Annotated in this window: 106 protein-coding genes, 4 tRNA genes and 6 pseudogenes (1 of these 116 running past the window's edge); 56 read left to right on the top strand and 60 right to left on the bottom strand. The window is 55.7% G+C overall.

The window, feature by feature from the left end:
* The 7 genes from MF6394_RS03225 to MF6394_RS03195 all read right to left on the bottom strand — a co-directional run.
* Positions 1-429, bottom strand: the beginning of a protein-coding gene (locus tag MF6394_RS03225; protein WP_019818109.1) for an ArnT family glycosyltransferase. It extends 1,011 nt beyond the left edge of the window; only the first 429 of its 1,440 coding nucleotides appear in the window; its start codon is at positions 427-429; its stop codon lies off the left edge, out of view.
* Entirely contained in the window at positions 423-1,406 is a 984-nt protein-coding gene (locus tag MF6394_RS03220; protein ID WP_024073373.1) for a glycosyltransferase family 2 protein, read from the bottom strand. Before MF6394_RS03220 ends, MF6394_RS03225 begins: the two co-directional genes overlap by 7 nt.
* Entirely contained in the window at positions 1,372-1,791 is a 420-nt protein-coding gene (locus MF6394_RS03215; RefSeq protein WP_024073372.1) for a GtrA family protein, read from the bottom strand. Before MF6394_RS03215 ends, MF6394_RS03220 begins: the two co-directional genes overlap by 35 nt.
* A gap of 789 nt (positions 1,792-2,580) precedes the next feature.
* Positions 2,581-2,907, bottom strand: a complete 327-nt coding sequence (locus MF6394_RS03210) for a DUF2790 domain-containing protein (RefSeq protein WP_019818112.1) — start codon at positions 2,905-2,907, stop codon at positions 2,581-2,583.
* Positions 2,908-3,056: 149 nt separating this feature from the next.
* Entirely contained in the window at positions 3,057-6,209 is a 3,153-nt protein-coding gene (locus MF6394_RS03205; protein ID WP_024073371.1) for a CusA/CzcA family heavy metal efflux RND transporter, read from the bottom strand.
* A 24-nt stretch (positions 6,210-6,233) separates the two neighbouring features.
* A complete protein-coding gene (locus tag MF6394_RS03200) occupies positions 6,234-7,478 on the bottom strand; it encodes an efflux RND transporter periplasmic adaptor subunit (RefSeq protein WP_024073370.1) in 1,245 nt (414 codons plus the stop codon).
* A gap of 67 nt (positions 7,479-7,545) precedes the next feature.
* On the bottom strand, positions 7,546-8,817 hold the full coding sequence (locus tag MF6394_RS03195) for a TolC family protein (RefSeq protein WP_131672237.1): 1,272 nt from the start codon (positions 8,815-8,817) through the stop codon (positions 7,546-7,548).
* 392 nt (positions 8,818-9,209) lie between these two features.
* Here MF6394_RS03195 and MF6394_RS03190 point away from each other — a divergent pair, with 392 nt between their 5' ends.
* Together MF6394_RS03190 and MF6394_RS03185 are read left to right on the top strand one after the other, a co-directional pair.
* Positions 9,210-10,553, top strand: a complete 1,344-nt coding sequence (locus tag MF6394_RS03190) for an OprD family porin (protein WP_024073368.1) — start codon at positions 9,210-9,212, stop codon at positions 10,551-10,553.
* Between the two features lie 495 nt (positions 10,554-11,048).
* Complete coding sequence (locus MF6394_RS03185; RefSeq protein WP_019818115.1) at positions 11,049-11,723, top strand: heavy metal response regulator transcription factor; 675 nt, start codon at positions 11,049-11,051, stop codon at positions 11,721-11,723.
* Positions 11,724-12,484: 761 nt separating this feature from the next.
* Here MF6394_RS03185 and tnpC (MF6394_RS03180) read toward each other — a convergent pair.
* Positions 12,485-13,329 (bottom strand): annotated as a pseudogene (gene tnpC / locus MF6394_RS03180) (IS66 family transposase); the annotation flags it as partial.
* Between the two features lie 233 nt (positions 13,330-13,562).
* Between tnpC (MF6394_RS03180) and MF6394_RS03175 the strand changes: the two are divergent.
* Positions 13,563-13,844: a DUF411 domain-containing protein gene (locus MF6394_RS03175; protein WP_181125140.1), complete on the top strand. Its 282-nt coding sequence runs from the start codon at positions 13,563-13,565 to the stop codon at positions 13,842-13,844.
* Positions 13,845-13,968: 124 nt separating this feature from the next.
* On the opposite strand, the gene MF6394_RS03170 is transcribed toward MF6394_RS03175, so the two are convergent.
* The 4 genes from MF6394_RS03170 to MF6394_RS34910 form a co-directional block, all read right to left on the bottom strand.
* Entirely contained in the window at positions 13,969-14,367 is a 399-nt protein-coding gene (locus tag MF6394_RS03170; RefSeq protein ID WP_073844972.1) for a TFIIB-type zinc ribbon-containing protein, read from the bottom strand.
* Positions 14,368-14,413: 46 nt separating this feature from the next.
* Positions 14,414-16,873, bottom strand: coding sequence for a heavy metal translocating P-type ATPase (locus MF6394_RS03165; RefSeq protein WP_024073364.1), 2,460 nt, complete (start codon positions 16,871-16,873; stop codon positions 14,414-14,416).
* Positions 16,874-17,387: 514 nt separating this feature from the next.
* A complete protein-coding gene (locus MF6394_RS34915; protein ID WP_024073362.1) occupies positions 17,388-17,519 on the bottom strand; it encodes a hypothetical protein in 132 nt (43 codons plus the stop codon).
* A gap of 265 nt (positions 17,520-17,784) precedes the next feature.
* On the bottom strand, positions 17,785-18,219 hold the full coding sequence (locus MF6394_RS34910; RefSeq protein ID WP_024073361.1) for a MerR family transcriptional regulator: 435 nt from the start codon (positions 18,217-18,219) through the stop codon (positions 17,785-17,787).
* Positions 18,220-18,312: 93 nt separating this feature from the next.
* Here MF6394_RS34910 and MF6394_RS03150 point away from each other — a divergent pair, with 93 nt between their 5' ends.
* Complete coding sequence (locus MF6394_RS03150; protein WP_024073360.1) at positions 18,313-19,275, top strand: arsenic resistance protein; 963 nt, start codon at positions 18,313-18,315, stop codon at positions 19,273-19,275.
* 38 nt (positions 19,276-19,313) lie between these two features.
* On the opposite strand, the pseudogene MF6394_RS03145 reads toward MF6394_RS03150, so the two are convergent.
* The 5 genes and pseudogenes from MF6394_RS03145 to MF6394_RS03125 form a co-directional block, all read right to left on the bottom strand.
* A pseudogene (locus tag MF6394_RS03145) lies at positions 19,314-19,535 on the bottom strand (transposase domain-containing protein); the annotation flags it as partial.
* A gap of 104 nt (positions 19,536-19,639) precedes the next feature.
* Complete coding sequence (ltrA, locus tag MF6394_RS03140; RefSeq protein WP_024073359.1) at positions 19,640-21,301, bottom strand: group II intron reverse transcriptase/maturase; 1,662 nt, start codon at positions 21,299-21,301, stop codon at positions 19,640-19,642.
* Between the two features lie 578 nt (positions 21,302-21,879).
* Positions 21,880-23,187 (bottom strand): annotated as a pseudogene (gene tnpC / locus MF6394_RS03135) (IS66 family transposase); the annotation flags it as partial.
* Between the two features lie 61 nt (positions 23,188-23,248).
* A complete protein-coding gene (tnpB, locus tag MF6394_RS03130) occupies positions 23,249-23,584 on the bottom strand; it encodes an IS66 family insertion sequence element accessory protein TnpB (protein WP_024073357.1) in 336 nt (111 codons plus the stop codon).
* A complete protein-coding gene (locus tag MF6394_RS03125; RefSeq protein WP_093235877.1) occupies positions 23,581-23,886 on the bottom strand; it encodes a transposase in 306 nt (101 codons plus the stop codon). The genes tnpB (MF6394_RS03130) and MF6394_RS03125 overlap by 4 nt, the downstream gene beginning before the upstream one ends.
* A gap of 191 nt (positions 23,887-24,077) precedes the next feature.
* Here MF6394_RS03125 and MF6394_RS34985 point away from each other — a divergent pair.
* From MF6394_RS34985 to MF6394_RS03020, 22 genes and pseudogenes are all read left to right on the top strand, one after another.
* Positions 24,078-24,309: pseudogene (locus tag MF6394_RS34985) on the top strand (DEAD/DEAH box helicase); the annotation flags it as partial.
* 159 nt (positions 24,310-24,468) lie between these two features.
* On the top strand, positions 24,469-25,185 hold the full coding sequence (locus tag MF6394_RS03115) for a hypothetical protein (RefSeq protein ID WP_024073356.1): 717 nt from the start codon (positions 24,469-24,471) through the stop codon (positions 25,183-25,185).
* Between the two features lie 40 nt (positions 25,186-25,225).
* Complete coding sequence (locus MF6394_RS03110) at positions 25,226-25,978, top strand: TIGR03759 family integrating conjugative element protein (protein ID WP_024073355.1); 753 nt, start codon at positions 25,226-25,228, stop codon at positions 25,976-25,978.
* Positions 25,963-26,520 (top strand): lytic transglycosylase, encoded by a 558-nt coding sequence (locus MF6394_RS03105; protein ID WP_008437382.1) that lies wholly within the window; start codon positions 25,963-25,965, stop codon positions 26,518-26,520. Before MF6394_RS03110 ends, MF6394_RS03105 begins: the two co-directional genes overlap by 16 nt.
* A complete protein-coding gene (locus MF6394_RS03100) occupies positions 26,517-27,020 on the top strand; it encodes an integrating conjugative element protein (protein WP_008437383.1) in 504 nt (167 codons plus the stop codon). Before MF6394_RS03105 ends, MF6394_RS03100 begins: the two co-directional genes overlap by 4 nt.
* 7 nt (positions 27,021-27,027) lie before the next feature.
* The gene (locus MF6394_RS34120; RefSeq protein WP_024073354.1) at positions 27,028-27,312 is read left to right on the top strand and encodes a hypothetical protein; all 285 of its coding nucleotides are present in this window, start codon (positions 27,028-27,030) and stop codon (positions 27,310-27,312) included.
* Positions 27,272-27,682, top strand: a complete 411-nt coding sequence (locus tag MF6394_RS03095; protein ID WP_008437384.1) for a hypothetical protein — start codon at positions 27,272-27,274, stop codon at positions 27,680-27,682. The genes MF6394_RS34120 and MF6394_RS03095 overlap by 41 nt, the downstream gene beginning before the upstream one ends.
* A 3-nt stretch (positions 27,683-27,685) precedes the next feature.
* Positions 27,686-29,902 (top strand): type IV conjugative transfer system coupling protein TraD, encoded by a 2,217-nt coding sequence (traD, locus tag MF6394_RS03090; RefSeq protein ID WP_024073353.1) that lies wholly within the window; start codon positions 27,686-27,688, stop codon positions 29,900-29,902.
* A gap of 18 nt (positions 29,903-29,920) precedes the next feature.
* Positions 29,921-30,676 carry a TIGR03747 family integrating conjugative element membrane protein gene (locus tag MF6394_RS03085; protein WP_044275342.1) on the top strand — a complete coding sequence of 252 codons (756 nt, stop codon included), beginning with the start codon at positions 29,921-29,923 and terminating at the stop codon, positions 30,674-30,676.
* A 9-nt stretch (positions 30,677-30,685) separates the two neighbouring features.
* Positions 30,686-32,164, top strand: coding sequence for a UvrD-helicase domain-containing protein (locus tag MF6394_RS03080; RefSeq protein WP_008437391.1), 1,479 nt, complete (start codon positions 30,686-30,688; stop codon positions 32,162-32,164).
* 75 nt (positions 32,165-32,239) lie between these two features.
* On the top strand, positions 32,240-32,551 hold the full coding sequence (locus tag MF6394_RS03075; RefSeq protein ID WP_008437393.1) for a hypothetical protein: 312 nt from the start codon (positions 32,240-32,242) through the stop codon (positions 32,549-32,551).
* Positions 32,552-32,708: 157 nt separating this feature from the next.
* Positions 32,709-33,017: an integrative conjugative element protein, RAQPRD family gene (locus tag MF6394_RS03070; protein WP_178110642.1), complete on the top strand. Its 309-nt coding sequence runs from the start codon at positions 32,709-32,711 to the stop codon at positions 33,015-33,017.
* The gene (locus tag MF6394_RS03065) at positions 33,014-33,253 is read left to right on the top strand and encodes a TIGR03758 family integrating conjugative element protein (RefSeq protein WP_008437400.1); all 240 of its coding nucleotides are present in this window, start codon (positions 33,014-33,016) and stop codon (positions 33,251-33,253) included. Before MF6394_RS03070 ends, MF6394_RS03065 begins: the two co-directional genes overlap by 4 nt.
* Before the next feature lie 18 nt (positions 33,254-33,271).
* The gene (locus tag MF6394_RS03060) at positions 33,272-33,610 is read left to right on the top strand and encodes a TIGR03745 family integrating conjugative element membrane protein (RefSeq protein ID WP_008437401.1); all 339 of its coding nucleotides are present in this window, start codon (positions 33,272-33,274) and stop codon (positions 33,608-33,610) included.
* A gap of 13 nt (positions 33,611-33,623) precedes the next feature.
* Positions 33,624-34,004: a TIGR03750 family conjugal transfer protein gene (locus MF6394_RS03055; protein WP_008437403.1), complete on the top strand. Its 381-nt coding sequence runs from the start codon at positions 33,624-33,626 to the stop codon at positions 34,002-34,004.
* Entirely contained in the window at positions 34,001-34,654 is a 654-nt protein-coding gene (locus MF6394_RS03050; RefSeq protein ID WP_020302977.1) for a PFL_4703 family integrating conjugative element protein, read from the top strand. The genes MF6394_RS03055 and MF6394_RS03050 overlap by 4 nt, the downstream gene beginning before the upstream one ends.
* Positions 34,654-35,556, top strand: a complete 903-nt coding sequence (locus tag MF6394_RS03045) for a TIGR03749 family integrating conjugative element protein (protein ID WP_008437410.1) — start codon at positions 34,654-34,656, stop codon at positions 35,554-35,556. The genes MF6394_RS03050 and MF6394_RS03045 overlap by 1 nt, the downstream gene beginning before the upstream one ends.
* A complete protein-coding gene (locus MF6394_RS03040) occupies positions 35,546-37,036 on the top strand; it encodes a TIGR03752 family integrating conjugative element protein (RefSeq protein ID WP_024073352.1) in 1,491 nt (496 codons plus the stop codon). The genes MF6394_RS03045 and MF6394_RS03040 overlap by 11 nt, the downstream gene beginning before the upstream one ends.
* A complete protein-coding gene (locus MF6394_RS03035; RefSeq protein ID WP_008437412.1) occupies positions 37,014-37,442 on the top strand; it encodes a TIGR03751 family conjugal transfer lipoprotein in 429 nt (142 codons plus the stop codon). Before MF6394_RS03040 ends, MF6394_RS03035 begins: the two co-directional genes overlap by 23 nt.
* Complete coding sequence (locus MF6394_RS03030) at positions 37,442-40,405, top strand: conjugative transfer ATPase (RefSeq protein ID WP_024073351.1); 2,964 nt, start codon at positions 37,442-37,444, stop codon at positions 40,403-40,405. Before MF6394_RS03035 ends, MF6394_RS03030 begins: the two co-directional genes overlap by 1 nt.
* A complete protein-coding gene (locus tag MF6394_RS03025; protein ID WP_008437414.1) occupies positions 40,402-40,698 on the top strand; it encodes a hypothetical protein in 297 nt (98 codons plus the stop codon). Before MF6394_RS03030 ends, MF6394_RS03025 begins: the two co-directional genes overlap by 4 nt.
* A complete protein-coding gene (locus MF6394_RS03020) occupies positions 40,695-41,378 on the top strand; it encodes a DsbA family protein (protein ID WP_008437415.1) in 684 nt (227 codons plus the stop codon). Before MF6394_RS03025 ends, MF6394_RS03020 begins: the two co-directional genes overlap by 4 nt.
* A gap of 105 nt (positions 41,379-41,483) precedes the next feature.
* Here MF6394_RS03020 and MF6394_RS03015 read toward each other — a convergent pair whose 3' ends face one another.
* The 8 genes from MF6394_RS03015 to MF6394_RS02980 all read right to left on the bottom strand — a co-directional run bounded on the left by MF6394_RS03015 (position 41,484) and on the right by MF6394_RS02980 (position 51,657).
* Positions 41,484-44,642 (bottom strand): efflux RND transporter permease subunit, encoded by a 3,159-nt coding sequence (locus MF6394_RS03015; protein WP_008437418.1) that lies wholly within the window; start codon positions 44,640-44,642, stop codon positions 41,484-41,486.
* On the bottom strand, positions 44,639-46,123 hold the full coding sequence (locus MF6394_RS03010) for an efflux RND transporter periplasmic adaptor subunit (RefSeq protein WP_008437420.1): 1,485 nt from the start codon (positions 46,121-46,123) through the stop codon (positions 44,639-44,641). The genes MF6394_RS03015 and MF6394_RS03010 overlap by 4 nt, the downstream gene beginning before the upstream one ends.
* The gene (locus MF6394_RS03005; RefSeq protein WP_008437421.1) at positions 46,120-47,376 is read right to left on the bottom strand and encodes a TolC family protein; all 1,257 of its coding nucleotides are present in this window, start codon (positions 47,374-47,376) and stop codon (positions 46,120-46,122) included. The genes MF6394_RS03010 and MF6394_RS03005 overlap by 4 nt, the downstream gene beginning before the upstream one ends.
* 99 nt (positions 47,377-47,475) lie before the next feature.
* Positions 47,476-47,817: a hypothetical protein gene (locus MF6394_RS34465; protein ID WP_073844967.1), complete on the bottom strand. Its 342-nt coding sequence runs from the start codon at positions 47,815-47,817 to the stop codon at positions 47,476-47,478.
* Positions 47,818-47,891: 74 nt separating this feature from the next.
* Complete coding sequence (gene copD, locus MF6394_RS02995) at positions 47,892-48,830, bottom strand: copper homeostasis membrane protein CopD (protein WP_008437423.1); 939 nt, start codon at positions 48,828-48,830, stop codon at positions 47,892-47,894.
* A gap of 3 nt (positions 48,831-48,833) precedes the next feature.
* Positions 48,834-49,217, bottom strand: coding sequence for a copper homeostasis periplasmic binding protein CopC (gene copC / locus MF6394_RS02990; protein WP_008437424.1), 384 nt, complete (start codon positions 49,215-49,217; stop codon positions 48,834-48,836).
* Positions 49,218-49,576: 359 nt separating this feature from the next.
* On the bottom strand, positions 49,577-50,965 hold the full coding sequence (gene copS, locus MF6394_RS02985; RefSeq protein ID WP_008437425.1) for a copper resistance membrane spanning protein CopS: 1,389 nt from the start codon (positions 50,963-50,965) through the stop codon (positions 49,577-49,579).
* Positions 50,962-51,657, bottom strand: coding sequence for a heavy metal response regulator transcription factor (locus MF6394_RS02980; RefSeq protein ID WP_008437429.1), 696 nt, complete (start codon positions 51,655-51,657; stop codon positions 50,962-50,964). The genes copS and MF6394_RS02980 overlap by 4 nt, the downstream gene beginning before the upstream one ends.
* Before the next feature lie 205 nt (positions 51,658-51,862).
* Between MF6394_RS02980 and MF6394_RS02975 the strand changes: the two genes are divergently transcribed.
* The 5 genes from MF6394_RS02975 to MF6394_RS02955 all read left to right on the top strand — a co-directional run bounded on the left by MF6394_RS02975 (position 51,863) and on the right by MF6394_RS02955 (position 55,930).
* Positions 51,863-52,216, top strand: a complete 354-nt coding sequence (locus tag MF6394_RS02975) for a co-regulatory protein PtrA N-terminal domain-containing protein (RefSeq protein ID WP_008437430.1) — start codon at positions 51,863-51,865, stop codon at positions 52,214-52,216.
* A 165-nt stretch (positions 52,217-52,381) separates the two neighbouring features.
* On the top strand, positions 52,382-52,918 hold the full coding sequence (locus MF6394_RS02970) for a cupredoxin domain-containing protein (protein WP_008437431.1): 537 nt from the start codon (positions 52,382-52,384) through the stop codon (positions 52,916-52,918).
* Positions 52,919-53,012: 94 nt separating this feature from the next.
* Positions 53,013-53,258 (top strand): DUF2933 domain-containing protein, encoded by a 246-nt coding sequence (locus MF6394_RS02965; protein WP_032899631.1) that lies wholly within the window; start codon positions 53,013-53,015, stop codon positions 53,256-53,258.
* Positions 53,259-53,260: 2 nt separating this feature from the next.
* Positions 53,261-55,618, top strand: a complete 2,358-nt coding sequence (locus tag MF6394_RS02960) for a heavy metal translocating P-type ATPase (RefSeq protein ID WP_024073349.1) — start codon at positions 53,261-53,263, stop codon at positions 55,616-55,618.
* A gap of 111 nt (positions 55,619-55,729) precedes the next feature.
* Positions 55,730-55,930 carry a heavy-metal-associated domain-containing protein gene (locus tag MF6394_RS02955; RefSeq protein WP_008437435.1) on the top strand — a complete coding sequence of 67 codons (201 nt, stop codon included), beginning with the start codon at positions 55,730-55,732 and terminating at the stop codon, positions 55,928-55,930.
* A 30-nt stretch (positions 55,931-55,960) separates the two neighbouring features.
* On the opposite strand, the gene flgB is transcribed toward MF6394_RS02955, so the two are convergent.
* Positions 55,961-56,374: a flagellar basal body rod protein FlgB gene (gene flgB, locus MF6394_RS02950; protein WP_008437437.1), complete on the bottom strand. Its 414-nt coding sequence runs from the start codon at positions 56,372-56,374 to the stop codon at positions 55,961-55,963.
* A gap of 386 nt (positions 56,375-56,760) precedes the next feature.
* Between flgB and MF6394_RS02945 the strand changes: the two genes are divergently transcribed.
* From MF6394_RS02945 to MF6394_RS02930, 5 genes are all read left to right on the top strand, one after another.
* Entirely contained in the window at positions 56,761-56,967 is a 207-nt protein-coding gene (locus tag MF6394_RS02945) for a co-regulatory protein PtrA N-terminal domain-containing protein (protein ID WP_019821302.1), read from the top strand.
* 177 nt (positions 56,968-57,144) lie between these two features.
* Positions 57,145-59,049, top strand: a complete 1,905-nt coding sequence (locus MF6394_RS02940) for a copper resistance system multicopper oxidase (protein ID WP_008437439.1) — start codon at positions 57,145-57,147, stop codon at positions 59,047-59,049.
* A 12-nt stretch (positions 59,050-59,061) separates the two neighbouring features.
* Positions 59,062-59,307: a hypothetical protein gene (locus tag MF6394_RS33715; protein WP_024073347.1), complete on the top strand. Its 246-nt coding sequence runs from the start codon at positions 59,062-59,064 to the stop codon at positions 59,305-59,307.
* Positions 59,279-60,331 (top strand): copper resistance protein B, encoded by a 1,053-nt coding sequence (locus tag MF6394_RS02935; protein ID WP_008437443.1) that lies wholly within the window; start codon positions 59,279-59,281, stop codon positions 60,329-60,331. Before MF6394_RS33715 ends, MF6394_RS02935 begins: the two co-directional genes overlap by 29 nt.
* A 162-nt stretch (positions 60,332-60,493) precedes the next feature.
* On the top strand, positions 60,494-60,961 hold the full coding sequence (locus tag MF6394_RS02930) for a DUF411 domain-containing protein (RefSeq protein ID WP_008437448.1): 468 nt from the start codon (positions 60,494-60,496) through the stop codon (positions 60,959-60,961).
* 303 nt (positions 60,962-61,264) lie between these two features.
* On the opposite strand, the gene MF6394_RS02925 is transcribed toward MF6394_RS02930, so the two are convergent.
* Positions 61,265-61,462 carry a DUF1289 domain-containing protein gene (locus MF6394_RS02925; protein ID WP_008437450.1) on the bottom strand — a complete coding sequence of 66 codons (198 nt, stop codon included), beginning with the start codon at positions 61,460-61,462 and terminating at the stop codon, positions 61,265-61,267.
* A 154-nt stretch (positions 61,463-61,616) separates the two neighbouring features.
* On the opposite strand from MF6394_RS02925, the gene tnpA (MF6394_RS35110) reads away from it, so the two are divergent.
* From tnpA (MF6394_RS35110) to tnpC (MF6394_RS02910), 3 genes are all read left to right on the top strand, one after another.
* Positions 61,617-61,934, top strand: a complete 318-nt coding sequence (gene tnpA / locus MF6394_RS35110; RefSeq protein ID WP_073665984.1) for an IS66-like element accessory protein TnpA — start codon at positions 61,617-61,619, stop codon at positions 61,932-61,934.
* Complete coding sequence (gene tnpB / locus MF6394_RS34460) at positions 61,931-62,266, top strand: IS66 family insertion sequence element accessory protein TnpB (RefSeq protein WP_010562499.1); 336 nt, start codon at positions 61,931-61,933, stop codon at positions 62,264-62,266. The genes tnpA (MF6394_RS35110) and tnpB (MF6394_RS34460) overlap by 4 nt, the downstream gene beginning before the upstream one ends.
* A 61-nt stretch (positions 62,267-62,327) precedes the next feature.
* Complete coding sequence (gene tnpC, locus MF6394_RS02910) at positions 62,328-63,875, top strand: IS66 family transposase (protein ID WP_078466175.1); 1,548 nt, start codon at positions 62,328-62,330, stop codon at positions 63,873-63,875.
* 179 nt (positions 63,876-64,054) lie between these two features.
* On the opposite strand, the gene MF6394_RS35105 is transcribed toward tnpC (MF6394_RS02910), so the two are convergent.
* The 4 genes and pseudogenes from MF6394_RS35105 to MF6394_RS35100 form a co-directional block, all read right to left on the bottom strand.
* Positions 64,055-64,231 (bottom strand): diguanylate cyclase domain-containing protein, encoded by a 177-nt coding sequence (locus tag MF6394_RS35105; RefSeq protein ID WP_078466174.1) that lies wholly within the window; start codon positions 64,229-64,231, stop codon positions 64,055-64,057.
* 137 nt (positions 64,232-64,368) lie between these two features.
* On the bottom strand, positions 64,369-67,233 hold the full coding sequence (locus tag MF6394_RS34905) for a bifunctional diguanylate cyclase/phosphodiesterase (protein WP_198848910.1): 2,865 nt from the start codon (positions 67,231-67,233) through the stop codon (positions 64,369-64,371).
* Between the two features lie 43 nt (positions 67,234-67,276).
* On the bottom strand, positions 67,277-68,362 hold the full coding sequence (locus MF6394_RS02895) for a methyl-accepting chemotaxis protein (RefSeq protein ID WP_416147053.1): 1,086 nt from the start codon (positions 68,360-68,362) through the stop codon (positions 67,277-67,279).
* A 150-nt stretch (positions 68,363-68,512) separates the two neighbouring features.
* A pseudogene (locus MF6394_RS35100) lies at positions 68,513-68,842 on the bottom strand (PAS domain-containing protein); the annotation flags it as partial.
* A 326-nt stretch (positions 68,843-69,168) separates the two neighbouring features.
* Between MF6394_RS35100 and MF6394_RS02890 the strand changes: the two are divergent.
* Positions 69,169-69,732: pseudogene (locus MF6394_RS02890) on the top strand (IS30 family transposase); the annotation flags it as partial.
* A gap of 62 nt (positions 69,733-69,794) precedes the next feature.
* On the opposite strand, the gene tnpA (MF6394_RS02885) reads toward MF6394_RS02890, so the two are convergent.
* The 5 genes from tnpA (MF6394_RS02885) to MF6394_RS02865 form a co-directional block, all read right to left on the bottom strand.
* On the bottom strand, positions 69,795-70,100 hold the full coding sequence (gene tnpA / locus MF6394_RS02885; RefSeq protein ID WP_047302739.1) for an IS66-like element accessory protein TnpA: 306 nt from the start codon (positions 70,098-70,100) through the stop codon (positions 69,795-69,797).
* Between the two features lie 41 nt (positions 70,101-70,141).
* A complete protein-coding gene (dmeF, locus tag MF6394_RS02880) occupies positions 70,142-71,164 on the bottom strand; it encodes a CDF family Co(II)/Ni(II) efflux transporter DmeF (RefSeq protein ID WP_078466173.1) in 1,023 nt (340 codons plus the stop codon).
* Between the two features lie 11 nt (positions 71,165-71,175).
* Positions 71,176-71,451 (bottom strand): metal/formaldehyde-sensitive transcriptional repressor, encoded by a 276-nt coding sequence (locus tag MF6394_RS02875; RefSeq protein WP_024073346.1) that lies wholly within the window; start codon positions 71,449-71,451, stop codon positions 71,176-71,178.
* Positions 71,452-71,670: 219 nt separating this feature from the next.
* Positions 71,671-72,996 carry an OprD family porin gene (locus MF6394_RS02870; RefSeq protein WP_008432871.1) on the bottom strand — a complete coding sequence of 442 codons (1,326 nt, stop codon included), beginning with the start codon at positions 72,994-72,996 and terminating at the stop codon, positions 71,671-71,673.
* A 217-nt stretch (positions 72,997-73,213) separates the two neighbouring features.
* Positions 73,214-73,546 (bottom strand): DUF2790 domain-containing protein, encoded by a 333-nt coding sequence (locus tag MF6394_RS02865; RefSeq protein WP_008432869.1) that lies wholly within the window; start codon positions 73,544-73,546, stop codon positions 73,214-73,216.
* 948 nt (positions 73,547-74,494) lie between these two features.
* Here MF6394_RS02865 and MF6394_RS02855 point away from each other — a divergent pair.
* The 5 genes from MF6394_RS02855 to MF6394_RS02835 are packed head-to-tail and all read left to right on the top strand — an operon-like array spanning position 74,495 to position 79,143.
* Positions 74,495-74,923 carry a TIGR03757 family integrating conjugative element protein gene (locus tag MF6394_RS02855; RefSeq protein WP_008432865.1) on the top strand — a complete coding sequence of 143 codons (429 nt, stop codon included), beginning with the start codon at positions 74,495-74,497 and terminating at the stop codon, positions 74,921-74,923.
* A complete protein-coding gene (locus tag MF6394_RS02850; protein WP_008432863.1) occupies positions 74,920-75,861 on the top strand; it encodes a TIGR03756 family integrating conjugative element protein in 942 nt (313 codons plus the stop codon). The genes MF6394_RS02855 and MF6394_RS02850 overlap by 4 nt, the downstream gene beginning before the upstream one ends.
* A 20-nt stretch (positions 75,862-75,881) precedes the next feature.
* Positions 75,882-77,243 (top strand): integrating conjugative element protein, encoded by a 1,362-nt coding sequence (locus MF6394_RS02845; RefSeq protein ID WP_024073345.1) that lies wholly within the window; start codon positions 75,882-75,884, stop codon positions 77,241-77,243.
* An 8-nt stretch (positions 77,244-77,251) separates the two neighbouring features.
* On the top strand, positions 77,252-77,632 hold the full coding sequence (locus MF6394_RS02840; protein ID WP_008432858.1) for a hypothetical protein: 381 nt from the start codon (positions 77,252-77,254) through the stop codon (positions 77,630-77,632).
* The gene (locus MF6394_RS02835) at positions 77,629-79,143 is read left to right on the top strand and encodes a conjugal transfer protein TraG N-terminal domain-containing protein (protein ID WP_008432856.1); all 1,515 of its coding nucleotides are present in this window, start codon (positions 77,629-77,631) and stop codon (positions 79,141-79,143) included. Before MF6394_RS02840 ends, MF6394_RS02835 begins: the two co-directional genes overlap by 4 nt.
* A 32-nt stretch (positions 79,144-79,175) precedes the next feature.
* On the opposite strand, the gene MF6394_RS02830 is transcribed toward MF6394_RS02835, so the two are convergent.
* Complete coding sequence (locus MF6394_RS02830; protein ID WP_008432855.1) at positions 79,176-79,499, bottom strand: Ac45/VOA1 transmembrane domain-containing protein; 324 nt, start codon at positions 79,497-79,499, stop codon at positions 79,176-79,178.
* A gap of 235 nt (positions 79,500-79,734) precedes the next feature.
* Positions 79,735-80,223, bottom strand: a complete 489-nt coding sequence (locus tag MF6394_RS02825; protein ID WP_019821334.1) for a hypothetical protein — start codon at positions 80,221-80,223, stop codon at positions 79,735-79,737.
* 205 nt (positions 80,224-80,428) lie between these two features.
* Here MF6394_RS02825 and mobH point away from each other — a divergent pair, with 205 nt between their 5' ends.
* Both mobH and MF6394_RS02815 read left to right on the top strand, forming a co-directional pair.
* Positions 80,429-82,315: a MobH family relaxase gene (gene mobH, locus MF6394_RS02820; protein WP_044270808.1), complete on the top strand. Its 1,887-nt coding sequence runs from the start codon at positions 80,429-80,431 to the stop codon at positions 82,313-82,315.
* The gene (locus MF6394_RS02815; protein WP_008432853.1) at positions 82,312-83,631 is read left to right on the top strand and encodes a site-specific integrase; all 1,320 of its coding nucleotides are present in this window, start codon (positions 82,312-82,314) and stop codon (positions 83,629-83,631) included. The genes mobH and MF6394_RS02815 overlap by 4 nt, the downstream gene beginning before the upstream one ends.
* Positions 83,632-83,800: 169 nt before the next feature.
* Here the strand turns inward: MF6394_RS02815 and MF6394_RS02810 are convergent.
* The 7 genes from MF6394_RS02810 to rluD form a co-directional block, all read right to left on the bottom strand.
* Positions 83,801-83,877: transfer RNA gene (locus tag MF6394_RS02810), tRNA-Pro, on the bottom strand.
* A 188-nt stretch (positions 83,878-84,065) separates the two neighbouring features.
* A tRNA-Lys gene (locus MF6394_RS02805) sits at positions 84,066-84,141 on the bottom strand.
* A gap of 5 nt (positions 84,142-84,146) precedes the next feature.
* A tRNA-Pro gene (locus MF6394_RS02800) sits at positions 84,147-84,223 on the bottom strand.
* Between the two features lie 9 nt (positions 84,224-84,232).
* Positions 84,233-84,308, bottom strand: a tRNA-Asn gene (locus MF6394_RS02795).
* Positions 84,309-84,603: 295 nt separating this feature from the next.
* Positions 84,604-87,168: an ATP-dependent chaperone ClpB gene (gene clpB / locus MF6394_RS02790; RefSeq protein ID WP_003188426.1), complete on the bottom strand. Its 2,565-nt coding sequence runs from the start codon at positions 87,166-87,168 to the stop codon at positions 84,604-84,606.
* Positions 87,169-87,303: 135 nt separating this feature from the next.
* Positions 87,304-88,029: a peptidoglycan editing factor PgeF gene (pgeF, locus tag MF6394_RS02785; RefSeq protein ID WP_078466172.1), complete on the bottom strand. Its 726-nt coding sequence runs from the start codon at positions 88,027-88,029 to the stop codon at positions 87,304-87,306.
* On the bottom strand, positions 88,026-88,988 hold the full coding sequence (gene rluD, locus MF6394_RS02780; protein WP_003188422.1) for a 23S rRNA pseudouridine(1911/1915/1917) synthase RluD: 963 nt from the start codon (positions 88,986-88,988) through the stop codon (positions 88,026-88,028). Before rluD ends, pgeF begins: the two co-directional genes overlap by 4 nt.
* A gap of 149 nt (positions 88,989-89,137) precedes the next feature.
* Between rluD and MF6394_RS02775 the strand changes: the two genes are divergently transcribed.
* Positions 89,138-90,163, top strand: a complete 1,026-nt coding sequence (locus MF6394_RS02775) for an outer membrane protein assembly factor BamD (RefSeq protein ID WP_044270805.1) — start codon at positions 89,138-89,140, stop codon at positions 90,161-90,163.
* Positions 90,164-90,290: 127 nt separating this feature from the next.
* On the top strand, positions 90,291-90,524 hold the full coding sequence (locus MF6394_RS02770; RefSeq protein WP_032897621.1) for a PP0621 family protein: 234 nt from the start codon (positions 90,291-90,293) through the stop codon (positions 90,522-90,524).
* On the opposite strand, the gene thiO is transcribed toward MF6394_RS02770, so the two are convergent.
* The 5 genes from thiO to pilV are packed head-to-tail and all read right to left on the bottom strand — an operon-like array spanning position 90,511 to position 93,821.
* Positions 90,511-91,620, bottom strand: coding sequence for a glycine oxidase ThiO (gene thiO / locus MF6394_RS02765; protein WP_078466171.1), 1,110 nt, complete (start codon positions 91,618-91,620; stop codon positions 90,511-90,513). The two genes, MF6394_RS02770 and thiO, sit on opposite strands and share 14 nt — an antisense overlap.
* A 59-nt stretch (positions 91,621-91,679) precedes the next feature.
* A complete protein-coding gene (locus tag MF6394_RS02760; RefSeq protein ID WP_078466170.1) occupies positions 91,680-92,084 on the bottom strand; it encodes a type IV pilin protein in 405 nt (134 codons plus the stop codon).
* An 11-nt stretch (positions 92,085-92,095) separates the two neighbouring features.
* On the bottom strand, positions 92,096-92,626 hold the full coding sequence (locus MF6394_RS02755) for a pilus assembly PilX family protein (protein ID WP_044270801.1): 531 nt from the start codon (positions 92,624-92,626) through the stop codon (positions 92,096-92,098).
* A gap of 5 nt (positions 92,627-92,631) precedes the next feature.
* Positions 92,632-93,339 (bottom strand): prepilin-type N-terminal cleavage/methylation domain-containing protein, encoded by a 708-nt coding sequence (locus MF6394_RS02750; protein WP_044270800.1) that lies wholly within the window; start codon positions 93,337-93,339, stop codon positions 92,632-92,634.
* A complete protein-coding gene (gene pilV, locus MF6394_RS02745) occupies positions 93,336-93,821 on the bottom strand; it encodes a type IV pilus modification protein PilV (protein WP_069557556.1) in 486 nt (161 codons plus the stop codon). The genes MF6394_RS02750 and pilV overlap by 4 nt, the downstream gene beginning before the upstream one ends.
* A 196-nt stretch (positions 93,822-94,017) precedes the next feature.
* On the opposite strand from pilV, the gene MF6394_RS02740 reads away from it, so the two are divergent.
* Positions 94,018-94,599 carry a GspH/FimT family pseudopilin gene (locus MF6394_RS02740; protein WP_044270798.1) on the top strand — a complete coding sequence of 194 codons (582 nt, stop codon included), beginning with the start codon at positions 94,018-94,020 and terminating at the stop codon, positions 94,597-94,599.
* Here MF6394_RS02740 and ispH read toward each other — a convergent pair.
* The 6 genes from ispH to murJ form a co-directional block, all read right to left on the bottom strand.
* A complete protein-coding gene (gene ispH, locus MF6394_RS02735) occupies positions 94,553-95,500 on the bottom strand; it encodes a 4-hydroxy-3-methylbut-2-enyl diphosphate reductase (protein ID WP_032893637.1) in 948 nt (315 codons plus the stop codon). The two genes, MF6394_RS02740 and ispH, sit on opposite strands and share 47 nt — an antisense overlap.
* Positions 95,501-95,679: 179 nt before the next feature.
* Positions 95,680-96,117, bottom strand: a complete 438-nt coding sequence (locus tag MF6394_RS02730; protein ID WP_171905470.1) for an FKBP-type peptidyl-prolyl cis-trans isomerase — start codon at positions 96,115-96,117, stop codon at positions 95,680-95,682.
* A gap of 7 nt (positions 96,118-96,124) precedes the next feature.
* Positions 96,125-96,637, bottom strand: coding sequence for a signal peptidase II (gene lspA, locus MF6394_RS02725; RefSeq protein WP_078466169.1), 513 nt, complete (start codon positions 96,635-96,637; stop codon positions 96,125-96,127).
* Entirely contained in the window at positions 96,630-99,461 is a 2,832-nt protein-coding gene (gene ileS / locus MF6394_RS02720; protein WP_044270795.1) for an isoleucine--tRNA ligase, read from the bottom strand. Before ileS ends, lspA begins: the two co-directional genes overlap by 8 nt.
* Before the next feature lie 14 nt (positions 99,462-99,475).
* The gene (gene ribF / locus MF6394_RS02715; RefSeq protein WP_003188404.1) at positions 99,476-100,414 is read right to left on the bottom strand and encodes a bifunctional riboflavin kinase/FAD synthetase; all 939 of its coding nucleotides are present in this window, start codon (positions 100,412-100,414) and stop codon (positions 99,476-99,478) included.
* Positions 100,415-100,533: 119 nt separating this feature from the next.
* Entirely contained in the window at positions 100,534-102,072 is a 1,539-nt protein-coding gene (gene murJ, locus MF6394_RS02710) for a murein biosynthesis integral membrane protein MurJ (RefSeq protein WP_044270793.1), read from the bottom strand.
* Between the two features lie 253 nt (positions 102,073-102,325).
* Between murJ and rpsT the strand changes: the two genes are divergently transcribed.
* Positions 102,326-102,604 (top strand): 30S ribosomal protein S20, encoded by a 279-nt coding sequence (gene rpsT / locus MF6394_RS02700; protein ID WP_003188401.1) that lies wholly within the window; start codon positions 102,326-102,328, stop codon positions 102,602-102,604.
* A 292-nt stretch (positions 102,605-102,896) separates the two neighbouring features.
* Here rpsT and MF6394_RS02695 read toward each other — a convergent pair whose 3' ends face one another.
* A complete protein-coding gene (locus MF6394_RS02695) occupies positions 102,897-103,382 on the bottom strand; it encodes an FKBP-type peptidyl-prolyl cis-trans isomerase (RefSeq protein WP_027606858.1) in 486 nt (161 codons plus the stop codon).
* Between MF6394_RS02695 and MF6394_RS02690 the strand changes: the two genes are divergently transcribed.
* From MF6394_RS02690 to MF6394_RS02680, 3 genes are all read left to right on the top strand, one after another.
* A complete protein-coding gene (locus MF6394_RS02690) occupies positions 103,381-103,668 on the top strand; it encodes a DUF3565 domain-containing protein (RefSeq protein ID WP_078466168.1) in 288 nt (95 codons plus the stop codon). The genes MF6394_RS02695 and MF6394_RS02690 overlap by 2 nt on opposite strands.
* Before the next feature lie 79 nt (positions 103,669-103,747).
* Positions 103,748-105,847, top strand: a complete 2,100-nt coding sequence (pta, locus tag MF6394_RS02685; RefSeq protein WP_003188396.1) for a phosphate acetyltransferase — start codon at positions 103,748-103,750, stop codon at positions 105,845-105,847.
* Positions 105,848-106,747 (top strand): acyltransferase, encoded by a 900-nt coding sequence (locus tag MF6394_RS02680; RefSeq protein ID WP_078466167.1) that lies wholly within the window; start codon positions 105,848-105,850, stop codon positions 106,745-106,747.
* Between the two features lie 535 nt (positions 106,748-107,282).
* Here the strand turns inward: MF6394_RS02680 and cysN are convergent.
* The 3 genes from cysN to MF6394_RS02660 all read right to left on the bottom strand — a co-directional run bounded on the left by cysN (position 107,283) and on the right by MF6394_RS02660 (position 111,563).
* Entirely contained in the window at positions 107,283-109,181 is a 1,899-nt protein-coding gene (gene cysN / locus MF6394_RS02675; RefSeq protein WP_003188392.1) for a sulfate adenylyltransferase subunit CysN, read from the bottom strand.
* Positions 109,182-109,190: 9 nt separating this feature from the next.
* Positions 109,191-110,108, bottom strand: a complete 918-nt coding sequence (gene cysD, locus MF6394_RS02670) for a sulfate adenylyltransferase subunit CysD (RefSeq protein WP_016971196.1) — start codon at positions 110,106-110,108, stop codon at positions 109,191-109,193.
* A gap of 696 nt (positions 110,109-110,804) precedes the next feature.
* On the bottom strand, positions 110,805-111,563 hold the full coding sequence (locus tag MF6394_RS02660; RefSeq protein ID WP_032893642.1) for a Nif3-like dinuclear metal center hexameric protein: 759 nt from the start codon (positions 111,561-111,563) through the stop codon (positions 110,805-110,807).
* A 101-nt stretch (positions 111,564-111,664) separates the two neighbouring features.
* Here MF6394_RS02660 and algW point away from each other — a divergent pair, with 101 nt between their 5' ends.
* Together algW and MF6394_RS02650 are read left to right on the top strand one after the other, a co-directional pair.
* Positions 111,665-112,825 (top strand): Do family serine endopeptidase AlgW, encoded by a 1,161-nt coding sequence (gene algW, locus MF6394_RS02655; RefSeq protein ID WP_003188388.1) that lies wholly within the window; start codon positions 111,665-111,667, stop codon positions 112,823-112,825.
* 112 nt (positions 112,826-112,937) lie between these two features.
* The gene (locus MF6394_RS02650; RefSeq protein ID WP_078466165.1) at positions 112,938-115,034 is read left to right on the top strand and encodes a TonB-dependent siderophore receptor; all 2,097 of its coding nucleotides are present in this window, start codon (positions 112,938-112,940) and stop codon (positions 115,032-115,034) included.
* Positions 115,035-115,343 lie beyond the last annotated feature (309 nt).

Here is a 115,343-nt window from a genome sequence, read left to right as displayed (position 1 = left end):
GAACGATAAAACGGGGTCAGTCAGCACAACACCACTGGACACCAAGCCCAGCGCCGTGCCGGAAAAGATGATGGCTGCCCAAATGCCCGCCTTGCGCGATACCTCCTGTGTCGCGAGCCTGATGATGATGAAGCAGCTTGCCAAGTGGAGAAACCAGGCTGGGAATCGAGCAGCAAACTCATTGGTGCCGAATACCGTCATGCTCGCCGCTTGGGTCCAGAAAGACAGCGGTGGCTTGCCCCAAAATGGAACTCCGTAATCGAACATCGGAGTCACCCAGTCACTCAGTTCAACCATCTTGCGTGCCATTTCAGCGTAGCGTGCTTCAGAGGTATCCATCAGGGGATATACGCCCAGCCCCAGGAGACGCAAAAGCAGAATCGAACTCAGGATGAACCACAATGTTCGCTCGCTTTTCAAATTCAGCATTTCTTACCCTCGAGTGAGGAAGCCGGAGGATGAATAGTCATGGGTCGCGCTTCATTATTACTATTTAGAAAATAAAGGGGGCGGCGTTTGACCTCCGCGAGCGTTACGCCTACGTACTCGCCCACCAGTGCAACACCCACGCACATGAATGAAGCAATTCCGACAAGCAGGTGATGGATGTCAAAGGAGCCTGCTACCAGTACTGCGAGCAGGTAGCAGATGCTGGAGACAAAGAAACTGAAGCTAATGAGACTGAATATACGAAGCGGCTTGCGGGAGAAGCTGAGAATACTTTCGATGGCTAGGTCCAGCAGGCTAGCGGCGTTCCACTTGGTATTGCCGGCATGACGGGAAGTGCGATTGTAGGGTAACTCAATGGTGCGAAAGCCTACCCAGCCGATCAAACCCTTAAGAATTCTGGAGCGTTCGTCCAGCGCTCTTAAGGCGGCCAATGGAGCAGGACCAATCAGACGGAAGTCACTGACATCCACCGGAAGATCAACTTTCTCCACCAGGCGCTGCATGATCCAGTAATAGCTACGTGCACTCGTGCGTTTTAGCCAGGAGTCGCCAGTTCGCAAGTCGCGTTGCATGTTCACAACGTCGTAACCCATCTGCCAATGATATACCATACTCGAGATGAGTTCAGGTGGATCCTGAAGGTCGACATCAATGAAGATCAATGCGCTACCGCGTGCATGGTCGATCCCTGCACTTAACGCAGCCTCTTTTCCGAAGTTCCGACTTAGGAACAGGCATCGTACATTTGATCCATCTTGATAGTGTCGAAGTAGGTCTGCAGTTTGATCGCTACTACCATCGTCGACATAGAGAATCTCGCACGAAACAGGCAGGCGCTTTACAACTCTGGTGATGCGCTTGTGAAATTCCGGAATGGTTTGCTCTTCTTGAAAGCAAGGAACCACTATTGTTAACAAGGGGTCAGCGCGTTCGGAAAGCCGATGTGATGTCCGCATGATTGAATGTCCAGAAACGATGCGCAGTGAATCCGAGCGCAGTTAGGGTTAAAGTCACTAAAATCTGAGAGACAAGCGGTGAGAGATTGAATTTAATCAGAACCCACATACCTACACCATTACCGATATTAGTTGCCAACGAGACAAGTACAAACCTGATAGGTTGAAGCTTATAAATTCCCGTCGCCACGAAACTGAGCCTTCTATTACCAATATAGCTAATAATAGCGCCTATCACGCCTCCGCCAACGCTGGCTAACACTGGATCAGTAACTCCATTTACAATAAGCAGGAGAAATACAAAATAGTGCCCCCCGGTTGCTACGAATCCAATGCCTAGATAACGAATAAGCAAAGCTATGATCGACATGCTTGTATTTTCCATCTACAAAGACTAAACAACCCGAAGTGAAAAAAAAGTGAACTGCATGTAATTTCAGAACTAAATGATGCAGCACCTCGACAATAGCTGTGCCACCCAACAAACACCAAAAAACCCTAATAATAAACTGAACAAATAACTCTAGCATGATCCAGAGATTACAATTCTGATAAGAGCATATACATGATGGCACTTTAGATCTTGGACAATTAAGCACTTTCTCAAAACATGAAAACCAGTAACGACACCAATAATTACACCAATTAAGTATCAACTTACCAACCAGTGATCCATTTTCTCACGAGCGCCCATCAGTTTAAACAAGAAGCAACCTGCTAAACGTACGTGTCGTCGAGCTAAGCCCATATATTCAGTGTTTATTTTTGGTTGGGTAGCAAGCTAGTACGACCCAGAACTTGCTGCCACACCATCGACTTTCGTTTTTCGTTCAAAGCCTGAGGACTCACCTAAAGCAATTATCCGGAGTTAAGTCTTTAAGTAAGCCTAAGCCCCGAGCCAATTATAAACTTTCCAATAAACACCCTTATCAAGCCGCACTTCGACTGAGTCAGTGCTCATGCTTTGCCTGGATGTCACAGAAATCAGTTTTTTTCAAAATTCGCTGCTTCTGAGTGCAAATTCGCCGGCCTAAATTTTTTAGCTGGACTTGACTTACTTTTGGGGAGGGGGGCAAGGACTGACAATCTTTGGTTAAAACATGTCAAGGACCATAGAAAACGCCAGGCATCGCCTGGCGTTTTTCTATGGCCTCTAAAAATCCTATCGATGCATTCAATTTTTGTTGTTGACACATTGGGAAAACAAAGAATAACGAATCGTATTAAGCTCACCCCGCGAGTCTTCGTAGGTCATCAACCGTTGATACACCTCGCAAGTACGGGGATCCTGGGACTGACGCACAAATTTTGCAACATCAATCTTCATTCCATACTTGTAGTCCTGAATCTCTGGTATTGGCTTATTATTTTTCGCCGCATAGCTAGCCACGGCGTTCTGATGTTCCTGAATATATTGCAACTGCTTCTTTTCGGAAAACGTAGTAGCTTGTGAAACTATAGGCAAAACAGCTAGGGCTGCCGCAATGATAAGCTTTTTCATAAGGTCCTCTCAATATCAATCTTATTGGGAGTAACCTTATCAACTCACAGGCATCACCGGCATGACGGTAAACTTACAATTTTGAAAGGTGACAACAATATCCAGAATGAAAAGCCCACAACGTTGCTGTGGGCTTCTGTTATGGGCTATCAGCTACCCGCTTCATCACCATCATCATCTTTGCGGTGTGCCCATTGATACAGAGCAGGAAGCACCAACAGAGTAAGCACGGTAGACGAAAGAATCCCGCCAATCACCACTGTCGCCAGTGGCCGCTGAACTTCAGCACCGGTACCTGTTGCGAGAGCCATCGGGATAAATCCGAGGGATGCGACTAGGGCTGTCATCAGAACGGGCCTTAGCCGTGTCAACGCGCCTTCATCTACCGCTTGCCGGAGGGTACGTCCTTCCTCCCGCAGCCCGCGGATAAAAGAAATCATAACCAGGCCGTTTAGAACTGCCACACCGGACAGCGCAATGAAGCCAACTCCCGCCGAGATAGACAGCGGGATATCCCGCAACCACAGTGCAACTACACCGCCGGTGAGTGCGAATGGAATTCCGGTGAAGACCAGCATGCCATCCTTCAAGTTGTTGAACATCAGGAACAGCAGTGTCATGACCAGAAGCAATGCGACTGGAACAACGATCTGCAGACGCTTGGCTGCTGATTGCAACTGCTCAAACTGGCCACCCCAGGTAGTCCAGTAGCCTGCTGGGATCTGCACAGTAGCCAGCGACTTAGTCGCTTCTTCAACGAACGAGCCTAGGTCACGGCCTCGAACGTTTGCACTAACTACTACCAGCCGTTTCCCATTTTCGCGGCTGATCTGGTTCGGGCCCAACTGCAAGTCAAGATTAGCGACTTGGGACAGAGGAATGAACCCTATCTGATTAGCATCCTGAGCAACATTAGCAGGCACAGGAATCAGCAAGCTGGACATACCCGCTACGTCAGTGCGCACGGTCTCAGGCAGTCGCACCACCATATCGAACCGACGATCGCCCTCATACAATGTACCTGCCTGGCGGCCACCCACAGCAATAGCAATTGAGTTTTGCACATCCGCGATGTTCAAACCGTAGCGTGCTGCTTTTTCGCGGTCGATGTTGATGGTTAACACAGGAAGGCCGGAAGTCTGCTCAACCTTGACCTCCGATGAGCCCGGTACCGCTTTAAGCGATGCCGCGATTTTGTTGGCGGTGCTGTTGAGCGCGTCCATGTCATCGCCAAAAACTTTCACCGCAACGTCACTACGCACGCCCGAAATCAGCTCGTTGAAACGCAACTGGATCGGCTGGGACAACTCATAGTTGCTTCCCGGGACACCTGCTGCGGCTTTCTGCACCTCAGCGATCAGCTCATCACGAGGCTTATTGGGATTTGGCCACTGATCCTGAGGCTTAAGCATTATGTAGGCGTCAGAGGCGTTAGGCGGCATTGGATCAGATGCGATTTCTGCAGTACCCGAGCGTGCGAACATCCGCTCTACTTCTGGGACCTGCGCTATTACCGCTTTCTCCAGGCGCTGTTGCATCTCGACGGACTGAGTAAGGCTCGTTCCGGGCACTCGCATAGCCTGCATCGCAAAGTCGCCCTCACTAAGGCTGGGAATGAACTCGCTACCCATACGACTTGCAAGTATACCGCTAAGTACGACCAGAGCTACTGCAGCCGAGAACGCAATGTTCCGGTGCCCAAGAACCCATTGCAGTATCGGCTCATAGCGCTGTCGGGCGGTGCGCATTACCACGCCCTCCTCTTCCTTGACCTTGCCAGTGATGAACATGGCGATAGCAGCAGGAACAAAGGTTACGGAAAGAATCATTGCCCCCAGCAGCGCCATTACGACAGTGAATGCCATGGGGTGGAACATTTTTCCTTCGACGCCGGTTAGGGCGAAGATCGGCAGATACACTACCATGATGATCAACTGGCCAAATATCAGTGGCCGGCGAGCTTCACCTGCAGCGGCAAAGACTTCATGGAAGCGTTCTGCTTTGGTGAGTATGCGACCATGCTTGTGTTGCGCATGAGCCAGTCGGCGGATCGCGTTTTCTACTATAACCACGGCACCATCTACAATAATGCCAAAGTCGAGTGCTCCCAAACTCATTAGGTTTGCACTAACCTTGTTGTTGAACATACCTGTGAAGGTAAATAGCATGGACAGCGGGATCACCATTGCGGTGATCAGTGCTGCGCGGATGTTGCCGAGGAACAGGAAGAGAATAGCAATTACCAGAATCGCGCCTTCCACCAAGTTCTTCTTCACCGTCGCAATGGCTTTTTCAACCAAGTTGGTACGGTCATAAACGGTCACAGCAACCACGCCCTTCGGCAGGGTGCGGTTGATGTCGGTCAATTTGGTGGCCACAGCTTGGGACACTGTACGACTATTTTCACCAATCAGCATAAATACGGTACCGAGTACTACTTCGCGACCATTCTCAGTAGCAGCCCCCGTTCGCAGTTCTTTACCGATGCTGACTTCAGCAACGTTGCTGATGCGAATCGGCGTGCCATCTACACTGGTAATTACGATGTTGGCAATATCTTCGATATTGCTTACCTGACCCGGCGCACGAATGAGCAACTGCTCACCATTACGCTCGATGTAACCGGCGCCCACGTTGGCGTTGTTGCTTTCCAATGCAACTACCAGGTCATTAAGTGTCAGCTTGTAGGTAGCCAACCGCTTCGGGTCCGGCGCAATCAGAAACTGCTTGGCGAAGCCACCGATGGTGTTGATCTCGGCAACACCAGGGACGTTGCGCAGCTGCGGCTTGATAATCCAATCCTGGATCACTCGCAGGTCGGTGGGAGTGTAAGGAGTACCATCTTCTTTGAGTGCGCCATCTTCCGCTTCAACGGTCCACAGGAAGATTTCACCAAGCCCGGTGGATACAGGCCCCATGACGGCCTCGACCCCATCTGGCAACTGTTCCTTTGCAACCTGCAAACGCTCGTTAATGAGTTGGCGGGCAAAAAAGATGTCAGTACCGTCTTTGAAGATCACGGTGACCTGTGACAAGCCGGAGCGAGATAGGGATCGGGTTTGCTGAAGGCCCGGAAGACCGGCCATGGCCGTTTCAACTGGAAACGTGATCCGCTGTTCGGTTTCCAACGGCGAGTAACCAGGGGCGCCAGTGTTAATCTGCACCTGGACGTTTGTGATATCAGGCACCGCATCAATGGGCAGTTTTTGGTAGCTGTAGATACCTATACCGGCCATGATTAGAACTGCGATCATTACTACGATGCGCTGCTCAATGGCGAATCTGATGATACGTTCAAACATAAGAAATCATCCTGTAAATTCGCATCAGTGGCCATGCTCGGCAGACGCTTTGCCAAGCTCAGACTTGAGCGTGAAGCTGCCACTGGTTGCCACTTGGGCACCCGATTGGAGGCCTTCGGTTATTTCCACATAGCCACCGGCACGGCGACCTAGAGTTACCCTGCGAGTGTCGAAGCCCTCAGTGGTCCTCACGAAAACTGCAGTTTTTTCCTCGACGGTCTGCACCGCTGACTCTGGAACAGCTACAGCAACTTGATCAGTTTGTGACGTGACTGCGATGCTCACGAACAGCCCCGGTCGCCAGGCCCCATTGGGATTGGTCAGAGTGACACGGACGGGCGCTGCACGATTCTGCTCGCCCAAAAGGCTGCCTACGTAACCCACCTTGCCCTCGACCTCAGCCTTCATGTCAGGAGAAGAAACCTTTACCGAGCGGCCAGTCACGACCTTTCCGAGATCGCCAGGAGGAACCGCGAAAGTTGCCCACACCTGATTAAGATCGGACAGGATGAAAGCATTGGTTGCCTCGCTGACCACCTCACCGACGGTCAGGTGCTTTTCCACTACAACTGCGTCGAAAGGCGCACGCAGTTCATAGCGGTTACCGCCTGCAGAATTGACCGAAGCGCCGATTGCTCCGACCTTTTGCTTAGCGTTGGCCAGTGATATTTCAGCTTCTTGCAAAGCTTGTCGCGCCTGAAGGTAATCTTGCTCGGCGGAGATTTTGTCCTGCCACAACTGCTTCTCGCGGTCAAAAGTCAAGCGTGCCAACTCAACACGTCGCTGTGCAGCTTGTTGCTCACTGCGCATATCCGAGATCTGTTGACTGGCAATCACCGCAAGGACTTGGCCCTTCTTGACCGACTCGCCCAGGTTCGCCTGAACGCTTTCAACAACTCCAGGAACGCGAGGTACCACATGTGCGGTGTGGTCCTCATCAAACCGTATTTCGCCAGGAAAAGTCACAATAGTGCTAATCTCACGGGGAGCAGCTGCTTCCAGAACGACGCCCGCAGCCTCAATCTGCTCGGCGCTAAGCGTCATCTTGCCCTCTTCCTCATTGGCATTTTCGCTGTGGCCTTCCTCACCGTGACCTTCATCCCCCCCGTCTTTAGCAGGTGCTACAGCAGTTCTCTCATGGCCATCTTCAGTGCCATGTTCGGCCTTACTGACTGGAGGCTGCTCGGAACTGGAGTTCCAGGCGAAACTGCCAAATCCGAGGACTGCCACAGCGATTACCGCGAGCGCGATCTTGCGTTTGTTATCCATTGCTACTCCTGCTGATCTTAGGTACCGGCTTATTCAAAGACGCATACAAGGAAAATGCCTGGCCTGTTCAGCGCGTATTGGCAGTCAAGCCGACGTCGCCATACACCCTTTCCACTTGAGCACGCGCATTGGTCGCAGCCGCCAAAGAGTCGAGGTACTGGCCACGAGCAACTATCAAGGTGCGCTGAGCATCCAGCACTTCGATGAAACCGAATTTGCCCATCTCAAATCCACGAGTTGCGGTATCCACGGCCTGTTGAGCTGAAGGCAGGATCGTCTTGTCATAGGACTCGACCTCCTGCATGGCGGTAGCCCACTGATTCACTGCGGTTTGAGTTTCGGAACGTAGCCTGAGCTCAACAGCGTTTCGCTGGTCTCGGGCCTGATCTGCGCGGCGAGAAGCGGAAAGAATGTTGCCCTGATTGCGATCAAACAGCGGTAAAGGCATCGACAGCCCCACGACATTGACCCTCTCGCGAATAGAGCGGTCGTATTGGCTACCAACACTCACGGTGAGATTCGGGATGCGCTGCGCCTTTTCCGCGCCTAGTGAGGCATCGCTCTTATCTATTTGAGCAAGCGCTTGACGCATATCTGCGGTTTGATCGAGCTTCGCCAGTAATTCTGTAGCTTGCGGCGGCTTGCCGGGAGATAGGTCTGGCGAGTCAAGACGATCAAATGCAGTGACCGAACTGCCTATTAACTGGGCCAATTGCTGGTAAGCCGTTGACTTCAAGGTTTCAGCGCGCCTTACCTGTAACTTGGCTTCAGCCAGTTGCACCTGAGCGCGCGTGGCTTCCACCGGCGAGGACTTACCGGCACGCACCCGTCCATCGACGATGCGCAGACCGCGTTCGGTGAGCTCCAATGATTGTTTTGCCAGATTCAAGCCGGTCTGAGCTCTCAAAGCAGCGTAGTAAGATTGAACAACATCTGCACGAAGGCTATTGACTCGACGGTCCAGCTCTAACTGCGCGACGCTTTGACCGTAGGTTGCAACCTCGACACGAGCACGTCGCTTGCCACCCAACTCTAACGGCTGACTAAGCGCGACAGTCGTCGTGCTGGTATTACGACGGGTGTCTTCTACTTGATAAGAAATTTCAGGATTGGGGATGAGTCCAGCCTGCTTGCGCACTCCTTCAGAGATTCCGATCTCTTGACGTGCTGCTGCAAGATCGGGGTTAGCGTCTATTGCCGTCGAAAGCGCTTCAGCCAGACTGAGACTCTGGGCAAATGCGGCAGGCACCCACAATCCAGACAAGACCATACAGAACACAAAGACTTTCAAAGGAAAGATGGGGGTTTTAGATAAAGCAATGTGATTATACCAGGGCACTTTGATAGTCCTCATGCACAAACTTTGATAAAGCTTGGCGAGAACGCCTAAACAGCTGCCAAGCCCCTCTGGATCAGGTGATGGCACTCTAATCAGCGATCACTATCAGAGGGGTGGCTATAAAATTACAATTTCGTTAGAAACCCTGGGGGGATAGTCGAAATAGAAAGCTTTCAGGCGAAACGCAGGGATTTAGTGAAAAAGATTCTGGAAGCCCTGCAACGGTGGAAATACCTGATAACAGAATTGTAATCACCCCGTCACCGACTCGTTATCTTTGATCTGCAAATATGACCCAGGCGCTATTCTAAGTGCTCCACCGGGCCAAAACAACAGACTATACCCGCGTAGGTAAATCATAATAAAAACTGCCGTAATCAAAGGAGCATCGCTTGAGACACAAAGTAACTTTGTATTTGGCTGCGGTTTCAGCTTTTTCTGGAAGCTATGCCCTCACGGCACAAGCGGAAGGTAAACCAGAAGGTTTTATTGAAGGTAGCAGCCTTACTGTTCTAAACCGCAACTTCTATTTCAATCGTGATAATCGTGATGCATCTGCGCCGACTTTCAACAGCGGCAAAGGCAATACCAACGGTTATTCCGAAGCTTGGGCACATGCGATAATCACTAAATTCAACTCTGGTTTTACGCAGGGCACTGTGGGCTTTGGTATAGATGCGTTTGCAATGATTGGCATCAAGCTTGATACTGGTGGCGGGCGCAACGGTGGCCGTAGCAGCTTTGACGTGCTGCCTGTTAACGGTGACGGCGAAGCACGTGATGAATACACTAAGGTGGGTGGAGCAGCGAAGTTTCGGCTGTTTGATACTGTCGTAAAGGTTGGAGATGTTTTCCCCGCAACACCCGTCGTGGCATCGGGAGATTCTCGCTTACTCCCTGAAAGTTTCCGCGGCGTGACGGTCGAAAATAGTAGCATTCAAGGCCTAACCTTGCAGGGTGGTCGACTGCATGCGATGAGCCAGCCTGGTTCCAGCAACTTGAACGATAACTTTGCCACATTTTATGCCGGCCCGGTCAACTCGCCTTGGATTGGGTACGGCGGCGGTGATTACCAAGTCAACGACAACATCACGGTGAGCCTTTACGCCAGCCAATTGAAGGATGTTTGGAATCAATACTATGCCGGTAGCAGCCTCACTTACCCACTCAGCGATGATTTGACGCTTATCGGCGGATTCAACTACTACAAAGCTGTAGATGAAGGCAAGAAGCGCCTGGGCGAATTCGACAACAATATATGGAGCGCCAAGCTCGGCGTCCGGTACGGTGCGCATACTCTTGCACTGTCTCATCAGCGAAACAATGGCGATGACGACTTCGACTACCTTCGTCAATCAGACTCAATCTTCGTTGACAACTCAATACAGTACAGCGACTTCAACTCACCGAAGGAACGCTCTTGGATGCTGCGCTACGACTTGAACATGACCAGCTACGGTATTCCGGGGCTATCGTTCATGACTCGTTATGCCAGAGGTTCTGGTGCAGACTATTCGAACGCCAATCAATTCTATATGCGCACTGATGGTAACGGCGATCCGCTCACGAATCAAAAACGTTGGGAGCGTGATATTGAAGTCAAATACGTCGTACAAACAGGTGCGGCGAAAGATCTTTCCTTGCGATTACGTCAAGCAAATACTCGTGCCACTGCATTCGAATCGGACTTGGATGAAGTACGCCTGATCGTTGAATATCCACTTTCGATACTGTGAGCCCTAAACAAGATCGATTTATTCATGTGACTCGCCTAAAACAAAAATAGCGAGCTTAAAGAATTCACCTTGAGTTGCTTAAATGCTCCTTTGGTAAAAGGTGAATATTTTGCGCCCCCCTGGGGCGCTTTTTTTTACCTAAAATTCGAGTAAATCTTCGAGTACGCGCACCGCGTCCCGATGGAGTTCATGACTGCACCAGTGACCGCCTTCTTCAGCATGAGAAAAATCGCCCTCATCTGCACGGAATAAAATGGCCATAATAAAAAAAACAACCCAACATTTCATAAGGTCAATTCAGCAGTAGAGAAATAACCCGCAACTGGTTGGTCCGAGCCACGATATAATATATCGCGATGTTATCAAGTGTATTGCTCACTGATTACAAGTACGTTATTTAGCCCCCACCCAAGTGGTTTTGAATTATCATTCCTGCCAATGATGACAGCGCATTCGCGTAGTTAAAACAGCTCAGTCATATCGAGACAAAATCCAATGCGAATTCTGGTAATTGAGGACGAAGTAAAAACTGCCGAATATGTGCGCCAAGGCCTTACGGAGAGCGGTTATATCGTGGATTGCGTACATACCGGATACGACGGGCTTTTTCTGGCCAAACAACATATGTACGAGTTAATCATCCTAGATATCAACCTGCCGGAGATGGATGGGTGGCAGGTACTTGAATTGTTGCGAAGAAACAATTGTCTTTGTAGAATTATGATGCTTACTGCTCGAAGTCGCTTGGTTGATAAAATCAGAGGACTAGAGAATGGTGCAGATGATTACCTAATTAAGCCTTTTGAATTCCCGGAACTGCTTGCTCGAGTTCGCGCACTGATGCGCAGGTCTGATAATCCAGCATCTGTTGAGATCATTCGCGTAGCCGATCTGGAGCTGGATCAAAGCCGTCATAGGGCGTTTAGAGACGGTCAGCGTATCGACTTAACAACGAAGGAATTCGCACTTCTGCACTATTTAATGAGAAATACGGGAATTGTCCTGAGTCGTACACAGATCATATCTCAGGTATGGGACATGAATTTCGACTGCGATACAAATGTTGTAGAAGTTTCAATTAGAAGATTAAGAGCCAAGATGGATGATCCTTTTGAAAACAAACTGATACATACACTCAGAGGCGTAGGATATGTTCTAGAAAAACGCTAGCGTGCTGTTCTTGAAGCAATCACATACGCTCCTGTGATTTCGCCGACTCACGGGCACTTCAGGTTTCATCCAAGTTTGTCTTTCACTTGGCGCTTCTGGCCTACCGCGTCGGATATACATTTCGGCGCGCAAAAAACTTGCTAATCGAAGCTTTCAACTCGCCTACCGGTCCAAAACCGTGGTGCGAAAAAACACCATACCCCCCCGAAACAGCGCTCGATAATGCTTATCCACAAGCTGGATTTCAGTGTCCAATGTATGTGGAAGCGTTCAGACCCGCTTTCACTTTAGGTATTTGTGAGTAACGTAGTTGCCGATGATAAAGTGTAGTTCAAGGAACGTAGATTTTTATCAGTTGATACTCTCATAATCTGGTGAGACGAACTACGTGACGGTGCCACGGCGCACATATCCATGTAGTTGCGTGTGGATATGATAAATCTACCGGGGCATGAAGCCTAAGCATGCCATGGAGTGGACAATACGGTCGTGACTTAAAGGTCGCATACTCTATGATCTCTGAAGGCGAGCAAGTGAATCACTCCGGCTCTCTAGATACCTTGCAAGCTCATTGCATAACGCTTTTAAACTCTACAGTGAAAGCTACATATTGAAACGATTACGGCGTTTTGCGTTGATGGTTGACGATATTCGACACCTCCCCTTGCCGTCGGGTTAAGCCGTCACACTTGCTCAATCGTCAGAACTTTTGCATTAGCTTGAGTATCGCCATAAGCGTCCGGGCATCACGCCTTGCGTGATTAAAAAGATTGCGGCAGCAACTGATCGATTTCACTCGCCCGCTGCGTCGGCAGCCGCGTGAGAGCATCCTTCAGATATGCATACGGATCATGACCATTCAGGCGCGCAGACTGGATCAGACTCATGATCGCTGCCGCACGTTTTCCGCTGCGTAAGGCCCCTGCAAAGAGCCAGTTCTTGCGCCCAAGGCCCTATGATCGGATCTGGTTCTCTGCCCAGTTATTGTCTATGGGTACAGCCCCGTCATCGAGGTAGCGCGACAGCGCTGCCCAGCGTTCGAGACTGTAATCGAGTGCTCTGCTGATGGCTGAGACTTCAGGCACGAGGTCACGCTAGGCAATCAACCTGGCGTGCAGCATATTCATCACCCGTACAGCTTTTTCTTGCCGTATTCGGAGTCGTAAATCCGGCCCCAGATCGCGACTTCGCTTTCAATTTCGTACAACAACTGGATATAACGCAGAGCTTGCTCCGCAAGCGTGCTTTTATTCTTAGCGTGCAGCTCAAAGAAATTACGTTGCGCATGAGCCATTCACCCGATCTCGGTCACGTCTAGTTCGAAGCTGGCTTTGTAACCGACACAATCATCGCAGACCAGCTTGTCCTTCCAGTCATTCAGGAAGTTGCGAGCGTGTTCTCCGGCGCGGCTAGGGCTGAAGTCGTGAACCACCGCTGCCGCGTCCGAGAACTGGCTGGTGGCATAGGACCAAATATAAGAACTGTGGGTTTTCTTAGTTCCCGGCATGAGCATTTGCACAGGTGTCTCATCGGCTTGAATAATCTGCTGCCCGAGAACCACGTCGCGCAGCGCATCAACCAGCGGCTGGAACTGAACCCCAGTCACGGCCATCTGGCCACCGTCGGTGAGGCTATGCACGCTAACTCCTCCTCTCTTTCTCTTCGTTAAGTAGCATCAGCCATGAATTCATTCAAAAAGACCGTTCAAGTCATTGCACTCGTTGCAACGCTAAATGCAGCCTCATTGTTACAGGCAGCGTAATCAATTGCCGTCTACAAAGCCCCTAACTGTGGCTGCTGGACCAGGTGGATCGCTTATCTGAAGGAGTGGTCGACTATATGGAAAACAACATTAGCGATATGAACGAGAAGCTCGGCGTACCCGTAAATCTGGCGTCGTGCCACACGGGAGTTGTAAGTGGGAAATTCGTCGAAGGCCATGTTCCGGTCACACAAATTGCTGAACTAAGTCGACGAGCCAATCTGGACGGAATAGCTGCCTTCGGTATGCCCGTGGGATCGCTCGGAATGGAGTCAGGTGACCGACGCAGCGCCTACCCGGTAATTGGGATGAGCAAGTCAAGGGGAGAGACGGTTTTACAGGATTTTCGGGCCCGCTAGTGGCTGAGGAACCGCTCTACTAAACTGGTTGAATACCGGATACCGGGTTTCGAAAAAGCTACAGCCGGCTGATCAAATCTTCCGGCTGGAGTCTGATTAGCGGATCGCTGTATCCAAGCAAATATTAGTCGAAAATTTCCCGTAAAAACGATTTCTTATGATAAACCTGCTCTTCCTGATGCCTCGACTGATTCTGATGGCCGTTCTGATATCCGTCCCGCCAACCACCACCGTGACCAGGCTGCGGCGCGGAGTGGCCGTGCTTAGTGCCGCGTTTGTTGTCATGGTGGCCAGAAGACGGCTGGGCATACACAGGTTCAGACGGAGGTGTACCTTGCAGCGACTGAGATACGCTCTGTGGAAGAAAACGAGCTTCTTGTTCTTCCTGCTGGCTACGCTCGATGATCTTGTCGAGTTCTCCCCGGTCAAGCCAAACACCTCGACATTGCGGGCAATAGTCGATTTCAACGTTTTGACGTTCCGACATTACCAACAGTACTTCTTTGCAAACTGGGCAGTGCATGGTTCTCTCCTCCAGCGAATGAGCTATATAAAACGCAGCAGCCATTTCACCGACGCAGCAGCCGCAAGCCATTGAATACGACGAGCAAGCTCGCCCCCATGTCGGCGAAAACGGCCATCCACAATGTCGCGAAACCAGAGAGAGCCAACGCCAAGAAGACAACTTTTATGCCCAGAGCCAAAATGATGTTTTGCTTTAGAACCGAGGCGGATCGGCGACTCAGGCTGATAAAGTACGCGATTTTTCGAGGGTCGTCGTCCATGATCGCAACGTCAGCTGTTTCGAGAGCTGTCGCTGTCCCTGCGGCTCCCATTGCGAAACCTATATCGGATTGCGCTAAGGCGGGGGCGTCATTAACGCCGTCACCAACCATCCCAACGGCGCCATATCTGCGTTTGAGTTCAGCGACTGCAGTCTGCTTGTCCTCTGGCATCAGATTTCCACGGGCATCCTCGATGCCCAATTGCTCAGCGATCGACCTCGCCGTCGCAGGATTATCCCCAGTCAGCATTACTGGAACCACGTTCAAAGCCTTCAAAGCAGCCACAGCTTCAACACTCTCCGGTCGGACTGTGTCTGCGACCGCGAATATCGCGGCGGGGCCGCTATTGCCGCATAGCACGATCACCGTTTTGCCAGTTTCCTCAAGCCGTGAAAGTCTGGCCTCCAGCTCCGAAGAACACACGCCCAACTCCTCAACCAAACGATGGTTGCCTAGATGCCAAAGATGACCGTCGATCGTGCCTTTCACGCCTCGGCCATTTAGCACACTGAAGTCACTGACAGGCAGAGCCACAGCGCCAGGCTGCTGCGATTTCCACCCATTGACCAATGCTTTCGCTACTGGGTGGGTACTTTGCTCATCAAGACTCGCAGCAATCAAAGTTGCCTTCTCGATAGACAAGTCACTGAATATATCTGAGTCAGTCAGAACTGGCTTGCCCTGAGTCAACGTGCCTGTTTTATCCAGAGCAACCACCTTCAGCAGGCGCCCGCTTTCCAGGTAGGCACCACCCTTGATCAAGATTCCATGCCGTGCGGCTGCGGCAAGACCACTCACAACAGTGACAGGCGTTGAGACGACCAAGGCACAAGGACACGCGATGACCAACAACACCAGGGCCTCATACAACCATTCACCCCACGTACCACCAAGCAGCACTGGGCCTAAAACGGCAACAAGAAATGCCACCGCCACTACGGCTGGGGTGTAATACCGTGCGAACTGGTCAACGAACCTCTGCGTCGGCGCCCGCTGAGACTGCGCATCCTGAATCGCGGCAGCAATACGAGCGAGCGTACTTTCGCCAGCGACTGCCGTGACAGTCGCCTCCACGACGCCGTCTGTCACGATACTGCCAGCATATAGCGGATCCCCCTCTGCCTTATCTACTGGCAAGCTTTCACCAGTGATAGGGGCTTGGTCGAGAGCAGCACGACCAGATTCCACCCTCGCATCCAGCGGTACCCGCGACCCTGTGCGAACACGAATACGGCTGCCGAGAACGACATTCTCAACCGGGTGTTCTTTCCAGCCAGCTTCGGTCATGACTTCCGCAGTCTCAGGAGCTAATGCAGTCAGCGATTTAATCGCGTTACGCGCTCGCTCAAGTGAGAGTGCTTCGATGGCTTCGGCAATAGCGAAAAGGAAAACCACCATCGCGGCTTCCGGCCACTTGCCAATCACCATGGCACCCAAGACAGCCAAAGACATCAAGAAGTAGATGTTCAATGTGAAGTTCTTTACAGCGATCCACCCCTTCTTCAGAGTTGGTAGACCAGCAGTAAGAATGGACAGCGCAGCCAAGGACATTACAGGCAAAGAACCCTCCTGTCCGGTCGTCCAAGCGATCACTTCAGCGGCGATGGCAGCTAGACCGCTGACCGCCAGCAGCCCTTTCAAGCGCGTCGTCAGAGCAGGTGAAATGGCATTCGGGGTTGCGCCGGCCTCGATGAGATTGGGCCCCATATCCAGCGCGGTCAAAGCGATGACTATCGCCTTCGGATCATCCAAGCGATGATGCACTGTCAGCTCACGATCCAACAGATTGAAATCAAGTCGTGCGATGCCAGGCATCGGCTCTAAGCGATTACGAATTAGCCGCTCTTCGGTAGGGCAATCCATCTTATCAATGCGATACCGAACCAGGGTCGTGCCTTCTGGCTCAGCCATGGCCGAATGTGAAGTCACCGCCCCTGCGGAATCCACTTTGCTCAAACAGCAATGGTCGGCATCGGAATGGGCTTGAGCTGAAGTGCCATGATCGTGTGCGCTATGGTCTTGATTATGGTCGGTGGACTTGGCTCCACAAGGCTGAGAATCCTTCGAACCGCACGCATGCGATCCCGTTCTGCCCAAGCTCTCGGCGTGATCAGGCCCATGCTCAACATGATGTGCACGAGAATGAACCTGTTTGGCGAAGGTCTCGCGGGGGTCAGCAGAACAGCAATCGTCCGACTTCGGCACGAGGTGCAATTTGGCTTTCGACGGGTTTTCCTGGCTCATGACGCATCTACCAATAAGGATATGGCGTCATTGAACAGCCTGTAGTAGCTACAGTGTCAAGCAATGAGTTTGAAATTTCGACTGGGCCGAGGGCGCCGCTCGAGTCTACGTCCCTCAGTGCGAGCGCCTGATAGCTGCATGCTGCGATGCATCAGCCAGGTTGGTCAGCACCTCAAATGCCCACTCAGCTTTCACCCTGGGAGTCATGCATATCGAGCAAGTCGTCAATCGCGTTGTGAAGCCTACGAGTAAACGTTTGGAGAAATCCGCCATGATGGTTTTCGACGCCATTGGCATGTGTCGGCTGTAGACCTCTCTAAGCGCTCATTACCATCGGTAGCCGACAGGGTTAAGGGTAGAAATATCCAGAAAGCTCCTCGACACAGTCGCACCAGCATGTCCTCCTCAACAACCCTACTACAAGCTTTTCGGCATTAATTAGGAGATGCCCACTGGAAATCCGGTGACACCTGCTAACCGAGAATAAAACCCCGCCATGTCTGGCGGGGTCTCATCAATCACCCTTCTTGTGCTTATGCACGTCCAGGTCGGGATGCTTAGGCTTGTTCTCGGGGGTTACACGGCGACGCTGGTCTGTCTTGCCGGTTGATTCGGCAATTGGCTTGGGCCCAGGTTTGATGGCCATAGAACTTGCTCCTTCAGTTGATAGGTATATGCCCTGGCAAACGTCTGCCGTGTAAGCGTTCGCTCAGTACGGTCACGAGATTGAGGGCCCCAAACACTATAGCTTGATATTTTTATGCCAGCAGTGGCGCACCACTTTAGTAAGCGTCTGCCGAACACATCTTGCACCAGCCCGTTTGGTGTAGACGGACGCTCGAAAGACCCTGTCGAGACTATCGCGCTATTCGGTTTCAATGGCAGCTTGCTCCCCTATGCTCTTGACTCGTCTAGGAGCAGCAACCAGAGCGAGCCCCAGCAGCGGGTTCGAACAGTGACTCAATAATCGTACAGTCTGGAGTGTTCGAGCCTAGGCATCTTGACTCACACGTGCCTGCCATTGAGAGCAGCTCTATCCGGATCTGCAGGAGCTTAGCTACCTTAGATTCCACTTCTGCCAAGTGCTTCTTGACCACCGACAACGCATCAGCACACGGACGATCAGCATCTGCCGCGAGCGCAATGAGTTCGCGGATATCGTCGAGTGGAAAGCCCAGTTCACGATTCTGCCTGATGAAGATGAGTCGTGACCGATGCTTTTCGGTATAGATTCGATGCCGCCCTGTCGACCGTAGGGCCGGAGGGAGAAGGCCTATTTTCTCGTAGTAGCGAATCGTTTCAATGTGGCAACCCGTTGATTTCGACAGCGCTCCGATTCCTGACATCCAAACTCCCCAAGCATTTTCTTGAACCTGTAGTAGCTACAGATATTAACCTGCTCAATCGAAAAATGATTTCACGCGTTTTAAGGGCATTCCGTGGACAGAGAACAGCTAGAGAAGAACCAGATTCCCGTTTACTTCGTCGCGGTCATTGTCGCGGCTATCGGGGGCCTGCTCGCACCTGATGCCTCTCAAGCGTTAGGTGCGTTGGTGACACCAGCCATCGCTGTGCTGATGTACGCCATGTTTCTGCAGATCCCATTCTTGGATCTTCGCAAAGGGCTTGCAAACAAGCGTTTCATGACCGCGCTGCTGACCGCCAATTTCGTCGCCATCCCCCTGTTGGTTTGGGCGTTGACGATGGGCCTAGCCGACCACCCGGCGATTTTGGTGGGCGCACTATTGGTCTTGCTGACGCCTTGTATCGATTATGTTGTTGTGTTTACCCATATCGGTAAGGGCGACTCCAAACTGACTCTGGCGGCAACACCATTACTACTCGTGCTTCAGCTTGTGCTACTACCCCTCTATCTAGCCTTCATGGTGAGTGATGACTCGGCGGTGGTTATATCGGTCGGCCCATTTGTTGAGGCCTTCGTAGTGCTGATCGCTTTACCCTTGGTCTTGGCAGTAGCAACAGCTGCCGGGGCAAAGGGGTCACGCATCGTTGAGGGCTGGAACAATGTATGGGCTTGGATGCCTGTGCCAGCTATGGCGGCTGTATTGGTCGTAGTGATCGGCTCTCAGATTTCAACGGTGGTCAGAGACATGGACAAGCTGCTGCCTGTTATTCCCGTCTACATTGGTTTCATGCTCTTGGCACCCGTGGTGGGTGCGCTGGTGGCTCGGGCGTTTAAGTTACCGGCTAGCACGGCAAGATCTGTCGCTTTCAGCAGTTCGACACGAAACTCATTGGTAGTTCTACCATTGGCATTGGCCTTGCCCGAGGAAATCAGAGGGCTCGCTGCGGCAGCAGTGATTACTCAAACGCTGATTGAGTTGGTCAGCGAACTAATTTACATCCGAGCAATTCCTGCTTTGGTGTGGCGCAAAATGTAGATGCCAGGGAAGACATAAGCACAAAACACCCTGCGCGATTAAACAGGTGCCCACCTGTGCGGCAGCAGCTTGTTAATCTCACTCGCGCGCCGCGTCGGCAGGCGCGTGAGAACATCCTTTAGATAGGCGTACGGATCATGGCCATTCAGCCGCGCTGACTGGATCAAGCTCATGATCGCCGCAGCCCGTTTTCCGCTGCGTAGCGACCCGGCGAAGAGCCAGTTCTTGCGCCCAAGAGCCCATGGCCGGATCTGGTTGTCGGGTAGTCAGACGCGGTTGCCCGCGTCCAACCCCCTAAGAACCGTGCATGCGAGTTTCCCAGCACACGGCTCAAGCCTCTGCTAAGGCGCCATTGGGCACCCGGTTATACATCGTCGACATTGGCAAATTGCACATCTCGTGGGCAACGCAGGTGGTAAATCTCAAGATTAGCCGCAGCGTCCGTCCCGCCATGACCTAGCTTCACAATATGGCGACTGTGCCACGGTGTGTCTTTGGTCACCGGCTTGAAGCAGGCGCAGCACCTGCCGCCCTGTTGCACCCATACCCGATACAGCTTGGCTCGACCTTTAACGGAAGTGAGCATCTTCTTGCCCCAGCGGGACTCGAAGTACTCATCCCATGCAGGGTCGTGAGGGTTGGCAGCAGCCTTAATCTTGATATGTCGCACAATCGGTGTGTCTGAGGCGTCTACTAGCGTGTACTGACGCTTCCGACCATCGGCGGATTTTTCAGTACACGAGAACACCCAACGGCGCGCCCCTTGTACTTTGAAATACCGATCCTTCACCCATCGGCGTGTCTTGCGAGGGTGGCGACGTACCGCCCATCGCCAGAGCATTTCCCACACTGCGCTGTCCACCTGGTTGAAGACCTTCTTGGCGACGACATGACTGTGATAGTTCGCCCAGCCCCGTAGAACCGGGTTGAGCAAACCTATCAAGTTAGCCTGTCGTATCGTTTTGTTGGTCTTGATCAACTCTCGCAGCTTGGCAAGTAGAGCCCCGATGTTCGCCTTGGACGGCTTGATCAGGAGCTTGCCGTTGTACTTGCGCAGGTTCCATCCGAGGAAGTCGAACCCGTCCCCTATGTGCGTTATCTTGGTTTTTTCCGGAGAGAGGACAAGTCCACGCTCTGCCAGAAATTCAACCACGGCGGGCCTGACTTCATTCTCCAGCCATTCTTTCGAACAACCAGTGATGATGAAATCATCTGCATAACGCACCACGCGCATTTTTCGGGCTGTCCACTTCGCGTTGGGAAATCTCTTCGCCAGCATCGCTTCCAACCCATCCAGCGTCATGTTCGCCAACCCCGGGGATATGATGCCTCCCTGCGGGGTTCCGGCGTGGCTGGGGAATAGCTGCTTTTGGTAGACATAACCAGCCCGGAGCCATTTCTGCAAAATCGCCTTGTCCATGGGAATGTTGGCGATCAACCAGTCATGGCTGATATTGTCGAAACAGCCTTGAATGTCGCCCTCTAACACCCATTCCGCGTTTGCTTTTCGTGACAGCACACCAAAGCACTGTGCGACGGCATCCGCAGTTGAGCGTTCCGGCCTGAACCCATAAGAGTTCGGGTCGCCGGTAGTTTCCGCTATCGGTTCCAGAGCCAGCAGATGAAGCGCCTGCATGGCCCGGCATTTCATCGCGGGAATTCCAAGAGGTCTCGTTTTGCCGTTTTTCTTCGGAATAAGCACTCTCCGAAGCGGGAGCGGCGAGTAACCTCGCCGCGTCAACGACTCTATCGCGCCGAGCTTGGCCCTAGGCGTATTCCAAGTAACCTTGTCCACGCCGGGGGTATTTTTGCCTTTGTTTTCAGACACCCGTTTCACAGCAAATGCCTTGCCACTGAACGAGTGAGTCAGCAGCCATTGCAGGGCTTTCACCTTGTTATGTCTGCCATCTTGTACAGCCTTCACAATACGCGCTTGCAGCCCTCTGACACGACGTTGTACGGCGATCCAATCGATGCTGTCCCACGACGTGCCGGAAGGTGCACACGCCAATGCTGCTGCGTTCATTTGCTCTCCTTCCGTTGAAAGGGTTCTACCTACTCTCGTGTGAAGAGAGACCATGAGGACGTCTGCCCGCTTTCGCGTGAAGTGATGTTTCAACCTCTATCCAACCCATTACAGGACGGCGTTCGCTTTTTCCTCGTTCCTTCGCCCGCACCGCCATGGGCAATTTTTACAAACGGCTTTCCCTGACGGGAGCGATACGGGATTTCCACGTTCCGCTTACTGAAGTGCGTCGGGTTAGGTGCCTGCTATCGACCGGGAGGCATGTGGGTCACGAATGCGTAGTAGAAAGACGCAGTTCCCACCTCCATTACCATTTTGGTTCGAGCGTGTAAGCCATTTCCGCTCGCTTAATTTAACGATCGTTGCGCAGATTCACGTGTGTTCACCATACCAACTATCTAGCACTTGTCCGGCCATGGCTGCCAGAAGGGTACGCCTCTCACGATTGGTACCCCGCACCTTGCGGCGCCTCGTAACATTGTCGAAGGCGCTCTTGATTCAGCCTTCTAGATTCACCCGGTGACACGGGTGGTTCCCACCAAGGGGGAACAACTTCATTAAGCGACTTCGTGTCGCACCTCCGCCCAATTATTATCAATGGGAACCGCCCCGTCATCGAGGTAGCGCGACAGCGCTGCCCAGCGTTTAAGGCTGTAATCGAGCGCTCTGCTGATGGCCGAACCTTCGGGCACAAGATCACGCTGCGCGTTCATCCAGGCATGCAGCCTATCCTTCACCGGTACGGCTTTTTCTTGCCGTATTCGGCGCCGTAAATCCGGCTCCAGGTCTCTGACTTCTCTTTCGATTTCGTACAACAACTGGATATAGCGCAGGGCTTGCTCGGCGAGCGTGCTTTTATTCGTAGCGTGCAGTTCAAAGAACTTGCGCCGTGCATGGGCCATGCAGCCGATCTCGGTCACGCCGAGTTCAAAGCTGGCCTTGTAGCCGCCAAAATCGTCGCAGACCAACTTGCCATTCCAGTCCTGAAGGAAGTCGCGAGCATGCTCTCCGGCGCGACTGGGGCTGAAGTCATAAACCACCGCTGCCACATCCGAGAACTGGCTGGTAGCGTAGGACCACACATAGGAGCGGTGGGTTTTCTTTGTTCCCGGCATGAGCATCTGCACCGGTGTTTCATCTGCGTGGATGATTTGTTGCCCAAGCACTACTTCGCGCAGCGCATCGACCAGCGGCTGCAACTGAACTCCGGTCACGCCAACCCATTGAGCCAAGGTTGAACGTGGAATCGCCAAGCCCGCTCGACCTAAGATCGATTCCTGACGGTAAAGCGGCAGATGGTCAGCAAACTTGGCGATCATGACGTGTGCGAGCAGGCCCGAAGTCGGGATGCCCTTATCAATGACCTGCGGCGGAACCGGTGCCTGGATCAGCGTTTCGCAGTTATCGCAGACCCACTTGCCACGGACATGGCGTTCGACGGTGAACACGCCGGGCGTGTAGTCCAGCTTCTCGCTAACGTCCTCACCGATGCGCTTCAGGGCGCAGCCGCATGGGCGGTGAGTGTTGTCCGGTTCGTGATGGATCAACGTTCGCGGAAATTCTGCCGGCAATGCCGTGCGCTTGGGCCTTAGCTTTTCCTCGGTCGCCTCTGGTGCTATTTGCAACGCCTGAAGCTCGGCCTCAATCGCCGCGATATCAGTATCGATCAGGTCATCTAGCAGGCTGGCCTGTTCAGGATTCATCTGCTCGCTGCGCTTGGCAAACTTCAAACGCTTGAGCTGGGCGATCTCGTGGGTCTGTTTCTCAATGACTGTTTGATCACGGTTGATTTTCTTGCCCATAGTGTCGACTTGCGAGAGCAACTGCGCTGCGAGGACGCGCAGTTGATTGGGAGACAGTTGGTCGAGATTGGGCGAAGAAGTCATACGCCGGACTTTGCCAGAGCGGGCGTTTCGCGACGATAGACCGATAGGCTAATGGCTGCCGTTAAAGCAGTGTGATCGAGCCTCCAGAACCTGCGCGTTGCCATGGCAGCCCCAGCAACAACGTTTGAAGTTGCTCGGCATCCAGTTCCATCTCAGGACCATGGCGGATGCCAGGCCAGTGGAACTTGCCTTGGTTTAACCGGCGCGCCGCCAGCCATATTCCGAAGCCGTCATGCACCAGCACTTTCATGCGATTGGCGCGGCGGTTGGCGAACAGATAAGCGCAGTGCGGCTGCGCCGCACCGAACACCGCGATCACCTTGGCTAGCGCCGTTTCGGTGCCTGCGCGCATGGCCATCGGTTCGGTGGCGAGCCAGATGGAGTCGATGTGAATCATCGCAGAATATCTCGAAGAAAAGTCGCGCAGGCGGCAGCACTTTCAGTGGGCCAGTCCACTTTGATGATGGCGCGCGGGTGCTGTATTTCAACGCAGATATTCGATGATGCTGGATGGGAGTTCGCCCCCGCAGGTGGGTGTGCCGGAATTTTCTGCGTTTGCAGCCGAATCCATTTGTGGACGAGGTTTGCGTTGAGGCTATGGCCGAGCGCGACGCTGGCAATCGAAGCGCCTGGTTGGGCGCACTCTTGAATGATCTGGGCTTTGAAGGATTTGGAATAGGAACGGCGTGTTGGCTGCATGAAATACCCGCTTGAAAGGCTAGAATTGGTGTCCACTTAATTTAAATGCACACCATGTCTTCGCTTTGCAGAGCTGGGTAGATGACCTGGCCGGACGGTTACCCACTTTATTCTGACTCCGCAGATCATTATCACGGGTTTTTAAGACTTTACTCCGCGCAGTGGGGCTACGGTATATGGCTTTACCCAACACCTTGCAACAGGCATTTCGACGGTGATGGCGGATTGGGCAAAAGCAGCCAGTGAGGGTGTTTTTTTGGCTATGCCGGCAGCTCTCAGATTACTTGCCTGCAGTTGATGGCCAAGAAAATCGCCGTGATTCAAAGCACGTCGGGAGATGTGCCAGATTCTGGTCTCGACTCGCTGAACCAAGATGGTGATTCAGTTGAAATGACACTTGCAAGGCAGCTCATTGCTTCATAGTTTGACGGCCACCTTCGGGTGGCCATTTTTTTATAACGATCCCAATTTACCAGCGGCCAACTCGACACTTCAAAAACCATGCGTCCTGGAAAACCTATTTCCTGATGCACCTAAGAGACTGGTTTGAGAGGGTGTATTCGCTTTTGCGCGAGGACGCCCATGAACCTACCACGCCCTACTCGAACCACAGCGATACTCAGTCTGTGCCTTGCATTATTGGCAGGCATTCTGTGTTATGAGCATCATCAACTCTCCCAACTCCGCACCAGCTTGGCTGCGACTGCAGACAAAGAGTCGCTCGATGCGTTGTTGACGCGGCTTGGCAAAGTCGATGAGCGACTGGGCACGGTAGCCGGCAACCACCTGGTGACCAACGAGGACTTCCGAGCCGGGCAGCAGGCTTTATCGAATCGAATTGATGCCGCACAAGCGTATGCAAAGCAAGCGACGGAGTCAGCGCAAGAAATCTCTCAAAATGCTGCGTCTGCTGGTGAATTGCTAGTCCTCAAAGCCAGCGTCGAAACACTCGATAGCCGTCTTCAAGAACTCAGTCAGTCACGCATCAAACAAACCACTGCTGTGCCCCTCAAGCCCAAGCCTAAGCCCGTTGCCCGCCAACCAAAGCGGCCAAAACCGCCCGCTACCGCCACTGTCACACCGCAAACACCCCCTTTTACCGTTGTCGGTATCGAGTATCGCGGCGGTGAACGCTTTTTGTCCGTAGCACCGCCTGGCAGCACGCAGTTGAATCAAATTTACCTTATCCGACCTGGTGACGCTGTGGCGGGCACCGCCTGGCGACTCAACGCGCTGGACGGAAGATCCGCACGCTTTGACGTGGCCGGAACACCTCAAACCGTAACCGTCGCGCAATAGGACCTCCTTTATGCACTCCCCTACCACTTCCTCGAAAACAATGAAGCCCAGGAACATTTTGGGTTTCATTGCAGGCTTGGCCACCTTCGCGTTTGCATACGGCTGTCATGCGGCTTCGGGGCAATCAACGTCGATCTCGAACACTCAGAACAGTGAAGTTCACAACTCTTCTCAAGGAGCAAGTCAGACAGAACTCGCCCGCGAGTGGGGATTGACCCCCCAAGAATGGTCCCGTTTTCAAACTGTGATGGAGGGTCCTCGCGGAATCTATTCGCCAGGCCTGGATCCTCTGACAGCACTTGGCATCGAAGCGAAGTCGGAGGAGGAGCGGCGACGCTATGCAGAGCTGCAGGTGCGAGCCGAGCGACAGCGTATCGATAAGGAACTGGCGTACCAAAGGGCCTATGACCAAGCCTTCGCACGTCTTTACCCCAATGAAAAAGTCATCCAACTATCGTCCAACCCTGCATCTGCTCCTGGCTCGGGAGCGTTAACTGCTGTGAAAGGCACTGGACGACTAGCCGTTTTTGTTCAAGACAGTTGCAACGCATGTATTGACCGCGTCAAAGACTTACAAAACCAGAAACAGTCCTTTGATCTGTACTTCGTTGGTAGTCAAGGTGATGACGAAATAATTCGCCGCTGGGCCATCTTGGCTGGAGTCGAACCGGCCAGCGTGAGAAGCCGACAGATCACATTGAATCACGATGCCGGTCGATGGCTTGGCCTTGGACTCGGCGGTGAGCTGCCGGCCGTGGTACGCGAGGTGAATGGACAATGGCAGCGTCTGTAATTCGCGCGGCTTTAACGGGGGGGCTACTGCTCACCGCGGCATTTGCTAACGGTGCCGAGGTTCCGCCACCGGCCTATCAGTTGATTGCCCTGCCTGCCGGCGTTCCGTCCGAGGTGCTGTACTCCGTTGCACTGCAAGAGAGTGGCACCCGACTTCGCGGCCAGATCGTCCCCTGGCCCTGGACGTTGAATGTCGCCGGCGCCGGATATCGCTTTGCGACACGCAGCGATGCTTGCAGAGCGTTGATGATCGCCCTTCAGACCGCAGGCCCAAATAGAGTCGACGTCGGGCTTGGACAAACCAACATCGGTGCCAACGGCCACCGTTATAGCTATCCCTGCGAAGGGCTGGATCCGTACAAAAACCTCTCGGTTACGGCCCAGATCCTGGCTGAGCAAAAAGCCAAAGGAGGCGACTGGATCACCGCTGCTGGTCGGTACCACCGCCCTGCCGGAGGCGAACCCGCTGCCCGATACCGACGAGCTTTTGCCAAACACCTCAGCCGGGTCACCGGTATCAACCTGATGGCGAATAATCCATGAATAGATTGCTGCATCTGCCTGTTTTGCTGTCTTTGGCCTCCCCCATGGCAGTGCATGCCACCTCGCTGATTGTTGTTGAAGACCGAGGGGGTGTTTCCGCTCTGCCCTACTACCAGTACTTGGCTCCAGAACCTACTGAGCAGTCAGCACAGTCAGAGAATATTGGTGTGCGTGGGCAAGGCTCGTTTCCAGTGCGCTCTGACCAACTGACACCCGGGCAGGTACAGGGCCGGGTAATCAATGCACCTGGCCTGCAACCATTGTTTCTTGTAGGCGACGATGAAAGCTCCAGAAAGTGGTTATCACAGCGCCGCGATCAGTTACAGCAACTGCAGGCAGTGGGCCTTGTGGTTAACGTGGCCAGCGCCGAGCGGTTTGCCGAAATCCAACGATGGGCAGGAAATCTACAGTTGGTCCCGGCTCCATCAAATGATCTGGCACAGCGCTTGGGAGTCCAGCATTACCCGCTGTTGATCACTGCCACAACGATCCAGCAGTAACCAGGGTATGGCCTCTCTTACGCACATCACCTTGGTCATCAAGCAACCAGATGACCCACGAGCAGGCCAACTGCTTTTTGAACAGGTCACCTATGTCGCCAAGCTCTATGGCGGCACCGTCATCGCCCGCGTACCTGGTGACGAGGTGGAGCTATGTCAGCGGCTAAAAGAACGACTGCCCGAGGCAGTTGAGCAAGCGAGGCAAGAGTTGGCCAATTCATCATCACGCATGAAAGGAGGATCCCGGCCCCATGAAGCTGACCAAGAAGCAACGCTGCGAGCTTCACGCTAAATTCGCGGGCCATTGCGCATACTGCGGTGTGCTGTTGGGTGACCGGTGGCATGCGGACCACATGGAAGCAGTATGGCGAGAACCAGAGAGGGTGGACGGCAAGTACTCCGGTGCCATCATTTTGGGGCGGCCAGAGAACCACGCCATCAGCAACATGATGCCCGCGTGCGTGCCGTGTAATTTGAGCAAGGCAGCGATGCCACTAGAAGTCTGGCGAGAGCGCATTGCTGGACACGTCAACTCCCTTAACAGCTACCACCCCATATACCGCCTGGCCAAGTCCTATGGGCTGATCGCTGAGACAGGCAAGCCAGTCGTTTTCCATTTCGAAACAGTGGGGCCATTGTCCCCTTTCACTCATAGGAAGTGATCCATGACCACCTCCTACACCATTGAGTCGTTACTACGCCCTGCTGTTGAGCTGTACACAGTTTGCGTATGTGCCGCTGCGGCGTTGCTCTGTATTTTCGCGCCCTGGGCGGTTGCTCTGACGCCTTTATTCGGCATGGTTGCCGGTACAGGCTTTCTGGGTCTAGGGTTCGTCCGCCTCAAACAAGCGTTGGTAGTGCTGCGTTACCGGCGCAATATTCGGCGCCTACCCCACTACACCATGACCAGCAAAGACATGCCGGTCAGCAATGAGCGGCTATTCATCGGTAAAGGCTTTCGCTGGACCCAAAAACATACTCAGCGGTTGATGGAGACTTACCTCCCAAAGTACGCCGAGTATGTCGAGCCCACGTCTATCTATACCTTTGCTCGCAGAATTGAGGAGCGTCTGGAGTTCGCACCCTTTCCACTCAAATTGCTGTCAAAGGCTACCTCGTGGGATGTGCCATTTAACCCGGCGCGTCCACTTCCTCCAGTCGGGGGGCTACCGCGCTTACACGGTATAGAGCCGAACGAAGCGGATGTCAGCCTGCCACTGGGTGAGCGGGTTGGACACTCCCTTGTATTGGGGACTACTCGTGTTGGAAAAACCCGCTTGGCAGAGTTGTTTATCACCCAAGACATCAGGCGTACCCGCCGTAGCCCCCGGCGCCGCGTTCATATGGGGCGCCGCGTGCAACCCGTTCATCGAAGCCAGCGCAATGTAGAAATGGACCTGGACCGCGAAGTGGTGATTGTCTTCGATCCTAAAGGCGACGCAGACCTCCTGAAGCGCATGTACATCGAATGCAAGCGCGCAAACCGACTGGAGGAATTCTACGTGTTCCACCTAGGCTGGCCCGATCACTCCGCTCGCTACAACGCCGTCGGCCGGTTTGGTCGGATCTCGGAGGTTGCCACCCGCATTGCCGGCCAACTTTCGGGGGAAGGCAATTCCGCGGCATTCCGGGAATTCGCCTGGCGTTTCGTCAACATCATCGCGCGCGCCCTCGTGGCACTGGGACGTCGGCCGGACTATGAACAGATCCTCAAGCATGTGACAAACATTGACGCGCTGTTTATTGAGTATGCGCAGAAGCACTTTGCTGAAAATGATCCCAAAGCCTGGCAAACCATCGTTGAGCTGGAAGGAAAGATCGATCGTAAGAACCTCAGTTTCGCCATGAAGGATCGACCGCTACGCGTGGTGGCCCTGGACATGTACCTCACTCAGCAACGCATCTCCGACCCAGTGATGGAGGGTCTGCGATCAGCCGTACGCTATGACAAAACCTATTTCGACAAGATCGTGGCCAGCCTTCTGCCATTGCTGGAAAAACTGACCACAGGCCGGATTGCAGAGCTGCTATCTCCCGACTACATGGATCTTGAGGACCCACGACCAATCTTTGACTGGATGCAGATCATCCGCAAACGGGCAGTGGTCTATGTCGGCCTGGACGCTTTATCTGATACAGAGGTAGCTGCAGCGGTGGGCAACTCGATGTTCAGCGACCTGGTGTCAGTTGCGGGTCACATCTATAAGTTTGGCATCGATGATGGCTTGCCCGGGGCCACCGGCGGCAAGGTAGCAATTAACGTACATGCGGACGAATTCAACGAACTGATGGGCGATGAATTCATACCGATGATCAACAAAGGCGGTGGTGCCGGCATGCAGGTCACGGCCTATACCCAAACCATGAGCGATATTGAGGCAAAAATCGGTAACCGGGCTAAAGCTGGCCAAGTCATCGGTAACTTCAACAACCTGTTCATGTTACGTGTACGTGAGACTGCAACCGCCGAGCTGCTGACCAACCAGTTGCCAAAGGTCCAGGTGTTTACCAGTACACCAGCAAGCAGTGCAAACGACGCTATTAACGGCAACACCGCTTTCACCTCTAACACTCACGATCAGATCCAAAGTGTCAGCGTACCGATGATCGAACCGGCGCATGTGGTTGCCCTACCCAAGGGGCAATGCTTTGCCCTGATAGAGGGCGGGAATTTGTGGAAGATTCGTATGCCGTTGCCGGCAAGCGATCCCGATGAAGTGATGCCCAAGGATCTTCAGGCCTTGGTTGAGGGCATGCGTAAAGGATCCGGAACCAGCAGCGACTGGTGGCAAGCACCGGGATATGACGCACTAAGTGAGTCGCTTCCTGATGACTTGGTAGACGACTTCCGCCAGATGGCCAATAACGGAAAAGCCGCATAGGCTTGAAGGAACAGAGCCATGGCCGATATCGCGGAAAAAGCCCAGCAACAGCAGGAAGGTCAAAAAAACTTCCTGGGCATGCTGTTCTCTACCCCTTTTCATTTCTTGGGGGTGATGTTCGGCTCCTTGCTCGGCGCCATCGTCGTTGAATGGCTTTGCATGTACACGTTCTGGCCGGATGCCGGCTGGAAACATGCTCAGCAGATGTTCCAACATGAACTGGGCTGGCTGTCCCAGGATCTGCTGCACAGCGTTGTCATCAAAGAACCGGGGCGTACGGCAACCTGGCTGGCACAAACGGTCTATGACTGGCTGATGGTGAAAACCGGCATGCAGGACAATATAAATGCACTGACACAGTACGCTCGCTCAACATCACCACAACAAACGGGAACCTTGAACCTTCGCTACGAACTCGGTCGGGCGATGATCAAATTCCAGGACTATGGCTTAGCCGCGTTATACACAGTCCTGACCTTCTGTGTGCGAATGGTCATTCTGACGTTGACGATTCCGCTGTTCGCACTGGCGGCGTTCACTGGCTTGGTCGATGGCCTGGTGCGGCGTGATCTACGAAAATTCGGCTCCGGCCGCGAGTCAAGTTACCTGTATCACAAAGCCCGGGGGACGATCACTCCGCTGACCATCGTGCCCTGGACGGTCTACCTGGCCATCCCCATCAGCATCAGCCCCCTTTTGATTCTGTTGCCCTGCGCCGTGCTGTTGGGTGTGTCCGTTTACATCACCGTTTCAAGCTTCAAAAAATACCTTTAGGAGCTGCCCATGCAGTGGACACAAGAACAGCAGCCCATCATCCATTCCACGGCTGACAAGCTACTGGTTCAGGCTTTTGCCGGTACCGGCAAAACCACCACACTGGTGGGCTACGCCACACAACACGCCTCGGTGAAAATGCTCTACCTCTGCTACAACAAATCCGTCGAGCTCGCTGCCAGGGGCCGCTTTCCACGCAGAAACGTGGTGTGTAAGACGGCGCATGGCCTCGCATATGCAGTCTATGGCAGTCAGTACGCCACCAAGCAGACCAATAACTTACGCCTGACGGACATCGCAAGGGCCATCAACACCCAGGACTGGGAGCTCGTGCGGGATGTCCTCAGCACGCTTAACAACTTCATGGCCAGCGCCGATGACGAGTTGGGCCGTGTGCATTTTCCCAGATTCCAGGGGCAACGAATGCTCACAAGTGCCCAGGAACGTTTCCTGAACAATGCTTTAAACGTGGCTAAAACCATCTGGAACCGGATGATCGATCTGCAGGACACAGCAATGTCGATCACCCATGACGCTTACTTGAAGCTGTATCAGCTAAGCAAGCCCGACCTGAGCGAACGATTTAACGCCATTCTGCTCGACGAAGGTCAAGACGTGAACCCAGTTATTGCCGACATAGTAAAAATACAACGGGTCCGCAAGGTGGCAGTCGGCGATCCCCACCAGCAGATCTATCGCTTCCGCGGCGCAGAAGATGCGCTCAACAGCGACTGGATGGCCGACGCCGAACGTCACTACCTGACCCAAAGCTTTCGCTTCGGCCCTGCCGTCGCGCATGTGGCCAACATCATTCTTTTTTACAAGGGTGAGACACGAAAGCTGCAGGGGTTAGGTTGCAATACCCTGGTTAAACGGGCTCTGCCTGAAGAGCTACCGCATCGCACGTTTATCCATCGTACCGTGACCGGCGTCATCGAGAACGCCCTGCAGCTGGTCGCAAGCAACCCCAAGATTTTCTGGGTCGGCGGTATCGACAGCTACTCGCTACGCGATCTGGAAGATTTATACCTATTCAGCCGCAACCGTAACCATGAGGTGCAGAACCGCAGGCTGTTGAGAGATTACCGGGACTTTTCACAGTACGTGGAAATAGCCGAGGTAAGCCAGGATACGGAGATGTTGCGATCGATCAAGATCATTACAGCCTATCCGGACCTGCCCCAGCGGATCCAAACCCTACGTTCCCGCTCTGTAGATAACGAGCTCGACGCCACCGTGACACTCACGACTGGGCACAAGGCCAAGGGGCTGGAGTGGGACTTTGTCAGCCTGTATGACGACTTTAGCGCTGATCCGCTTTCACCCGATATCGATCAAGGTCGTAAAGATGACGAGTTGAATTTGCTGTACGTGGCGGTGACGCGAGGGATGAAGATCCTAGCGTTGAACTCAATGGTGCTTTCTATCATGCAGCGCTATGTCGATGCTCGGACCTCTGCACTCCAACCTCAGAAATCACGCGCTTAGCAACAAACTATTTCAGATTGCTGGCACGCGCTTATTATTGAAACCCTGGTAGCTCTGCACATTGAGGACGTCGCCATGGGCCGTCAGAAATTTGAATACCACACTGAGTTCTCTCCCTTTCAGTACGTTGTCAGAACCAAAAAGCTCTTCATGTTCAAGTCCGAAGAGCCCACCACTGAACCCGACACCCAGGGTTTTCTGGAAGATTCTGAACGTCAAAACCGCCTTGCTCAATTAGGCAGCGAAGGCTGGGAGCTGGTCAGCGTGCAGCCCGTGGTCAAAGGAGAAGTCAAGGTTGGCAATCAAAACGCCCAAGGCTGGGCTTACGGATTCGCCTTGCCCATCGGGTATCTGCTGTTCTTCAAACGCCCTATCCACTGTGATTGATGGTGTCAGTACCGTCAGAAGAAATCCTTACAGTCCTGAATATGGTTTTCTTGCGGCGACCATAGCTTGATCACGGCAAGCTGACGGCATCAGGAATGACTAGAGCCCAGCCGTGATCCAGTACCCGCGTCTCACTGCACTCACTTGCCGACTTGCCTTGCCAGGCCTCATCGCACTTTTTGGATGCGGCCTGCCTGTCTCTCATGCGACCGCTGCTTCAGCCTCCGAACAGGCCAACCTGGACGTGATGATCCGCCAGTTGAATGCCTTAGAGGACACCGCACGTCGTAGCGCTCAAGTGGCCGACGAACCTGGCAAGCGTTACTTCTTCGATTACCAGCGTCTAGCAGGTGATATCGCTCGAATTCGTCATGGGTTGGAGGGCTATCTAACCCCAACCCGAGCCCAGCCTCGTGATCCTGTTGAGCTGTCAGGCCAATACACGACCGAAGGACGCAAGCCATGAGCATGAGCGGCGCTCAGGCTGCTGCGTTTCAAGCGGCAGGAGGATTTCCTGCCTCGACGAGCTACCTGTTTTTCGTCGGCGTCGCTGTAGCCATCATCTTTATGTGGGGCGCCTGGGCTATCTGGAGCTGCTACCGAGGATGGGCCACTGGCAACCTTGATCGAACGATTGCCTCGACCTCGCTCGTCCGCATCCTACTGCTTTGCATGATCCTCACCACATTTGTTCTTAGTTGACCCTATGGGAGATACACCATGACTTCATTCTTAAAACCGGGCCGCATGCTGATCGGGTTGCTTGCTCTCCCCCAACTGGCCATGGCGGCTCTTCCGCAGTCTCAGCCTCCTACCCGGGGGGAAGGCTCTAACCTGATGCAAACCATGCAGAACTACGCCTTTGACGGTTTTACTTTGCTTGGCCTCATCATCTGCGCAGTCATTTTCAGTGGCGTTGCTTGGCATGCCTTCGGCACCTACCACGAAATTCAACTTGGCAAGAAAAAATGGGGAGATCTGGGGGCGACAGCCGCCGTTGGCGTCGCCATCCTCGGTGTCGCCATTTTTCTGGTCACCAAGGCTTCAAATATTCTTTAAAAGAGCCGTGGCCATGACAGAACTCTCAGACGATGGGACCCTGATTTTCCTCCCTGTGCGATTGAACAATCAGCCAGTCATCATGGGCGGCCTTACCGCTGACGAAATGTGGGCCACCTTGGCGTTGAGCACCGGCGCAGGGCTGGTTATCGGTATTCCGGCCGCGATATTGACCCAGATTTGGGCACTTATCATCGGCGCCGCCATGCTCTGTGCTGTCCTAGGGCTGTTTCTTGCCAGTCGTTTCTTGCGTCGGTGGAAACGCGGCCGACCTGATACATGGCTATACCGCCAGATGCAATTGAACATCGCGCGGTTCTTTCCTACCTGGAATAAAGCCCTGCTGATTACTCGTACAGGTGCGTGGACCTGTCATCGAACGGAGGTTCAATGACTTACCGTAAAAAAGTAGACGCCCAACTGGCCCACATTAACAGCCTGCGCATGGTCATTGGTTTTCTCATTGCCCTGGGTCTGTACATGGCTTATGGCTGGCAGAGCGCACCGCGTGACCTAACTGTTCATGTACCTCCAGATCTACGTTCAGGTAGCACCCGTAAGTGGTGGGATATTCCACCGGAGTCGGTATACGCCTTCGGTCTGTACATTTTTCAGCAGATGAACCGTTGGCCCGTTGACGGTGAAACCGACTACGAGGACAACATTACCCGCTTGGAAAGCTACCTGACTCCCAGCTGCAAAGCCTACTTGCAGAAAGATTTCGAGCTACGCCGCAATAGCGGGGAACTGCGCAAACGTGAGCGGGGTGTATTTGAAATTCCAGGCAGAGGCATCGACGATAAGTCTGAGCAACATATTGAACAGCACAGCATCAATGACTGGACCGTCAACCTGGACATCACCGCTGACGAGCACTACGGCGGGGAGCGCGTAAAGCGGGCATTTGCTCGCTATCCGTTAAGAATTATCCGATTCGACGTCGATCCCGAAAAAAACCCATTCGGCTTGGCCTGGGACTGTTATAGCAGTAATCCACAACGCATCGAAGTCTCCGCAGAAACGACCAGAGCAGGAGGCAAATGATGACACGCCGCCTACTGATCATCGGGCTCGTAGCCCTTCACTTCTGCGGGTTGGCCAACGCCGTCGAAATCCTGCGCTGGGATCGTATCCCTATAGCACTGCCCTTGATCGTGGGTCAGGAGCGTATTGTCTTTGTGGACCAAAACGTACGGGTGGGTCTGCCTCGTAACCTCGTCGACAAACTGCGCGTGCAGAGCACCGGTGGTGCCCTCTACCTGTTGGCGAAAGAGCCGATTGAACCGACTCGCTTACAGCTGCAGAACATGAACTCCGGTGAGATCATGCTCGTGGATATCATCGCAACGGTAGGGAAACCAAATCAGGTCGCATCCGAGCCGGCTAAAATTGTAGCCGGGGACAGTCCCGCCCCGCGTTACGGCCAAGTCAACGCCAAACCTACAAGCAACCATTCAACTTCTTCCACGGCCCAAGCCAGCGCTCAAGCCGAGGAGGATGAGGACGCGCCGAAACCGCGTCGTGAGACCCCTCTTCCGGTGGTCATGACGCGCTATGCCGCACAGATGCTTTACGCGCCCCTACGCACCGTTGAGCCCGTGGAGGGGATTGCTCAGATCAATCTGAAGCGCGGTTTGGACCTCACCACCCTAATGCCGATATTGCCGGTCGAAGCCTCTGCGTTGGGGTCGTGGCGGTTAGACGAGTATTGGGTCACGGCGGTGAAGCTACGTAACACAAGCGCCCAAAACCTCACATTGGATCCGCGTGACCTGATGGGTGACTTTGTCACCGCGACTTTTCAGCATCCCTACCTTGGCGCCAAAGGTGATTCCAGCGACACCTCGACGGTCTACTTGGTGACCCGTGGTCATGGTCTAGCCGAATCGTTATTGCCGGCCGCCATCAGCCAGATCGATCCGAAGGGAGGCCGTCGTGAAGAGTAATCCACTTGTTAAATACCTGGTCATACCGTTCGCGATCCTGGCGATATACGTAGTGGTCAAATTATTCAATCGCGAAAGTGCCGACCAACAGGTTCATGCGCCGGAAACGGTTGTACTTAGTACGAAGGAGGCTAAAAAGCTTGGGGTTGACGGAGATACACCCAGCGACACATTGCGCACCATTGTCGTGGAAAGCAGACAACTCAAGGACCAAGTCTCCAATGCTTTGAAGAACAATGACGAACTAAAGCAACAGAACATCGAGCTGCAAAAACGCCTGCAGAACATCGACCTCAACGTCGATAACAAACTGCAGAACGTTCAGCAAACGATGAAGCAGGAGGCGCAACAACAGAGCCAAACCCTCTTGGACACACTGCAGCAGCAGTACAATACCCTGAGCAGCAAATCGGGCAGTGGCAATGAGTCTGGATCTGATTTGCCGATCGGCTTCGGCGTTCAGCCAGGTGACGGTCAAGGCTTCAAAGGCGGACCTGGCGCGGACGTTGTTTGGATAGAGCCGCAGGACGCAACGCCGGTCGATGTCAACGGCAAGCCCATCGCTGCAGGGACAAATCAAACGGCAAGCGGCTTCAACTTCCCGACCTCTTTTGGCGAGTCCGTGGACCGAGGACAAAATGCACTGCGCACGGGCGCTCAAAGTGTTGCGAATGAAATCTCGCCACAGGAGGCCCGCAAACAGGTGCGCAAGGTCTACACCTTGCCGCAGAACTCGACATTGATGGGTTCGGTGGCCATGTCCGCGCTGATCGGCCGGGTGCCCATTGACGGCACTGTCAACGACCCCTACCCGTTCAAGGTATTGATCGGGCCGGACAATCTCACGGCCAACGGCATCGACTTGCCCGACGTCGCCGGCGCGGTGGCCAGCGGAACGGCTTCCGGCGATTGGACCCTGTCTTGCGTACGCGGTCAGATCAAAAGCCTGACGTTCGTCTTCAATGACGGCACTGTGCGCACGCTGCCACAACCTCAGGAAGAAACGAATAGCAGTCAAAATAGTAACAATCAGAACAATGGCAACCAAACCACCATTCAGGGTGGCCTGGGCTGGATAAGCGATGCCTATGGCATTCCTTGTATCAGTGGCGACCGCAAAAGCAACGCCTCGCAATACATTGGCTCGCAGGTACTGATTACCGCCGCCGGCGCAGGTGCTGCCTCCCTCATCAAGTCAGATGGAAACAGCGGCTCTTTTATAAACCCTCAGTCCGGGACCATCGGTTCTGTCGGCGGCTCGGGCAGTGAAGCCATGGGCAAAATTATTGGCCAGGGCGTCAATGACGTCTCCAGCTGGGTCAACAAACTCTACGGGCAAGCCTTCGCAGCGGTGTATGTACAACCCGGGGCAAAGATAGCTGTGCACCTGGACCAGCAACTGACCATCGATTACGAACTCAATGGCCGCAAGGTCAACTATCGCTCAGGAGCCCGTCATGTTTCGACTGCGCTTGACTAATCATGGCTTAAAACTAGGTGCATACCTGGCCATCGCCCTACTCGCCTCGGCCTGTTCCACCAACAAAGACGAATTGCTCCCCCATGGGGACCGCACAATGATGGACGTTTGGGATCAAGGCTCCAGCGGCTCAAGCAGCTCGAGCAGCCGCCAATTGCTCGATGCACGCCAAGATCTTCGTCGGCCTCTGGAGACGAGGGAAACAGACAACACCATGTTCACACGTACCGCACAAAACGAGATCTACAGCCAATTTAAACGCCTACCCAATCCCGACCTGGTGATGTACGTCTTTCCTCATTTAGCGGGTTCAGACCCGGCACCGATCCCAGGCTACACCACGGTGTTTCCGCTGTATCAGCGGGTGCAATACGCCATGCCTGGCGAACGCACGGAGGCATATTGATGGGTTTTTTTGAACGATTCAAAACGCGACGGGCGACAGAGCGTGTGGAACCTGGCGTAACACCAGGTTCGCCGTTATCTGACGATGTGCAGGGACCAGCAACCGAGACGTTTGAGGCTGCTACAGAGCGTTACTACGAACGCCTTGCTGCCATGGGTATTCCCTCGCCGAGCGATTGGCGTAACCCAAAGAAAAAGCCAGCCACAACCGCTGATGCTGACCGTCTATACCACGTCAACCCCTCCTTCGTAGACCTACTGCCGTGGGTAGATTACCTGCCTGCAGAAAAAGCCATGCTATTGGAAGACGGCGTGTCTCGTGCTGCCTTTTTTGAGCTGACACCGATTGGTACTGAAGGTCGGGATCCCGAATGGTTACGCAAGGCCCGCGACGCCCTGGAAAACGCCCTCCAGGACTCCTTCGACGAGCTTGAAACCTCACCCTGGGTGGTTCAGCTCTATGCCCAGGACGAAACCAGCTGGGACGATTACCTTCAGCAACTGCATGACTACGTTCAACCACGCGCACAAGGCAGTGCATTCACCGAGCTTTATTTGAAGCTGATGAAGCAACACCTGGAATCCATCTCCAAACCAGGCGGGCTGTTTGAAGACACCAAGGTCAGCCAACTGCCCTGGAGGGGCCAACAGCGCCGCGTCCGTGTTGTTGTCTACCGCCGTACCCAAGGCGCGCAAGCGGATGTGCGAGGCCAGGCACCAGGTCCTTACCTGAAAATCATCTGCGATCGCTTGGTGGGCGGCTTGGCGAACGCCGGCATTAAAACCCATCGCATGGATGGCCACGCCATTCGCCATTGGCTGATTCATTGGTTCAATCCACGTCCCGATCATCTTGGCCCTGCCGATGCAGATATTCGCCGCTTCTACGAATTGGTGTGCAAGCAAGCACCTGGTGCTGCAGAGGGCGAGCTGCCGCTCGCCAGCGGCACTGACTTCTCGCAAAACCTGTTTTATCGCGAACCACTGTCAGATATAGAGAAAGGTCTGTGGTATTTCGACGGCCTTCCCCATCAGGTGGTGATGCTTGACCGCTTGAGGGATGCTCCCAAGACCGGGCACTTAACCGGTGAAACCCGAAAGGGCGGTGATGCGCTCAACGCACTGTTCGACAAAATGCCAGAGGACACCATTCTCTGTATCACTCTCGTGATCACCCCGCAGGACATTCTCGAAGGGCATCTGGAACAGCTTTCACGCAAGGCAGTTGGAGACACTCAGGCCTCGATCCTGACACGCGAAGACGTCGCCACCGCCCGTCAGTTGCTCGGGCGCAAGCACAAGCTGTACAGAGGTAGCGTAGCGTTTTACCTGCGGGGTAAAGATGATGCCCAGCTGCACGAACGCAGTTTGCAACTCAGCAGCGCATTGCTGGGTGCGGGCATGGAGCCGGTGGAACCTCGGGATGAAGTGGCACCGCTGAACTCCTACCTTAGATGGCTACCCGGCAACTTCGACCCCAATGCGCGCAAAGCACTGGAGTGGTACGCACAACTGATGTTCGCCCAACACATTGCGAACCTGGCCCCCGTCTGGGGTAGGTCGACCGGAACCGGGCACCCGGGTATTACCCTGTTTAACCGTGGGGGAGCGCCGATAACCTTCGACCCGCTGAACAAGCTGGACCGGCAGATGAACGCGCATTTGTTCATTTTCGGGCCTACGGGTTCAGGTAAATCGGCCAGCGCGACAAACATCCTTAGCCAAATCATCGCCATCTATCGGCCACGTCTATTCATTGTGGAGGCTGGCAACAGCTTCGGCTTACTCGGTGATTTCGCCAAAAAGTTGGGTTTGACGGTAAACCGGGTTCGACTTGCACCTGGATCGGGTGTCAGCCTCGCGCCATTCGCTGATGCCGTAAAGCTCATCGAACCCAGCCAAAACGTGAAGATTATCCAAGCTGATGATCTTGAGGCGTCGGACGAACATCTGACTAGCCAGACCGAGGATGAACAACGCGACATCCTGGGCGAGATGGAAATTGCGGCCAGGCTGATGATCACCGGTGGTGAAGAAAAAGAGGATGCCCGTCTTACTCGTGCCGACCGTAGCGCCATCCGCCAATGCATACTGAATGCAGCGAAAAAATGCGTGACGGAGCAACGTATCGTTCTGCCGGAAGATATCCGTGAAGCGCTGCGAGAAATGGGACTCGAGCCCGGTATTCCAGACGCCCGAAGCTCACGATTCTTGGAGATGGCGGAAGCCTTGTCCATGTTCTGTATGGGCACCGAAGGCGACATGTTCAACCGTCCTGGCACCCCATGGCCAGAAGCGGACATTACCATTGTCGACCTTGCCACCTATGCGCGAGAAGGCTATAGCGCACAGATGGCCATCGCTTATATTTCCCTGCTCAACACGGTCAACAACATTGCCGAGCGTGACCAGTTTAAAGGCCGTCCGCTGATCTGCTTCACCGACGAAGGCCACATCCAGTTGAAGGTCCCACTCCTATCCCCCTACTCCGTCAAGATTACCAAAATGTGGCGAAAGCTCGGCGCCTGGTTCTGGATGGCCACCCAGAACGTTGACGACGTGCCGCCAGAGGCCTCAGCCCTGCTCAACATGATCGAGTGGTGGATGTGCTTAAACATGCCGCCTGATGAGGTGGAGAAGATCGCGCGGTTTCGTGAACTGACTCCTGCACAGAAGTCGATGATGCTGTCAGCGCGTAAAGAAAGCGGCAAATTCACCGAGGGCGTCGTGTTGTCCAAAAGCATGGAAATGTTATTCCGGGCGGTACCACCGAGTTTGTATCTGGCCCTGGCCATGACCGAGCCGGAAGAGAAAAAGCAACGCTTCGACATCATGCAAGCCAAAGGCTGCAGCGAGCTGGATGCGGCCATTGAAGTTGCTGCAACGCTTGACCGCTATCGCGGTATCGAACCTCACATCATTACTTTCCCCGAGCAAGTCACGGCCTTGGAGCGCCAAGCATGAGAGCATTGAATTCCCTGACCCAGAACCTTATAGAAAGTCTGACCCAGCTGCTTGAACAACCGGGTGAAGACGCCCTTCAAACCCTTGAGGTGTGTGCCCCCGTTTTGATAGAGCAACTGCAACAGGTTTTGGTTCGTGCGGTGGATCGTCGTGACATCGAGTCCCAACTTCACGCGGTGTTAGCCAATTGGCTGCTACAGCACCCACAACCCGAGAATGCTGAGAACGCTCTTCTTGAGGCCCTTCGTAAACAAGCGCTGCTTTCATCGAAGCCAGCAGAGGCTCGGGCATGATAGGCCTTCGCAAATATTGGTTGATGCTGGGGTGCGTTTTGGCAGGCACATCGATGGCCTGCTTAGCCCTCACTCGAAGTGAGATACCATCCCCGCACAACACAGGCCCGTGGTTGTTTGGTCCTTCCAAAGCACGCTGGACTGTGACTGAGTTCGCGGATCTGGAGTGCCCCTACTGCAAGACGTACACACCTGCGTTGAAAACCTGGATACAGCAGCAGAAGGATGTAAACCTGCAGTGGCATCATCTGCCACTGGATGTGCACGGTCCGACCGCATTACACGAAGCCAAGCTCGCTGAATGTGCGGGGGCGCTTGGTGGCGCACCTGCCTTCTGGCAAGCCATTGACCAGATTTTTGACCGGACCCGTAGCAACGGTGAGGGTTTCAATGGGCATCTGAACGTCGTTGATGTTACTTACCAGGACTTATTGTCCTGTGCAGCTACCGACAAAGTGATCGCCCGGCATGTTGGCCAACAGGTCGAGGAGGCCCTCAAAGCGGGCATTACGGCAACTCCTACTGTGATAATTAAAGACAACACGACTGGCAGCTCCGTAAAGCTTGAGGGACCAGCTGACGGGGTATTGTTATTATCAGCTCGTGATTGGCTGGCTCAAAAAAAGAGCTGCGACGCTCTGCAAAAGTCGAACGTTAAATCACTTAGCCATTGTCATTAAATGAGCTTGCATTCCATTCATACATTTTCATGCCCGGCATGTCCTACGCGTGGGCCGAAAGAGACAGCGCAAATACGGTGTTTGCAACTGCAATCAGGGTCAGTTTCATACGACTTTTTCTTGAGGATTGATGGGCTCAACTGAGAGGTGCCGGCGACGCATCAGTCGATAGGCTGCCGGAATGACAAACAGCGACAGCAAGGGCGCGGTAATCATGCCTCCAACCATGGGTGCCGCAATTCGGCTCATCACCTCGCTGCCGGTCCCGCTGCCCAGCAAAATGGGTAACAAGCCAGCAATGATGACAGCCACAGTCATGGCTTTGGGCCGAACGCGCTGGACAGCGCCTTCACGAATCGCGGCCATCAGCCCGTGCTCGGTCCTATCGCCGAGGTCTTCACGCTCAGCCCAGGCGTTCTTCAGATAAAGCAGCATAATTACGCCAAATTCGGCAGAAACACCGGCCAAAGCGATAAAGCCGACACCAGTGGCGACCGACAGGTTGAATCCCAATAGATAGAGAAACCATACCCCACCAGTCAGTGCGAATGGCAGAGTGGCCATGATCAGCAAGGCCTCATCGAAGCGAGCAAAGGTTAAATAAAGCAGCACGAAGATGATCAACAGCGTGGCAGGCACCACCAGCTTGAGTCGTGCGTTGGCCCTTTCGAGAAATTCGAACTGTCCTGCGTAGCTCAGGCTCATACCAGGCTGCAACTTAACCTGCTCGCTGACGACCCGTCGTAGATCGGCGACTACCGAAGCAATATCCCGTCCCCGCACGTCGATATACACCCAGCCTGAAGGTCGGGCGTTCTCACTCTTAAGCATCGGCGGACCATCGCTGACCTTGATCTTCGCAACGGTGCCAAGAGTGATCTGGCTGCCTAGAGGGGTATAGATAGGTAACTGCTCCAGAGCGCCGAGTGAATCCCGCCACTCACGAGGGTAACGTACGTTAATTGGGAAACGAGCCAACCCTTCAATCGTCTCCCCGACGTTTTCACCGCCGATTGCGCCGGCCACGATCGATTGCACATCGGCAATATTTAACCCATAGCGGGCCGCAGCTTTACGATCGATATCCACATCAATATAGCGGCCACCGGTCAGTCGTTCGGCCAACGCTGAACTCACACCTGAGACATCCTTGGCAACACGTTCGATGGCTTGGGTGACGGCATCGATCTCCGTCAGGTTGGTACCGGCAACCTTCACACCAATAGGGCTTTTTATGCCAGTGGCCAGCATGTCGATGCGGTTACGAATCGGCGGTATCCAGATGTTGGTCAATCCTGGGACACGCACCGCTTGGTCTAGCTCCTCAACGAGCTTTTCCTGGGTCATGCCTGGGCGCCACTGTTCGTGTGGTTTGAATTGGATGGTGGTTTCGAACATTTCCAAAGGTGCTGGGTCAGTCGCGGTTTCAGCGCGGCCGGCTTTGCCGAAAACGTGTTCGACCTCTGGAACTGTCTTTATCAGACGGTCAGTCTGTTGAAGCAGTTGCGCGGCCTTCTGCGCCGATAATCCAGGCAGAGCTGATGGCATATAGAGCAGGTCCCCTTCGTCCAGCGGGGGAAGAAACTCACCACCCAGACGAGAGATCGGCCACAACGCGCTGACAAAGACTAGCAACGCAACCAGCAGCGTTATTTTAGGTCGATGTAATACGGCGTCCAGAGCGGGTTCGTAGATCCGGATCAACCAGCGATTTAGCGGATTCTGCTGCTCATTGGGAATTCGTCCACGAATCCAATACCCCATCAACACCGGTACGAGAGTTACCGACAGTCCAGCCGCTGCGGCCATAGCGTAGGTTTTGGTGAACGCCAATGGACCGAATAGACGTCCTTCCTGAGCCTCCAGCGTGAACACCGGAATGAACGACAGGGTGATGATCAGCAGACAGAAGAACAATGCAGGTCCTACCTCGGCAGCCGCTTCAGTCATCACGTGCCAATGACGTTCACCTTTCAGTTCCTCCCCAGGATTGGCCACGTGCCAAGCCTCGACCTTCTTGTGGGCATTTTCAATCATCACCACGGCAGCGTCGACCATAGCGCCGATGGCGATGGCAATCCCGCCAAGGGACATGATGTTGGCGTTGATACCCTGATAGCGCATCACGATGAAGGCGATCAGCACCCCAACCGGCAGGGAAATGATTGCCACCAGAGATGAACGCAGGTGCCAGAGAAAGATTCCGCAGACCAACGCGACGACGATGAACTCTTCGATCAGCTTGTGGCTGAGGTTTTCCACGGCACGATCAATCAACTTGCTGCGGTCGTAGGTGGTGACGATTTCAACCCCCGCCGGCAGACTGCTTTTCAGCTCGTCGAGTTTGGTTTTGACCGCCGCAATGGTTTCACGAGCATTCTTCCCGCTGCGCAGAATCACCACGCCGCCGACGGTCTCACCTTCACCGTCGAGTTCGGTAATGCCTCGACGCATCTCAGGCCCTAACTGAATCGTGGCAACATCGCCCAACGTGACCGGCACACTGCCCGCGCCCAGTTTGAGCGGGATGGCGCGAAAGTCATTGAGCGTCTTTAGGTAGCCGGAAGCTCGTACGATGAACTCTGTCTCCGCCATTTCCAGCACGGCTCCACCGGTTTCCTGATTGGCTTTGCCGATCGCCTCGGTCACCTCAGACTGCGTGATACCCAAGTTCGCCAACTTTAGCGGATCGAGCTGGACCTGATACTGTTTGACCATGCCACCTACGGTGGCAACTTCCGCAACGTTCGGCAGCGTCTTGAGCTCGAATTTGAGAAACCAGTCCTGTAGGGCTCGCAGTTGCGCCAGATCGTGCCCACCGCTGCGATCAACCAACGCGTACTGGAAAATCCAGCCAACGCCAGTGGCATCAGGTCCTAAGGCTGGCTTAGCACTGGCTGGTAGGCGGCTTTGTATCTGGCTCAGGTATTCCAACACCCGCGAGCGGGCCCAGTACAAGTCAGTTCCGTCTTCGAACAGCACATAAACGAAGCTGTCGCCAAAGAAGGAGTAACCGCGCACAGTCTTGGCCCCAGGTACCGAGAGCATGGTGGTTGCCAGTGGATAGGTCACCTGGTTTTCGACGATCTGTGGGGCTTGGCCTGGGTAAGGTGTACGGATAATTACCTGAACATCCGACAGGTCTGGCAATGCATCGATGGGCGTACTTTGAACCGCCCAGATCCCCCATGCCGTGACGAACAGCGTCGCCAGCAACACAAGAAAGCGGTTGGCCACCGACCAGCGAATAAGGGCCGCAATCATGGCTGGCCCCCAGAGCGTTCCAGACGTTCAACACGCAGACCATCGTCCGTCTGGCTAACAGCGATCCGAACCTTGTCGCCCGTTTTTAGGCCCTTCATCAGAGCAGGAGTGGCGAGAGGGAAAGTCATCGTCATGCCTGGCATACCCAATGTCTTGAAGGGACCGTGGGCGAGCGTGACTTCTTTGTCGTTGATCTCAACGATCTGACCATCGGCCTCATGCAAAGCGCCAACGGGCATAGTAGATGGCGAAACGTCCAATGAGCTTGCGACAACGCCCTTGAGACTGGCCTCCGAGTCGAGCAGGAACTGGCCAGAGGTCACCACTTTCTGCCCCTCTTCCAAGCCTTTCAATATCGCCGTCTTGCCATCGTTATCCTGGCCTAGCTGCACCTCCACCGGGCGATATCGACCAGCGTCTTCAGAGAGCATGACCAACGCACGTCGACCGGTACGAATGACGGCCTCGCTCGGCACCCACAGAACACTTTGCTCCGTTGAACGATTGAGGCTTACCTGTGCGGTCAAACCTGGTCTGAGTCGGCCATCTGGATTGGGTAACTCAACTCGAACGCGAAGTGTGCGACTGTCCGAACTGGTTTCCGGAAGAATCGCACTGACGACGCCCTTGAGCACAACTCCAGGGAATGCGGATAAACGCGCTTCAGCTGCTTGCCCTACTACGATTGACCCAGCTTCCGCCTCTGGTACAGCCACGGCCAGCCAGACACTGCTCAAACCATTAACACGAGCCAACGTCTCGCCTGCGGCCACCGTCATACCTTCACGCACACTCAGCTCTTGAAGCACACCACCAATAGGGCTGGTCAGCGTCAGGTTCGATTGAACTTTGCCAGTGCGCTCAACTTGAGCAATTAACGTAAGTGGCATTCCGGTTAGCCGCAGTCGCTGCCGGGCCGCTGTCAGCAAGCCAGCATCGCCACTACGCTTGAGGGCGAGAAATTCCTCCTGAGCAGCTGCCCACTCCGGCACCAAGATATCTGCCAAGGCGGCATTCGCTTTCAGCACATCACCAGGTGCGTGGGCATACACACGCTCGACAAAACCCGCTGTACGGGCCTGAATGACTGCAACGTCCCGTTCGTTGAAGGCCAGCACACCTACCACGTTCAGTGTCGAGGCAAATACGCCTCGACTGACACTAGCCAGTCGCACACCAAGGTTCTGAGTCAGGCTTGGATCAATTCGAATGGCAGCGCTGTCCCCCTTGGTATCTGCGTATTGAGGGATCATCTGCATGTCCATGAAGGGTGACTTACCCGGTTTATCGAATTTCTGTTGTGGGTACATGGGATCATACCAATACAGAACTTTTCGATCGGCAGAGGCTTTGGGTTCATGATCCGGTACGACACCAGCTACTCCGCTCATTCGCGGTTGGGCTAACCAGTAACCCCCGGCAACACCCAAGGCAATCGAGATGCCGATGATTAAAGTCCCTTTCCATAATTTAAAAATCATTGAGCGGACTCCCCGTAAGAGAAATACAGGCGAGCGCTGGTCAGGGCACGTTGCTCTTCAACGTCAACCTGCTTGAGACGGGCTTCGATGAGTTCGCGTCGGGCGGCAACAACCGAGTTCAAATCACCCTTGCCGGAGCGGTAGCTGGCCATCGTGAGTTCGACCTTTTCTTTAGCCAACGGCAACAAGCTTTCCTGATTACGGCTGACTGCACGATTGAGGCGCTCGTAGTCAGCCAACTCATCCTCCAGTTGCTGGGTATGCTCGCGTGACAGGGCTTCGCGCTCAGCCTCAAGCTGGTTTAGTTCGGCGTGCTTGGCCGCAATCTTGGGGTTTTGCCGAGAGTTAGGGAACAGCGGGAGATCCCATGAAAACTGCACGCTGACCATGTCACCGAATTGTTGGCCTCGGTGCTGATAATCGAATTCCCAGCTCCAGTCAGACTGCTTTTCCGCCTCAGCTTCACGGATCTTGGCTTGTGCTTCACGGGTCATCGGCACAAAAGCCGCTAATTCGGGGTGATGTTGCAGCTTATGGGAGTAACCTGAGGTCTCAATAGGCCAATCAGGCAAACCGCCTACCGGTTTGTCATCGGCGGCAGGGCCAATCCAGCGCTTGAGGGCGGCCCGGGCCTGTGCACGTTGACGAACTAAATCATCCTGCTGCTCAGCCAGTTGAGCAGCTTCCTGTTTAGGTGTCACCGCATCGGCGGGTTGGGCTCGGCCACCCGCAATCTGAGCTCTGACGGTATCGGTCAGAAGACGGTTTTCTTTGTAGAAGTCCTGGAACAACGCATCTTTACGCTCAACCGAGTAGCTTCTGATCCAGGCTAATGCCGTGGACTGTCGGACGTTCAGACGCGCCACTCGACGCTCGGCTGACGCTCGATCAACAGCCGCATCCGCGACCTCGATACGTGCTTTGCGCTTGTCGCTGTTGGGCATCTCCTGCCTAATCCCGACCACTTGCATGGTCATGAAGTCCTGGTCGATGCTCCATCTGTCGGGTCCACCAATGGGGTAGTTCTGCACGCCCAGCAGTAGCTTGGGATCGGGTAGTTCGCCGGCGGGAATGGCCGCGCTAGTGGCTGCTTGAATTTTGGCGTCTTGTGCGGTCAACGATGGTGCATTGTTTTCGGCCAGACGCAGCGCTTCATCGAATGTCAATGCGCTAGCGAAGCTCGGCAATGCAAGTACGCTTGCCGCCAGGCCGGCCAGGAAGGACCAACCTGTGCAACAGCACTTGGAGTTCATGTTCACGATTCCTGTGATGATCCACCGCGCGCTTCATAAGACATGCGCGCAGATATGCCATCCCGCTAACGCGGAATGAGGCTCAGTGTGGTACAGGAATCAAGTACGTGGGGGTCGCCATACCCCTGAAGAGGTTTGTACGAGCGGGAAATGGCTGGAGAATGATAGAATGAGAGGACTGGACAGGGTGATAGGAGGCTTGATGATCGATACTTGCAACATGCCGCCAGTTTTGCATTCCTGACCGGGCTTACAAGGTTTGCCATGCTCGGTGGGACTTTTCATGTCGTGGCAGCAGTCTTGCCCCATACCATCCATCATCGCCATGCCCATGGTTTTCATCGGGCATGGTTCAATCGATGTCTGAACACCCGCCATCCCGCTGAGGGGAAGCGCCAAGCTAATCAGGAAAATTAGGCAAAACCGCAGGTAGCGTTTCATGAGCTGGAGTGTAGACGGTGCAAATGGCCCTTACAATTCACCCTTGAGACTCCTTAGTCGGCCATCACCAACCGCTATGCCGCGCTCATTTCCATGACCGGGCTTAAAGTACCTAACCATGCGACTAGACAAATAATGATGACTGCCATTGAAAATTCGAGCTTCATGCTACGGCGCAAGGCATTGACCGCGACAGCATAGTCTCCATTTCGAACAGAACGTTCCAAGAGCGGGCTTAGGTGAAAACGGTTGAGCGTCGCTAATACGATCATCCCGGCAAAGAGCAGGACCTTCAAAAATAGCAACTCGCCATAAGTGCTGAGCATCACCTCATCGAGATTTGGCCCAACGATAAATAGGTAGTTCGCCACTCCCGTAATGCTGATGATCACTACAATCACCGCGCCGGCCGATTCAAACCCTGTCAGTACCCGAGCAAGAATTCGTGCTTCTCGCTCACCTTTCAGTGATTTCAAACGCAGCAGCAGGGCAAATGCCGCTAGCGCACCCAACCAACCGCCTGCGGCCAAAAGATGGAAGATATCGCTAATAAAGTGCCAGTAGCGACGGCTCCCCTCGTCCATTGCTCCGTGCCCTGTCCATGCCAGCGTCGCTAGCGCAATCGCGCCACAGACAGTGACAATCCAAAGACTCAGTGTTGGAAAGCGCTTGTTCAGGGAAACGCCAATAATGGCCGTCACCAACGCCCCTATTCGGACCATCCAGGTCAAACCGACGTCAGTCCCCATGAGAACCATTTGAAAGATATGGTGATGTAGCTCCATGAAACCCGACACGCCACTCATTGCTTTCGCAAGTAACAACATGGCGGCAAGGGACAGAGCTACACCTACAGCAGAAGTACTGTAAAGAAGCGACTCAAAATTCAAAACTGTTCCCGATATTCTTTCTTTTCCCCTGAGGCTATAAAGACCAAAAATTGCCAGTCCAAATAACAGCATCAGGTCGAAATAAAGAGCAAAGCGAACAACGATATTTAATGAGTCGCTCATGAATCATTTCACTTTGAAAGAAAAGTTGCCGGTAATCGGGTGAGTGTCCGAGGAAACGGCACGCCATTCGACTTTGTAAGTACCCGTGGTCAATGGCGATGCGGGTGTAATAACCATCGTCTTCGGATCACCGCCACCTGCCACGTTAGCTTTTACGCCCATAGGTGAATTCGGCATACCAGGCATATCGGTCATAATCAGCTTTGCACCAGAGAACTGAGTCGTTAGATTCTCAGAAAAGTGCAGTTCGATTTTAGACGGAGCCGCCGCATCCGATCCTTCAGCGGGAGTAGAAGAAACCAGCTTTGGATGCGCCTGAGCAACTGCACTCAGAAGCAAACCCGCAGTCAGCGCAACAGCTACGGTGGTAGTTTTAAGGAATGACATGCAAGACTCCTGACAGCAAAAGCTGTTGGTTCTAGGTTTTTAGGGAATATCTAGTTTTTTACTTTTTGACGCTCGTTAAAACCACTGACGAATACCTAGCAAATTCCGTGTTCTAGGGCCGGCTGGACAGGGAGGAATCACAAGATTTCCAACGTCACAGTGCGAGTACACGATGCCACATGAACGCAAACTGTTCGATTACATTTCAGTCAGCTTGGGGCGGGTTTTTGGCACTGATCTGCCCGGATACGGCGCCAAATACGCGACTTTCTTTGGAACGCTCCAAGAGTTTTCTCTCATCCAAAAACGATCCTATTGAGCTAACCACATGTTGCCTGCATACATATGAACAAGGTGTCTTAGACCTTTCTTGCATCAGCACATGGGAGTTCAATATGAAAGGCTGTTATTCCGTTTAACGACGTACACCATATTTTTCCGTCATGCGCTTCAATGATAGATCGAGTAATCGATAAACCTAGCCCTGCATTACTTGGACTTCCTTCTCTGCGAGCTGGGTCCACGCGATAAAATCGATCAAACAGCTTTTCAAGATGCTCGGACGCAATGGGCTCTCCCGGGTTCTCCACAGAGACTGATATTGAAGTTCCTTTCTGCCGAATATCGACAGTAATACACTTTCCTTCGGGGGTGTACCGGAGCGCATTTGAGAGCAGATTAGAGATGGCCCTGTCGAGCATGAGTACGTCACCTCGGACGCTACCCCTGCCTGTGACCTTCAGGTCGATCCCTCGCTCATCAGCCAGCAAACGGTAGTACTCGAGTAATTTCTCTACTACTGCTACCAGGTCAATCGGTTTGTTTTCATGTGTAATTAGACCGTTATCTGATTTCGCTAGAAAAAGCATGTCATCAATCATACGTCCCATACGTTTCAAGTCATCAAGATTTGAGTACAGATTGTCCTCGTAGTCCTCAATATTTCTTTTTCTAGATAAAATCACTTCAGTGTGAGTCATCAAATTGCTAACGGGTGTCCGTAATTCGTGAGCAATGTCCGCAGAGAAGTTCGATAAACGAACAAACGCATCGTCCAGTCTAGATAACATTGCGTTGAACGAGAGCACCATCTGCTGGAGCTCTTGGGGAACGGGACCTAATGGAATACGCTCTTTGAGCGATTTAGCTGACATCGAAGCTGCTACCTGAGTGACTAGGCGAATAGGTCGTAGTCCACTACGCGCTACCATCCAGCCCAGTGCAGCACTGACCAGCGCGCTTATCACCAGTCCTATCCAAAACCATCGTTCAAGCGTCTCGAAGAAGGCCATATGTTGAGTAACATCAAAGATCAACATCACTGTCAATGGCTTGTCCTGCCCCGTCACTATGGCTTGCGCCGTCACGCCTCGAAATATCTGCTCCTGGTCTCGCCACTCCCAGACATTGCTGTTTGTGACCGTTCGGAAGTCTTCAGGAACTACGATCGGACCTGGGTCAGCAAACAGGAGCTTACCGTCACCATCGATGATAAGAGCTGTCAAATCACGATGAGCACCAAGCAGTGCCTCCAGCTCAGGCTTAACATCACTGAATTGATCAATGCTGTTCAACCCAGTCAAAATTCTTTGCGTCGAGTGAAGCTTTTCGTTCAGCGCCTGCTGATCCAGCATCTTGAAATGATGCCGGCTGAGGTTGTTAAAACTGAGTCCAGCGACGGTGAGCACAGCCGTTACAGCTAGCATGAACATCAGGCTCATGCGCGTAGTCAGGGACATTCGCTTCATTCCGACCCCGTCCCCGAATCCGGCGCATCCAGCATGTACCCCATGCCTCGAGAGGTGTGGATAAGCTTGACCTCAAAATCATCATCAATCTTTGCTCTGAGCCTCCTGACAGCAACCTCGATGACGTTAGTATCGCTGTCAAAGTTCATGTCCCAGACCTGGGAAGCAATAAGCGACTTGGGCAGAACCTCACCTCGACGACGGAGCAGCAATTCGAGCAACGCAAACTCTTTGGCCGTTAGATCTATACGTTTGCCTGCGCGGATAACCCTGCGTTTGAGGAGGTCCACCTCCAAATCAGCCAATTTCATATGGGTTTGGGAGGGGGCAGTGGTACCTCTACGCAGCAGCGTTCTGACGCGAGCCAGCAATTCAGAAAATGCGAAGGGTTTGATCAGGTAATCGTCAGCCCCCAGCTCAAGTCCTTTTACCCGATCCTCAACTCGGTCTCGCGCCGTGAGGAAAAGCACAGGGACATTTTTTCCGGATGCTCTCACTTTCTGAAGTACTTCCCAGCCATCCAGCCCAGGCATCATCACATCGAGAATCAGCAGGTCATACGCCTCGCTCAAGGCGTGCTGAAGCGCGTCTTTGCCATTGGTAAAACGATCAACATTGAACCCCGCCTCGGTGAGTCCTTGCTGCAAATAAATACCTATTTTGGGTTCGTCTTCCGCAACCAGAAGTCTCATGGGGATGGCTCTCGAATAATTGTGAGGCTGAGTCTGCAATGAAATGCCTCTGCCAACCAGCAACTGACAGAAAAGTAATATTGGCTTCAGGTAGATGTCAGCGAGTGCTGTCTAGGGTTCGAGCATGAGTACTTTCTGGTGCTCGACCGACTCTTAACCATGAAAGCTAGAGGAGCCGGAAAACAAATCAAAAAGGAGCTTCCTCATGAACCGTTTAAAAGTCCTATTCTTTGCTAGTTCGATACTCATCTCAGCATCTGCGTTGGCTGAAGGTGGTGCAGATCGGATTATGGAGCGCATGGAAAGCCTGCGCGATAAAGCCGAAGCGACCTTGGTACAAGCTGAAAAAGCTCCTGAAGGGCAGCGCCATGTTCACATGGCCGAGCATATGAAAATACTGGGCGAGATCATGGGCCAGCTTCATCTAGATCATCCAAAAGCATCAATGTCACCTCAGGAACATCTCGCCTGGATGGAAAAACACGACGCCATGGTTGATGACGTTTTGAACCAAATGCAGCGCGAGCACAAACTGATGCTTTCTGAGAACCATCAGTAACCGAATAACTCCTACGGGGCTCTCTGAACCGCCCACTAGACACGGCGTCATCTGGGCGCCGTGTTTTCTCAGGAAAACTGACAGAAATGTAGTGTTCAAGTCAGTTAACGCTCAGCTCTATCCCTTTAGCATAGCTAGTATTTTCCACTGGCTCTCGAGGTCACCATGAAAACTAAGCTCATTACTCCAGTTATTGCGGCAATCACCCTACTCCTCGGCGCTACGGCGATGGCCAGCGTAGGTCATGGGAAAGAGGATATCGGTCAGCCTGGAGTCGCCTCAGAGGTCACTCGCACGGTTGATGTAGAGATGGGTGATATTTTCTTCAAAACTAAAAGCATCGACGTAAAGCCCGGTGAAACGGTTCGCTTTGTACTTCACAACAAAGGGGCGTTGCTGCACGAGTTCAATATCGGCCAAGCCGCTGCTCACGCGGCGCACCAAAAAGAAATGGCGAGCATGTTCCAGAATGGAACGCTTACACCCACCGGAACTGGAAAAATGTGGGGCAACATGGGCCATAGCATGGGAGGCATGAAGATGGTTGGAATGGAACACAACGACCCGAATAGCGTGCTGATCGAGCCAGGGGCAACCAAGGAGTTGATCTGGACCTTCAACAACACAACTGGACTTCAATTTGCCTGCAACGTGCCAGGTCATTACCAGTCGGGGATGGTCGGTCAATTTGACTTGAAGTAAGCCTGAACCGACCGCTAAAACCGCGTCGACGCAAGAGTTCGCTATGCTCTGAGGCAGAGATCAGAGCAACACGCTCACACACGGGGTCTAGATCATGGATAAGCATCAGCATCCGGCTGGAAGCACCTCCCCACCATTTTGGAGGCGCAAAACAGGCGTTGTACTGATCATGCTCATTGCGATCGGTGCCTTTTACGGGGTGCGGGAACATTTCACCCACGTTTATCCGTATTTGCCCTACCTCATCCTGTTGATCTGTCCATTGATGCATTTTTTTGGACATGGACATGGCGGACATGACCATGGCGATCAGGCAGGAACCAACAAGGAAGAGAAATAGCTATGCCCACTCCACCGAGCCACCACGATCACGGTCCCGCCCACGCTGCCTCACCCAATGACGGTGGTCTACGCGACCCGGTGTGCGGTATGGCGGTTATACCTCCAAGTAAATTTGGCGAGTCTTACCAAGGACAGACGTATCAATTTTGTAGCCAGAAATGCCAAGAGAAATTTCGGGCAGATCCAGAACGCTACATTGGTAATCATCCCAGCGCTGAACCCAGCAGCGCCGCTATAGAGCCCACGCTACAGGTAGCCACTGAGTTTACCTGTCCTATGCACCCGGAAATAAGACAGCCAGGGCCCGGCAATTGCCCTAAATGTGGCATGACATTAGAGCCCGTCATGCCCGCGCTTGATGACGATGACAAACCCGAGCTCCTGGATTTCACCCGCCGCTTTTGGTGGTCGCTGCCTTTAACCGTAATGGTGGCCCTTCTAGCCATGGCGGGTCACTCATTACAAATCTTCCATGGTTCGGTTCAAAACTGGATCGAGTTCGCTCTTGCCACTCCGGTCACCTTATGGGCAGGTTGGCCCTTTTTTGTAAGAGGCATAGCATCCGTTAGAAATCGCAGTCCAAACATGTGGACTCTGATTGGTTTAGGTACTGCCGCAGCCTATCTTTACAGCGTCGCGGCAACCCTATTTCCCCAAAGTTTTCCCACCACCTTCATGCAAGATGGACGCATCGGCGTCTACTTCGAAGCCGCTGCGGTCATCATCTCGCTCACCTTGCTTGGGCAGATTCTTGAGCTCAAAGCACGGTCACAAACCTCCGCCGCCATTAAGTCCCTTCTTGGCCTATCTCCCAAGACTGCACGCAGGATCAACGCCGATGGTCAGGAGGAAGACATTCCTCTTACCCATGTTCACTTGGGAGACCATTTGCGGGTCAGACCTGGTGAAAAAGTGCCAGTTGATGGCTCTGTACTCGAGGGAGAAAGTGCGGTGGATGAATCCATGCTCACTGGTGAACCTGTGCCGGTCATGAAAAGAGCAGGGGATAGTCTGATCGGTGCCACGCTTAATACTCATGGAAGCTTGGTGATGGAGGCGCGAAAGGTCGGCGCTGACACCATGCTGTCGCAGATAGTACAAATGGTCGCACTAGCCCAACGCTCCAAAGCGCCCATGCAACGAATGGCCGACTCGATCGCCGGCTACTTTGTGATGGCGGTTATCGCGATTGCGTTGCTGACCCTCATAGGTTGGGGACTGTTCGGCCCGGAACCCAGCTGGGTCTTCGGCCTGATCAACGCTGTCGCCGTGCTTATCATCGCTTGTCCCTGTGCTCTGGGTCTGGCAACGCCCATGTCGATCATGGTTTCGACGGGTAAAGCCGCCAGTATGGGTGTGCTGTTCAGAGATGCCAGTGCCATCGAAAACCTTTGCAAGATCGACACACTGATTGTCGATAAAACGGGAACCCTGACAGAGGGACGGCCGGTATTTCACAGTGTGGAGGCCACACCAGATTTCAACCCACGCGATGTGCTTCAACTGGCCGCTAGCCTTGATCAAGGCAGCGAACATCCTTTGGCACACGCCATCGTCGATCACGCCCGAACTGAAAATATTGCGCTCACCAAGCCTGAATCGTTTGAGTCCGGCTCAGGGATTGGGGTGAGTGGTCTCGTTGATGGCAAGAAAGTACAGCTGGGCAACACTGCACTGATGGAAGCTGCCGGCGTGAGCACAAAGGTCTTACAAGAACGTGCAGAGTTGTTGCGCCTTGAAGGCATCAGCATCATCTATCTAGCAGTTGACGGGGTCTTGGCAGGATTACTAGCGGTCTCAGACCCGATAAAACCGACCTCTAAAGAAGCAGTCACCAAGCTTAAGGCTGATAACGTAAAAATCATCATGGCCACGGGAGACGGGCTCACCACCGCACGTGCTGTCGCCAAGGAGATGGGTATTGAAGAGGTTCATGGTGAAGTGAAACCTCAGGACAAGGAGCGCCTGGTGGCGGACCTCCAGCAATCCGGTCGAAAGGTTGCCATGGCCGGCGACGGTATCAACGACGCACCGGCCTTGGCGCGAGCAGATGTGGGCATTGCCATGGGTACAGGGACTGACGTCGCGATGAATAGCGCGCAGCTCACGCTGGTAAAAGGCGACCTGATGGGGATTTTACGGGCACGGGCACTTTCGGTTGCAACGGTAAAAAACATGCGGCAAAACTTGGGGTTCGCCTTCCTTTACAACTCAATGGGTATTCCCCTCGCCGCAGGCCTGCTCTATCCACTGACGGGGCACCTTCTGTCTCCAATGATTGCTGCGTTAGCCATGAGCGTCAGTTCTGCGTCTGTAGTTTTCAATGCTTTGAGGCTGAGGAATACCCGAATTGAATGAGCGTAACCGATGCTCACAGCCCGCTATACATAACTCTTGACCTTACCGTGGTGTCAACGTTGATCTTGTTGTTGCGGTGAAAATAGACTGCTCAGCACAAGAGGAATAACCATGTTCGTCTTAAACGTATCAGGCATTGGTTGCGGTAGCTGCGTCAGCAAAATCACCAAAGCAATTCAGTCACTGGACAGCGAGGCTATGATTTCCGTGGATCGCGCAGCAGGTAAGGTAAGCGTTGAAAGCAGTGAAAACCCAGAGCAAGTCCGTAAAACTGTCGAAGCACTCGGTTTCCCTTCCCAAATCAGCGCCTGAGGCGCTGATTCCCTCGCTGGGTAAAGTTTATTATTCACCTCGCAGAGCTTTAAGTAGCCCCTTAAATGCTCCATTTAATCTAGTAAAGGCGGTTTCGAAATGAATTTCATTTTCCGTATACTTTGCGACCTCGACCTGTTGATCCACAGTATTTTGATCAATGGAAGGTTGGTTCGGCGTACTGTAAAGCAAAGCACCGCCGTGAATATCACTTACTAATTCGTTTACGGCAATATGTTTTGGGTTTGTTGTTTTTAAAGAGAACGGAGTAGCCAAACCTCCTTTTGTTTGGCTAGCCAGTACAGCAGAAAAGTCCAAGTCCCTGGCCTTAAAGTTAGGAGTGTCGGCATTAGCGATATTATTGCTAAGTACCTCAGCTCGTTGGCTGCGAAAACGTAATGCTCTTTCTGCGGAGCCAAGCGCTTTGTCAAAATTAATACTCACCGGTGGCCACCTTTAGTTACGCTGCCATTTAATTCCCACCTATCGAACACTCAAGTGCTTAACGTAGTGCGTCCGAGCCGATGTATGATTTCAGCGAAAAACTCAAAAAACGCCACGCCATCGTGCAGTGACCGGAAACTTACAACGCCGCACAGGTAAATTTTAGATGGTGGATGGAGGTTATGTGTCGTTGGATAGCTTAGACCTTACGGACTAATCACTCTGCATCTCAAGAGAAATATCGCAACCTGACACAACTGTAATATTGGCCTAAGCTTCCTGACAGGGGATGAGTCTTATAGTCCTATTGAGCCTCAAGCTCACCCCCTAGAGTCAACGACTGATGTGGATTCAGGGGTCACCAATAATCATCCGAGGCCCCCCAAATGAACCCTATCAAAACCTTGTTCGTCATCGCGGCTCTGACCGTCTCTTCTTTGGCTATGGCTGAAGGGGGTGGTGACCGGACTTTCGCACGCATGGAAGTGGCCAGGAATAATTCGATGGAATCGTACCGAGTAGCTCAAACGCAAAATGCCCAACATCCCGTCGCTGAAAGCAAAGCCAAGGCGATGGATCACAAGAATTGCTAAATAGCTAGCCCTCCAAGCTGACAGAAATGTAATCACTGCGGTGGTTTAAATGTGGCAATTTCTGAGCTCGCTTGCCGTAAGAGTTTGTCTTTTGTGACGGTGGGCAAAGCTGATCCGGGCAACTCATGATCGGTTGTTTCGCACGGCTTCCCTTTTGACTGATTGGAAATAAACGGCATGCATTCCAAAACCTCTAGACGGACATTCGTAAAAGGCTTGGCCGCTGGTGGCATTCTCGGCGGCTTTGGCCTTTGGCGCACTCCAGTATGGGCGGTGACAAGTCCAGGTCTGCCGAGCGTACTCACCGGCAATGAATTTGATCTGTTTATTGGTGAAACACCTGTAAACATTACCGGCTCGCCGCGAACAGCCATGACCATCAATGGATCATTGCCAGGACCTTTGCTGCGTTGGCGCGAAGGAGAGACAGTCACCCTGCGTGTAAAAAACCGCCTGGACCAAGACACCTCAATCCATTGGCACGGGATCATTCTGCCGGCCAATATGGACGGTGTACCTGGCTTGAGTTTCCATGGCATCGCACCCGACGGCATGTACGAGTACAAGTTCAAGGTTCATCAGAATGGTACGTACTGGTACCACAGCCACTCGGGCTTACAGGAGCAGGCAGGGGTTTACGGGCCAATCGTTATCGACTCGAAAGAGCCTGAACCTTTTCAATACAACCGCGACTATGTGGTGATGTTGACTGATTGGACCGATGAAGATCCTAGTCGCGTCATGGCCAAGCTTAAGAAACAGTCGGGCTACTACAACCACCATAAACGCACCGTTGGTGATTTTATCGACGATGTCAGTAAGCAAGGTTGGTCAGCTACAGTAGCTGACAGGAAGATGTGGGCTGAAATGAACATGAGCCCAACCGACCTTGGAGACGTCAGCGCAGATACTTACACCTATCTCATGAATGGCCAGGCGCCAAACGGTAACTGGACCGGTATTTTCAAGCCGGGTGAGAAGCTACGACTACGCTTTATCAACGGCTCGGCGATGAGCTATTTCGACGTCCGCATTCCTGGTTTGAAAATGACCGTTGTGGCCGCCGACGGCCAACACGTCAACCCAGTGAGTGTTGACGAATTCCGCATCGCCGTAGCTGAAACGTATGACGTGATCGTAGAGCCTGCCAGTGAAGAGGCTTACACCATCTTCGCCCAGTCTATGGATCGGACGGGTTATGCACGCGGAACCCTCGCTCTTCGTGAAGGGCTAGTTGCTCAGGTACCTGCTATAGATCCACGTCCAATCGTCACTATGGATGACATGGGGATGGGCGGTATGGCTGGTATGGACCATGGCAGCATGGCTGGTATGGGCGGCGCAGAGAAGACACCAGGTGACATGTCCGGCATGGCGGGCATGGCGGGCATGGACCACAGCAAGATGACCGGTATGGACCAAAGTGACATGACCGGGATGACCGGCATGGACAGCGGTGACATGACTAACATGGCGGGCATGGATCACAGCAAGATGGCTGGGATGGGCAATGGTGATATGTCAGGGATGGCTGGCATGGGTGGTATGGGTGGAGAAATGCAGACACACCCTGCCTCTGAAACCAACAATCCCCTGGTTGATATGCAAGCCATGAATCCAACGCCAAAGCTAAGTGATCCGGGCATAGGCTTGCGGAACAATGGTCGTCGAGTGCTCACTTACTCCGACTTGAAAAGCACTTTCCAAGACCCTGACGGCCGCGAGCCAAATCGTACCATCGAGCTTCATTTGACCGGTCACATGGAGAAGTTTTCGTGGTCGTTCAACGGCATCAAATTCTCTGACGCCGAACCGCTGCGCCTGAAGTATGGCGAGCGTCTGCGCATCACCTTGGTGAACGACACCATGATGACACACCCCATCCACCTTCACGGCATGTGGAGTGACCTTGAGGACGAGAACGGCAAGTTCATGGTGCGCAAGCACACGATCGATATGCCACCAGGTACCAAACGCAGCTATCGAGTCACCGCTGATGCCTTAGGCCGTTGGGCATATCACTGTCACCTGCTTTTCCATATGGAAATGGGCATGTTCCGTGAAGTACGGGTTGATGAGTAAAGGAGACGATCTGTGAGCACATACCGAAATCGTAATTCCCTCGTGGGTTGCCTCTTTGCCGCTGTCCTGCTGGGTGGACTCTCGTCCACGGTGCTGGCAGAGGAAAATGGCAGCGACCATTCAACCACTGTTCCTGTTACAGCAACGGACAAGCCAGCAACGGCAAACGATTCGAAGCTAGATCACGGGGCGATGGACCATAGCCAGATGAGCCATGAGTCGATGGATCATGACCAAAAAACCAAAAAGGCAGATTGAGATCATGACCAGTAAGTTTTTACGCCCAACGCTGATGGCACTTGCAGTCTCTACCGGTCCAGCATTCTTTTTCATGGCTCAAGCCGCTGAAGAGATGGATCCGTCGATGGCGATGCCATCAAGTGCGGACGCAAAGTCTTCAACTGCACAAAAATCCAAACCCGCCAAACCGAAAGATGCCGCGATGGATCACTCCAAGATGGACCACGGCTCAATGGGAGCCATGGACCATAGCAAGATGGGGGCTATGGATCACAGCGATAACGGGCAAATGGACGGTATGGAAAGCATGGATGGAGGGGCGACTACCACAAGCCGAACCCCAATCCCCGTACTTACCGACGCTGACCGGGCCGCCGCTTTTCCAGACTTACCAGGCCATGGTGTGCACGATAAAAAAATTAACTCGTTCATCCTCCTGGATAAATTTGAGTACCAAGACGCTGACAACGGTAGTGCGCTGGCTTGGGATGCAAAAGGGTGGATCGGCGGTGACGTCGATCGCCTATGGTTGCGTTCGGAAGGCGAACGTACCAATGGCGTAACCGAGAACGCTGAACTTCAGGCTCTGTGGGGACACGCCATCGGTCCTTGGTGGGATGTCGTCACCGGCATTCGACAAGACTTCAAACCTGGGTCACCTCAAACATGGGGAGCGCTCGGTATTCAGGGCATGGCCCTCTATAACTTTGAAGCTGAAGCGACTGCTTATATTGGTGAGAACGGTCAAACCGCAGCTCGGTTTGAAGGCGATTACGACATCCTGTTGACCAATCGCCTGATCTTGCAGCCGACCGCCGAAGTAAACTTGTACGGGAAAAATGATCCTCAGCGCGGCATAGGATCTGGATTGGCCAACACCGAACTAGGCCTGCGGTTGCGCTACGAAATTACTCGTCAATTCGCACCCTACATTGGTGTTAGCTGGAATCGCTCATATGGTAAGACGGCTGACCTAGCCAGCGATGAAGGGGAAAAGACAAACGAGGCCCGGTTTGTAGCTGGTATTCGGATGTGGTTCTGAGCGATTTGAGCACTAGCCCTACGAATTCAAATGATCGGGGAGTTGGCTCCCCGACTCTAAAGTAGATCCTTCAATGTAACCTTTGCAGCGGCATGAACGCTTGAGTGGGGTTCTATTGCTTCGTAGAACATCTCGCCGTCTCCAAGGGAAAAGGAAATATTCATGACAGGTAGCTTCCGACTTTCAAGTCGATTTCTGCGTATTGCAACATTCGCTGCGCTGTTCATCGGCTCAACGGCTCAAGCGGCGCAGGCCCTGACCATCGATGTGCATCGAGATGCAAACTGCGGATGCTGCAAAAAATGGATTCAGCATCTTGAGGCCAATGGCTTCACCGTCATTGATCATGTAGAAACCAACATGAGTGCTGTCAAACAAGATCTAGGTGTCGCTCCACGACTCTCGTCTTGTCACACTGCGATGATCAACGGGAAGTTTGTTGAAGGTCATGTGCCAGTTGAGCAAATAATTGCGATGAGTAAGCGTGACGACCTTCTCGGGATCGCTGCTCCTGGAATGCCAGCAGGTTCTCCAGGAATGGAAGTCGACGGAGTACATGAGACCTACCAAATAATCGGCCTGACCAAAGCCGGCGTAGATCAGGTCATTGCTGAATACCCCGCAAACTAATCCCACCTCATCCATTCGGCCACAGCATGGTCCCAGCTCATGGCCATGCAGCGGGACATGCTATGTTGATTTCATTCTCAAGCAATACGCAAAGGACGATCAGCAACAAGCTGTAAAGGCGCGCCTGCGCCGAATCGGATAACCCCGTACCGCTGTCCTCAATAACAATTTGAGATGACGCCATGCTCCGTCTGCTGACAAGCACTGCGCATCTGACCACGATAGTGCTAAGTTCGGGTGGCGTTGCCACTCAGCTTGCCTTTCCGAATCTGGACATCTGTCTCGGCTGAAAGCGTAGAAAAGTTAAATTACAGTGGTTTGAGAGTTCTTTTTTTGCAGGCTTTTCAGACGCAGGGTCGCGCGTTGTACAGCGGCCATTTTTTCTGGACGCTTCATTCGTTTCCATTTTCTGATGTCTTCCTTGGTGCGACCGCAGCTGACGCACAGTTCGCTGTTCAACTGGCAGACAGAAGTACACGGATTCTCGATGTCCTTGGCCATTGGTCAATTCCTCGGCGAACTTATGCGAACTACGGGCTCATTGCTAAGCCTGAACGTAAGCGTCCAGCCAAGTCACCTTCCGAACTCCAGCATTAAGGGCGATGGTGTCCGCGTATTTTAAGCGGACGCGATCGTCCTTAACGTTAGGATTTCCATGCGCCAACGAAGCTCTTACCCCAAACCGTTCAAGGTCCAGGTCGTTCAGGAATGCCTACAACCGGGTGCGACCGTCTCCAGCGTTGCCATCCGCCATGGCATCAACGCCAACGTCATTCGAAAATGGCTACCGCTTTACCGAGATCAGCTACCCGCGGTGTTGTCGGCGTTCGTTCCATTGAGGGCTACGCCCAAACGGCCGACTGCAGCATCGGTGATTATTGAGCTATCGCTTGGCGAGCAGTCAGTCACAGTGAAATGGCCAGTGTCCGATCCTGACGGCTGCGCCCGCTTTGTCCGGGGGCTTGCCCCGTGATCCGCATCGATAGCATCTGGCTTGCCACTGAGCCGATGGACATGCGCGCCGGCACCGAGACCGCATTGGCCCGTGTAGTGGAGGTATTCGGTGCGGCGAAGCCGCACTGTGCTTATCTGTTCGCCAACCGCCGCGCCAACCGCATGAAAGTGTTGGTGCATGACGGTGTAGGGATCTGGCTGGCCGCGCGGCGATTGAACCAGGGCAAGTTTCACTGGCCAGGCATCCACCGCGGCTCGGAAGTTGAACTCGACACCGAGCAGCTTCAGGCTTTGGTGCTCGGTTTACCTTGGCAGCGGGTTGGTGCAGCCGGTGCGATCACAGTGCTGTAGCGCCGGCCATTAGCCCATCGCTTTATCTGCGCTGATCGCCTGCTCTGGCACAATCAGCGGCATGACTTCCTCGCCCAATCTCGACCAACTGACACCTGAGCAACTGCGCGCACTCGCTGCGCAGTTGCTGTCGCAAGTCGACACGTTGGGTAAGACGGTTGAAACGATGGGCAAGAAGATCGACCGCGATCAAACCGTCATCGAGCAGCTCACCCATGAAATCGCCTGGTTCAAGCGACACAAGTTCGCCAAGCGTAGCGAGCAACTAAGCCCTGACCAGGGCAGCCTGCTGGATGATTTGCTCGACACGGACATTGCCGCTATCGAGGCGGAACTGAACACCCTCAATCCTCCGGCGGCTCCGGCTGAACCCCGCCAACAGCCCAAGCGCGCACCGCTGCCAGCCCAGTTTCCGCGTACTGTGATCCGTCACGAGCCGCAGAACACTCAATGCACCTGCGGCTGCCAGCTGCAACGCATCGGCGAAGACATCAGCGAAAAGCTGGATTACACGCCGGGCGTGTTCACCGTCGAACAGCACGTGCGTGGCAAATGGGCCTGCCGTCAGTGCGAAACACTGATCCAGGCGCCGGTACCAGCCCAGGTGATCGACAAGGGCATCCCCACTGCCGGCCTGCTGGCTCACGTGATGGTGGCCAAATTTGCCGACCACCTGCCGCTGTATAGGCAAGAAAAGATTTTTGGGCGCGCTGGCCTGGCCATCGCCCGCTCGACGCTGGCGCAGTGGGTCGGACACACCGGCGTACAGCTCCAACCATTGGTCGACGCCCTGCGCGAGGCGGTACTGGCGCAAGGCGTGATCCACGCCGACGAAACCCCCGTGCAAATGCTGGCCCCTGGCGAGAAGAAAACCCACCGGGCTTACGTCTGGGCATACTGCACCACACCCTTCGCCGACCTGAAGGCCGTGGTGTATGACTTCAGCCCCAGCCGGGCTGGTGAGCATGCGCGCAATTTTCTGGGTCAGTGGAGTGGCAAGCTGGTCTGCGACGACTTCGCCGGCTACAAGGCCAGCTTCGAGCAGGGCATCACCGAAATTGGCTGCATGGCCCACGCCCGCCGCAAATTTTTCGATCTGCACGCAGCGAACAAAAGCCAGTTAGCCGAACAGGCGCTGCACTCCATTGCCGGGCTGTATGAAATCGAGCGGCAAGCACGGCACATGAGCGATGAAGAACGCTGGCGAATACGGCAGGAAAAGTCTTCACCAATCCTCGATGCGCTGCATAACTGGATGCTGGCCCAGCGTGATCGGGTGCCCAACGGATCAGCCACGGCAAAAGCCCTGGATTACAGCCTAAAACGCTGGTTAGCGCTGACGCGCTATCTGGACGACGGCGCCGTGCCTATCGACAACAATCAGGTCGAGAACCAGATTCGACCATGGGCCCTTGGACGCTCGAACTGGCTGTTTGCCGGGTCGCTGCGCAGCGGCAAACGGGCGGCGGCGATCATGAGCCTGATCCAGTCGGCGCGGATGAATGGGCATGATCCGTACGCCTACCTGAAGGATGTGCTGATGCGGCTGCCGACACAGCGGGCCAGCGAGATTGGCCAACTACTGCCGCATCAATGGGCACCCGCCTGAATTACGCAAGGTGAGTTCGGCAGACGCTTACAGTTCCGCGCCCCCAGCGACCGTTGATGGCGCTCATGGTGCTCACCAAGTCCGGCGTTAGCAAACATCGGGTTGCTTCTCTGTGTCATGGCGATTCGCCGCCGGCAATTTATCGCCTAGTGCTGACGAGCTGCTGTGCCAAAAAAGAGTTACGGAAGTATTCGCGGAAGGCTTTCATTGGCGCGGTACATGGCCAGATCTGCATGCATGATGAGATCGTTCGTGCATTGCCCATCTTTGGGCGCGATGGCGACCCCCAGGCTGGCTGACACGACTAGGCTGTGCCCTAGGATTTCAATGGGGTGCGTGAACGGTCTCCTGGACACGGGCTAACTCACGCAGACGCTTGTCGAATGAGCGACTAAAACAGATCTCCAGTCTGAGTTCGATCTCATTCAGCGACGGCTTTATAACCTTCGCTGACAACTTCATTTTCAGCTCAGCCTTACACGCTAATTTCCCCTTATGTTCGGGTGATCGGTTCCGGCTTACCAAACAGGTAACCTTGGAACGCTCGGCAGCCGATAGCAATCAGCAACTCCAGTTGTTCGCGCTGCTCCACGCCTTCGGCTACCACCTCCAGGCCGAGGTTTTGCGCCAGGGTCACCACGGTGTGAGCGATGGCGCTGTCGGTGTTGTCGGTGAGGATTTCGTCGACGAAGGACTTGTCGATCTTCAGCTGATCCAGCGGCATGTGCTTGAGGTAGCTCATGGACGAATAGCCGGTGCCGAAGTCGTCCAGCGAGAAGCGCACGCCGACCTGGCGCAGTGCCTGCATCTTGCCGATGGTTACCGTCAGGTCGTGTTGCAGCATGGATTCGGTGATTTCCAGGCGCAGGCGGTTGGCCGGTGCGCCGCTGCTGGCCAGCACCTGCAGCACCTGCTGGACGAAATCGGCCTGGCTGAGCTGGCGGGCGCTGATATTCACGGCAATGGTCCAGACCTGGCGCATGGGGTCGTGCTGCCACTCGGCCAGCTGGCGGCAGGCGGTGGCCAGTACCCATTGGCCGATCGGAATAATCAGGCCGCTTTCCTCGGCCAGGGGAATGAACTGCGCCGGGGAAACCAGGCCGCGCTGCGGGTTTTGCCAACGCAGCAGGGCCTCAAAGCCGAGGATCTGCTCGTCGGCGTCGACTACCGATTGGTAGAACAGGCGCAGCTCATCCTGCTCCAGGGCCAGGCGCAGGTCCCGCTGCAGCAGGGCGCGCTGGTTGATTTCGCTCTGCAGGGCGTTATCGAAGAAGCACAGCTGGTCGCGCCCGGCATCCTTGGCTTTGTACAGCGCCATGTCGGCCTGCTTGATCAGTTCGTCGGCGTTCTGCAGCGTGCCATCGAACAACACCACGCCAATGCTCGGGGTGATCTGCGCCATATGGTCGTGGAGCTGATAGGGCGCGGACAGCACCTGGCGGATCTTCTCGCCAGTATCGCTGGCATGGTGCATGGCGCTTTCCTGGCTGTTGCCCAGCTCTTCGATGATCACCACGAACTCGTCGCCGCCCAGGCGCGCCACCGTGTCGCTCTGGCGCAGGGTGCCCTGCAGGCGCACGGCCACTTCCTTGAGCAGCTGGTCGCCGATCGGGTGGCCGAGGGTGTCGTTGATTTCCTTGAAGTGGTCCAGGTCCATCAGCAACAGGGCGCCGTGCTGATTATGCCGTTGGCTGTTGTGCAGGGCGCGGATCAGGCGTTCGCTCATCAGGCGGCGGTTGGCCAGGCCGGTGAGGGCGTCGTGCAGGGCCATGCGCTGGGCGGCTTCTTCGATGCGCTTGCGCTTGGTGATGTCGGCGCGGATGGCGATGTACTGCTCGGGCAGGCCATCCTTGCCGATGAAGGGCATGATGGTGCTCTGCACCCAGTACAGCGAGCCGTCCTTGGCGCGGTTGCACACCTCGCCACTCCACACCTCGCCATGGCTGATGGTGCGCCACAGGTCCTGGAAGAATTCGCGTGGATGATGGCCGGAGTTGATCATTTTGTGGGTGCGGCCGACCAGCTCGCTGCGGGCGTACTGGGAGATGGAGCAGAACTTGTCGTTAACCTGGGTGATTACTCCGCGGGCATCGGTGATGGCGACGATGGCGTGGGCATCCAGGGCGGCCTTGATCTCGGCGATTTCACGCAGTGAGTCAATCAACTGTCGGCGATTGTGCTCGCGTTCGCTGGTGTCGGTGAAAATCGCCAGCACCCCGGCTTCGCGGCCGCTGACCTGGCGTTCCGGCACCACCAGGCAGGAGGCATAGGCGCTGTTGCCGTCCGGGCGGACGTATTCCAGATCCAGGTCACTGCGCACGCCTTCCAGGGCTTTAAACAGATGCGGTTTGATCTGCTCAGCGACGTCGCTGAGTAGCAGGTCGCTGATGGTTTCACCGATCAAGTTTTCCGGATGGCGATCCAGGCTGCGGATCAGCGTCGGGTTGGCGTAGCGCAAGTGCAGGTGCTCATCCAGTCGGGCGACGCCGATTGGCAAGTTATGCAGCAGATTGTGTAATTCAGTTTCCTTTTCGCGGATACGCTGCTCACGCTCGACCAGCAAACGATAGGGTTTGCGCACGGCGATCTGGAAAGCAGCCAGATAGAAGAAGCAGTAAGCGGCCACTTTGTACAGATGACCGAATAGATTGATGAATTCCGAGGTATTCTGATAATGAGTAAACGCCAGGCCGCCCATCGCAGTAATGAAACAGGCTGCGCCCAGCCATAGATCGCGGCTGCTCTGAGTCTTGCGGCTACGCAGGAAGAACCACAGGGCCAGGCCCAGGTTGGCGACGCACAGGATGAGTTCGCAGGTGTTCTTCAGTGGCGTCAGGCCGCTGCCGGGGATATAGCTCAGCGGCAGCCATTGTGGGCGCTGAGTGGCGATCAGGAACAGGGCGGCGACCAGGACAATGCCTGCTATCAGCCAGGCATTGCGGCTGCCGGGTAGGCGCAACGACAGGGCTGCCAGGCAGAGAACGGCCACCTCGACCGCACGGCTGCTGAGCCAGAAAAAGATCGCCGTGTTGGTACTGCCATCCACCACCAGCCCCGGCATGCCGGCGAAATACAGGGTATGCAACATGTCCAGGCCGGCCACGCTGGCGAAGCCGAAGACCAAGGTCTGGGCTATTGGCTCGGCGTCATGATCAGGGGTATTCCAAGCAATAGTCACAATCATCAGCGAGACGCTGATGGCGAACATTTCCAGCAGGATATGCACCGAGAGGTAGTCGGCCGGACGGGCAGTGAAGATGGCAATCGGAGGCAGGCTCAGGGCCAGGGCCATCAGTACCAAGGCCAGGGCGCAGGTGCTCAGAGCCAGACTGCGGTGGTTCAGATAGAGAGGCTGCAAGGCGTTATCCGGGGGCGCTGCTAGCGCCCGTTGTGCAGGATTATTAACTGTTGAAACGCTCGACCAGCGCGTGCAGGGAGCCTGCAGTGGACTGTAGCTGGCTGCCTAGGCGCGCGCTATTGCCGGTGACTTCGGCATTGTCGTTGGTGGCCTGGGAAATCGAGTTGATCTGCCGGGCAATATCCTCGGCGACCAGGCTCTGCTGTTCGGCAGCAGCGGCCATTTGCTCGGCCATCTGGTGGATATTGTCGACGGTCTGGCTGATGCCTTGCAGCGATTGTTCGGTTTGCGCTACCCGCGCCACGCCGTTACGCGCTTCCTCGCTGCCGGCGCGAGCGACGCTCAAGGCACGTTCGGTTTCCTTATGCAGGCCCGTGATGATGCCCTGGATGACGTCGGTAGACTGGCGGGTCTTGGAGGCCAGGGCGCGCACTTCGTCGGCCACTACGGCAAAGCCACGGCCCTGCTCACCGGCGCGGGCTGCTTCGATGGCGGCATTCAGGGCCAGCAGGTTGGTCTGCTCGGCAATCGCGTGGATCATGCTGGCGGCTTGCTGGATGGAAGCGGTTTCATCGGCCAGTGACTGCACCGATTGGCCGATGCCATCGACAGTCTGCGCCAGTTGCTCGATGACCTGGCGGCTTTGCTGCGACTGCTGGGCGCCGGCCATAGCCAGTTCACTGGCCTGACGTGCTTCCTGAGCGGTTTGCTGGACGTGGCTGGAGACCTGATTGATCGACGCGGCCATCTCGTGCATCGCCGTGGCGGCCTGGTCAGCTTCATTGCGCTGGGCCTGCAGGGCACGTTCGGCCTGCTCGTTGAGGCGGCCGTTTTCCTTGGCCAGGGCGGCGGTCTGGTCGGCGAAATCTCCCAGGCGGCAAAGCGCCGTGCGAATCCGTGCATCCTCGCTGATCAGTGCCAGGTGCAGCAGCGCCAGTGGCCCGGAGGCATCGCTGTAGGTGCGGGCCACCAGCGGGCTGTCGAATGTTTTTGGCGCTACTGCACGAGCCCGGCCGAGCAGCTGGCTGGAGTTGTGCAGGCTGGCAAAACCCTGCAGCCCAAGCAGGACCAAGGTCAGCAGCAACGCCGTGCCGGGCAATTCCAGGCTCCAGAACGCCGCGCCGCTCACTACACCGAGCAGCGGCAGCACGAAGAAGCGTGCCAGTTGCGCGAATGCCTCGCCACGGCCGATGGCCGGGCGCCCCTGGTTCAGGCGCGCGTAGAGCGCTTCGGCACGGCGCACCTGCTCGCTGTTGGGTTTGCTGCGCACCGACTCGTAGCCGACGACCCGGCCGTTTTCCTGGATGGGCGTGACATAGGCGCTGACCCAATAGTGATCGCCGTTCTTGCAGCGGTTCTTGACGATGCCCATCCAGCTGCGTCCGGATTTTAGGTAGTCCCACATATGAGCGAACACGGCAGGCGGCATATCCGGGTGACGCACTAGGTTGTGCGGGCTGCCGACCAATTCCTCGCGGGTAAATCCGCTGATCTCGGCGAACTCGTCGTTGCAGTACGTGATGATCCCGCGGGTATCGGTGGCGGAAATGAGGTGCTGTTCTGCTGGGAAACTGCGTTCGCGGCCGCTGAGTGGTTGATTGATTCGCATGGGGAGGGCTCACCTGAATGATAGGCACATCGATAGCCTGGGAGGCAGTGGGTCTAGTCGGCTCTGTAAGCTGATCGTTTAGTCAAACTTTTTCACATTAGCAGGCACCCCTCTTGATGCTCCCCCCATAGAGGGGGGGGCTAAAAGACAGGTGAACAGCCTGCTAGTCACAACTGTCGAAGAGTGCTCCCCCTTGATAGGTATTAGGGCTGGCAAACAGTTGTCGACCTGCGGCGGCAAAAGTTGAGTGCAGCACCTGGCCTTTCCGGTACGGTGCTGCCCCTATGTCTTACTCCGAACTCAGCGTTGAAGAGCGCGTCATTTAAATCGGTCATGCCCAAGGTTTCAGCCTGCGTAGGATTACCTGCTTGATCACCCGATCCCCTTCGACCATCAGCCGGGAGCTGCGCCGCAATCGAGGTGCCTGCGGTTGTTACTCGGCCCGTGCGGCCCGGCAGCAGATGCAGGCCCGCCGCTAGGTTTGTCGACCGATGCGAAAGCTGTTGCTGGGTAGCGAGCGCTTCGAGTTGGTGGCCCATCTGCTGCGTGAGCGTTTGTCTCCCGATCAGATTGCCCGCAAGCATGCGCAGCATGAAGACTCCCAACCTCAGAGAGGCCTACGTCTGTCGCAAGACGATCTATAACGCGATCTATGCCCTGCCGGTCGGTGAACTGCGCAAGGAGCTTATCATCTGCCTGCGCCAAAGCAAGACGACGCGCAGACCGCGCTATGGCGGTGTGGATCGGCGCGGCCTGATCCCTGAGATGGTCAGCATTCATGTGCGTCCGCCGGAGATCGAAGACCGGCTGATGCCGGGGTATTGGGAGGCGACCTGACCAAGGGTAAGGCTAACGCCTCGTCTGTAGGCACGTTGGTGGTGCGCGCCAGCGCCGACCCACAGAGAGCAGTTCCTGGTAGATATGGTGATATTGCACCGTGTTGCGCGGTCGGCTACCAGGCAGCGGCGCTTTCGGTCGGCCAGTTCACTTTGATGGTACCGCTCGGGTGTGGGATTTCCAGACAGATAGTCGATGACGCGGAATCCGACTTTGTCCCAATAGCCTGCAAGGACAGAGGAATGAAAGCAGGTTGCAGCGCCATGGCTTTCTGCGTGTGCACTCGGATCCATTTATGGACGAGGTTTGCGTTGAGGCTGTGGCTCAGCGCAACGCTGGCAATCGAGGCCCCGGGCTGGGCGCACTCTTGAATAATCTGGGCCTTGAAGGATTTGGAGTAGGAACGGCGTTGTGGCTGCATGAAAGACCCGCTTAAAAGGCTAGAAATGGTGTCCACTTAAATCAGGTGGACACCATCGCCTTTGGCGTCGGGGCCAGGAAGGTGTGTTGGCCGGACGGATACGCCTGAACGGCGACCTGATCGGGTGAAACAGCGCCCGGCTTCGTGCGGTACTCAACTGTCAGATGAGTGATCTCATGAACTGTCGCAAGCCGTTCTCGTATGTTTTGTGCATTCACTGCTGGGCTGCCTAGAACACTCACAATAGCGGCGCGGGCTTGCGGCCCTACCTGCCAGACATGAAGATCTATGATCGAAGCATCTCCCTGTCGCTCAACCAGTTCACGAATCTCTTCAGCGACATGATCATCTGTCTGGTCTAGCAATACACTCGCAGTCACCCGCATCAACGACCAAGCCCAGCGTGCGATGACAACTGCACCCACAATCCCCATTGCAGGGTCGAGCCAGACCCAACCAAGGTAACGACCAGCAAGCAGTGCTGCGATGGCCAGAACCGAAGTCAGTGCATCTGCAATGACGTGAATATAAGCAGAGCGCAGATTATTGTCATGACCATGTGCATGGTGAGATTCATCTTGGCCGTGGTCATGCCCATGGTGATGATTATGACCGCCAGACAGCAAAAGCGCGCTCACCACATTCACTGCTAATCCGACAATTGCGATAAGAGTCGCTGTCCCGAATTGCACTTGAGTCGGTTGAAAGAGACGAAATAGCGACTCTCCGGCAATTCCCAAAGAGACCAGTCCCAAAATCAGAGCAGATGCGAAGCCACCCAAGTCTCCAACCTTGCCAGTTCCAAAACTGTAGCGAGCATTTGAGGCATGTCTTTTTGCGTAACCGTAAGCAGCTGCGGCTATGCCAAGTGCTCCAGCGTGTGTTGCCATGTGAAATCCATCAGCAAGCAACGCCATTGAGCCAGTGAGATAACCTGCGGTGATTTCAGCAACCATCATTACGACGGTCAGAGCCACTACCCACAAGGTTCGCTTGGCGTTTTCTTCATGTGATTTCCCCAGGAACATATGGTCGTGGGAATAGTCGGTGTACGAATTACTCATCTGGGCAAATCCTATTTGGAATAGCGGCGAATGGCTTCGAGAAGCTCATCGACGCCTTTCGCTCTTTCTTCGTTGCTGAGTGTCGGATTCGCAACGTGTTCACGAGCGTGGTCTTCGATAATTTCATCCATCAGCCCATTGATAGCGCCACGGGCAGAAGCGACCAAAAGCAGGGTTTTCGAGCAGTCATCATCAGAGTCGAGTGCTCGCTCAATCGCCTGGACTTGCCCAGCGATTCGCTTTACACGCTTAAGAAGATTGTCTTTGCTTGATCTCATATGACCCATACCATACCCCCCCTACCTATATTGAGAGTATGTTCACACGTTCCAATCAGCCATACAACCCCAGGGACGCTCGCCGCCGGGATGGATATACCAACAGTTTCTTCAATCCACAAAAAAAGGCGCCACTAGGGCGCCTAAGCCGTCTCCAAACCAAAGGAGAAACAAGGAGACGGGGTGTATCGGGGATACCGGACAGTTGATGCCGATGGCTAATGCCCGTTAAAGGAGTTGCAGTGGATATTCAACAATCAGTCTGACCTCGTCCAAATCAGATTCGAAATCGGTAGCTCGTGTCGTTGCTTGGCGGACACGTAAAGACATGTCCTTCAGTGAGCCTGACTGGATGACATACTTAGCCTCGATGTCTCGCTCCCAACGCTTTTGGTCCTGCAATGGGGCACCGTCCGCTCCGCGACGCATGTACACGCTGTTTGCGTTGGAATAGTCCGCATCCCAACCCTTAGCGTAGCGGGTCATGAAGCTCAGACCGGGGATGCCGAAAGCCTGCATATCTAGATCGTAGCGCAGCTGCAAGGATTGCTCTTTCGGTGAGTTGAAATCGCTGTACTGAATGGAGTTATCCAAAAAAATTGAGTCGGACTGGCGAAGGTAGTCAAAGTCGTCGTTACCATTATTGCGCTGGTAACCAACGGTCACGGCGTGCGCTCCGAATTTGACCCCGGTCTTGCCGCTCCAGATCTTGTTATCGAAGCTTCCCAGAAGTTTTTCACCCTCATCAACCGCTCGGTAGTAATTAAAGCCGCCAATTAGCGATACGCTTTCTGAGAGTGGATAGCTCAATGTGGTGCCCGCGTAGTATTGGTTCCACACATCCTTGAATTGGCTGGTGTAAAGACTCACACCTACGTGTTCATTGACCGTGTAATCGCCCCCTAGATAAGCGATCCATGGAGCATCTACTACACCGGCGTAAAAAGTTGAAAAGCCGTCACGCATGCTACTGGAATTGGGTTGGCTCATCGCATGCAGCCGGCCCCCCTGAAGGGTCAGGCCTTTGATGCTGGTATTAGTGAACGTTGCACCCCGGAAACTCTCCGGGAGAAGTCGGGAATCCCCATAGGCAACGACAGGCGTCGATGGAAATACGTCGCCTACCTTGACGACTGTATCCAGGAAACGCACTTTTGCGGCCCCGCCTACTTTTGAGTAGGAGTCTTCAGGTTGGCCTTTGCTATTGTGCGGCAAGACATCGACTGAGCTACGGGCTCCCGAGCGACCATCACCTGAATCGAGCTTGAGGCCTTCCATTGCAAACGCATCAATGCCGAAGCCTACGGTACCTTGAGTAAAGCCTGATTCGAATCGGCCAATGATGCCATGAGCCCATTCGGCTGAGTAACCATTGCCCGTGGGGCTTGATTGACCCTTTCGATAATCACGATTGAGATAGAGATTCCGATTGAGAATACTAAAGGTGCTCCCCTCAATGAACCCTTCAGGCTTTTGCTCCACAGCTACTGCAACTTGCCCCATGCTCATGCCAAGGGAAATGAGAGAAAGACCATAAATGCTTTTATTGTTCATTTAACACTCCAGGCTTTAGCTTGGCAGAGTTTCTTTATGAAATATTTTTTATAATTATAAAAGCCACCAGCACGTGAGGATTTCTCCTACGTGCCGGCAGACATAATTTCATACAATAGATAACTCCAGCGTGACCTGAAAATTACTTCTGTGTCAGCGAACAGCAAGCAGGCTCAAAACATACCGAACAACCTTGCGCAGTCAGGGCTAACGCTAATTAACTTCCGTGAGGGCAGTTAGTACCCATAACCTTGTATTCCAAGGTGTTGAGCTTGCCCGCCGAATCTTCATAGGTCATGCGCGAAGGGGCTACGCCACAGGTTTTATTGGCTTGAGTGGTACTGATTACCTTCTGGACATCGAGGTTCATTCCGTATTCATAATGAACAACTTCAGGTGTCGCCTTTCCGTTTTCTAAGGCGTACTGCTCCATCGCCTTCTGGTTCTCTTGCATCATTCGACCATAAACACGGTCACCACCTCCTTCAGCCATGGCCAAAGAAGACATGGTCAAGATGGAAGCGGCAAAAACAACTTTTAATAATTTCATGATTTTCTCCTAGTGCTCACTTACTTCTGACTAGAGGATAACCAGTGATGCCTTTCAGGAAGCTGCCGCGAATATTACATATCTGTAAGGCCTCTCGTAGAGCTCGTGAGTTCAACTATTTAAAGTTTAGCTTTATTGGCAGAGCACGCTGAATGCATCATACGACCATCAGAAATCAACTCGTATCCCACCTGGAGCATCTAGAGATTTTTTATAAAAATGCATATCTTCCTATTATGAAAAGCGGCTTTGACCGCTACAGGCGGATGAATCGTTTGGGCGTAGCTAAATGAGACTACGAACGTGTCACAAAAGCCTCATGGGCTGCGGAAATTAGGCACTACGTAGAGCACCGAAAACGCAATCGGCAGGATGGTCTTTAACAGCAATACGGTCTCGGAGGATAGGTTTTTATCTTATCCTTAACGTCATCGAAGATGACATTGAAGCTGTGCAGCAGGCGCTCCGTTTGCAACATTTGATCGTGAAGGATCTCAAGCAGGACAGCACAAACTACTGCCTGCCCAAGGATAAAGATAAAGCCTTCGAATCTTGAGGTTGTTTTCTCCAGCACGACCAAACCCGCTGACGATATCGGCAGGGCGAGCATTTTGCCGTTGATGTCGCCCGAAGCTTCAATAGAAGTGATTTTTCGTTATGTCGTGGGGCGGTGGCGAGACTCGTCCGACTGGCGTACTGTGGACCATCGGCGGCGATGGGGCCAAGAAGGGTCGCCTCATAAACTTGGCTTGAACTCTTGCTGTGTGGATAGCCAGTTAACTGCGTACTCACTGCGTCGTCAATTTGAGCCGACCAAGTGCCATCTCTAATCCAACCCACACGAATTCGTCGCTCTCAAATACCCAAAGCTTCCAAATTCCTATTTCTTACTGCGCTCAAGACAGCCATCCGGTCTTCTGTACCTGAATCCATATCAGGTACGGTGCCATGCTCCAGATCCTTACCCACATTAGCGAAACGCGGCGCTGGCTGTTTTCACTGCTACTGTTCTTGTCAACTGCGTCCCACGCGGAGACGTGGGTCATTACAAACCGAGCACATCCAGTATCCGCACCTTCTGGCGCTCGCGTCATCTTCCTGGATGATCAGCAGCGCCTTGAAGAACAACTTTCCAACCAACTACCCGCCGATCCACGCCAGGCAGAAGCGGCCATTCAACGCTACCTTGTCAGCCCTGCAGGGAAGCATCTGCAAAACGAGTTGGCCCAAGCCCAGCAGGGCGTCATAGACGCCTGGAGCCTGCGAGTCGAAAAACTCCCAGCCGTGGTCGTAGATCGTCGCTACGTCGTGTACGGCGAGCCTGACGCAGCTAAAGCCGTCGCGTTGATTGAACGAGCACGGAGCCTGTCACGATGAGACGCTCACGTTTTGCGATCCGGCCTTTGTCGCTGGCTATCACTTTCAGCCTGTCATTCAGTGCATCGGCTGCGATCAACTCGGCAGCGATTATTGCCTCGACCCTGTCACCAACCTGCCTGGAGTACAAAGTGGTCGGCATCTGCTATTGGCTGCTCTGCACGCCATTCGGATGCAAAGTCAAAACCTCGACCAAGGTTCGTCACTACGTACCGGACGCTGTGGTGTCTGCATATGCGAATACCGGGATGAACCCTTGGATAGAGATGTCACCTCTTGGCACCCCGAATCCGATGGCCCAAGCGGGCAACGACGGCACTACCAATCACGTTGCAGAGAACAACATCATCAAATTTAAGGAAGCCGATGTCATCGGCCATCCAGGTGGTGCGGCGTTGAGTCAGTTTGCCAGCGCCTCGGGCTATGTATGCAAAGGCGCAACCTTACCGCTTGTGCCTTACTTTCTGAGCACCCTTGACCCCATTGCTTGGCGATACGGCGTCCCGGAATCCGTATACCCCGAAGCACTCATTCCGGGCATGCGCGAAGTCGGTAGCCTGCTCTCAGCAAGCAGCTGGGGGAACGTCTACCCGCGTAGCGGCTTCCTTAACCAGACTGACGACTACAAAACGGGCGCAGTTATTGCGCAGCGTGCCGGCGACGTGGTTACCCGCCCAGGCCAGGTCCATGTCTACTTGCCGATGCTCGCCCTTCCCTACCCCGGTTACTGGCCCGCAGGGCCGCTACGCGAAGGTGACGCCTCCACTGGTAAGTGGCAAGAGCTCACCCCAGTCCTCAACCCGACTTGCGCAACCTTTCCCACCATCGATCCGAACATCGATGCGCAGGATGGCGGCTACGCCTGGGCACTCTGGCGCCCTTATTCGTGTTGCCAGCGTCGAGGACAGACCTTCCTCGGCAGTACGGACTTCCAATGAAACAGCGATCGGAGCAAAGCATGAAACTCACTACCTTGGCGATAGGGCTCGCCTGCAGCCTCAGCAGTGCAATAGCGCTCTCTGCTGATCCAATCAACGTCTCCTCCTCCGGAAGCGTCATTGGGGACAACGTGCTGTATAGCATTGGCGGCGGCAACGCAGTCACCATGGGGAGCGCAGGCAACATGGATAGTATTTCTGTGGGAGGCGGTTGGAATACCAATCTAATCTGCGGAAACATGAGCCTGAGCACAACCCTTGAAAACCAATTGAATGGTGCCACTTCCGGCTTCAAAAACATCATGAGCTCGGTGGTACAGAGCGCCACCAGCGCCGTGGCTTCGCTGCCGGCACTGATTCTTCAACGTGCGAACCCGGCGCTATACAACCTCATCACCAACGGCATTTTGCAGGCCCGCCTGGACTTCGACCGCTCCAAAGGCACCTGCCGCGCCATTGGCGAAAAGATGGCGGATATCGCCGGTAACCAAATGGGCTGGGGCAAGCTTGCTGAAGGTCAGGCTATGAGTCAGGCGCTAACATCCAACACAGACGCAGTGTCGGCGGTGGAACAAGTCGAAAAGAAAGGTGGAAACGATGGCGTCACTTGGGTTGGTGGTGATAGAGCAGGTGGTTCCGGTCAGAAGCCAATTCGTATCGTAGGCGACGTCACCAAGGCGGGCTACAACCTTCTGAACAAGCGCGCGGCCGGCGACACCGCATCCATCAGTAAAGCGAACTGCAACAACGGCATGGTGTGCAATGTCTGGTCATCGCCCCAGGAAGCCACCACCTTTGCCAATCGTGTCCTGGGTGAACAACAACAGCAGACCTGTGACAGTTGCCCTAAAACGGTGACAGCCGCAGGCGTCGGCCTCACGCCGCTGATCCAGGAAACGTACGACACCAAGCTGAAGGCCCTGCAGGAACTGCTGAGCGGAAGCAAAACGCTGTCGCTAGAAAACCTGGAAGCAGCGAGCAGCAACTCGTTACCCATCACCCGAGGCGTTGTAGCAGCACTCAAGGATGAGCGCGACCAGGACGTACTCGCTCGCCGGCTTGCCTCCGAAGTCGCGTTGTCCGATGTGTTGGAGAAAGCTCTGACCCTACAGCGCACCTTGATGGCAGGCAGTCGGGAACCGAACGTCGCGGCTAATGACCTCGCCGTCCAGGCAGTCGGCCAGCAGAGCTCCTCGCTGCAACAGGAGATCGGCAACCTCAAAATGGAACTGGACATGCGTCAGCAGCTCGCGAAGAACTCGCCTCTGACCATCATTGAACGCAGCAAAGCACGGGCAGAAGACTCTCGTGGCGTGTCCCCGGGAGCCCCAGAAACGAATCGATTGGACCAGTTGCAGTCACCCGCCCAGAACAAACAGTGAGAAAGGCCATGACCGAAATACAGGAGCCTGTCGCCGCTCCCAACCGTTCGCTGGTTCGACGAACCGGGAGGAGCATTCTGCTTGTTCTGGGTGTTTTGCTCGCGACTGCCGCCCTCGTAGTCCTACTCAGCGCTGTCCTGATGAACATGTTCGACAGCGCCGAGCAATGGCAAGCCTGGCGCACCGACCACTATTGGCCGCTCTTTACCTGGCGCCTAATGCTTTATATCGCACTGACCGTTGCCTGGTTCAAATTCAAGGTACGGTTATCGAACTCAGAACGCTCGAAACGGCGCAAAGGCCTGTTGAAGATCGAGATAATGGTGATCTTATTATTTCTGATGGTTGAACTGAGCAAGGTGCTGTATCAGGCAGGGGGTGTTCTGTGACGCTCTACACCAATGACTATTTAGAGTACTACCTGACGTTGGTCGGTTGGATCATCAACAATGGTATCTGGGCGATGATTTCAGATACCGGTCTATTCGCCCTCCCCTTCTGCATCATCGTTATTCGAGAGTGGCTGAAAGTCCGTGGTGAGGGGGCCGATGAGGGCAACAAAGGCGTTCTCTCACTGGCACGTATCGAAACCAATATCTACGTTGGCTACATCGTAGTCGCATTCTTCGCTGTACCAGCCGTCAATGTGAGTTTTGATACCTTGGCATTTGACCAGAGTAGAGCTCAGCAATGTCAATACAACTTACCTAAACCCACAGACACAGGCTGGAACACAACATTCAGCTCACTGGCAGGAAAGAGTGCCCAGATGCCCATGTGGTGGGCATTAATGCATGCATTATCAAAGGGATTAACCAATGGCGCTGTAGCAGCAATTCCCTGCGGGACTGATTTACGGCAAGTACGCATGGAAGTTAGCAACACCAAGATCAACAACCCGCTATTGGCTCAGGAAATTGGCGACTTTACGCACGATTGCTATGGACCCTCCCGTGCCAGATTATTCATGCGCCAACCCGAATTGGGAGCGCAAGGGAATGACCCTCGTTTTGCGCAGGAACTCAGCTGGATTGGTTCGCACTATTTATTGAACACCTCGGGTTATTACGACACGGACTACTCCAAAACTCCAAGGGCATCATGGCCCTATAACGCATCTCGTGATGTGGGTTTACCACAAGTGGGTGGAGGTGGGGGCTATCCAACTTGCAAACAATGGTGGTCAGATAGCGGAGTGGGACTGCGGGACCGTATCAAGGCTCAAGTGTCGCCGGACCTCATGACCAAAATGCTCGGCTGGGCAAAGTGGTTGTCCCCGGACGAAGTCACTGACTCGCTTGTCCGGCAACTGGTCTCGCCGTCGAACCAGGTGAAAGGGGATGTTTATACGGACTACGGGGGACAAATCGACGGAACTGTGTGGAATGGTGCAGCCCGGGCAGCGGGGACTCTCGGGGTTGCATTAGGATCTATGGCCTATTTTCCAGCGATGGACATGGTTCGCCAGGCGCTACCGATGGTCATGGCGTTCTTGAAAATGGCGATGGTGATTTGCATTCCCTTGGTGCTAATCGTCGGGGCTTACCAACTAAAAGTGGCCATGACTATGTCCGTTGTTTTTTTCGCTCTGATATTCGTGGACTTTTGGTTTCAACTGGCTAGATGGGTCGATACCACGATATTGGACGCTTTATATGGAGCCGGTTCTCCGCATTTATCATTTGATCCTGTGATGGGTTTGAACACTGCCACCCAGGACGCAATCTTAAACTTCGTGATGGGCTCGATGTTCATCATCCTGCCAGTGTTTTGGATGGGCGCGCTGGGATGGGCAGGGGTGAGCGCAGGAAAAGCATTGGAAGGCCTTACCAGCGGAACAAAAGATGTTCAAAAGGCAGGTCAGGAAGGGGTGAATACTGTCAAACGTAGCGTTATGTAACGTAAGGGTCTCATATCATTGATATGAGACCCTTAATCATCGTCGTCTACACGTTGACCAGCAACATAGTACCCATAGCCATCGGGGCCATAGCATTGACCATACTCTATCTGGTTTCTGCGAGGCGTAGGTCTGTGATTCAACGCCCAGAGCCCTCCACCCAAAACCAAGGTAAATACTGCAACGCTGATAATCCCGCTGAAAATGTCTGCAGAAAAATATAGGAGTACGGCAGCCACAACCAGACGCTTGACCCAACGCAGGGTACGGTTCTGACTGCACCAAACGAGGCGCGCAGCCTGACCCAGGCCATAGCCTAAGCGACTTGCTACTCCCTGAGAGGTCTGTGCGGTCATGGTGCGTCTCCTTCTTACCCGGTCTAGGGGCGATTTGACATTACTTATAATACCGATTTTTCTATGCTGCAAGATCATGAGACAAACGGCCTTTGCCTTCAGCACCAGATGCCCCCCTTTCACAACAAAAATGGCCCAAAAGGTAAAAGGTTTTGTAGAAGCGAATGGAATGGTTCACAAGGGTAAAAGCCTTACCCGAAAGGGCCGCTTTCAGCGGGAAAAAGGTCCAATCTCATCAACGCATCTCGCGAGTCGAATAAACTTCAACTAACTCGTCTTCTGTAAAATTACTAAGCAAAGAAAAGTATTCAGCTCTGGACTCAACCGTCAACGGTTGGATAGAACCTAAATTAATAAGAGTTGAAACAGCCTCGTCAGGAGTCATTTCGCTAGTAAGTGGGGCTCTCTGCCCAGAGTAATAAACCTTGTCAGACGCAATAGCTACATCCAGCAGTTCACGTACTTCACCATAACGAGCGGAACGCGCAGCGGTTAGAAACACTCCATCAAAAATGACCAAGACGCTATCAACGTGAGGAATAATATATTTAGCTAAGGCGACAACCAGAGGAAGGTTGTTGTCCCACCTTGCTTCCTCATCATCAAGATCATTCCCTACACTAGCAAAAAGAATGATCTCATCACACTTATTGTCACGTATCAAATCACAAAGTGCCCAAACATTATCTGAGGTTGATTTCGTAGCGTAGCGAAGTGAAACCATCATTTTTTCCTCACATAGTCGATCTGCGGCCCCGTGCCCTTAGACCGAAACGACGATAATTCTGCATTCCTTTCTCCGTCACCACCATAGAAAGATGGCTCTTCGCCAAAAGAAATACCCGAGGCAACCAGTGATCCTTTCCCCTTGCTCGCCCCCCCTTTGATAGGAGAAAAGCCTGCCCCATGAATCATTTACGGAGCAGGCGATGTTCTCTATTTTCCGCCGCAATAAAGCGCTACCCGCCCAAAGCCCCTCCCCTAACGGTTTTATACAGCCGGCCTCTAGCCAAGCACTACTGGCATCGCCGCGCCGTCAGAAACTACTGGAGAACATTTGGCAGCGCGCATCGTTATCTCGCTCACAGTTTGTCGAGCTCTATAGGCGTCCACTTGAGCGCTACGCGGAGTTGGTCCAGCAGCTCCCTGCTTCGCAAAACCACCATCATGCACACCCTGGCGGCATGCTGGATCACGGGCTTGAAATCGTCGCCTATGCCTTGAAAATTCGACAGAGCTACCTGCTTCCTATAGGCGCACCGCCGGAGTCTCAATCAGCACAGGCTGAGGCCTGGACTGCCGCCGCGGCTTACGGCGCTCTGATACACGACCTCGGCAAGATCGCCGTCGACGTGCACGTCGAGCTGGCAGGAGGTAAAACCTGGCACCCGTGGCACGGCCCAATCGATCGTCCCTATCGATTCCGTTACGTGAAAGGACGCAACTACCAACTTCACGGAGCCGCTGCCGCACTGATCTACGCGCAGATCCTCTCCTCAGAAATCTTAGATTGGCTCAGTAATTTCCCCGAAGTGTGGTCGCAGTTAATCTTCATTTTGGCTGGTCAGTACGAACATGCCGGCATTTTGGGAGAGATCGTGGTCAAGGCCGATCAGGCGTCCGTCGCACAGGAGCTCGGTGGAAATCCAGCCCGCGCGCTGTCCGCGCCCAAACAGTCTTTGCAGCGTCAATTAGCAGATGGGTTGCGTCACCTGGTCCGAGATACATTCAAACTGAATCAACCCGATGGACAGTCAGATGGATGGCTGACACAGGATGCTCTTTGGCTGGTTAGCAAGCCTATTGCTGATCAATTGCGAGCCTATTTGCTGACCAAAGGCGTTGAAGGTGTACCCAGTACGAATGCGCCTTTCTTCAACATGCTGCAAGATCAGGGGGTAATCCAAACCAATGCCCAAGACAAGGCAATCTGGAAAGCCACGATAGACAATGGTCGTGGCTGGCGAAACACCTTCACCCTGCTGAAGCTCTCACCGGCACTGATCTGGAATGATCCAAGTGATCGGCCCACAGCTTACGCTGGGACTCTTGAGGTAGAAGCTGGCAACCCGGTAGAAGACTCTGCAGCTGAAAATACCGTCGCCACACCGGCCAAAAAGTTGCCTTCGGAAATTCAATCCAGCCCTGTGCCGGCGCCTTTAGCACCGGCACAGCCATCACCGTTCGAACTACCTCAGCATTCCTCGAGCAGTACAGATGAATTTGACGAGCTACTGGCGCTCCTTGGTAACATCAATGAGCCATCAGAAGACACCAAAAACAAAGCGGTCTCAGCGGCACATACCGCGCCTCCGAAACTGGATGAAATCCAGCCTTCCCAAACCTCCAATCAAGGAGGTGCGCCTTTAGCAATAATCGAAGAAGTCACTCCGATGCCTAGCAATAACACCGAGATCGGTCAGGGATTTGTTGAATGGCTTAAGAAAGGCATCGCATCCCGGACCATCATTATCAACGATACCAAAGCGCTGGTTCATACCGTAGCAGGGACCGCTATGCTGGTAACGCCTGGAATTTTCAAACGCTACGTCCTTGAATTCCCCCATATCGAACAGCAAGCCAAAGTACAGCAAGTCAGCGCCTGGCAGCTGGTTCAACGTAGTTTCGAGAAACAGAAACTTCATCGAAAAACGCATAAGAGTTTGAATATTTGGACCTGTGACGTTGTTGGACCTCGAAAATCCAAGCAGCTCAAGGGGTACTTACTACTAGACCCGCGAACAATCTTCTCTGAGGTCCCTTTCGACAATATCAGCCTGTCCTTGAAGTCAGAAGCAACGGAGCCGCCACAATGACGACGCCCTCGAATCTGACGGAGGAATACATCTTTGCCCATGATCTGCGGCCTGCCAGTGCAAAGATCTATCGCGCCTCGACCAAAGCACTACTCAAGCATTTCCGAACGGCCTCAGTTGAGGAGATCGATCATCGTGCGGTTCTGACATGGCGAAAAAAAGTCCTTGAGAACGGATTATCCAAACGCAGCTGGAACACCTATTCAAATCACCTTCGAACTGTTTGGGGCTACGCCATAGAACACGGCCTGATGACCCATACCACGATCAACCCATTCAAGAAAACCAGCGTTATCCCACCAAAGCGAGCCAGCAAGACAATCAATGGAGACGCCATCCAACGAGCACGCAACTGGCTCATATCCCTTGTAGGCCAAGAACGTTGTACGCATGAACGTAGCCAGATCACACCTGCCTGGTTCTGGCTCAGCGTCTTCGAGATGTTTTATTACACAGGCATACGTCTGAATGCCCTGCTGTGCCTGCGTTACAAAGATATCGACTGGGACAGCCAGATGATCTTGGTCCGCGGTGAAACAGAGAAGACCCATCGGGAGTTTTTCCTCCCCATTATGGAAGGACTCGCTCCACACTTATCCAGGATCTTGGGGGAGGCCGAGAAAATCGGTTTTTCACCAGACGATCAGCTGTTCAACGTCAACAGATTCTCTCGTCACTTCCATGGCAAGGAAATGAACATCGACCAGGTGGAGTCAATGTACGGCAAGCTCACCGATAAGATCGGCGTGCGCATGACCCCTCACCGCTTCAGGCACACATTAGCAACAGACTTGATGAAGCAGCCTGAGCGAAACATTCATCTCACGAAAAGCCTGCTGAATCATTCGAATCTAGCGACAACGATGAATTACATAGAGGCGGACTACGACCATATGCGTGCTGTTCTACATGAGCGGAGTCGGGCTCAGGGCGCTCTGAGCCGAGTGACACGGGTTGATCCAAGTGGCAAACCCTCTGCCCCCTTACCCGCCAAAATAGGTGTGCATTCACAGGAAACCGCTCAACCAGAGCCCAAGAAGCTGCCAGCTCCACAACAATCTAGCAGCACAGAGGTCAGTATTGATCGGCGGACCAAGTCGACTGGCCGAAGCGCGCTACAGAAGGCTCTCGAGCTCGCATCTGCGCAACTGCATCGCGAGTCAATGACATGCTCTATGGACCCACCAGTAGATCAAGTAGAGCAGAGTCTACTATTGACGCTAATGGCGAGCGGGCTTGGTGTCGGCACATTCAGGAAACGCACCTCAACTGAGCATTCAATGCGAAGCTCATCATTTTCCAGAGCATCGCCCTAGTACGCTCATAATCAAAGCGCACTGGCTATAGGGAATTCTGGTTGGCCAGAGGCTTTCGCATGCCCGGAATAAAGAACCAGGTCGAAATCCGGATTTTTTCCAGACGAACGGTACGACTTTGCTCAAGGCACAAAAAAAGGCGTCATAAAGACGCCTTTTTCATTAAATATGGTCGGGGTAGGGGGATTCGAACTCCCGACATCCTGCTCCCAAAGCAGGCGCGCTACCGGACTGCGCTATACCCCGGAATGCGCATCGCAAAGCCTATGCACATTGACATCATGACGAACCGAAACTACTGTTCGCCTCAGACGGCTGCATGTCTACGGCGATATCTAAGTGCTGTAACACTTTCCAAAACCGTAAAACCGCCTCTATCAGAGCTAGAACCTCTGATTCTAAGATTTGATTCCAGCGTCAACTGGTCTCAAAAATGGTGGGTCGTGTGGGATTCGAACCTACGACCAATTGGTTAAAAGCCAACTGCTCTACCAACTGAGCTAACGACCCAAATATGGTCGGGGTAGGGGGATTCGAACTCCCGACATCCTGCTCCCAAAGCAGGCGCGCTACCGGACTGCGCTATACCCCGGTTTGAAATTGGCTCCGTGACCAGGACTCGAACCTGGGACCCAATGATTAACAGTCATTTGCTCTACCGACTGAGCTATCACGGAACTACATATTTCAAAGTTACTGCTGTGTTGCTTCCTCTTCGACCCTGTCCGTATCGCTACGTTAGCGTCTCTGAGGCGCGCTATTCTACAATCTTAAAAACCCCTGTCAACCCTTTAAATTGCTTTTAAGACAATGATTTGCGCTTCTTTCTGATTTCTTCTTGGGGAGAAGAAACCCGTGGGCTGACGTTGCTGCGGGGCGCACTTTACAAGCCTTTGCCTTACAGTTCAACGCCCTATCGAAAAAAAAGGCCCCGCGATGCGGGGCCTTCTCTGTTTACGCCAAGCGCTGGGCTTAATGGAAGACGATTTCGTCGTCTTTCACCGTCGCCGTAACGCGAGTGCCAGGCATAAAGCTGCCCGACAGGATCAACTGCGCCAGTGGGTTCTCGATCCAGCGCTGGATCGCACGTTTAAGTGGCCGTGCGCCATACACTGGGTCGTAACCGACCGCGATCAGCTTATCCAACGCTTCGCCGCTCAGCTCCAGGTCCAGCTCGCGCTCAGCCAGGCGGCTACGCAGGCGGCCCAACTGGATCTCGGTGATGCCCGCGATCTGATCCCGCGCCAGAGGCTCGAAGATCACCACTTCGTCGACCCGGTTGATGAATTCCGGACGGAAGTGCGTGGTCAACGCGTCCATCACCGCCGCACGCTGGGCTTCACGATCACCCACCAATTCCTGGATCTGCGCAGAGCCCAGGTTGGAGGTCATCACGATCACCGTATTGCGGAAGTCCACCGTGCGCCCGTGGCTGTCCGTCAAGCGACCATCTTCGAGCACCTGCAGCAAGATGTTGAACACATCCGGGTGCGCCTTCTCGACCTCATCCAGCAGGATCACCGAGTAAGGCTTGCGCCGCACGGCTTCGGTCAGATAACCGCCCTCTTCATAGCCCACATAGCCTGGTGGAGCACCGATCAGGCGAGCCACCGAGTGTTTCTCCATGAATTCGGACATATCGATCCGCACCATGGCCTCTTCCGTATCAAAGAGGAACTCGGCCAACGCCTTGCACAACTCGGTCTTACCCACACCGGTCGGGCCCAGAAACATGAACGAGCCGCTTGGACGGTTCGGGTCGGACAAACCTGCCCGCGAACGCCGTACCGCGTTGGACACCGCCACCACCGCCTCTTCCTGGCCGATGACGCGCTGATGCAACAGGCTTTCCATCTTCAGCAGCTTGTCGCGCTCGCCTTCGAGCATCTTCGACACCGGAATACCGGTCCACTTGGAGACCACTTCGGCAATTTCTTCCTCGGTCACCTTGCTGCGCAGCAACTGGTTTTCAGGCTTACCGTGCTGGTCGACCATCTGCAGGCTGCGCTCCAGGTCCGGGATCACCCCGTACTGCAACTCGGCCATGCGGTTCAGGTCGCCTTTACGGCGCGCGGCTTCCAGTTCCTGGCGGGACTGCTCGATCTTTTGCTGGATCTGCGCCGAGCCCTGTACTTCGGCTTTTTCCGAGGTCCAGATTTCTTCGAGGTCCGAATACTCACGTTCCAGGCGGACAATTTCTTCCTGGAGTTTTTCCAGGCGCTTCTTGGCCGCTTCGTCCTCTTCTTTCTTCAGCGCCTGGGATTCGACTTTCAGTTGAATCAGGCGTCGATCCAAACGATCCAGCACTTCCGGCTTGGAGTCGATCTCCATGCGGATGCGGCTGGCCGCTTCGTCGATCAGGTCGATAGCCTTGTCCGGCAACTGACGATCAGTGATATAGCGGTGGCTCAACTTGGCCGCCGCAATGATCGCACCGTCGGTGATCGCCACCTTATGGTGGACCTCATAGCGCTCTTTCAGGCCACGCAGGATCGCGATGGTGTCTTCTTCGCTCGGCTCTTCCACCAGGACTTTCTGGAAGCGACGCTCAAGGGCTGCGTCCTTTTCGATGTACTGACGGTATTCGTTGAGCGTGGTCGCACCGACGCAGTGCAATTCCCCCCGCGCCAAGGCGGGTTTGAGCATATTGCCGGCATCCATGGAGCCTTCGCCTTTACCGGCGCCGACCATGGTGTGCAGTTCGTCGATAAACAGAATGATCTGCCCTTCCTGCTTCGACAATTCGTTAAGCAGGGATTTGAGGCGCTCTTCGAACTCACCCCGGAACTTGGCACCGGCAATCAGCGAGCCCATGTCCAGAGACAGCAGGCGCTTGCCTTTTAGGCCGTCTGGTACCTCGCCATTAATGATGCGCTGGGCCAAGCCCTCGGCAATCGCGGTCTTACCCACGCCAGGTTCACCGATCAGCACCGGGTTGTTCTTGGTGCGACGTTGCAACACCTGGATGGTGCGACGAATTTCATCGTCACGACCGATCACCGGGTCCAGCTTGCCTTCTTCGGCACGCTTGGTCAGGTCGACGGTGTATTTGTCCAGGGCCTGGCGCGACTCCTCGTGGTTGGGGTCGTTGACCGCTTCGCCGCCACGCAGGTTGTTGATGGCGTTTTCCAGGGCTTTCTTGCTCACGCCCTGCCCCAGCAACAATTTGCCGAGTTTGCTGTTGTCGTCCATGGCGGCGAGCAGCACCAGTTCGCTGGAGATGAACTGGTCACCTTTCTGCTGGGCCAGGCGGTCGGCCTGGTTGAGCAGGCGCGCCAGATCCTGGGACATATTCACGTCGCCGGTGGGGTTCTGGATTTTCGGCAGTTGGTCGAGCTCTTTGCTCAACTCCTTGCGCAGGCTGTTAACGTCAAAGCCCACCTGCATCAGCAAGGGTTTGATAGAGCCACCTTGCTGTTCCAGGAGCGCCTGCATCAAGTGCGCAGGCTCAATGGCCGGGTGGTCGAGGCCCACCGCCAAGGATTGAGAGTCAGACAAGGCCAACTGCAATTTGCTGGTTAAACGATCAATACGCATTAGTCACCTTCCTTTTGAGCAGGCCGGAGCTATGAACAAACACATCCTGAATGAAGAAACCTGCCAGATACCCTTATAGATGGGGTGGATTCTGGGCGTTTCAAGCGGCGGACGGTTGATACAGATCAGGACAGTCTAGCGTTCAAGCCAGATAAGGGAGGCGAATCGGCCCGTACGCGGGCTGCGGCGATAAGAAAAGAAACGCGGGTCGGTCACAGTGCACAAACCGCCACCATACACAGCGGTGACACCACGCGCGGCCAGGCGCAGGCGCGCCAGCTGGTAGATGTCGGCCATGAACTTGCCAGGGTTGTGGCTGGGAACAAAGGCTTGAGCGCTGGCCGGCAGTTGCTGCATGAATGCTTCACGTACTTCCGGGCCGACCTCAAAGGCTTGTGAGCCAATGGCAGGGCCGAGCCAGACCAGAACGTCTTCAGGGGCGGTATCCAGGCGTTCGAACGCGGCTTCCAGCACACCAGCCGCCAAGCCACGCCAACCGGCATGGGCTGCGGCGACCCGAGTGCCCGCCCGATTACAGAACAGCGCCGGCAGGCAATCGGCGGTCATGGATGCGCAGGCGATGCCAGGGGTGCTGGTCCAACTGCCATCTGCCTCGACAGTACGGCGCGGATCGGCCTCAACCACCTGAGTACCGTGGACTTGGCGCAACCAGGCAGGCTGGATATCGAAGGCGTCACTCAGGCGACGGCGATTTTCAAGGACGGCCTCAAGGCTGTCCTCGACATGATCGCCCAGGTTGAGGCTGTCGAACGGCGCCAGGCTGACGCCGCCCGCACGGGTGGTGACGCAGGCTTTTACCCGAGCCGGCGCGGGCCAGTCAGGTATCAGCCAGTCATTCATCCGACAAACGCCTCGCGATCCTGCTTGAGCAGCGACAACAGCCAGACCAGATCGTCTGGCAGTGGCGATTCCCAGCTCATGCGCTTACCGCTCGTCGGATGATCCAGTTCCAGGAAGCGTGCATGCAATGCCTGGCGCGGGAACGTCTTGAGCGACTCAACCATGGTCTGGCTGGCCGCCGGCGGAATACGGAAGCGGCCACCGTAGGCCGGGTCGCCGACCAACGGGAAGTTGATGTGCGCCATGTGCACGCGAATCTGGTGGGTACGCCCGGTTTCCAGCTTGACCCGCACATGGGTGTGGGAACGGAAACGCTCCAGCACACGGTAGTGGCTGACGGCTTGCTTGCCGCCCTCCATCACCGCCATACGCTGGCGCTGCTGGCCGTGACGACCAATGGGTGCGTTGATCTTGCCACCGGCCACAACAACGCCGATCACAATGCACTCATAGATGCGGCTGACGCTACGGCTCTGCAATTGCGTAACCAGTTGCGTCTGCGCCTGAATGGTCTTGGCTACCACCATAAGGCCGGTGGTGTCCTTGTCCAGACGGTGCACGATGCCGCAGCGCGGCACATTGATGATGTCCGGCACGTGGTGCAACAAGGCATTGAGCAAGGTGCCATCAGCGTGCCCGGCGGCCGGGTGAACCACCAGGCCTGCGGGTTTGTTGATGACCAGGATGTCGTCGTCTTCATAGACGATATCCAGCTCGATGTCCTGGGCGACCCATTCTCCCTGGGCTTCCTGCTCGGCAGTCAGCTCAAGAATCGCACCGCCATGGACTATGTCTCGCGGGCGGATAACCGCTCCATCCACAGTCAGGCGGCCGTCTTTGATCCAGGCGGAAAGGCGCGAGCGCGAGTGCTCAGCGAATAATTGTGCGGCGACTTGATCGAGGCGTTGGCCGCCCAATTCGGACGGCACCTCTGCGCGAAGTTCAATTTTATCGGACATGCTCAGACTAGGCGTGGCGTAGCCTTTGGTTTCGGCTGCGCGCTTGTGGTTAAATACGGCGTCTTTTGCCCCGAGGCTTTCAACGGGGCGCTCATCATAACAGGACGGCCCCGCCCAAGACAGCGGCCGTCATAGGGACGCAAGCCGCCATGCAAGTGAAACACCTGCTGCTGATCGCCATCCTCGCCATGACTGCTGCTTGCTCGTCAACAAAGGACGTCGTCGACGAAAACCTGAGCGAAGTCGAGCTGTACCAGCAAGCTCAGACAGACTTGGACAATAATAGCTTCACCAGCGCCACAGCGAAGCTGAAGGCATTGGAGTCGCGTTACCCGTTCGGCCGCTATGCCGACCAGGCCCAGCTTGAGCTGATCTACGCCAACTACAAGAACGCCGAGCCGGAAGCTGCCAAGTCCGCTGCCGAGCGTTTCATCCGCCTGCACCCGCAGCACCCGAACGTGGACTACGCCTACTACATGAAGGGCCTGACCTCGTTCGACCAGGACGTTGGCCTGCTGGCGCGCTTCCTGCCGCTGGACATGACCAAGCGCGACCCGGGTGCTGCCCGCGACTCCTATAACGAGTTCGCCCAGCTGACAAGCCGCTATCCCAACAGCCGCTACGCGCCGGACGCCAAGCAGCGCATGATCTACCTGCGCAACCTGCTGGCTTCGTACGAGATCCACGTGGCCCACTACTACCTGACCCGTCAGGCTTATGTGGCCGCCGCCAACCGTGGCCGCTACGTGGTGGAAAACTTCCAGGAAACCCCGTCCGTGGGTGACGGCCTGGCCGTGATGACCGAGGCTTACCAGCGTCTGCACCTGGACACACTGGCGACGACCAGCCTGGAAACCCTGAAGCTCAACTACCCTGACCACCCGAGCCTGAAAGACGGCCAGTTCGTGCCTCAGGTTGCCGAAGCGGACAACCGTTCGTGGCTGAGCAAGTACACCCTGGGCCTGATCGAGTCCCGTCCACCGCTGCCGCCGGGTGAAACCCGCGCCAACCAGGACGTGATCAAGATGTACCAGGACGCCAAGGACGCCATTCCTTCCGAGCTCAAGCCGCACGACGAGAACGGCGATGTGCTCGAAGAAGAAGAGCCGCAAGCCCTGGGCGATAACCAGGACCGCTCGTGGTTCAGCTACATGACCTTCGGTGTGTTCGACTGATTGTTCGACGCAACGCAAAAAGGGAGCTCTCAAGGAGCTCCCTTTTTTATGAGCGAGTATTTATTGCCCTGTGCGGCCGTGATCACCTTGGCTAAACTGGCGCATTCCTTGTCGAGAAATGCCCATCATGCTTCGTCTACTGTTCTGGATTGCCGTCATTGCCGCCGCGGTATGGTTCTGGCGCAAATTCAAAAACCCTGCCGCCCGTCAGCAACGGCCTGCTGAGCCGGATGCGGCCCTGATGGTGCGTTGCGCCCACTGTGGCGTGCACCTGCCGCAGGACCGCGCACTGAGTTCACGCCAGCAATGGTACTGCACCCAGGCGCACCTGGAGCAAGGGCCAAAGTCTATCCAGCGTTGAGGCGACCTGCGGGGGCGTAAGGCGCTGGATCGATGATCGGAGCCCGCGCCAGCAGCAAGTCGGTGAACAACTGGCAAGAGGCCGGTGCGAGTACCAGGCCATTGCGGTAATGCCCGCAATTGAGCCACAACCCCTTGAAGCCAGGGACCTCACCGATAAACGGTATACCTTCGGGTGAGCCAGGCCGCAAACCGGCCCAATGCCCGACTACCTCGGCGTCCGCCAAGGCGGGAATCAATTCCACCGCAGACGCCTTGAGGCTTTCCAGCGCGGTGCCGGTTGGCGTCTTGTCGAATCCTTCATGCTCCAACGTGCTGCCGATCAGGATGTGCCCATCCCGCCGCGGGATCGCATAGCGCCCCTTGGCCAGGACCATGCTGGATAAAAAGTCGGACGCGCATTTGTACAGGATCATTTGGCCTTTGACCGGCTCCACGGGCAGCGCCAGGCCCAGAGTACCCAGCAACTGCCCGCTCCAGGCGCCGGCCGCAAGCACCACCTGATCTCCCAAAACCAGGGCCGTAGCGGTATTCACACCCACCACCCTGCCGTCGCCGAGCACAAAGCCCGACACATCGCATTGCTCGTAAATCGTCACGTTCGGCAACGCCAGCAACGCCGCCTTCAGTGATTTGACCAGGCGCGGGTTGCGAACATTGGCCACGTCGGCCATGTAGATCGCCTGGGCGTAGCCGCCCCCCAGCACCGGCACGGCGTCATGGGCCGCCGACACGTCCACTTTGCTCAAGGGCCGCCCTTCACGCGCAGCCCAGGCCAGTGCATCCGCCTCGTCATCCAGGTCGAGCCAATACAAACCCGTGGTGTGAACCTCTGGATCGACGCCGGTGGCTGCAAACAGCCGTTGTGCCAGTTGCGGGTAGAAATCCTGGGACCAATGGGCCAAGGCAGTGACCGCCTGGCTATAGCGCCACGGATACAACGGCGAAACAATCCCACCGCCCGCCCAGGAAGACTCCTGCCCGAGCCCCCCGCGCTCCAGCAGCGTGACTGCCTGGCCCTCACTGGCGAGGTTGTACGCCGTCAACAGCCCGATTACTCCGCCGCCGACAATCACCACTTGCTGTTGCTTAGCCATCATTTGATCCAGCCGATAAACAGGGAAAGGCGCGCCCGGCGCCCACGCTTCAAGTACGCTCATCCTTGCCCCCAGCAGACCTTGGGCGACATTTCAGGCACCGCTCCCGGGTTGCTGCGCATACCGGTGCTGGTCAAGCTGAAGGCTGCGCACGCGTCGTTCGCCATGACCGAGTCCGCAGCAGGTGTGGCGAGCAGGTCAAAATCCTGGGGGTTCAGGACGACACTGATTCTATAGTGATCATTGCCCGCGCTGACGTCGTCTGCATCAATAAAAGTGCCATTTCTCGTATACGAACGCTCCAGATGCTGGGCCTGTTCGCTCAACAACGCGACGATCTGCGCCCGGTACACCTTTTTTACCTGGCCGAGGTACCCGGGGTACGCAATTCCCGCCAGCAACGCGATGATCGCCACCACGATCAATAACTCCATCAGGGTAAAACCCTGGCTCTCCTTGCCCATCCGATTGCTCCTTATTGAAGTTGCCGCCATAAGACCCGTCGAAACCTGACACGGCCGCCCTCCTCCACCCGTGCATAGACCGTCTCCAGCACCGTGCGCGATTGCCCCGCGAGCCCGACCGAGGTGACACGAAAAAGCGAGGCAGGGGAACGGGGCGGTAAATGAGCCAGCCCTTCACCCTCCCCGAGGGATTGAATGCCATAAAAACCATCCTTCAAGGCGAGCCAGGTGACTGCCGAGGCAGGATTCGTCCCGGCCGCCGTCAACGAAAAAGCCTCAGCGGGCGGCGCACAGCGGGTGATGGAGTGGCAGACAGGCATCGCATGACCAACCTTTTGCACGGCCGATTCCCCCAACCTCAGGCCGCTTTCGGCAGCTTGAAACGATTGATTGCGATGCCACAGGCTGCTCGCGACTTTTTGCTGGGAGACCGCAGCCTGTATCGAGGACAGCCCCACCTGCGACAGCACCAACAGGAACACCAGACTGATCAGCAGCACCATCCCGGTCTGCCGTACACGAATGCTACCCTGCATGGTCATTGCCCCTACCCCAGCCGGTTCCGCAGTGCCGCCACGACGCTGTAGGTCTGGTCCTTCACCCGCCCGGCGGGGTCTTGAAGGGTCATGAGAATACGCACGCTACGTATCAGCGACTCATCGGTCGGATGGCTGTCATATCGCACCACGACCGTTGATGCCGAGGTGGCCGCCATGCCGAAGCTGACGTCGAATGCCCGCACGTTATCCATCAATACCGCCCTGGCGGGTGCTGTCGGAGTACTGATCTTCAACTGGCCCGATTCGTAGGTGTAGGTAAGTTGACGTATACCAAAGCGAAGCTGGCCGGGTTCGACAGCAGGTGGTGTGCCGGCATAAGCCCTGGCCGCCTCCTTGCAGTCGGACAACACTGTCCAGTCAGGCTTGCCGATGCCATCGCCGACATTCGCGGTCACCAGCGTCAGCGACTTCGCACTCCCCGCCGCTTCCCAGCTTATCGGCCGATCAAAGGCAGCCGGAGCATTATCGATAGCGGCCACGGCCAAACACCCCAGCATGCCTGCCTGGCGAATATCCTGGGTGATCTTGCTCAGCACAAACCGCGCATCATCCTGCAGCAGCATGGCGGCCTGCTGGCTGGCATGGGTCAACCGCGCACTGATCAGTATCTGGCTTGCCCCCAGTATCAAAACCAACCCGAGGGCGAGCGCCAGCAAGACTTCCACCAGGCTGAAACCTCGCGCAAGACGCTTCATTGCGACACTCCTTGTTCATTACTGATGCGACTGGTCAGGGTGAAGGTTTCCCGCGCCCCTGGCCGGTTTGCTGCCCGGGCATCCGCCCAACTGATGCTGATGGTGACCTCGTGCCCGTTCACCACCACTGAACCTTTGGCATCCTCGCCGGCAAAACCGATGATATTGGCCTCGAAATCGTGCAGGTCCAGGTCACGCACACTGGCGGTGGCAGTGTTGGGTGGCGCCCGCTCCGCCCTGGCCCATGTGTAATCAGCGCCAGCATTGGTGCGAATACGGTCGAGCATGTCGTAGGCAATAAAACTGGCCTGGCTGGTCATCCTGGCGCTGTTGGTGTACTTGAGCGCGTTGAGTTGCAGCACCGCAGCGCCCATCAGGCCAATCGCCAAAATCAACAGCGCTACCAGCACTTCGACCAGCGTCATGCCGGACTGGCGCGAGTGCGCAAGGCGCAGGAAAAATCGGTTCGGGCAGGCTGGCATTTGCGTCGTCATCCATGTCGAAGGCCGGTGAAAAAAGCAGGCAAAGCCTGCTGTGCGACCCAAGACTAGCGTCGGTTTTCGAGCGGCGCTGCTCCCGGAACAAAGGGAAATACTTTGGACATAAAGGCCATCATCCAGGGCCAAGGACCAAGCGCTATACCTAGAAAACCCACTCGTGCCCAAGGAGGGAACGCACATGAAACAACGAGGATTCACCCTGATTGAAATGCTGCTGGGGCTGATCGTCACCAGTTTTCTCGCACAACTGGCCGTACCTGGTTTCAAGGGTTTACTTGAATCACAGCAACGACAAAACGTTGCCCAATCACTTGCCTCCGGGCTGCGCTACGCACGTACCGAGGCCATCGCGCGCAACCGGGCGGTGGTGATTCATGCAAAGAGTGAGGACTGGAGCCTGGGATGGCGCGTGATACTGGATGTGAGTGGGCGCGGCCACCTGGATGACGACAATCCAGTATTGCTGGAGCGTGAGGGCAGTGGGCGCGTGCCGGTCGCCGGTAATGGCCCGGTGACGAGCCAAGTGCGCTTCAGCGGCCTGGGGGAGCCGGTGTTCGCCGGCGGGGGATTTCGTGCCGGCACCGTGCATGTGTGTGACAAGGCCCATGCACAGAGCCTGTATCAGATCGTGCTGGCCCCCAGCGGGCGCGTCAGCCTGCGCAGTGACAAGACCGAACAGGCATTATGCCGAGGTTATTCCAGCACCCTGGCCGTCAGAGCAGCGAGCGGACCCGCAGCTCCTTGGGCATCGAGAACGTGATGTTTTCTTCACGACCCGCCAGCTCATCGGCGCCGGTGGCACCCCAGGCCTGCAACTGTTGGATCACGCCGCGCACCAGCACTTCCGGAGCGGAGGCACCCGCCGTGATGCCGATACGCTCGACACCGTCGAACCAGCTGCGCTGCATGTCTTCGGCACCGTCGATCAGGTATGCCGGTGTGGCCATGCGTTCGGCCAGTTCGCGCAAGCGGTTGGAGTTGGAACTGTTAGGGCTGCCGACCACCAGTACCACATCGCATTCATTCGCCAGCTGCTTGACCGCATCCTGGCGGTTTTGCGTGGCGTAGCAGATGTCATCCTTGCGGGGGCCGCCAATGGCCGGGAATCGCGTGCGCAGGGCGTCGATGACGCGGCTGGTATCGTCCATGGACAAGGTAGTCTGGGTGACGAAAGCCAGGCGGTCGGGATTGTGCACCTGCAAGTTGGCAACGTCTTTTTCGTCTTCCACCAGGTAGATGGCGCCGCCGTTGCTGGCGTCGTACTGGCCCATGGTGCCTTCGACTTCCGGGTGACCGGCATGGCCGATCAGGATGCATTCGCGGCCGTCGCGGCTATAGCGCGCTACCTCGATGTGCACCTTGGTCACCAGCGGGCAGGTGGCATCGAACACTTTAAGGCCACGGCCGGCCGCTTCGGTACGCACGGCCTGGGACACGCCATGGGCACTGAAGATGACGATAACGTCGTCGGGGACCTGGTCGAGTTCTTCGACAAAGATCGCACCGCGTGCGCGCAGGTCTTCGACCACGAACTTGTTATGGACGACTTCGTGGCGCACATAAATCGGCGGCCCGAAGACTTCCAAGGCGCGGTTGACGATTTCGATCGCCCGGTCCACGCCAGCGCAGAAGCCACGGGGGTTGGCGAGTTTGATTTGCATGCTGTGCCTCGTGCCTTGCAGCCACTTGGGTCAGGTTTGACGCTGACCGTATGAGCAATGGGATCAAAGGTGGGAGCGGGCTTGCTCGCGAATGCGGTGGGTCAGCCTAATAACTCGGTGGCTGACACTGCGCATTCGCGAGCAAGCCCGCTCCCACATTTTAGACCGTGTACGGTCAGTTACAGCGCTTTGACGCCGATAATCTCGACGTCAAAGGTCAGCGTCTTGCCAGCCAACGGATGGTTGAAGTCGATGGTCACTTGCGCATCATCGAACGCTTTAACCACTCCGGGCAATTCGGTATTGGCCGCATCATTGAAGATCACCAGCAAGCCTTCCGACAGGTCCATGCCTTCGAACTGCGAACGCGGGATGATCTGCACGTTTTGCGGGTTGGGCTGGCCGAAGGCGTTTTCCGGCAGGATCTGCAGGTTGCGCTTGTCGCCCGCCTTGAACCCGAACAATGCCGCTTCAAAACCAGGCAGCAGGTTACCGTCGCCAACCTTGAAGGTCGCCGGGGCCTTATCGAAAGTGCTGTCTACCGTGTCGCCATTCTCCAGGCGCAATGCGAAATGCAAAGTGACTTCCGTGTTCTGGCCGATGCGTTGCTCAGCCAATACCTGATCAGTCATTGACGGTTTCTCCGGTTTTCTTGCTCTTGAACATATCCAGCGCCAGCATGATTGCACCAACGGTGATGGCGCTGTCGGCAAAGTTGAACGCCGGGAAGTAGTAGCGGTTCTGCCAATGCACCAGGATGAAGTCGATCACATGGCCCAGGGCGATGCGGTCATACAGGTTACCCAGCGCGCCGCCCAACACCAGGGCCAGCGCGATGGCCAGCCAGGTGTCGTCGCGGCCCAGGCGCTTTAGCCACACCACCAGCACGGCACTGACCACCACGGCGATCACCGCGAACAGCCAGCGCTGCCAGCCACCGCCGTCAGCCAGGAAGCTGAAAGCGGCGCCGGTGTTGTAGGCCAGGGTCCAGCTGAAGTAATCCGGGATCACCACGATTTGCTGGAACATTTCCAGGGAGCCCTCGAAGTGAGCCTTGCTGACCTGGTCGATGACCAGCACCAGCAGGCTCAGTACGAGCCAGCTCAGACGTCCGAAACGACTGGCTGCATTAGGCATAGTGGCGAACCTCGCCTTCACCGCTGATGTTGTCGACACAACGACCACAGATTTCAGGGTGCTCAGGGTTCACACCCACATCTTCACGGCAGTGCCAGCAACGGGCGCATTTAGGGAAGGCCGACTTCACCACTTTGAGCTTCAGGCCCGGCACTTCGGTGACCACGGCATCTGCCGGGGCCTGGGCGAAAGGTGCCAGGCTCGCGGTGGAGGTGATCAGCACGAAGCGCAGTTCGTTGCTCAGCTTGGCCAGGTCGGCGGTCAGGCCATCTTCGGCAAACAGAGTGACTTCGGCTTGCAGGTTGCCACCCACGGCCTTGGCCGCACGTTGGACTTCCAGCTCCTTGTTCACTGCAACCTTGACGGCCATGACGCCTGCCCAGTACTCGCGGCCCAGTTCGAAGTCGGCCGGCAGTTCGGTCAAGCCTTCGTACCAGGTGTTGAGCATGACGGACTCGTTACGCTCGCCCGGCAGGTATTCCCACAGCTCGTCGGCGGTGAACGCCAGGATCGGCGCGATCCAGCGCACCAGCGCTTCGCTGATGTGGTACAGCGCGGTCTGCGCCGAACGGCGCGCCTTGCTGTTGGCGCCGGTGGTGTACTGGCGGTCCTTGATGATGTCGAGGTAGAAACCACCCAGCTCCTGCACGCAGAAATTGTGGATCTTGGAGTAGACGTTCCAGAAGCGGTATTCGCCGTAGTGCTCTTGCAGCTCACGCTGCAGCAACAGGGTACGGTCCACGGCCCAACGGTCCAGGGCGAGCATGTCCTCGGCCGGCAGCAGGTCGGTGGCCGGGTTGAAACCGGTCAGGTTCGACAGCAGGAAGCGCGCGGTATTGCGGATACGGCGGTAGGCGTCGGCGCTGCGGGCCAGGATCTGGTCCGACACGGCGATTTCACCCGAGTAATCGGTGGAGGCCACCCACAGACGCATGATGTCGGCGCCCAAGGTGTCGTTGATCTTTTTCGGTTCGATCACGTTCTTCAGCGATTTGGACATCTTGCGGCCCGTCTCGTCGACGGTGAAACCGTGAGTCAGCAGCTCGCGATACGGCGCGTGGTTGTCGATGGCGCAACCGGTCAGCAATGACGAGTGGAACCAGCCACGGTGTTGGTCCGAACCTTCCAGGTACAGGTCGGCGCGCGGGCCGGTCTCGTGACCCATCGGGTGCGAGCCACGCAGCACGTGCCAGTGAGTGGTGCCCGAATCGAACCACACGTCGAGGGTGTCGCTGATCTTGTCGTACAGCGGCGCTTCGTCGCCCAGCAGCTCGGCGGCGTCCAGTTTGAACCAGGCTTCGATGCCTTCCTGCTCGACACGCTGGGCCACGACTTCCATCAACTCGACGGTGCGCGGGTGCAGTTCACCGCTTTCCTTGTTCAGGAAGAACGGGATCGGAACGCCCCAGTTACGTTGGCGGGAGATGCACCAGTCCGGACGGTTGGCGATCATCGAGTGCAGGCGCGCCTGGCCCCACGCCGGGACGAACGTGGTGTCTTCGATGGCTTTGAGCGAACGTACACGCAGGGTGTCGCCGCTGGTCGGCTCTTTGTCCATGCCGATAAACCACTGCGCCGTAGCGCGGTAGATCAGCGGGGTCTTATGACGCCAGCAATGCATGTAGCTGTGCTGGATGGTGGCGGTTTGCATCAGCGCACCGACTTCACGCAGCTTTTCGATGATCGGTTGGTCGGCCTTGAAGATGAACTGGCCACCGAAGAACTCAAGCGAAGGCACGTATACGCCGTTGCTCTGCACCGGGTTGATGATGTCATCGTTGACCATGCCGTACTTCTTGCAGATCACGAAGTCGTCCACGCCATAGGCAGGCGAGCAGTGAACAATGCCAGTACCCGAACCCAGCTCGACGTAGTCAGCCAGGTACACCGGCGACAGACGGTCATAGAACGGGTGACGGAAGTTGATCAGCTCCAGCGCAGAACCGGTGGTGGTGGCGATTACCGAACCTTGCAGCTCGTAACGCGCCAGGCACGACTCGACCATTTCCTCGGCCAGCACCAGCAGGCGATCACCAACGTCCACCAGGGCGTAGGTGAATTCCGGGTGCACGTTCAGCGCCTGGTTGGCCGGGATGGTCCACGGGGTGGTGGTCCAGATCACGATGGCGGCCGGCTTGGCCAGGCTTGCCAGGCCGAACGCCTCGGCCAGCTTGGCGTCGTCGGCGACCGGGAAGGCCACGTCGATGGTCGAGGACTTCTTGTCTTCGTACTCCACTTCCGCTTCGGCCAGGGCCGAACCGCAGTCGAAGCACCAGTTCACGGGCTTGAGGCCCTTGAACACGAAACCGCCCTTGACGATTTCGGCCAAGGCGCGGATTTCACCGGCCTCGTTCTTGAAACTCATGGTTTTGTAGGGGTTGTCCCACTCGCCCAGCACACCCAGGCGAATGAACTCGGACTTCTGCCCTTCGATCTGTTCGGCGGCGTAGGCACGGCACAGTTCGCGGGTCTTGTCCGCGCCCAGGTTCTTGCCGTAAGTCACTTCGACTTTGTGTTCGATCGGCAGGCCGTGGCAGTCCCAACCTGGGACATACGGCGCGTCGAAGCCCGACAGGGTCTTGGAGCGCAGGATCATGTCCTTGAGAATCTTGTTCAGCGCATGACCGATGTGAATCGTGCCGTTGGCATAAGGAGGGCCGTCGTGCAGGACGAATTTCGGACGATCCTTGCCAATTTCGCGCAACTTTCCGTACAGGCCAATACTGTCCCAGCGCTGCAGGATCTGCGGTTCGCGCTGTGGCAGGCCGGCCTTCATTGGGAAGGCGGTGTCCGGAAGGTTTAGCGTGGCTTTATAGTCGGTCATTTAAGGCTCTTCGGTTAGCGATGGGCGCTAGGTGCGGCTAGTGCACGGGCGGCGGCGACATCCGCATTGATCGCCGTTTTCAACGCCTCAAGGGAGGCGAAACGCTGCTCTTCACGCAGCTTCTGGTGGAAAACCACCGTCAAACGCCGGTCGTATAAATCACCGGCAAAATCCAAAAGGTGAACTTCCAGGTGGGCCTTGCCATCACCTGCAACCGTGGGCCTGACGCCTATATTGGCGACTCCTGGCCACGATTGGCCGTCGATGTCGACGCTCACCAGGTAAACCCCGGTCAACGGCACACGACGGCGCTTGAGTTGCACGTTGGCGGTTGGCGTGCCCAGTTGGCGCGCCAGCTTCTGGCCGTGCAGTACCCGCCCGGCAATGCGGAACGGGCGACCGAGCAAACGCTCGGCCAGGTCGAAGTCGGCGGCGGCCAGGGCGTTACGCACCTGGGTGCTGCTCACGCGCAAGCCGTCCAGTTCGACGGTTTGCGCGGCCTCGACAGTGAAACCCTGATTGACGCCGGCATGTTGCAGAAAATCGAAATCCCCGACCCGGTCACAACCGAAATGGAAGTCGTCGCCGACCTCCAGGTGCTGCACACCCAAGCCGTCCACCAGGATGCGGTCGACGAACTCGGCGGCGCTGAGGCTGCGCAAACGCTGGTTGAATGCCAGGCAGAGGACACGGTCCACGCCCTCCTCCGCCAACAGCTGCAGCTTGTCCCGCAAGCGCGCCAAGCGGGCCGGCGCCGTTTCCGGGGTAAAGAACTCCCGCGGTTGCGGCTCAAAAATCACCACGCAGCTGGGCACGCCCAACTCGACCGCACGCTCGCGCAGCCGAGCCAGGATAGCCTGGTGGCCACGGTGAACACCGTCAAAGTTGCCAATAGTGGCGACGCAGCCCCGATGCTCGGGGCGCAGGTTGTGGAGACCTCGAACCAGCTGCATAACGCGCTTCTTGCTCATAAAGTGGTCGATTATAACCACACCCAGCCCCGGACGACAGGCAACAGCGCAGGCCAAATGGGTCGAATCGATAAAACAACCGTTTTATCGCGGCAAAGTCTCTATCCCAGCGACTTGCGATTGAAGTCACGCAGGCGGAAACCCTGCAATAGCAACATCCCGAAGTACACCGCCACGCCCGCGACCACCAATACACCCAGGCGCATGAAGCGCTCCAGCATATTGCCTTGGCCCCAGGCCGGCATGATGTGCATCAGGCCAAACAGCACAACCGACATCGCGGCAACCGCCACCAGCAGCTTGAGCGCAAACACGCCCCAGCCTGGCTGCGGTTGGTACATCTGTTGTTTACGCAATTGGTAAAACAGCAGGCCTGCGTTTATGCACGCACCGGCGCTGATCGCCAAAGCCAGGCCGGCGTGGGCCAGCGGGCCGATAAACACCAGGTTGAGCAATTGCGTAACGACCAGGGTGAAAATCGCGATTTTCACCGGGGTGCGGATGTTCTGCTGAGCGTAGAAGCCCGGCGCCAGCACTTTGATCACAATAATGCCGAGCAGGCCGACAGAGTAGGCGACCAGCGCATGCTGGGTCATCAATGCGTCATGGGCGTCGAACTGCCCATATTGAAACAGCGAGACCGTCAACGGTTCGGCGAGGATGCCCAGGGCCAGGGCGCACGGCAGCACCAGCAAAAAGCACAGGCGCAGGCCCCAATCGAGGATGCGCGAATATTCCTGGCGATCCTTGCTGGCGTAGGTACGCGCCAGGGTCGGCAGCAGGATCGTGCCCAACGCCACGCCCAGCACACCGGAGGGCAATTCCATCAGACGGTCGGCGTAGTACATCCACGACACCGAGCCGGACACCAGCAACGAGGCGAACGCGGTGTTGATGATCAGAGAGATCTGACTGACCGACACCCCGAGGATCGCCGGCAGCATGTTGCGCATGACGCGCCACACGCCAGTGTCCTTGAGGTTCAGGCGCGGCAGTACGAGCATGCCGATTTTTTTCAGGTGGGGCAGTTGGTACAGCAACTGTGCCAGGCCGCCGGCCAGCACCGCCCAGCCCAGGGCCATGACGGGCGGGTCGAAGTACGGTGTGAGGAACAGCGCAAAAATAATCATGCTGACGTTCAGCAAGGTCGGCACGAACGCCGGCACCGAGAACCGGTTCCAGGTATTGAGGATCGCACCGGCCAGGGACGACAGGGAGATCAGCAATATATAAGGAAAGGTCACGCGCAGCAGATCAGTGGTCAGTGCGAATTTTTCCGGGGTATTGGCAAAGCCGGGGGCGGTGGCCCAGATCACCCAGGGCGCGGCGAGCATGCCGACGATGGTTACCAGCATCAGCACCAGCGTCAGCAAACCCGAGACGTAGGCGATGAACGTACGAGTCGCCTCCTCGCCATGCTGGGTCTTGTATTCGGCCAGGATCGGCACGAACGCCTGGGAAAATGCGCCTTCGGCGAAGATCCGCCGCAACAGGTTGGGCAGTTTAAAGGCAATAAAGAACGCATCCGTGGCCATGCTGGCGCCAAAGATGCGGGCCAGCAGGGTGTCACGCACGAACCCCAAAACCCGGGAAATCATCGTGATAGAGCTGACGGCAGCCAACGATTTGAGCAGATTCATTGAAAGAGTTTGCGCCTATAGATAAAGAGCAGGCGAACTACGCGCCCACTTATGCGATACTGCGCGCCTGCAACAGCACAGAGCCAAAGCTCGCGAGTTTACAGGTCAAGCGCCGGAAATAAATCACCCGCCTCTTCAGATCGACCACTCAGCAGTTCGCATCAGCCGCCCTTGACAACCCGTCAAGTCATCGGCATGATTCGCGGCCTATTTTGTTTGCTATTTCCTAAAAAGTCTTTCGAGGAGCTCGACGGTGGCCAACACACCTTCCGCCAAAAAACGTGCAAAACAGGCTGAGAAGCGTCGCAGCCACAACGCCAGCCTGCGTTCCATGGTTCGCACCTACATCAAGAATGTAGTCAAAGCCATCGACACCAAAGACGCTGAAAAAGCTCAAGCAGCTTACGTTCTGGCTGTGCCTGTTATCGACCGTATGGCCGATAAAGGCATCATCCACAAGAACAAGGCCGCTCGCCATAAGAGCCGCCTGAATGGCCACATCAAGGCTCTGAGCGTTCCTGCTGCAGCCTAAGTGGTAACAACTGCAACGCAGCTCAGGTTGCGTAACAGTTAAGAAATGCCCCGTACCGAAAGGTCCGGGGCATTTTTGTGTGTGCCGGAAAACACGCCCAACAACTGCAGGAGCGAGCTTGCTCGCGAAGATCGTTAACGATGACGCGGGAAGCCTGGCGCCCAGCGGGGCTCTCAGGTTTTTCGCGAGCAAGCTCGCTCCTACAGAGAGTTGACCGGGGATATTCTCAGGGCAAAAAAAAACGCCCCGAACCAGTCGGGGCGTTTTTGCTACCACTTGATCAAAACATCAATCAATGGTGATGACCGCCTTCACCGTGGACGTGGCCGTGAGCCACTTCTTCCTGGGAAGCGTCGCGAATGGCCACGATCTTCACTTGGAAGTTCAGGCGCTGGCCAGCCAGAGGGTGGTTGCCGTCAACGGTGACGTCGTCGCCGTCCAGGTCGCGGATGGTGACGATCTGCATTTGGCCGTCCGGCGCGGAAGCGTGGAACTGCATGCCCACTTCCAGCTCATCGACACCTTCGAACATGCTGCGGCTCAGGGTGCTGACCAGTTCGGCGGAGTATTCGCCGTAGGCATCTTCAGGTTCTACGGCGACGGTCAGTTCGTCACCGACGCTCTTGCCTTCCAGAGCCTTTTCCAGGCCCGGGATGATGTTACCTGCGCCTTGCAGGTAAACCAGCGGCGCGCCGCCGGCGGAGCTGTCGATGACCTCACCAGCGTCGTTGGTCAGGGTATAGTCGATGGAGACAGCCTTGTTAGCGGCGATCGTCATGGGGCGAGACCTTTTGCAAAAGAATGAAGAACGGACAAGTCTAAACAAGGATTTGCCCGAAAGCGAACGGAACCCGGACGGACGGGGCCGATCAACGGTCACGATCACAGGTTTTCATCAAGGCGACGATGGGCACTGGGTGGCCGAGCTGTCTTGCGGCCACACCCAGCACCTGCGCCACCAGCCGCCCTGGCAGTCACGCGCCTGGGTGCTCGACCCCGCGCAACGCCTTGAAAAAATAGGCCAGGCCTTTGCGTGCGGCTGGTGTGCGCAAGGGCACGAATAACGATAACCTTGGCGCCTGATTCGCGGTAGGCACTCACCCATAGAGCGCCACCCAAGCCATGCACCTCCAGAGAATTCGCATGCAGACTTTTTTTATCGCGCCCACCGATTTTGGTGTGGGTCTGACCTCCATCAGCCTTGGGCTGGTGCGTACCCTGGAACGGGCCGGCCTGAAAGTCGGCTTTTTCAAACCCATCGCTCAGCCACACCCGGGCGATACCGGGCCGGAACGCTCCACCGAGCTGGTGGCACGCACCCACGGCCTGAAACCGCCGCAGCCGCTTGGCCTGGCTCACGTAGAGCGCATGCTCGGCGACGGCCAGCTCGATGAGCTGCTCGAAGAAATCATCACCCTGTACCAGCAGGCGGCCGTAGGCAAAGACGTGCTGATCGTCGAAGGCATGGTGCCGACCCGCAGCGCCAGCTACGCGGCACGGGTCAACCTGCACCTGGCCAAGAGCCTGGACGCGGAAGTGATCCTGGTCTCGGCACCGGAAAACGAAGTGCTCACCGAGTTGTCTGGCCGCGTGGAATTGCAGGCCCAACTGTTTGGCGGTCCCAAAGACCCGAAAGTGCTGGGCGTGATCCTCAACAAGGTACGCACCGACGAAAGCATGGAGGCCTTCTCGGCGCGCCTCAAAGAGCATTCGCCGCTGTTGCGCAGCGGTGATTTCCGGCTGCTCGGCTGCATCCCCTACCAACCCGAGCTCAACGCCCCGCGCACCCGCGATGTGGCGGACCTGATGGGCGCGCAGATCCTCAACGCCGGCGACTACGAAAGCCGGCGCATGACCAAGATCATCATTTGCGCGCGCACCATGCGTAACACCGTCGAGCTGCTCAAGCCCGGTGTGTTGGTGGTGACCCCGGGCGATCGCGACGACATCATCCTCGCCGTCAGCCTGGCCGCCATCAATGGCGTGCCGCTGGCCGGGCTGCTGCTGACCAGCGACACCCTGCCCGACCCGCGCATCATGGATCTGTGCCGAGGCGCCTTCCAGGCCGGGTTGCCGGTGTTGTCGGTGAGCACCGGCTCCTATGACACCGCCAACCAGCTCAATAGCCTCAACAAGGAAATCCCCATCGATGACCGCGAGCGTGCGGAAATCATTACCGACTTCGTCGCCAGCCACCTCGATGCACGCTGGCTGCACCAGCGGTGTGGCACACCACGGGAGATGCGCCTGTCGCCGGCGGTGTTCCGTTACCAACTGATCCAACGCGCCCAGGCCGCCAACAAACGCATCGTGTTGCCCGAAGGCAGCGAGCCGCTGACCGTACAGGCCGCCGCGATCTGCCAGGCCCGCGGCATTGCCCGTTGCGTGCTGCTGGCCAAGCCTGCGGATGTGGAAGCCGTTGCCCGTGCCCAGGGCATCGACCTGCCCGAAGGCCTGGAGATTCTCGACCCCGACCTGATTCGCCAACGCTACGTGGAGCCGATGGTCGCCCTGCGCAAGAGCAAAAGCCTCAACGCGCCCATGGCCGAGCAACAGCTGGAAGACACCGTGGTGATCGCCACCATGATGCTCGCCCTCGACGAAGTGGATGGCCTGGTCTCCGGCGTGATTCACTCCACCGCCAACACCATTCGCCCCGCGTTACAGTTGATCAAGACCGCGCCGGGCTGCACCTTGGTGTCGTCGGTGTTCTTCATGCTGTTCCCCGAGCAGGTGCTGGTGTACGGCGACTGCGTGATGAACCCGCACCCAAGCGCTGCGGAACTGGCGGAAATCGCCCTGCAAAGCGCTGACTCGGCAGCCGCGTTCGGCATCACACCACGGGTGGCGATGATCAGCTATTCCAGCGGTGACTCGGCCAGCGGCGAGGAAGTGGAAAAAGTCCGCGAAGCCACCCTGCTCGCCCACGAGCAACAAAGCTCGCTGCTGATCGACGGCCCGTTGCAGTACGACGCCGCCGCCAACGAAAACGTCGCCCGGCAACTGGCCCCCAACAGCCAGGTGGCAGGCAAGGCCACCGTCTTTGTGTTCCCAGACCTGAACACCGGCAACACCACCCACAAAGCCGTACAACGCAGCGCCGATTGCGTGAGCCTGGGGCCGATGCTCCAGGGCCTGCGCAAACCGGTCAATGACCTGCCACGTGGCGCCCAGGTGGACGACATCGTGTACACCATCGCCCTGACGGCGATCCAAGCCGCCAATCGACCCATGGATATCTAAATGCTGGATTTTCTACCTGCCGCCGTGCGCGGGGTGATCGCTTCGCTGTTGCTGGCGCTGAACACGATCCTGCTGTGTTCGTTCCTGTTTATCGTCGCGCTGTTCAAGGCGCTGCCGTTTGCCAAGCGCCTGAGCGAATGGCTGATGAACCACACCCACGAAGCCTGGGTCACCAACAACAAGGGCTGGATGAACCTGGTGCGGCGTACGCGCTGGCACCTGACCGGCCTTGAGGGCCTTGACTACCAGCACTCGTACCTGGTGACCAGCAACCATCAGAGCTGGGTCGACATCATGGTGTTGCAGTACGTGCTCAATCGGCGCATTCGCCCGCTGAAGTTCTTCCTCAAGCAAGAGCTGATCTGGGTACCCGTGATTGGCCTGGCGTGGTGGGCACTGGGCTTTCCCTTCATGAAGCGCTACAGCAAGGCTTATTTGGAGAAGCACCCGGAGAAGAAAGGCAAAGACCTGGAAACCACGCGCAAGACCTGCGCGAAGTTTCGCAACAACCCCGTGGGGATTTTCAACTTTGCCGAAGGCACACGCTTTACCCCGGGCAAGCATGCGCAGCAGCAGTCACCGTTTCGCTACCTGCTTAAACCCAAGGCGGGCGGTATTGCGTTTGTGCTGGATGCCATGGGCGAGCAGCTCAAATCACTGGTGAATGTGACCATCCACTACCCCGGCGGGCGCCCAGGCTATTGGGATTTGCTGTGCGGCAATGTGCAGGAGGTGGTGGTGCACTTTGAAGAGGTGCAGATCCCCGCTGAGTTCATCGGCAAGAATTATGAGCAGGATGGGGACTATCGGTTGGCGTTCCAGGGCTGGATCAACCGGTTGTGGCAAGACAAGGATGCGTTGCTGGAGCAACTGCACAAAGACTTTCCAACCAGCCGCTGATCAACATGTGAATGCATTTTAATGTGGGAGCTGGCTTGCCTGCGAAGACGGCCTGACAGTCAGCACAGTTGGACCGGGTACATATCCGTTATTTAGGTTACGGCCACCTAGGGTTCCGCTCTGACAGCGGCTCACTTTTGAAAAGCGCAAAAGTAAGCAAAACGCTTTTGCCCCACCACTCGGCACCTCGCCTAGGCTCGGTGTGCCCGTAATCCGCCAGGGATTTGGGGGGCCGCCGCCACGCGCCATCCATGGCGCGGGGCGGCTAAACCGGCATCCCTGCCGGTTTACCCCCCAAATCCCTGTCGAATTCCGGCCAGCGTGGTTTAACGGGGCGCCTAAGATCAAGATCAAAAGCAGATCAAGAGCGGCTCGCTTCGCATCGTAGTTACCACTGGCTGCTACAACCTACAAAATTGTGTAGATACCTATGGCTATCGCAGGCAAGCCCCACATTGACCGAGTCCACCTTTGAGAATATGTAAAAAGCCCGCCACCGAGTGATCGATGGCGGGCTTTTTGATGGCTGCGAGGTTTAGATCGCGCCGCGCTGACGCAACAGCTCCAGCACTTGCTTGACGCTGTCTTCCAGCGACAACGCCTGAGTGTCGATTACCAGGTCGGCATTCAACGGCACGTCATACGGGAAGGATTCGCCAGGGATGTTATCCCCACCGGCCGCGTACAACCCTTGCGGGTCACGCTCGGCGCACACCAACGGCGATGCCTGCACGTAGACGGTCAGCAGTCGGTCCGCACCAATCAGCGCCTTGGCCTGTTCACGGCCTTCGGCATCCGGGGCAACGAAGGCCGCCAGGGTCAGCAGGCCGGCTTCGTTGAACTGGCGCGCCACATGAGCGGCACGGCGCCAGTTCTCGGTACGCCCGGCACGGTCCTGCGGCAACCCTTTGTTCAGGTCGTGGCGCAGGTTCTGGCCGTCCAGTACGAACACCGCACGGCCCATGTCGAACAGCTTGCGCTCAACCGCATAGGCCAGGGTGCTCTTGCCAGCGCCCGACAAACCGCTGAACAACACCGTGGCCGGCTGCTGGCCGAAACGCAGGGCGCGCTCTTCGGTGGCCACATGCGCCAGGCTGCCGTGCTGCGCTGCGCCGCCATGACCCACTGGCGGTGCGATGATCATGCCCGCGGCCACCGTGCCGTTGGTCAAGCGGTCGATCACGATGAACGCGCCGGTGGTGCGGTTGCTGTCGTAACCGTCCAGGGCGATGGCGGCGTCCAGGCTGACCTTGACCCGGCCAATCTCGTTGAGCTGCAGCGAACTCGCCGGGCCTTCAGCCAGGGTGTTCACATCCACGCGGTGCACGATGCTGGTGATGGAACCCGGCACGTAGCTGGTGGCGCGTTTGATGTCGTATTTCTTGCCCGGCAGCATCGGTTCTTCGGCCATCCACACCAGCATGGCGTCGAAGGCGTCGGTCACTTGCGGCACGTTGTCGGCATGCACCAACAGGTCGCCACGGGAGATGTCGATCTCGTCTTCCATGGTCAAGGTCACGGCCTGGCCTGGGCCTGCGTGTTCCAGCTCACCTTCAAAGGTGACGATGGATTTGACGCGGCTGCTCTTGCCCGACGGCAACACCACCACTTCGTCGCCCTTGTGCACGATGCCGCTCGCCAGAGTGCCGGCAAACCCACGGAAGTTCAGGTTCGGGCGGTTGACGTATTGCACCGGGAAACGCAGGTCGGTGTAGTTGCGGTCGTTGGCGATCTCGACAGTCTCCAAGATCTCCATCAGCGACTGGCCGGTGTACCAGGGCGAACGCTCGCTCTTGTTCACCACGTTGTCGCCCTTGAGCGCCGACATCGGCACGAAGGCCAGGGTGCTCGGCTTGAATGCGATACCTTCGGCGAACTTCAGGTAATCGGCCTTGATCGACTCGAATACGCTTTGGTCAAAGCCGTTGATGTCCATCTTGTTGATGGCCACCACGATGTGTTTGATGCCCAGCAACGAGGCGATGTAGCTGTGACGACGGGTCTGAGTCTGCACGCCGTAGCGAGCGTCGATCAGGATGATCGCCAAGTCACAGGTGGACGCACCGGTGGCCATGTTGCGGGTGTACTGCTCATGGCCGGGGGTGTCGGCGATGATGAATTTGCGCTTGGCGGTGGAGAAATAGCGGTAGGCAACATCAATGGTGATGCCCTGCTCACGCTCGGCCTGCAGGCCATCGACCAGCAACGCCAGGTCGATATCGTCACCGGTGGTGCCGGACTTTTTCGAGTCGCGGGTAATGGCTTCCAGGTGATCCTCGTAGATCATCTTGGAGTCGTGCAGCAGGCGCCCGATCAGGGTGCTCTTGCCGTCGTCGACGTTGCCGCAGGTCAGGAAGCGCAACATCTCTTTGCGCTCGTGCTGGCCCAGGTAGGCGAGGATGTCCTCGCTGATCAAATCAGATTGATGCGACATGACAGCCCCTTAGAAATAGCCTTGACGTTTTTTATCTTCCATCGAGCCTGCACCATCGTGGTCGATGACACGGCCCTGGCGCTCGGAAGTTCGCGTCAGGAGCATTTCCTGAATGATGTCCGTCAGCGTCTCGGCTTCGGACTCCACCGCGCCCGTCAACGGGTAGCAGCCAAGGGTGCGGAAACGTACTTTCTTTTTGACGATACGGGCTTTGTCTTCGTCGGACAGGTGCTCGAGGATGCGGTCGTCGTCGATCATGATCAACGTGCCGTTCTTCTCGATCACCTCGCGCTCGGCGGCGAAATACAGCGGCACAATCGGGATGCCTTCCAGGTAGATGTACTGCCAGATGTCCAGCTCGGTCCAGTTGGACAGCGGGAACACGCGGATCGACTCGCCCTTGTTGACGTTGCCGTTGTAGACGTTCCACAGCTCGGGGCGTTGGTTTTTTGGATCCCAGCGGTGTTTGCTGTCGCGGAACGAGTACACGCGCTCTTTGGCACGGGATTTCTCTTCATCGCGACGGGCACCGCCGAATGCGGCGTCGAAACCATGCTTGTCCAGCGCCTGCTTGAGGCCCTCGGTCTTCATGATGTCGGTGTGCTTGGCGCTGCCGTGGGTGAACGGGTTGATGTTCTGCGCCACGCCATCGGGGTTGATGTGGGTGATGAGGTCCAGGCCCAGCTCCTCGACCATCTTGTCCCGGAACTTGTACATTTCCTGGAATTTCCAGCGGGTGTCGACGTGCATCACCGGGAACGGCAGCTTGCCAGGGAAGAAGGCCTTGCGTGCCAGGTGCAGCATCACGGCGGAGTCTTTACCGATCGAGTAGAGCATCACCGGGTTATCGAACTCGGCGGCGACCTCGCGGATGATGTGGATGCTTTCCGCCTCCAGCTGTTTCAGATGCGTCAGTTTGTCGACCATGGTTACTCACGGAAAAACGATCTTATGGACGGCCAGCGGGCCGTGTTCGAGCGAGGCATGCTAGCACAGCAACTTCTTCTATTTAGGGCGCCAGCTAGACCGAAACGATATATGAATATGCCGCCGAGTTTGGCGCTCGACTCGGTCAATGTGGGAGCTGGCTTGCCTGCGAAAGCCATACTAAACCTGTGGCGAGGGAGCTTGCTCCCGTGACGACCTGATAGCCGACGCTGATCTAGCTGACGCACCGCGATCCAAATGTGGGAGCTGGCTTGCCTGCGAAGACGGCCTAACAGTCAACACAGTTGGACCGGGTACATATCCGTTATTTAGGTAACGGCCACTTAGGGTTCCGCCCTGACGGCGGCTCACTTTTGAACAGCGCAAAAGTAAGCAAAACGCTCTTGCCCCACCACTCGGCACCTCGCTTGGGCTCGGTGTGCCCGTAATCCGCCAGTGATTTGGGGGGCCGCCGCCACGCGCCATCCATGGCGCGGGGCGGCTAAACCGGCATCCCTGCCGGTTTACCCCCCAAATCCCTGTCGAATTCCGGCCAGCGTGGTTTAACGGGGCGCCTGAGATCAAAAGCAGATCAAGATCAAGAGCGGCTCGCTTCGCATCGTGGTTACCGTTGATGGAGTTGCGTGGAGACCTACGATTCTCGCAGCCAGCTCCCACCGTGTTCAGTGCCGTGCTTTAGATCGGATTGGGGCAGTCGATGAACAGGTGCTCCAGGGCAAAGCGCCGCGCCAGGTAGTCGCCTAACGCCTGCACGCCATAGCGTTCGGTGGCGTGATGGCCGGCGGCGATGAAGCTGATGTTGTTTTCCCGGGCGCTGTGGAAGGTCTGTTCGGACGCTTCACCGCTCAGATACAAATCGACACCGGCGGCAATCGCCTGGTCGATGTAGCCCTGGCCGCCACCGGTACACCAGCCGACGCGGCGAATCATCTCGCTGCCTTCGATCAGCAGCGGTTCGCGGCCCATCACGTCCTGCACGCGGCGGGCGAAGTCACGGGGTGACAGAGGCTCGGCCAGGGAGCCGACCAGGCCGACGACTTTGGGGTTGCCAGGGTCCAGCGGGCCTTCGACGGTGATGTCCAGGTGGCGAGCCAGTTGCACGTTGTTGCCAACATCGGCGTGCAGGTCCAGGGGCAAGTGGTAGGCCAGCAGGCTGATGTCATGCTTGAGCAGGGTTTTGAGGCGGCGCTGCTTCATGCCGGTGATGCAGGGGTTTTCGCCCTTCCAGAAGTAACCGTGGTGCACCAGCACCAGGTCGGCCTTGGCTTCGACGGCGGCGTCCAGCAGGGCTTGGCTGGCGGTCACGCCGCTGACGATGCGCATCACTTGGGGCCGGCCCTCGACCTGCAGGCCGTTGGGGCAGTAATCGGCAATTTTGGCGCTGCCGAGGTAGCGGTCGGCTTCCTCGACGAGGGTAGTAAGGGGCACGGCCATAAAAGACTCCTAAATATCCCGTTCGCAGGCGTCGCAGCCTCGTATAATGCGCGACATTATGGGCACTCTCCCGCCCCCTGCAACCTGTCAGGACTTACTTGATGCTCAAGGCACTGCGTTTTTTTGGATGGCCATTGTTGGCTGGCGTGCTGATCGCGATGCTGATTATCCAGCGTTATCCCCAGTGGGTGGGCCTGCCCACACTGGATGTGAACCTGCAACAGGCACCGCAGACCAACACGGTGGTGCAGGGTCCGGTGACCTATGCCGACGCCGTAGTCATTGCCGCGCCGGCGGTGGTCAACCTGTACACCACCAAAGTCATCAACAAGCCCGCGCATCCGTTGTTTGAAGACCCGCAATTTCGCCGCTATTTCGGTGACAACGGCCCCAAGCAGCGCCGCATGGAATCCAGCCTCGGCTCCGGTGTGATCATGAGCCCTGAAGGCTACATCCTCACCAACAACCACGTGACCACCGGCGCCGACCAGATCGTGGTGGCCCTGCGTGACGGCCGCGAAACCCTGGCCCGCGTGGTGGGCAGCGACCCGGAAACGGATCTGGCGGTACTCAAGATTGATCTGAAGAACCTGCCGGCCATCACCCTCGGCCGCTCCGACGGTTTGCGCGTGGGGGATGTGGCGCTGGCCATCGGCAACCCGTTCGGGGTGGGGCAAACTGTGACCATGGGCATCATCAGCGCCACCGGGCGCAACCAGTTGGGCCTTAACAGCTACGAAGATTTCATCCAGACCGACGCGGCGATCAACCCCGGCAACTCGGGCGGTGCGCTGGTGGACGCCAATGGCAACCTGACTGGCATCAACACCGCGATTTTTTCCAAGTCTGGCGGTTCACAGGGCATTGGCTTTGCGATCCCGGTGAAGCTGGCGATGGAAGTGATGAAGTCGATCATCGAACACGGCCAGGTGATTCGTGGCTGGCTGGGCATTGAAGTACAGCCCTTGACCAAAGAGCTGGCCGAGTCATTCGGCCTGACCGGGCGTCCAGGCATCGTGGTGGCGGGGATCTTCCGCGACGGCCCGGCGCAGAAAGCCGGCCTGCAGTTGGGCGATGTGATCCTCAGCATCGACGGCGCGCCAGCGGGTGATGGGCGCAAGTCGATGAACCAGGTGGCGCGGATCAAGCCGACCGACAAGGTGGCGATCCTGGTGATGCGCAACGGCAAGGAGATCAAACTGTCGGCGGAAATCGGCCTGCGCCCACCACCGGCCACCGCGCCAGTGAAAGAAGAGCAATAACCGTCGCGACCCAAGCGCCCGTTCACGGGCGCTTGTAAGGCTATATTTCTTAGCGATTCATTCTCATTAGGCATGTTATATTGTTTCAATATCGCTATTGGAACGCTCTATCATGCCGTCTCGAAAGTTTGTGCCCTTGGCCGGCCTGGCCCTGGGTTTGCTGCTCGACCCTGCCTACGCCGAAGAAAACACCCTGGAACTGGACACCATCAGCGTCACCTCCGACGCCTATGAATCCGCCACCGGCCCGGTCGACGGCTACCGTGCCACCCGCTCTGCCAGTGCGACCAAGACCGACACGGCGTTGCGCGACATCCCGCAATCGATCAGCGTGATTCCGGCCACGGTACTCAAAGACCTGGGCAGTACCAGCGTGGAGCGCGCCCTGGAATTCGCCGGCGGTGTGTCCAAGCAAAACAACTTCGGCGGCCTGACCCTCTACGAATACAGCGTGCGCGGCTTCACCACGTCCGAGTTCTACCAGGATGGTTTCAGCGCCAACCGTGGTTACCCCAGTACCCCGGACGCAGCGAATATCGAACGCATCGAAGTGCTCAAGGGCCCCGCCGCCAGCCTGTATGGGCGTGGCGATCCCGGCGGCACGGTGAATATCGTCACCAAGAAACCCCAGCCCGAGGCCTTCACCACCCTGCAGACCAGCGCCGGCAGTTGGGACCGTTACCGCACCGCGCTGGATGTGAATACGCCGCTGGACAGCGAGGGGCGTGTGCTGACGCGAGTGAACCTGGCCGTTGAAGACAACCACAGCTTTCGCGATCACGTCGACGCCAAGCGCGTGTTCGTCGCGCCCTCTTTCAGTTGGCAGTTAGACCCGGACACCACCCTGCTGGTGGAAAGCGAGTTCGTGCGCCACAGTTCCACCTTCGACCGGGGCATCGTCGCCAACACAGGCATGTCCCATTCCACCTTCCTCGGCGAGCCCAACGACGGCAATATCCGCAACCACAACAACCGCATCCAGGCGGCATTGGAACACCACCTCAACGACGCCTGGAAACTGCGCCTGGTCAGCCATTACAAGCAAGGCAGCCTGTGGGGCGATGCTTCGGAAAGCCGTGCGCTGAACCCAGACGGCCACAGCGTCAACCGCCGCTACCGTGAGCGCTCCACCGGTTGGCATGACAGCATCACCCAACTTGAACTCAGAGGCTTGTTCGATATTGGCACTTGGCAGCACGAATTGCTGGTGGGCGCTGAATATGAGGATTACCGCAAAAAAGAACGCGTCACCACCATTGGCGGCAGTCGTTACCCCATCGATATTTACAACCCCGTCTACGGCCAGCCTAAACCCAATGGTGAGCGCTCCGGCACCGACTTCTTCGAACAAACCAAAAGCCACGCACTGAACCTGCAAGACCAGATCATCTTCACCGACCGCCTGCGCGGCATGATCGGTGCGCGCTTCGAGCACTTCGAACAAAGCACCGACGACTTCACCCGCGACCACGCCAAGAGCCGCCAAACCCACGACGCCTTCACCCAGCGCGCCGGCCTGCTCTACCAGCTCACGCCAGAAGTCGGCGTATTTGCCAACGCCTCCACCTCGTTCAAGCCAAATAACGGCCTGGATGCTGGCGGCAAGTCCTTCAAGCCCGAAGAAGGCGTGGGTTACGAGGTGGGAATCAAAAGCGAACTGTTTGACGACCGCCTCAGCGCCACGCTTGCGGCCTTTCATATCGAAAAGGAAAACGTGCTGACCCTCGACCCGGCGACCAACCTCAACCGCGCCATGGGCAAGGCCCGCAGCCAGGGGTTCGACCTGCAAGTAACCGGGCAAGTGACCGACGCCGTGCGCGTGATCGGCGCCTTGGCTTACATCGACGCCGAAGTGACCAAGGGCGACAAAACCATTCCTACGGGCAGCCGCATTCTCGGCGTGGCCAAGCGCAGCGGCAGTGTGTTGGGCGTGTATGAATTCCAGGACGGCGCATTGCGTGGCTCAGACCTGGGCGCAGCGTTCACCTATGTGGGTGACCGCTCAGGCGAAGCCGGCACAGGCTTCGAACTGCCCGCCTACCACACCGTGGATTTGCTGGCCCATTACAAGGCCACGCAGAACGTGACGGTGGGGCTGAACCTCAACAACCTGTTCAATGAAAAGTATTACGAGCGGTCTTATAGCAACTATTGGGTCAACCCCGGCGAGCCGCGCAACTTCACGGTTAGCCTGACCCTTAATCTGTAAATACAGTCAAATTGTGGGCTGGCTTGCCCGCGATAGCCATAGATATCGACACAACGCTGTCGCAATCAACGGTAACCACGATGCGAAGCGAGCCGCTTTTGATCTTGATCTGCTTTTGATCTTAGGCGCCCCGTCAAACCACGCTGGCCGGAATTCGACAGGGATTTGGGGGGCCGCCGCCACGCGCCATGGATGGCGCGTGGCGGCGGCCCCCCAAATCACTGGCGGATTACGGGCACACCGAGCCTAAGCGAGGTGCCGAGTGGTGGGGCGAGGACCTTTTGGTTACATTTGGGTCCTTCCAAAAGT

The organism is Pseudomonas sp. MF6394, assembly GCF_002018845.1.
Taxonomy (GTDB): Bacteria; Pseudomonadota; Gammaproteobacteria; order Pseudomonadales; family Pseudomonadaceae; genus Aquipseudomonas; species Aquipseudomonas lactis.
This window is presented reverse-complemented; position numbering and strand designations above follow the sequence as displayed.

Excerpts from the sequence above, each read along its gene's own strand:
- MF6394_RS03220 (WP_024073373.1), bottom strand. The coding sequence starts at position 1,406 with ATGCGGACATCACATCGGCTTTCCGAACGCGCTGACCCCTTGTTAACA.
- MF6394_RS03215 (WP_024073372.1), bottom strand. The coding sequence starts at position 1,791 with ATGGAAAATACAAGCATGTCGATCATAGCTTTGCTTATTCGTTATCTA.
- MF6394_RS03210 (WP_019818112.1), bottom strand. The coding sequence starts at position 2,907 with ATGAAAAAGCTTATCATTGCGGCAGCCCTAGCTGTTTTGCCTATAGTT.
- MF6394_RS03205 (WP_024073371.1), bottom strand. The coding sequence starts at position 6,209 with ATGTTTGAACGTATCATCAGATTCGCCATTGAGCAGCGCATCGTAGTA.
- MF6394_RS03200 (WP_024073370.1), bottom strand. The coding sequence starts at position 7,478 with ATGGATAACAAACGCAAGATCGCGCTCGCGGTAATCGCTGTGGCAGTC.
- MF6394_RS03185 (WP_019818115.1), top strand. The coding sequence starts at position 11,049 with ATGCGAATTCTGGTAATTGAGGACGAAGTAAAAACTGCCGAATATGTG.
- MF6394_RS03175 (WP_181125140.1), top strand. The coding sequence starts at position 13,563 with ATGGAAAACAACATTAGCGATATGAACGAGAAGCTCGGCGTACCCGTA.
- MF6394_RS03170 (WP_073844972.1), bottom strand. The coding sequence starts at position 14,367 with ATGCACTGCCCAGTTTGCAAAGAAGTACTGTTGGTAATGTCGGAACGT.
- MF6394_RS03165 (WP_024073364.1), bottom strand. The coding sequence starts at position 16,873 with ATGAGCCAGGAAAACCCGTCGAAAGCCAAATTGCACCTCGTGCCGAAG.
- MF6394_RS34915 (WP_024073362.1), bottom strand. The coding sequence starts at position 17,519 with ATGGCCATCAAACCTGGGCCCAAGCCAATTGCCGAATCAACCGGCAAG.
- MF6394_RS34910 (WP_024073361.1), bottom strand. The coding sequence starts at position 18,219 with ATGTCAGGAATCGGAGCGCTGTCGAAATCAACGGGTTGCCACATTGAA.
- ltrA (WP_024073359.1), bottom strand. The coding sequence starts at position 21,301 with ATGAACGCAGCAGCATTGGCGTGTGCACCTTCCGGCACGTCGTGGGAC.
- tnpB (WP_024073357.1), bottom strand. The coding sequence starts at position 23,584 with ATGATTCACATCGACTCCATCTGGCTCGCCACCGAACCGATGGCCATG.
- MF6394_RS03125 (WP_093235877.1), bottom strand. The coding sequence starts at position 23,886 with ATGCAGCCAACACGCCGTTCCTATTCCAAATCCTTCAAAGCCCAGATC.
- MF6394_RS03115 (WP_024073356.1), top strand. The coding sequence starts at position 24,469 with ATGAACCTACCACGCCCTACTCGAACCACAGCGATACTCAGTCTGTGC.
- MF6394_RS03110 (WP_024073355.1), top strand. The coding sequence starts at position 25,226 with ATGAAGCCCAGGAACATTTTGGGTTTCATTGCAGGCTTGGCCACCTTC.
- MF6394_RS03105 (WP_008437382.1), top strand. The coding sequence starts at position 25,963 with ATGGCAGCGTCTGTAATTCGCGCGGCTTTAACGGGGGGGCTACTGCTC.
- MF6394_RS03100 (WP_008437383.1), top strand. The coding sequence starts at position 26,517 with ATGAATAGATTGCTGCATCTGCCTGTTTTGCTGTCTTTGGCCTCCCCC.
- MF6394_RS34120 (WP_024073354.1), top strand. The coding sequence starts at position 27,028 with ATGGCCTCTCTTACGCACATCACCTTGGTCATCAAGCAACCAGATGAC.
- MF6394_RS03095 (WP_008437384.1), top strand. The coding sequence starts at position 27,272 with ATGAAGCTGACCAAGAAGCAACGCTGCGAGCTTCACGCTAAATTCGCG.
- traD (WP_024073353.1), top strand. The coding sequence starts at position 27,686 with ATGACCACCTCCTACACCATTGAGTCGTTACTACGCCCTGCTGTTGAG.
- MF6394_RS03085 (WP_044275342.1), top strand. The coding sequence starts at position 29,921 with ATGGCCGATATCGCGGAAAAAGCCCAGCAACAGCAGGAAGGTCAAAAA.
- MF6394_RS03080 (WP_008437391.1), top strand. The coding sequence starts at position 30,686 with ATGCAGTGGACACAAGAACAGCAGCCCATCATCCATTCCACGGCTGAC.
- MF6394_RS03075 (WP_008437393.1), top strand. The coding sequence starts at position 32,240 with ATGGGCCGTCAGAAATTTGAATACCACACTGAGTTCTCTCCCTTTCAG.
- MF6394_RS03065 (WP_008437400.1), top strand. The coding sequence starts at position 33,014 with ATGAGCATGAGCGGCGCTCAGGCTGCTGCGTTTCAAGCGGCAGGAGGA.
- MF6394_RS03060 (WP_008437401.1), top strand. The coding sequence starts at position 33,272 with ATGACTTCATTCTTAAAACCGGGCCGCATGCTGATCGGGTTGCTTGCT.
- MF6394_RS03055 (WP_008437403.1), top strand. The coding sequence starts at position 33,624 with ATGACAGAACTCTCAGACGATGGGACCCTGATTTTCCTCCCTGTGCGA.
- MF6394_RS03050 (WP_020302977.1), top strand. The coding sequence starts at position 34,001 with ATGACTTACCGTAAAAAAGTAGACGCCCAACTGGCCCACATTAACAGC.
- MF6394_RS03045 (WP_008437410.1), top strand. The coding sequence starts at position 34,654 with ATGACACGCCGCCTACTGATCATCGGGCTCGTAGCCCTTCACTTCTGC.
- MF6394_RS03035 (WP_008437412.1), top strand. The coding sequence starts at position 37,014 with ATGTTTCGACTGCGCTTGACTAATCATGGCTTAAAACTAGGTGCATAC.
- MF6394_RS03030 (WP_024073351.1), top strand. The coding sequence starts at position 37,442 with ATGGGTTTTTTTGAACGATTCAAAACGCGACGGGCGACAGAGCGTGTG.
- MF6394_RS03025 (WP_008437414.1), top strand. The coding sequence starts at position 40,402 with ATGAGAGCATTGAATTCCCTGACCCAGAACCTTATAGAAAGTCTGACC.
- MF6394_RS03020 (WP_008437415.1), top strand. The coding sequence starts at position 40,695 with ATGATAGGCCTTCGCAAATATTGGTTGATGCTGGGGTGCGTTTTGGCA.
- MF6394_RS03015 (WP_008437418.1), bottom strand. The coding sequence starts at position 44,642 with ATGATTGCGGCCCTTATTCGCTGGTCGGTGGCCAACCGCTTTCTTGTG.
- MF6394_RS03010 (WP_008437420.1), bottom strand. The coding sequence starts at position 46,123 with ATGATTTTTAAATTATGGAAAGGGACTTTAATCATCGGCATCTCGATT.
- MF6394_RS03005 (WP_008437421.1), bottom strand. The coding sequence starts at position 47,376 with ATGAACTCCAAGTGCTGTTGCACAGGTTGGTCCTTCCTGGCCGGCCTG.
- MF6394_RS34465 (WP_073844967.1), bottom strand. The coding sequence starts at position 47,817 with ATGAAACGCTACCTGCGGTTTTGCCTAATTTTCCTGATTAGCTTGGCG.
- copD (WP_008437423.1), bottom strand. The coding sequence starts at position 48,830 with ATGAGCGACTCATTAAATATCGTTGTTCGCTTTGCTCTTTATTTCGAC.
- copC (WP_008437424.1), bottom strand. The coding sequence starts at position 49,217 with ATGTCATTCCTTAAAACTACCACCGTAGCTGTTGCGCTGACTGCGGGT.
- copS (WP_008437425.1), bottom strand. The coding sequence starts at position 50,965 with ATGAAGCGAATGTCCCTGACTACGCGCATGAGCCTGATGTTCATGCTA.
- MF6394_RS02980 (WP_008437429.1), bottom strand. The coding sequence starts at position 51,657 with ATGAGACTTCTGGTTGCGGAAGACGAACCCAAAATAGGTATTTATTTG.
- MF6394_RS02975 (WP_008437430.1), top strand. The coding sequence starts at position 51,863 with ATGAACCGTTTAAAAGTCCTATTCTTTGCTAGTTCGATACTCATCTCA.
- MF6394_RS02970 (WP_008437431.1), top strand. The coding sequence starts at position 52,382 with ATGAAAACTAAGCTCATTACTCCAGTTATTGCGGCAATCACCCTACTC.
- MF6394_RS02965 (WP_032899631.1), top strand. The coding sequence starts at position 53,013 with ATGGATAAGCATCAGCATCCGGCTGGAAGCACCTCCCCACCATTTTGG.
- MF6394_RS02960 (WP_024073349.1), top strand. The coding sequence starts at position 53,261 with ATGCCCACTCCACCGAGCCACCACGATCACGGTCCCGCCCACGCTGCC.
- MF6394_RS02955 (WP_008437435.1), top strand. The coding sequence starts at position 55,730 with ATGTTCGTCTTAAACGTATCAGGCATTGGTTGCGGTAGCTGCGTCAGC.
- MF6394_RS02945 (WP_019821302.1), top strand. The coding sequence starts at position 56,761 with ATGAACCCTATCAAAACCTTGTTCGTCATCGCGGCTCTGACCGTCTCT.
- MF6394_RS02940 (WP_008437439.1), top strand. The coding sequence starts at position 57,145 with ATGCATTCCAAAACCTCTAGACGGACATTCGTAAAAGGCTTGGCCGCT.
- MF6394_RS02935 (WP_008437443.1), top strand. The coding sequence starts at position 59,279 with ATGACCAAAAAACCAAAAAGGCAGATTGAGATCATGACCAGTAAGTTT.
- MF6394_RS02930 (WP_008437448.1), top strand. The coding sequence starts at position 60,494 with ATGACAGGTAGCTTCCGACTTTCAAGTCGATTTCTGCGTATTGCAACA.
- MF6394_RS02925 (WP_008437450.1), bottom strand. The coding sequence starts at position 61,462 with ATGGCCAAGGACATCGAGAATCCGTGTACTTCTGTCTGCCAGTTGAAC.
- tnpA (WP_073665984.1), top strand. The coding sequence starts at position 61,617 with ATGCGCCAACGAAGCTCTTACCCCAAACCGTTCAAGGTCCAGGTCGTT.
- tnpC (WP_078466175.1), top strand. The coding sequence starts at position 62,328 with ATGACTTCCTCGCCCAATCTCGACCAACTGACACCTGAGCAACTGCGC.
- tnpA (WP_047302739.1), bottom strand. The coding sequence starts at position 70,100 with ATGCAGCCACAACGCCGTTCCTACTCCAAATCCTTCAAGGCCCAGATT.
- dmeF (WP_078466173.1), bottom strand. The coding sequence starts at position 71,164 with ATGAGTAATTCGTACACCGACTATTCCCACGACCATATGTTCCTGGGG.
- MF6394_RS02875 (WP_024073346.1), bottom strand. The coding sequence starts at position 71,451 with ATGGGTCATATGAGATCAAGCAAAGACAATCTTCTTAAGCGTGTAAAG.
- MF6394_RS02870 (WP_008432871.1), bottom strand. The coding sequence starts at position 72,996 with ATGAACAATAAAAGCATTTATGGTCTTTCTCTCATTTCCCTTGGCATG.
- MF6394_RS02865 (WP_008432869.1), bottom strand. The coding sequence starts at position 73,546 with ATGAAATTATTAAAAGTTGTTTTTGCCGCTTCCATCTTGACCATGTCT.
- MF6394_RS02855 (WP_008432865.1), top strand. The coding sequence starts at position 74,495 with ATGCTCCAGATCCTTACCCACATTAGCGAAACGCGGCGCTGGCTGTTT.
- MF6394_RS02850 (WP_008432863.1), top strand. The coding sequence starts at position 74,920 with ATGAGACGCTCACGTTTTGCGATCCGGCCTTTGTCGCTGGCTATCACT.
- MF6394_RS02845 (WP_024073345.1), top strand. The coding sequence starts at position 75,882 with ATGAAACTCACTACCTTGGCGATAGGGCTCGCCTGCAGCCTCAGCAGT.
- MF6394_RS02840 (WP_008432858.1), top strand. The coding sequence starts at position 77,252 with ATGACCGAAATACAGGAGCCTGTCGCCGCTCCCAACCGTTCGCTGGTT.
- MF6394_RS02830 (WP_008432855.1), bottom strand. The coding sequence starts at position 79,499 with ATGACCGCACAGACCTCTCAGGGAGTAGCAAGTCGCTTAGGCTATGGC.
- MF6394_RS02825 (WP_019821334.1), bottom strand. The coding sequence starts at position 80,223 with ATGGTTTCACTTCGCTACGCTACGAAATCAACCTCAGATAATGTTTGG.
- mobH (WP_044270808.1), top strand. The coding sequence starts at position 80,429 with ATGTTCTCTATTTTCCGCCGCAATAAAGCGCTACCCGCCCAAAGCCCC.
- MF6394_RS02815 (WP_008432853.1), top strand. The coding sequence starts at position 82,312 with ATGACGACGCCCTCGAATCTGACGGAGGAATACATCTTTGCCCATGAT.
- clpB (WP_003188426.1), bottom strand. The coding sequence starts at position 87,168 with ATGCGTATTGATCGTTTAACCAGCAAATTGCAGTTGGCCTTGTCTGAC.
- pgeF (WP_078466172.1), bottom strand. The coding sequence starts at position 88,029 with ATGAATGACTGGCTGATACCTGACTGGCCCGCGCCGGCTCGGGTAAAA.
- rluD (WP_003188422.1), bottom strand. The coding sequence starts at position 88,988 with ATGTCCGATAAAATTGAACTTCGCGCAGAGGTGCCGTCCGAATTGGGC.
- MF6394_RS02775 (WP_044270805.1), top strand. The coding sequence starts at position 89,138 with ATGCAAGTGAAACACCTGCTGCTGATCGCCATCCTCGCCATGACTGCT.
- MF6394_RS02770 (WP_032897621.1), top strand. The coding sequence starts at position 90,291 with ATGCTTCGTCTACTGTTCTGGATTGCCGTCATTGCCGCCGCGGTATGG.
- thiO (WP_078466171.1), bottom strand. The coding sequence starts at position 91,620 with ATGGCTAAGCAACAGCAAGTGGTGATTGTCGGCGGCGGAGTAATCGGG.
- MF6394_RS02760 (WP_078466170.1), bottom strand. The coding sequence starts at position 92,084 with ATGGGCAAGGAGAGCCAGGGTTTTACCCTGATGGAGTTATTGATCGTG.
- MF6394_RS02755 (WP_044270801.1), bottom strand. The coding sequence starts at position 92,626 with ATGACCATGCAGGGTAGCATTCGTGTACGGCAGACCGGGATGGTGCTG.
- MF6394_RS02750 (WP_044270800.1), bottom strand. The coding sequence starts at position 93,339 with ATGAAGCGTCTTGCGCGAGGTTTCAGCCTGGTGGAAGTCTTGCTGGCG.
- pilV (WP_069557556.1), bottom strand. The coding sequence starts at position 93,821 with ATGCCAGCCTGCCCGAACCGATTTTTCCTGCGCCTTGCGCACTCGCGC.
- MF6394_RS02740 (WP_044270798.1), top strand. The coding sequence starts at position 94,018 with ATGAAACAACGAGGATTCACCCTGATTGAAATGCTGCTGGGGCTGATC.
- ispH (WP_032893637.1), bottom strand. The coding sequence starts at position 95,500 with ATGCAAATCAAACTCGCCAACCCCCGTGGCTTCTGCGCTGGCGTGGAC.
- lspA (WP_078466169.1), bottom strand. The coding sequence starts at position 96,637 with ATGCCTAATGCAGCCAGTCGTTTCGGACGTCTGAGCTGGCTCGTACTG.
- ileS (WP_044270795.1), bottom strand. The coding sequence starts at position 99,461 with ATGACCGACTATAAAGCCACGCTAAACCTTCCGGACACCGCCTTCCCA.
- ribF (WP_003188404.1), bottom strand. The coding sequence starts at position 100,414 with ATGCAGCTGGTTCGAGGTCTCCACAACCTGCGCCCCGAGCATCGGGGC.
- murJ (WP_044270793.1), bottom strand. The coding sequence starts at position 102,072 with ATGAATCTGCTCAAATCGTTGGCTGCCGTCAGCTCTATCACGATGATT.
- MF6394_RS02690 (WP_078466168.1), top strand. The coding sequence starts at position 103,381 with ATGGGGCGAGACCTTTTGCAAAAGAATGAAGAACGGACAAGTCTAAAC.
- MF6394_RS02695 (WP_027606858.1), bottom strand. The coding sequence starts at position 103,382 with ATGACGATCGCCGCTAACAAGGCTGTCTCCATCGACTATACCCTGACC.
- pta (WP_003188396.1), top strand. The coding sequence starts at position 103,748 with ATGCAGACTTTTTTTATCGCGCCCACCGATTTTGGTGTGGGTCTGACC.
- MF6394_RS02680 (WP_078466167.1), top strand. The coding sequence starts at position 105,848 with ATGCTGGATTTTCTACCTGCCGCCGTGCGCGGGGTGATCGCTTCGCTG.
- cysN (WP_003188392.1), bottom strand. The coding sequence starts at position 109,181 with ATGTCGCATCAATCTGATTTGATCAGCGAGGACATCCTCGCCTACCTG.
- cysD (WP_016971196.1), bottom strand. The coding sequence starts at position 110,108 with ATGGTCGACAAACTGACGCATCTGAAACAGCTGGAGGCGGAAAGCATC.
- MF6394_RS02660 (WP_032893642.1), bottom strand. The coding sequence starts at position 111,563 with ATGGCCGTGCCCCTTACTACCCTCGTCGAGGAAGCCGACCGCTACCTC.
- algW (WP_003188388.1), top strand. The coding sequence starts at position 111,665 with ATGCTCAAGGCACTGCGTTTTTTTGGATGGCCATTGTTGGCTGGCGTG.
- MF6394_RS02650 (WP_078466165.1), top strand. The coding sequence starts at position 112,938 with ATGCCGTCTCGAAAGTTTGTGCCCTTGGCCGGCCTGGCCCTGGGTTTG.